Genomic DNA, 113,571 nt, shown 5'->3' with positions numbered 1-113,571 from the left:
GACGGCGGCGAGCAGACCGACCTGCGCGGCTCCGATGATGGTCCCGGCACGGACCGCGACGTCGCCGGGCTGCACGTCGTCGCCCGCGCGGCGCACATAGTCGCCGCTGCGGACGGCCTTGTGGACCTTGATGCGGGCGGTGCCGCCGTCGGTGCAATCCAGTGGGAGCACCGCGTCGGCGAGGGTGGGCAGGGGTGCGCCGGTATCGACACGCACCGCCTGCCGCGGTTGCAGCCGGATCGGCTGGCGTGAGCCGGCGCGGACCTCCCCGACGACGGGCAGGCTCAGCTCGGCGGGTTCGCCGTCCTCGACGGTGCCGGCGGCGCCTGCGTCCTGCACATCGACGCTGCGCACCGCGTATCCGTCGATCGCGGCCTGGTCGAATCCCGGCAGAGGCCGTTCGGTGACCACTTCCTCGGCGCAGAGCAGACCCTGTGCCTCGGAGATCGCCACCCGAACCGGCCGGGGTGCGACGGCTGCCGCCGTGACCCGTGCCTGCTGTTCCTCAACCGACCGCATACCGTTTCTCGTCCTCCAGCCGCGACCCGACGACCGTCAGCGTTCGAGGCGCTCAGTGAGCCACTGACGCAAAGACGGACCGTATTCCTCGGTGTTCAACGCAGAGTCAACCGCAGCGCGCAGGTAGCCCCCGGGATTTCCGAGGTCGTGTCGAGTACCGCGATGCACGACGACGTGGACGGGGTGACCGTCCTTGATGAGCAGGGCGATGGCGTCGGTCAGCTGGAGTTCGCCGCCGGCGCCGGGGGTGATGCGGCGCAGGGCGTCGAAGACCGCACGATCGAGCAGGTAGCGGCCTGCGGCGGCGAACGTCGACGGAGCCTCCTCCACGGCCGGTTTCTCGACCATGCCGAGGACCTTGAGGACGTCGGGGTTGGTGGCGTCGGGCACGGTCTCGACCTCGAACACTCCGTACGCGCTGACCTGATCCTTGGGCACGTCGATCGCGCACAGCACCGAGCCGCCGCGCTTGGCGCGTACGCGCTGCATGGTCTCGAGGACCCCGACGGGCAGCACGAGGTCGTCGGGCAGCAGCACCGCGATCGCGTCCTCGTCGGGATCGAGCGCCGCTTCCGCGCACGCGACCGCGTGGCCGAGTCCGAGCGGTTGTTCCTGGATGACGGACTGCACCTCGAGCAGCCCGGACGACTTGCGGACCTTGGCGAGCAGCTCGTACTTGCCCTTTTCCTCGAGCTTGGATTCGAGCACGAGATCCTCGACGAAGTGTGCGACCACCCCGTCCTTGCCGGGTGACGTGACGATCAGCAGTCGTTCGGCACCGGATTCGGCGGCTTCACCGGCCACGAGTTCGATGCCGGGGGTGTCCACGACCGGGAGCAGTTCCTTCGGCACGGTCTTGGTCGCCGGAAGAAACCGCGTGCCCATCCCTGCCGCAGGGACGACTGCCGTCCGGAAATGTCGGACGCCGTCGGTCGTTTTGTTCGTCATAGACTCCCACCCTAACGTTCGCTACCGCGCGGTAGCCCCTCACGATCTTAAGGTGGCCGGTGTGCAGGCACGATCCAAGGCCGTCTGGCGGACATCGATCCTCGCCGCCCGGCGCAGTCGCAGCGACGCGCAGCGCCGCGTCGAGAACGATGCGCTGACCGCATCGGCCCGCGTCCTCGCCGCGTCCGGGACGACGGTCTGCGCGTACGTTCCGGTGGGTTCGGAACCGGGGTCGCTGACGCTGCTCGATGCCCTGCGGGATGAGGGGAACCGCGTGCTGGTGCCGCTGACCAGCACGGACAGTGCGCTCGAGTGGGCCGAGTACACCGGCGAGGACGATCTCGTCACAGCGGATTTCGGGCTGCGTGAACCCCGCGGCCCGGTGCTGGCACCGGAGACCGTGCTGCAGGCGTCGGTGGTGCTGGTGCCGGCGCTGGCCGTCGACCGGCGCGGTGTCCGGCTGGGCCGCGGCGCCGGGTTCTACGACCGGACGCTGCACCTGGCCGATCCGGCGGCCCGGCTGATCGCGGTCGTGCGCGACGAGGAGCTGGTCGACGAACTGCCCGAGGATCCGCACGACATCCGGATGACGCACGCCCTGACCCCGGGCGGCGGGCTGACCGCCCTGGCGGAATAGATCTCACACTGGCGCCGTTGGCACTGTCGGCTGTAGAGTGCTAAAGCTGCGATTTACTTTCAAACGCGCGGAGGATTCACCGGTGCCCACCTATTCATATGCCTGCACGGCTTGCGACAACCGCTTCGACATCGTGCAGTCGTTCAGCGACGACTCTCTCACCGAGTGCCCCGAGTGCACCGGCAAGCTGCGCAAGCTGTTCAACTCCGTCGGAGTCGTCTTCAAGGGCAGTGGTTTCTACCGCACCGATTCGCGTGGCGGCAGCAGCACCGCGAGCGAGCCGGCGAAGTCCGACTCCTCGAGCAGCAGCTCGTCGACGTCGAAGAGCACCGCGGCCCCGGCGGCTGCCGCGAGCTGATCGCGAGTTGTCCACAGGCGGACCGTTCGTCCACAGCCCGCCCGTAATACACGCTTCACGAGGCCGGCAGGCACGGCCGAACTCGTAGGGTTCGGCAATGCCTGCCGGTCTTTTTCCGTTTCCGCCCCGCTCGCGGCTCCGCCCTCCCGGTGCGCCTCGCGCAACGACCTCCCTGCGGCCCACCCTCGGCGATCGCGCGAGCACGCTGTTGCGGCCGGGCTGGGCGCGCACGGTCGCGGCCCGGCGCGGCGTCGCCGCACTGCTGACGCTCGTCGCCGTCGTCGCGGCACTGCGGGACGGGCCGTCGAGCGGCCGGTCCCCCGCCGTCGTCGCCGTCCGCGATCTGAGTCCCGGGCACACTCTCACGCTCGACGATGTCGAACTCGTCGACCGCGAATCGGCATCGGTGCCGTCCGGCGCTCTCACCGCTCTCTCCGACGCCGTCGGCCACACGCTGTCCGGACCTGTCCCCGCCGGCGAAACGCTCGTCTCGGTGCGGATGCTCGGCCCGCGCCTGGCGGGTGCGGCGACCGGGAATCCGGATGCGCGTGTGGTGCCGATCCGGCTGGCCGACGCGGGTGTCGGCGATCTGCTGCGCGAGGGCGATCTCGTCGACGTCCTCACGGTCGCGCCCGGGTCCGAAGATCTCTCCCCCAGCGCGCAGGTGTTGGCGACGGGCGCGACCGTCGTCCTCGCCCACACCGCGGAGAGAGCCCGTGACCAGCGTGAACGTGTGGTTCTGCTGGCGTTGGCGCCGGAGCAGGCGACGGCGGTCGCGGCGGCGTCGCTGGTCAGCGCGCTCACCGTGACGTTGCACTGAGCTGTGCGAACCGATGCACTGAGCTGCGCGAACCGATCGCACTGAGCTGCGCGAACCGATCGCACTGAGCTGTGCGAACCGGGCAGTTGGTTTATGGTTCCCTCGGACCCGTGTACATGTGACCGACACCACATACCCGAGGAGAGCGGACCATGCTGAAGGGCTTCAAGGATTTCCTGCTGAGAGGCAATGTTCTCGACCTCGCCGTCGCGGTGGTCGTCGGCACCGCGTTCGTCGCCATCGTGACGGCCTTCACCGAATACATCATCAACCCGCTGATCGCCGCGCTCGGCGGCGACGACGATATGGGCTGGGGCTTCCAGATCCTCGCGGACAACCCCGCCACGTTCGTCAACATCGGCGCGGTCGTCTCGGCGGCCATCAACTTCGCCATCATCGCGGCGGTCGTGTACTTCGTGCTGATCGTTCCGGCCAACGCCGCGAAGAAGCGGTTCGCGACGGAGAAGTCCGACGAGAAGGCCAGCGCGGAGGATCTTCTCATCCAGATCCGCGACATCCTCGAGGTGCAGGCCGGTCAGGCCGGCGCGCACGCGAAGGACGTCCCGAAGCCGTAGACCTCCCGCGTGCCGTAGGACGAGCGCGAAAAGGGCTGGGCCCCTCGGAATTCCGAGGGGCCCAGCCTTTGTTCGGCGTGATGCCGGACTGTCTCAGACGGTCCAGGGCTTGCCGTAGGTGGTGACGTTGTCGCCGTTCGCGGTGATCGCGCGGACGAACGGACGGACCTGGACGGAGCCGATGACGCCGGACGCGGTGCCGTGGACGTTGGAGAACTGGGCGGTGTTGAAATCGCCGTCGAACTCGACCTCGGAGACCACGAGCTCCTCGATGCCCGGAGCCGGGGACAGCTCGAGCTCGGCGTGGCCCTGCGGGAGGATGTCGGTGACGGTGAGCGTGGCCTCCGGGACCGGCATCGGCACGCCAACCTCGGCCTCGAGCTGCGGAGTCGAGTAGGAGACGCCGATCGAGCCGTCGATGCTGCCGGCCCACGCGAACTGGTAGCCGAACTGGAACACGGTGCCCTCGGCGTCGGCCGCGTCCTCGCCGATCAGGTTCACGGTGCCGCGACCGTTGTGGAAGAACTCACGGTTGAAGGGGCTGCCACCCAGCGCGGGAACACCGTGGATGTTGGTGTCTTCCTGCGTCACGACGACCTCGATGCCGTCGGAGACGATGCGGTTCTGATCGTCGACGGCGGCCTGCGCGGTGCCGGTGGCACCCAGGACGAGGCCGAGCACGGCGGCACCGGACACGGCGGCGTTACGAGCGGCCTTGAAGCCACGCGACTTGATTCCCATGATTACTCCGTATTTCGTGGTGGGGATGTACTGCGGGGAGTGGCTGATGCCGGACTAGAGGGTCCAGACCTTGCCGTAGGTGGTGACGCTGTCGCCGTTCTCGGAAAGCACGCGAACGAACGGTCGCAGAGACACCGGGCCGATGACGCCGGCGGCAGCACCGTGGGACGCCGCGATCCGGACCTCCTTGTAGTCACCCTCGATGGGGCCTTCGGCAACGACGAGTTCCTCGATGCCAGGCGCCGGGGTCAGCTCGACACCCACGCCGGCCTGGGGAAGGATGCTCTTGACGGTCAGGGTCTGGTCCGTCTTGACGGCCGAACCCTCCTCGTCGAGCTCGAACAGCGGGGCGCCTGTCTTCTCATCCGTGCGCTGAATGAACTCGGGCTCGTCCCCACCCTCGACGTACTTCTCGTTGCGGTCCATGACCGGCTTGTACTTGTCGACCTGCGAGTTCTTGACCTTGAAAGACGGGTCCGGGCTGGACCAGTCGAAGCCGATCGAACCGTCGACAGCTGCAGGCCACGCAACCTGGTAGCCGAACTGGACCGTGCCGCTGAAGTCCTCTGCGGACTCGCCGGTCACGTTCACGACAGCTTGGCCGTCGTGGAACCATTCGCGGCTCAGCGGGCTGCCGCCGATCGGCGGAACGCCCCAGATGTTGGTGTCCGCCTGAGACACAGCGATCTCGACGCCATTGGACACGATCCGGTTCTGATCGTTGACCTCGGCATTCGCCGAGCCCGTCGATCCGAGGACCAGACCTGCCACGGCAGCGGCGGCCACCGTGGCGTTGCGGGCGGCTCTCAAGCCGCGTCGCGTCTGAATCTTCATGAATGCCTCATCCATTCTCTGCGTGCCGGGTTCAGCACCCGCGTCCGACAAGTAGTCGTGTCGCCCGCGAGGCATGTCACACCGAGCGCCGCCGAGGCAGATCCCCCGTCGATGCCGATGCGCACATCATCCGCACGGTAGCTGTGTTACCGATTCGTGATTAAAGACCCGGAATAGCGTCCGGGTCTTTACTCAATCGAACCTGTGCAGAGATTAGACGGTGACCGAATGTCCAGCAATGGCTACCCTCACGGGCCCTGCGGTCAGTCTGTGCGGGCTTTTCGTGCAAGGTTTCGCATAGGTGAATGATAACGGTTAGGTCACGACACGGGCCGCGTCACCGTGCCCGCTGCGGTTGAAAACCCCGGGAGATCGGGGCAATTCCCCCATACCCGCTGGTAAACGCGTATACACCGGCCGGCCACCGACCCTTCGGGGTTCACCGCGGAGCACCGCGCACCCCGCTCGACCGCGTCCGATTCCCACGATGTGGCAAATGCATATATTTCGGGAAAGTTTCACGCAGGCGAACGACAGTTGAAATGCAATCCGATCCGCATATGGACAAGTGTCCGAGATCACAGATTTCCGTGGTGTGGAGGGACCTGGCGGCGGAGCCATTCCTCGGACCCCGACCGCTCTTCCCCCGGACCCCGCTCGTCCCGCGTCGTCTCGGGCAACACGTCGCCGAAGATGCGTGCCAGCCGGGCCCGGTCGATCGGACGCTTGCCGGGAGCGGTTTCACCCCCGCTTTCACCTTCCCCGGTATCCCTACCGGTGTCCTCACCCACAGCGTCCTCACCCACAGCGGTCATTCCTCCAACCGGGACAGTGCCTCGATGACGTGCGCGGCCAGCGGCGTCAGCGTTGCCATGCCGTCGCGGATCGCAGCGCGCGACGATGCGAGGTTCGCCACCAGCGTCGAACCGGACACGCCGACCAGCCCCCGCGACAGTCCCGCGTCCAGGGCTCCGGCCGACAGACCCGACGACCGCAATGCCTCGCTGATGCCCTTCAGTTCGTGATCGAGGACGTCCTCCGTCGCGTCGGGCGTCACGTCGCGCGGCGACACTCCGGTACCACCGACAGAGACCACCAGGTCGACGCCGCCGATCACCGCGGTGTTGAGCGCGTTGCGGATCTCGACCTCGTCGGCCGCGACGGTGACGACACCGTCGACGACGAAGCCCCCTTCGAGCAGCAGTTCCGTGACCAGCGGGCCGGCGGAATCGGGGTTGTCTCCGTGCGCAACACGATCGTCGACGATGACGACGAGTGCACGGCCGGTCCGGGGCGCTTCGAGTTCCATGGATCCCACGGTAGTGGCCCTGTCGAGGAGACGAGCGGTATGTCCGATATCGATCGTCAGCGTGCCGGTGTCCACGGTCCGCCGGTTCATCGTCCCCCCGTCTCCGCAGCGACGAGCTGCACATCGACACTGTTCTCGTTCTTGCCCTGGGCATCGGTGTACGTGATGCGGACCGTGTCGCCCGGTGCGTGCGACCGGATCGCCGCGATGAGCGAATCACCGTCGGTGACGAGCCGGTCGTCAACCTTCGTGATGACCGAGCCTCGCGGGATACCGGCCTTCTCGGCGGGACTGCCCGCGGTGATCTCCATGACCGTCGCGCCGCGGGCGTCGTCCCGCGACGGCACCTGCACACCGATGATGGCGTGGGTCGCGGAGCCGTTGTCGATGAGTTCCTGCGCGATACGACGAGCCTGATCGACGGGAATCGCGAAGCCGAGGCCGATGGATCCGGCCTGCCCACCCGACGTGGCGATGGCCGTGTTGATGCCGACGAGCTGGCCGTCCATGTTCACGAGGGCACCGCCGGAGTTGCCGGGATTGATCGCGGCATCGGTCTGGATCGCGTCGATCACGGTGTTCTGGTTACCCGTCTCGCCGCTGGTGGAGACGGGCCGGTCCAGGGCCGACACGATGCCGGAGGTGACGGTGCTCTCGAGACCGAGCGGCGAACCGACCGCGACGACGGCCTGCCCGACCTGCAGGCCCTCGGACGAACCGAGTTCGATGGGGGTCAGGTCGGTGCGGCCCTCGGCGCGCACGACCGCGAGATCGGAAATCGCATCGGAGCCGACGACGGTGGCCGGCGCGGAACTGCCGTCCGCGAAGTACACGGTCAGCTCCGCGCCCGGTCCGCCGCCGGCGGCGACGTGATTGTTGGTGAGGATCAGCCCGTCGGACGACAGGATCACGCCCGAGCCCTCACCCTGCCCGGCGCGTCCGACGATGCCGATGCGCACGACGCTCGGCACGACCCTCTCCGCGACCGCCTGCACCGATCCGGCCGGCACGTTCGCAACCGTCGTGGTGTCCGGCCTGGACGCGTCGAGCGAGTTGGTGACCACCGGTGCGTCGTTGCCGCCCACGGCCAGCGCCCCGACCACCCCGCCGACACCACCGCTGACCAGGGCCAATGCGACCGCTCCTGCGACGAGAGCACCCCGGCCACGCCGGGGCGAGTGCTGTTGCCCCGGTTGAGGCGAACCCGTCGGATGGCCCGGCTGCGCGAACCCGGACTGCGGAATCCCTGGGTGCGGCGTTCCCGGCTGGTGCGGCCCCGGCTGCGAGGTCGCACCGAGAGGTTCCGTGCGACCGAACCCCGGGTATGGGGTGGTCGGCGGCTGGTACGGCTGCCCAGGGTTCTGGTCGTCGCTCATCTCGTCCTCGTTCGTCCACGTTCGGATTCCTACATATCCAGGGTGGACCTGCTCGCTGAGAAGTCACTTAGAACAACCCCGGGAACGGCTGTCAATCCGCTGTGGGAAAGCCGGGAGGAAACCCGTCCGACAGTTCGGGGGTTCCCGGCAGCACGATGCGGATCAGCGCACCACCGCGCGCGGACCGGTCCACCGCGATCGTGCCGCCGTGCTTCATCACGACCTGCCGCACGATCGCCAGGCCCAGTCCGGAACCGGGCATCGAACGGGCCGTCGTCGCCCGGTAGAACCGTTCGAACACCAGCTCCCGTTCCTCCTCGGGGATGCCGGGGCCGGCGTCGTCGACGGTCAGCTCCATCAGTCCGGTGCCGAGCTGACACATCCCCACCAGCACCTCGGCGCCCGACGGGCTCCACTTCGCGGCGTTGTCGAGAACGTTGAGGACCGCCCGCGAGAGCGTCGCGTGGTCGCCGAACACGAACCACGGTTCGGTGGTCGCGGTGAAGTCGATCTCGGTGCGGCGACGCCGGGCACGTTCGAGACTGCGTTCGACGACATCGGCGATGTCGACGGGTTCGAACACCGTCTCCGGGGCGTCCTCGCGCGCCAGGTCCACTAAGTCGCCGACCAGCGTCGACAGTTCCTCGATCTGCGCGACCACGTCTTCGCGCAGTTCGGCCATGTCCTCGTCCGGCAACTGCGGCGCCCCGGGCCGGCTCGCGGCGATGAGCAGTTCCATGTTGGTGCGCAGCGACGTCAACGGGGTGCGCAGTTCGTGTCCGGCGTCGGCGACGAGACGGCTCTGCCGCTCCCGGGATTCGGCCAGCGCCCGCAACATCGTGTTGAAGCTCTCCGTCAGGCGGGCGAGTTCGTCGTGGCCGGTCACCCGGATGGGTCGCAGGTCGTCGGTGCGGGCGACGCGTTCGGCGGCGGCCGTGAGCCGCGCGATCGGTCTCAGTCCCGTGCGGCCGACGGTCGCGCCGGCCGCCGCGGCCAGCACCACCCCGCACCCGCCGACCACGAACAGCACGCTGGCCAGGCGATTGAGGATCTGCACGGTCGGTTCGAGACGCTGCGCGATGACCACGGTGCTGCCGTCGGGGATGCGCTGCGCGAGCACCCGCTGCTGCGACACCGTCCGCAGCGACGATTCGGCCTTGCCCTCCGCGACCTCCAGTTCGGGTTCGCCGATCGGCACCGTCGAACCCGGCGGCACGTACCGGCCGAGATCCGGGTAGATGAGCGCGACGCTGATGAGGGAGCTGTAGAGCTTGGCGCCGCCGATGTAGCGGGGGTCGTAGGTGATGAGGGTGCTGGATTCGACGAGTGCGGACGCCCGGGCCTGCAACTGCTTGTCCACATCCGAGTACAACGCCCGCGCGACGACCGCGTACGCCGCGATCGACGTCACGGCCACCGCGAGGGCGACCGCGCCGGCCGCGAGCAGTGTCACCCGGACGCGCAGAGGCACCGAGCTGGTCAGCAGCATCGGAGGCCGCATGGGTCGCTTCACCGTGTCTTGCCCGTCGTCGATCACGGCGGCGTCTCACGCAGCACGTAGCCGACCCCGCGGACCGTGTGGATCAGCCGCGGCTCGCCGTCGGCCTCCGTCTTGCGGCGCAGATACCCGACGTACACCTCGAGGGCGTTGCCGGACGTCGGGAAGTCATAGCCCCACACCTCCTCGAGGATGCGGCTGCGGGTGAGCACCCGGCGCGGGTTCGCCATGAGCATCTCCATCAGGGCGAACTCCGTGCGGGTCAGACTGATCGGACGATCCCCGCGGGTGACCTCCCTGGTATCGGGGTTCAGGGTCAGATCCTCGAAGCTCAGCGTCTCCTCGGGGACGCGGTTCGGATCGGGTGCCGCACGCCGCAACAGGGCCCGCAGCCGCGCGAGCAGTTCCTCGAGCGCGAACGGTTTCGGCAGGTAGTCGTCGGCGCCCGCATCGAGACCGGCGACCCGTTCCGACACCGAGTCGCGGGCGGTGAGCACGAGGATCGGCAGGTCGTCGCCGGTGCTGCGCAATCGCCGGCACACCTCGAGCCCGTCGACGCGCGGCATCATCACGTCCAGCACCATCGCGTCGGGCCGGCTCACCGTGACCTGGTCGAGCGCGTCCTGCCCGTCTGTGGCCAGGTCGACGGTATAGCCGTTGAAGCTGAGGGACCGGCGCAGTGACTCCCGCACCGCCCGATCGTCGTCGACCACCAGAATGCGCATGCCCACCAGTGTGGCCCGGGCCGTCTGAGAACTGGCTGAGAGGTGTCAGTCCTCGCGGGGCAGTCGCGGCTGCGGCAGGCTCCAGCCGCGCCACAGCGCGAGCAATCGCAGACCCGTGGCCAGGACGGTGCCCAGCACCAGCGACAGGTTCTGGCCGAGTCCCAGCTCGTGGGCGGCGACGAGAACCGCCGCGCCGAGCAGCGCCGGGATCGCGTAGAGGTCGCGCTGCAGCAGCAGCGGAACCTCGTTGACCAGGACGTCACGCAGGATGCCACCGCCGATCGCGGCGGTCGCGCCGATCAGGGCCGCCGCGAGGGGTCGTGCGCCGGCGTCGAGGGCGATGGTCGCGCCGGTGGTCGCGAAGAGCCCCATGCCCAGCGCGTCCAGGATGAGGATCTCCCGGGTCAGCTTGGACACCGCGCGGTGCAGGAAGAAGACGAGAAGCGACGCGCCGAGCGCGGTCCCCAGGATGCGCCAGCTGCTCAGCGACGTCGGCGGATGGATGTCGAGCAGCAGGTCGCGGACGATGCCGCCACCGACCGCGGTGAACACCCCCACCAGGCAGACCCCGAACAGGTCGAGCCGTTTGACGACGCCGACGAGCGCCCCCGACATCGCGAACGCCACGATGCCGACGAGTTCGAGGATCTTCAGGAGCACTCGGTAACCATGACATCCGGCCGCCGCCCGCCCTCCGGGTGGGAACCGATATCCGGTCCCACCGGGCGGCGGGTCGGTCAGAGGTCGCGCGGGTCGAGGATGCCCAGGGTCACGGCACGGACCAGGCGGCGGGGCACGCGGTGGGTGACCCCGCCGACCGTGACCGGGACCAGGTCGGGGGCCTGCGCGTTCCACTGCGACCGTCGGCTGCGGGTGTTGGACCGGGACATCCGGCGCTTCGGGACTGCCATCGTTCTTCCTCCGTTTCAGGCGCGGCGCTGCCGCTTGCCGTACTTGCGTTCGAACTTCTCGACGCGGCCGGCGGCGTCGAGCACCCGCGCGGTTCCCGTCCAGAACGGATGCGACTCGCTGGTGACGTCGACGATGACCAGCGGATACGTGTGGCCGTCGGACCACTCGACGGTCCGGTCCGAGGTGATCGTCGAGCGCGTGAGGAACGTCGATCCGGTGTTCGCGTCCTGGAACACGACCGGGTGGTAGTCGGGGTGGATACCGGGTTTCATGCCTGTCCTTCTTTCCGTGGTGCCGCCGGTTCGACGGCGGTGTCTTCGCGGAGCCCGAGCTCGAGGTCCTCGCAGGGATCGCGGTGGTAGTCGCCGAACGGGTCGTCCCAGGTGGGCCAGCTGTCGGGGTCGGCGAACTCGGCATCGGTGAGCAGCGCCGCACGCAGCGCGCCCAGGATCTCGTCGGGGTCGGCGTCGTGGACGAGGACCACGAGGGAGCTGTCGCGGTCGCCGTGGGTTTCGTCCCAGCGCAGCGCGGCCATCGCGCGTCGCGACGCCGGGACACGTTCTTGTTGTTCGGGGGTCATGGACGCGAGCCACGGCCCGGCATGGGCGACCCGCAGGCCGCCGCCCGCGGACTCGAGCAGCAGCGCGTTGCCGGGCTGGGTGGCGACCCACGCGCGGCCGCGTGCCCGCACCACCCCGTCGAGGAGCACGTCGATCGCCTCGTGCAGCCGCTGCGGATGGAACGGCCGGCCCGCGGCGAATTCGAGCAGTCGCACCCCGCAGTCCTCGCCGAGCGGGGGCTGCCCCCGCAGCAGCGGGGCGTGGGCGTCGTCGACGCTGCCGCGTCGCGCGGTCGGCGGGACCTGGCCGAGCAGGGCGTCGACGTCGGGCTCGTCCGTCCAGGTGATGGGCGCGCCGGGCGCGAGGCGGCTGAGCACGGCGTGCAGGCGGGCCTGCTGCCAGCCGTCGGCGCCGGGTGCGACGACGAGTGCGTCGGCGAACTCGACCTGCCCGACGACCACCTGCGCGACGGTTCGGTCGTCGTCGGTGCCGGGCCGCAGGTCGACGTCGCCGGTGGCGTCGTCCAGCCAGGTCTGTGCGTCGAGGCAGGTCACGACGGCCTCGACCCGGACGTCGCGGGCGGCGGGTCCGTCGATCTGCCCGACCACCCCGGCGACCACGACGTGTTCGACGGCCCAGCACAGCGCCTCGGGTTCGAGCTGCGGGTCCAGGTGCAGGACGATCCGGTCGACGGAGCTGCGGGTGTGGAGGCGACGCAGCAGCGGCAGGAGGTCTTCGCGCAGGGTGCAGGAGATGCAGCCGTGGGCGAGTTCGAGGACGTCGAGCTGTTCGCCGTCGACGGTCGTGACGGTGCGCCGCACGACGGCTTCGTCGATGTGGCCGAGGTCGTGGTGCACGACGACGGTGCCGGGCCGCAGCAACGCACGTGCGGCGCGGTCGGTCGGACCGTGCAGGCCGGACACGACGATCAGCGGTGTCCTGGTATCCACCGGAACCACCTTTCGATAACGATTGTCATTAGCTGGTCCGCAGCGTACAGTCGGCCGGGCCATTTGTCGAAAATGATTGTCGTTACGCTCAGCGTGTCGGCGAGGAAGGACACATCGTGTCGGCGCACTGCCAGGTCACCGGACGCTCCCCCGGCTTCGGGAAGACCGTCTCCCATTCCCACGTCCGAACGAACCGCCGCTGGAACCCGAACATCCAGCGCAAGACGTACTTCGTGCCCTCGGAAGGCCGGCGCGTCACCCTCACCCTCTCGGCGAAGGGCATCAAGACCATCGACCGCGACGGCATCGACGCGGTCGTGGCCCGCCTGCGCGCCCGGGGAGAGCGACTCTGATGGCCCGCAACGAGATCCGCCCCATCGTCAAGCTCCGCTCCACCGGCGGCACCGGCTACACGTACGTCACCCGCAAGAACCGCCGCAACGACCCCGACCGTCTCGTCCTGCGCAAATACGATCCGGTGCTGCGCCGGCACATCGATTTCCGCGAGGAGAAGTAACGCCGTGGCCAAGAAATCGAAGATCGCCCGCAACGAGCAGCGCAAGCTCGTCGTCGCCCGCTACGCACAGCGCCGCACCGAACTGAAGGAGATCGTGCGACGGCCGTCGAGCACCGACGACGAACGCCGCGCCGCGCAGGCCGCCCTGCAGAAGATGCCCCGGGACGCGAGTCCGGTAAGATTGCGCAATCGAGACGCTGCGGACGGCCGCCCGCGCGGCCACCTGCGAAAGTTCGGGCTCTCACGCGTGCGTGTGCGCGAGCTCGCCCACCGCGGGGAATTACCCGGCGTCCACAAGTCGAGCTGGTGAGGAGCACCGAATGGCAGTCAGGCGAGGACCGTCCAAGAAGGCACGCGCGCAGGAGAGCCGCCGCCCCAAGAAGAACCCGCTTTTCGCAGCGAAGATCGAGTACGTGGACTACAAGGATGTGAACCTGCTCCGCACGTTCATCTCCGACCGCGGCAAGATCCGCAGCCGTCGCGTGACCGGCCTGACCCCGCAGCAGCAGCGTCAGGTTGCCGTCGCGGTCAAGAACGCCCGCGAGATGGCGCTGCTTCCCTACGTCAGCAGCAAGTAGGACAGCACTCCGACGCCGCCCCGTCCGCATCCGGACGGGGCGGCGTCGTCGTTCCCGGGTACGCGGCTCCGAACCCACCCGGACCACCGACCATCCCAACCCGGCCCCCGGATCCACCAACCGCCCGACGGCACGCCACTGCTCGAGTAGTTGCGCGGTGACGACACCCGCGGCAGCTGGTGCGCACCCGAACCGGGTGTGACCTGGGTCATCGGGACCCGATCACTAGACTCGACCGCCGTGTCTGGCGTGGTTGCGGGGTTCGGTGTCATCTTCGTGATCATCGCGATCGGTTTCCTCCTCGGCCGGACCGGAACGCTCGGCCCCGAGGCTCAGGTGGTGCTCAGCCGCCTGGTGTTCTTCGTCGCGACCCCGGCACTGCTGTTCGACGTACTCGCCACCTCCGACCTGTCGGTCATCTTCTCCCCCACCCTGTACGTCGCCGCCGCGACCGCGTTCGCGATCGCCGCCCTGTACCTGCTGATCGCGAAGCTGTGGCTCCGACGACCGCTGCCGGAACTGACCATCGGAGCGCTCGCCTCCTCGTACGTGAACTCCGCGAATCTCGGCATCCCCATCGCGGTGTTCGTACTGGGTGACGCCTCGTTCGTCGCGCCGCTGCTGCTGTTCCAGATCGTGTTGTTCTCCCCGATCGCGCTGACCGTCCTGGACCTGTCGACGATGCGGGCCGGCGCGTCCCGCCTGGAGACCGTGACCGCGCCGTTCAAGAACCCGATCGTGCTGGCCGGCGCCGCGGGCCTGATCGTCGCGGTCACCGGGGTGAGCCTGCCCGACGCCGTGCTGCAGCCGTTCCACCTGCTCGGCGGCGCATCCGTCCCGGGGGCGCTGCTCGCGTTCGGACTGTCGCTGCAGGGTGTGAAGGTCCTCGAGAAGGGACAGAGCCCGCGTCGCGACGTCGCGCTGGCGTCGGTCCTCAAGATCGGTGTGCAGCCGGTGCTCGCGTATCTCATGGCGCGTTTCCTACTCGGCCTCGACGGGCACGAGTTGTTCGCCATTGTCGTCGTCTCGACCCTGCCGACCGCCCAGAACGTGTTCGTGTACGCGAGCCGCTACGGCCGCGGGATGGTGCTGGCCCGCGACGCGGCGCTCGTGACGACCCTCGCATCGATTCCCGCTATCGGGCTCGTCGCCGCACTGCTCGCGTAGATCGGCGCATAACGTGGGATTCATGCGCCTGCCGACGATCCTCGCCTGTGTCCTGACGGTCGCCGCGTGCGGGACCGGCGACGCCGACGTGCCGACGCTGCCGCAGGCACCCGCGCCCGCCGACGCGACCACGTTCACCGCGCGCCCCGACCTGCTCGACCCGCACCCGGTGGAGATCACGTCGTGGTCGCCGATCGGCAACGGTATCGCCGTGCACTTCGAAACCGGCACCCCGGAGTGCTACGGCGTCGACGCGACCGTCACCGAAACGAGCAGCTCGGTCACCGTCGCGCTGCAGGGCGGAATGCTCCCGGAGGCCGCGGACCGCATGTGCATCCAGATCGCCGTCACCGGCGTCCTCGAACTGCCGCTGCAGGCACCGCTCGCCGGCCGCACCGTCACGGCCGGCTGATCCATGCCCTCTGCCTCCCGCCACTGGCTGCTCTACCTGTGCACCGCGACCGCGCTGCTGCACGCCGCGTTCCAGTCCGTTCGCGTCCTCGTCTCCTATCGGACACTCGCGCTCGGCGGCGACGCCACCACCATCGGCGCGATCACCGCGCTGTACGCGATCGTGCCGCTCGTCGCCGCGGTCCAGCTCGGACGTGCAGTGGATCGGCATCACGCCGCGGGCATCCTGCGTGCGGGTGTCGTGGTGACAACGGCCGGTGCCGCGGTGATCGCGCTGAGCCCGAACCTGCCGGTGCTGGGCGCCGGCAACGTCGTGCTCGGGCTGGGACAACTGCTGGTCACGGTGTCGGGACAGGCCTTCGTGTCGATCCTCTCGCCACCGGACGGCCTCGACCGCGGCTTCGCCGGCATCACCCTCGGGGTGTCGATCGGGCAGGCCGCGGGCGTGCCCATCGCCGGAGCGATCGCCGCGACCGGCGGGAGCGATCCGACGGCCGTGAACACCACCCCCGCACTGCTGGTGATGACCGCAATCTCCGCGCTGGCGCTGCCGTTCGTCATCGGGCTGCATGAACCGGACGACCCCGAAGCCCGCAGCGACGACGACGCACCGCAGTCGGTGTTGTCGATGCTGCGCGCCCCCGGCATGAAACCCGCGATGCTGTCGAGCCTCGTGGTTCTCGCATCCGTGGATCTGGTGGTGGTGTACCTGCCGCTGCTCGGCGCCGAATTCGGATTCGGGGTGCTGCTCGTGTCGGCGCTGCTCACCGCCCGCACGATCGCATCGATCCTCTCCCGCGCGCTGCTGCCGTGGGCGTTGCGTCGCATATCGCGGCGGTTGCTGCTGATCTCCGCGACCGCCGCGACGATCGTCCCCGTCGCGCTGATCCCGCTCGTTCCGAATCCGTGGGTGATCGGAGTGCTCCTCGCGATCTGCGGAATGTTCTGGGGTGTCGGCCAACCCCTGACGATGACGTGGGTGGTGCAACTCGTCGCGCCGGCCGACCGCGCCTCCGCCCTCGCGGTGCGACTGACCGGCAACCGGTTCGGGCAGGTCGCGATACCTCTCGCGGCCGGCGCGGTCGCGGGGGTCGCGGGCACGGCGTCGGTGTTCCTGGTGACCGCTGCCCTGCTGTCCGCCGCCGCGACGAGCACCTGGCGGGCCCTGCCCTCGTGACCCGTGCGTGGTTTTGGTAGTGGGGACTACCGAAACCACGCAGTGATACTGGGGTGGTCCGGTTGAGCGGGGCCTGACCCGAAACCGCGCTGACGCCTCGGTTGTCCTTCTCGTGATGTGTCGGCCCCGCCCGGCCGGTCGTGCAGTACGCGATCGGCCGGGCGGGTGTGACCTGATAGGAGCTTGACTCCAGCAAGTCCCATCACTGTGTTGTCCACCCGGTCCCGACCGATACGTGGCCAACCTGATGAAGGGAATGACCGTGTCCAGCATGACCGACACCGACACCGCTGTCAGCATCGAGGTCTACCTCGGTGTCGACACCCACCGCGACACCCACCACGCCGCCCTGGTCGACCGCCTCGGCCGCCCGATCGACGACCGCGAGTTCCCCACCACCGCCGACGGCTACCGCCGGTTGCTGACATGGGCGTCGGCGGCCGGCGCGATCGCCGGTGTCGGGGTCGAGGGCACCAGCAGCTACGGCGCCGCACTGACCGGCGCGCTGCGCGAGGCCGGGTGGGCGGTCGTCGAGGTCGACCACCCGGACCGATCCGCCCGCCGCCGACGCGGCAAGTCCGATCCCGTCGACGCGTACGCCGCCGCGGTGGCCGTCGCCTCCGGTCGGGCCACCACCTGCCCGAAGTCCCGCGACGGGGACGTCGAGTCGATTCGCGTGCTGCACAACACGCGCCGTGCCGCGGTCAAGGCGCGCAGCGATGCGTTGACGTCACTGAAGTCGATGCTCGTCACCGCCCCGGACGAGGTCCGGGAACGGTTGCGGGGCCTGACCCGGGCCCGGTTGATCCGCATGTGCGCGAGCCTGGAGCCGGGGCCGGTCGCCTCCGGTGGTGCGGCCGCGGCCACGGAAATCGCGCTGCGGTCGATCGCCGTGCGGTACCAGCACCTGAGCGGCGAGATCGCTGCCCTGGAACGGGACCTGCAGGTGCTGACCCGGCGTGCTGCCCCGGCGTTGCTCGAGCTGCCCGGGGTCGGGTTCGATACGACTGCCCAACTGTTGATCACCGTCGGCGACAATCGGGAGCGGATCGTCTCCGAGGCCGCGTTGGCGAACCTGTGCGGGGTGGCGCCGATCCAGGCGTCGTCCGGGCAGCGGTGCCGGCACCGCCTCAATCGAGGCGGTGACCGGCAGGCCAACCGTGCCTTGCACACGGTCGTGCTCTCACGCCTGAAAACGGATCCGCTCACCCAGGCCTACCGGGAACGCCGCCTCGCCGAAGGCAAGACCAAACGCGAGATCATCCGCTGTCTCAAACGCGCTGTTGCCCGCGAGATTTTCCGGGTCCTCAACCCCAAAGCCGAGGTCGACAACTCATAGGAGCATCACGGGGCGCGTCAGCGCCGACGGGACCGCACGTAGTCGCCGACGACCGCCGCACCCAGGCCGTCGAGGTCCGGGGCGACGACCCGACCGCCGACGCGGCGCGCCATCCGATCCACGATCCGTGCCAGGCCGGGATCGTCGCCGAGCCGGAAGATCGTGATCTGCGCCCCCAGCCGCGCCAGATGGTCGAGTTCCCGGACGGTCAAACCCAGAGTGCGGGGGCTCGGCGGGTAATCGAACATCGCATACCCTTCGGGTTCGATGTGCGCGGTCGGTTCCCCGTCGGTGACGACGAGCACCACCGGTTGCGCATTCGAATGCCGGCGCAGGTGCCGGCCGGCGAGCATCAACGCGTGATGCAGGTTGGTGCCCTGCTCGTACACCCCGTCCAGACCGGCCAGCTCCGCCGGGGTGACGACGCGCGCGTGCCGCCCGAAGGCGACCAACTGCAGCGCATCCCCGCGGAACCGCGTCGACACCAGGTGATTCAGCGCCAGCGCGGTGCGTTTCATCGGCACCCAGCGACCGTCCATCACCATCGAGAACGACGTGTCCACCAGCAACGCGACCGCTGCCTGCGCCCGCTGCTCGGTTTCGACGACCTCCACGTCCGTGACCGCCATCCGCACCGGCACCCGGCCGGGGTCACGCAACGTCGCGTTCGTGAGTGTGCGCACCACGTCCCAGGATTCGGTGTCCCCGAACTCCCACGGCCGGGATGCACCGGTCGGTTCGCCCATCGCACCAGCCCGACGGGTCTCACGCTGACCACCCCGTGACGACAACCGGTTCATCACATCACGCAACGCGGTCTGCCCGAGCTGACGCATCGCCTTCGGGGACAACCGCCACTGCCCGTCCGCGCCGCGGTCGAAGAAGCCCTGCCGTTGCAGTTCCTTCTCCAGTTCGGCGAGGGTGCGCGCGTCCGCGGCGGCCTCGTCGCCGAGTTGCCGTGCGAGCGTGTCCAGATCGATGTCGTCGAGCGCGGCCCCCGCATACTGCTGCGACAACTGTTCGGCGAGCGCGTCGAGTTCGGCGATGTCTTGCAACGCCCCGGTGGCCTCGCCCAGGCCCATCCCCTGATCACCGCGGAACCGTTCGGACCCGGACCAGTCCTCGCCGGGGCGCGCGGCCTGCAAGTGCCCGTCGAGCCGGTTCAGCTGCTCCATCAGCGACGGCGTCCCGAAGGCTTGCTGCGCCAGCGCATCCAGTTCGTCGCGCTGCTCCTGCGACATCGAATTGCGCAGCCGCTGCGCTGCCGCAGCGCGTTGCGCCAGCGAGTCGAGCAGTTCGTCGACGTTGCGCGGGTTCTCCGGGAAGAAGTCGCCGTGCTCGGCCATGAACTGCTCGAAGTCCTCGGGCGTATCCTCTCCACGAGAGTGCTTGTCCAGCAGGTCGTTCAGGTCCTGCAGCATTTCACCGACGCGGCGCCGATCCTCGTCGGTGGCGCCCTCGAGTGCCTGTTTCATCCCGGCGAAACGCTGATCGAGGATCTCCCGGCCGAGCAGATCGCGGATCTTCTCGTAGTCCTGCCGGGCGTCGGGGCTGCGCCAGTCGTAGTCGGCCAGTTCCTGCACCGCCTGCGCGGTCGACGACGGCAGTTCCTCGATGCGCATCTCCGCGAACCGCGCCTCGTCGTCGAGGGCACGCGCCAGTTCCTTGCGTTCGGCGAGCACCGCACGATCCAGCAGTTCGCGCACATCCCGCAGAGTGCCGTCGAGGTTGGTGCGGTTCAGCAAATCCCGCTTCCGCCGGTTCGCCTGTGCAGCAAGCCGATCCAGGCCGCGCATGTTACCGTGCCCGCGCCGCAGCAGCTCCCGCAACGCCCGCCGCGGCGAACTGCCCGCGAGCACGTCGTCGCCGATCGCGGCGAGCGCGTCGCGCAGATCCACCGGCGCCGCCAGCGGATCACCGCCGTCGTACGGCCCGTACCGCGCGCCCCTGCTCATCGGGAGTACACCGCGGTACCGTCGTCGGCGGCGTGCTTGGCGATACGCCGGGCCAGATACAACCCCTCGAGCGCGAACTCGACTGCGGCAGCCCGTGTTCCGATGTCGTCGGCACCGAGACGATCAGCAACGACGTCGAGCACCGGCAGCTCCGGCAGCTCGTCGAGCAGCACCTTCGCCGTGACCCGATCCCCGGTCGTGACCGGACGGCCGTGTTCGATCGCCGCGACGAGGGCCGCCAGGTCGATACCGGCGAGCCGTTCCCGCGCGGTGTCCGCGGTCGCGCGGCGCAGCAGGTGTTCGAGGACCTCGAATTCGCGTCCCTCCTCACCGGATTCGAACTCGACCTTGCCGCGCAGCACCTCCACCACGGTGCCCAGATCGACAGGCCTGGCCACCGGGTCGTCCTCGCCGAGCACGGCGCCGCGATGCACGGCCGCGGCCGCCACCGTCTCCGCCCCCGCGACCGCGAACCGCGCGGACACCCCGGACCGCTGGTCGATCGACGTCGATTCGCGCAGCAGCCGGGTGAACCGGGCGAGCACCTCGAGCAGGAAATCCGGGACGCGGGCCTGCAGCACCGCTTCCTGCTCGATCACCGCGACCTCGTCGTCGAGTTCGACCGGGTAGTGGGTGCGGATCTCCGCACCGAACCGGTCCTTGAGCGGGGTGATGATGCGACCGCGGTTGGTGTAGTCCTCCGGGTTGGCGCTGGCGACGAGCAGCACGTCCAGCGGCAGCCGCAGCGTGTACCCGCGGACCTGGATGTCGCGTTCCTCCATCACGTTCAGCAACGACACCTGGATGCGTTCGGCCAGGTCGGGCAGTTCGTTGATCGCGACGATGCCGCGATGCGCGCGGGGCACCAACCCGAAGTGGATCGTCTCGGGGTCGCCGAGACTGCGACCTTCCGCGACCTTCACCGGATCCACATCGCCGACCAGGTCGGCGACGGACGTGTCCGGGGTCGCGAGTTTCTCGGCGTACCGCTCGCTGCGGTGCCGCCATGCGACGGGCAGGTCGTCGCCGAGTTCGGCGGCGCGACGGATCGACGCCGGGGTGATCGGTTCATAGGGGTGCTCGCCGAGTTCGGATCCGGCGATCACCGGGGTCCATTCGTCGAGCAGCAGCGGCAGCGTCCGCAGCAGCCGGGTCTTACCCTGTCCGCGTTCGCCGAGGAGCACCACGTCGTGACCGGCGAGCAGGGCACGTTCGAGTTGCGGGACGACGGTGTCGTCGAATCCGACGATGCCGGGCCACGGGTCGGTGCCGTCGCGCAGCGCGGTGAGCAGGTTCTGCCGGATCTCGTCCTTGACCGGTCGCTGCACGTGCCCGGACGCGCGCAGCTCACCGACGGTGGACGGCCTGATTGTGGGTGACGTCACCTCACCCAAGGTACGAGTATCCGCCGGATTCGGCATCCGGTCGGGACGAGGGTGTCTCGTACCCATCCGCATGCCGGCCACACCGCCCTACACTCACCGGCGTGGAGATCTGGATCCTCGCGGCACTGCTCGGTCTCGGCTTGGCGGCGGCCACCGGCCTGCGCACATTCCTGCCGTTGCTCATGCTCAGCGCCGCCGTTCACTTCGGCTGGTTCGGGATCGTCCTGAACGAGTCGATGCAGTGGATCGGGTCGTCCGCGGCCCTGATCGCCCTGGCGATCGCGACCGTCGTCGAAGTCCTCGCCGATCTCATTCCGCTGGTCGACAACGCGATGTCGGTGATCGGCACCGTCACCCGGCCGGTGGCGGGCACGGTCGCGGCGTGGGCCGCGTTCGCCGATCTGGATCCGGCGATGGCGGCGATCGCGGGCATCGTCATCGGCGCACCGACCGCACTGGCGGTGAGCACCGCGCAGACGGGGACGCGCGCGGTGAGCACCGCGACGACGGCGGGCCTCGGGAACCCGGTGCTGTCGGTGATCGACAGCGCCACCTCGTTCGTGACGTCGCTGATCTCGATGGTGCTGCCGCTGCTGGTCATCCCGCTGCTCGCGCTGCTCACATGGTTCGGGTTCCGCGGCTACCGCCGCCTCCGCAGCCGGCGTGGAGCGTTCACCGAGCAGGCCGCGTGACTCCCTGAGCGACTCGGGCCCTCCGGTGGCCGCGATGTCCGGCACTTCTGATAGACACATGGGCATGTCGGAAACCGAGATCACCTTCACCAGCGGCGACGTGACGCTGTACGGCAGCCTGCGAGTACCCGCTGTCGGTGACACCCCGGTTCCCGCCGTGCTGCTGCTCGCCGGCAGCGGCCCCACCGACCGCAACGGCGACAGCGTGCTGCTGCCGGGCCCGATCGGCACCCTCCGTCACCTCGCGGACATCCTCGAGATCAACGGGTTCGCGAGCCTGCGTTACGACAAGCTCGGCAGCGGCCTCACCGGCCTCGGCCCGTACCAGGTCGAGGACGTCGCCGATCTCGGCTTCTCCACGTTCATCGACGCCGCCAGCGACGGTCTGCAGTTTCTCGCGGACCAGCCGGGCATCGACCCCGAGCGCGTGTACGTCGTCGGGCACAGCGAGGGCGCACTGATCGCGCTCTCCCTCGCGCACGCCGGCGAGCCGGTCGCGGGTCTGGCGCTGCTCGAGCCGCTCGCGGTGCGCCTGCTGGACCTGTTGACCGCCCAGATCGACGCGCAACTCGACGCGGTCGTCGCCGCCGGTCAGCTGCCCGTCCAGGTCGCCGACGAACTGCGGGTCGCGCTCACCGGAGCGGTGGAGTCGCTGCGCGCCGACGGCACCCTCAGCGAGCGACTGCCCGAGCCGCTGCGCAACGCCGGCCTGGTCCCGACGAACGCGAAGGCGCTCGCCGAGGAGGACGCGCTGGACCCGCGCATGCTCGCCGCGCAGATCGACAGCGCACTGCCCGTGCTGACCACCGTCTCCGACAAGGACATCCAGCTGCGCGTCGAGGACGTCGATGCACTCGACGACGCACTCGTGCACACCAAGCTGACGTCGCTGCGGCTGCGCAACGCCAACCACGTTCTCAAGGACATCGGCGATCAGCAGTCCACCGGCGCCGATTACATCGCCGACCTGCCGTATTCGGCGGAGTTCACCGACGGTTTCGAAGCCTGGCTGCGGGGCCTGTAGCCCACCTCCGATAAATTGGGGATGTCAAAACCGCGTCATTGAGGTATGGTTCTCCGTTAACCCGCTGGATACTCGAGAAAGGTACGGTCCGATGCAACATCGCAAGCGCACGTATCGATTCGTACCCGAGTTCCACTTCCACTGCGCCGCACGGCGTTCCCGGGAATAGAGTCACTTCCGACTCGCTTCTCGGGCACCCCAGGCACACCGCCTCGGGTGCCCTTTTTTATCCCCATTCTTTTCGATTGCAAGGAGAAACACATGAAGTTGCGACTGGGAGCCACCGGCTCCGTCCCGAAGGACCTGCCTACCGACCTGACCGGGCACGCCATCACGATCGATCTGCGCCACGTCGACGCCGAGAAGGGCGCGCTCGCCGCCGATCTCATCCGGGAACTGCTCGACCGCGGCGCCGCCCGGCTCGTCATCTCCGACGGCCGGGGCACCACCGACATCGAGGCGTCCCACCGACAGGAAACCGCCCACCCGTACGCGGCCTGACATCAGGTCCCGTCGGGTGGGCGGCTGCCCGGCACGGTGCGCAACAGGGCACTGTGCGATAGGGCTCAGTGCGCGAAGTGGCGCGCGCCCGTCAGGTACAGGGTGATGCCGGCCTCGCGGGCCGCGTCGATCACCTCGTTGTCACGGACCGATCCGCCCGGCTGCACGACGGCCTTGACTCCGGCCTCGGTGAGGACCTGCAGGCCGTCCGCGAACGGGAAGAACGCGTCCGACGCGGCGACGGATCCGACGACACGGTCGCCGGCGCGGGTGACCGCGAGGCGCGCCGAGTCGACCCGGTTGACCTGGCCCATACCGACGCCGACGGTCGCCCCGGCCGAGGCCAGCAAGATCGCGTTGGACTTCACGGCACGGCAAGCGCGCCAAGCGAATTCCAGATCGGCGAGGGTCTGCGCATCGGCGGCCTCACCGCACGCGAGTTCCCAGTTCGCGGCGGTGTCGCCGTCGGCGGTGAGCAGGTCGCGCTCCTGCAGCAGCAGGCCACCGGAGATCTGACGCAGTTCGATCTGCGCGGACTTCGGGGAGTCGGCCCGCAGGATACGGATGTTCTTCTTGCGGGCGAGCACCTCGACCGCCCCGTCCGCGTACGCCGGGGCGATGATCACCTCGGTGAAGATCTCGGCGACCTGCTCGGCCAGCTCGACGCTGACCTCACGGTTGACGGCGATGACACCGCCGAACGCGGACACCGGGTCGCACTCGTGTGCCTTGCGGTGCGCCTCGGCGACCGTGTCCGCGACGGCGATACCGCACGGGTTGGCGTGCTTGATGATCGCGACGCACGGCCGGTCGTGATCGTGCGCGGCCCGCCACGCGGCGTCGGCGTCCTGATAGTTGTTGTACGACATTTCCTTGCCGTGGAACTGCTCGGCCTGCGCCAGACCCGGCTCGCCGCCCTCGTTCAGGTACAACGCGGCCGCCTGGTGCGGGTTCTCGCCGTAACGCAGCACGTTCGCGCGGGTCCAGGTCGCGCCGGCCCACGCCGGGAACCGGCTGTCGCCCTCGTCCTCCTGCACTGCATAGCCGCTGTTCATCCAGCTGGCGACCGCGACGTCGTAGGCGGCGGTGTGCTGGAACGCCTGCGCGGCGAGGACCTTGCGCTCGGGCAGGGTGAACCCGCCGGCCTGCACGGCCTCGATGACCGCGTCGTAGCGGGCCGGATCGACGACCACCGCGACGGACGGGTGGTTCTTCGCGGCGGCACGCACCATCGACGGGCCACCGATGTCGATCTGCTCGACGCACTCGTCGGGGGTGGCACCCGAGGCGACGGTCTGCGTGAACGGGTACAGGTTGACGATCACCAATTCGAACGCCTCGATGCCGAGATCCTTGATCTGCTCGAGGTGGTCCTGCTTGCGGGTGTCGGCGAGAATGCCGGCGTGCACGCGCGGGTGCAGCGTCTTGACGCGACCTTCGAGGCACTCGGGGAAACCGGTGAGCTCCTCGACCCTGGTGACGGGGACTCCGGCGTCGGCGATCGTCGCGGCCGTGGAGCCGGTGGAGACCAGTTCGACCCCGGCCTGGTGCAGCCCGGTCGCGAGTTCGACCAGTCCGGTCTTGTCGTACACGCTGACCAGTGCGCGGCGCACAGTCTTACGTTCGGTCACTGGGGATCACGGCCTTTCGTCCATCGGATACAACTCCACGGGTTGCGACAGCGGCGACCACCTCGGCCAGCAACCGTCGTTCCACAACTTTGATGCGCTCGTGCAGGGTCTCCTCGTCGTCGCCGTCGAGGACCGGCACGGGTTCCTGCGCGAGGATCGGCCCGGTGTCCACTCCACCGTCGACGAGGTGCACGGTCGACCCGGTGACCTTCACGCCGTAGGCGAGGGCATCGGGGACGGCGTGCGCGCCGGGGAACGCGGGCAGCAGCGCCGGATGGGTATTGATGATGCGGCCACCGAAGCGTTCGAGGAACGTGGGGCCGAGGATCTTCATGAAACCTGCCGACACCACCAGGTCCGGTTCGTGCGCGGCGACCGCGTCGGCGAGTGCGACATCCCAGGCGGAGCGGTCGGCATGGTCGCGCAACGCGACCCGGAAACCGGCGATGTCCGCATCGCGGGCATGGTCGAGGGCCGTGCAGTCGCGGTCGACGCCGACGGCGACGATCCGGGCCGGGTAGCCGTCGGCACGGGTGGCGTCGATCAACGATCGCAGCAGGCTGCCGGTACCCGAGGCGAGTACGACGACCCGCGTCGGTGCGGTGGGCGGCAACACTTCACGCGAGGCGGTCAGCGCTCTACTCCTGGACTCGTGAGGGGTCGGCCGGACCATAGGCCGCCTAGAGCCTAGTCGCTGGTGTTGCGGGGACCTTTCGGCAGGTCCCCGTCGCCGGCCTCGTCGTCGATCTCGACGTCGACGATGCCGGACTCCCCGGTGTCCTTCTCGTCCGGTTTCGGCTCGGGTTCCTCGTCGTCCTCGACCACTTCCGCATCGACGACCTCGGTGTCGTCCGGGTCGCCGGCTCTTGTGTCCGTGTCCGTGTCCGGTTCCGTGTCCGCGGCGGGCGGGGCTTCGATTGCCTTCGGGGCGCCGAGGTCGCCGGTCGCTTCGTCCTCGTCGGAGTCCTCGGAGTCGTCCGGCTCGGCGGACGCGTCCTCGGGCGCGCGCGCCGCCTCGGCTTCGGCCGCGGCCAGCTTGCCTTCCCGCCACAGCAACAGCTGCGCGGTGATGAGCCCGAGCAGACCCGACCACGCGAACACCAGAACCCCGGCGAGCCACCAGTTGGCGCCGACCACCCCGAAGAATCCGAGCCGACCACCGGCCGCCCAGGTCGCGAGCGCGGTGACGAGACCGGCCTCGGCGGCGGCCGCCAGCACGGTCAGGGCTCCGTCGCTGCCGGAGACGTACTCGCCGCGCGCCTGCGCCTCGAGATTGCGTTTGGCGACGTACCGGCCGAGCAGCGCGCCGACCGTGGCCGGCACCGCGAGTGCCACCGGCCAGAACGACGGTGCCGGTCCGGGCGGGATCGCGGCCAGCACCGGCAGCGCGGGCAGGTCGCCGCCGGTCGCCTCGAACAGGCTCAGCCGGACCTCACCGAACTCGACGGTGCTGCCGGCCAGGATCGCGGCCGCACCGATCATCACGTTCGGCAGATACAGAATCGAGACGATCAGCAACCCGAGGACACCGATCCAGTTCTCGCCCCGGGCGAGGAGGTCACCGACGGTCTGCCACGACCACAGCATCCCGACGACGGTGAGCAGCCCGCCCATCGCGAACATGCCGAGCACCGCGCGGGTCGCGGGCCGGACCGAGTCGACCAGCCATTCGGGCACGCCGTACCGGTCGCACAGCGGACGCCATATCCTCGATCCGACGCCGAGCAGCGACGACAGCAGATACAGCCCGGTCACCCACGCCAGGGATCGAGCCGGGTCCGGCGTCGAGACGGGCAGCACGCTCGATGCGTCCTGGAGAACGACGAGCGCGGTGACCGTCACGGCCAACGGTCCGGCGAGGGTCGCGGCGGTGATCCGCGCGGCGTCGCGGCCGTCGAGTGCATACCCGCTGTGCACGACCATCGCGTCTGCCGCCGACGCGCACGATCGGGCCGACAGCCACACCAGCACCGCGGTCGGCAGCAGCGGCAGCACACCGAGCGCGGTGTCGTCGATGGTGAGCGTGACCTGGTGCAGGCCGAGCCAGGCGCCCGCGGTCGCCGCGTACACGCCGGTGAGGTCGCTGCCGGCGGCGACGAGCGTCGTCACGACGATCGTCACGATCAGCGCCATCGTCACGGCCGGTACGCGGGCCGCGGTGCCGAGCAGAATGCGGAACTGCTCCGGATCCGTCGAGTCCTGGTTCGTGGGGAGGCGGGAGTTCCGGCCTAGCGTCGAAGTCATCGAGTCGAGGGTGTCACCCGGCACGAGTGGTTGCGATCAGGCGCGCCGAACCTTGTCACCGCTGTTCGTCGTTCGGCTTGAACACCTGGGTGGCGTCCTCGTCGTCGGGTGCCGGAGACACGACGGTGGGATCGCTGTCGGCCGGGCGCACCAGTTCGGTGTCGTCCTCGTGACCGGCCGCCTCCGGCGCACCCCCGGTCGGGTGCTGCGGCCCGCTCGGATATTGCTGCTGCCCAACCGGATACTGCTGCGTCCCGTACGACGGGGACGGGAAGTGCTGGGTCTCGTACGGATGGGCCCCGTACGGCTGCGCGGCATAGGGCTGACCCGGGAACTGCTGCTGACCCGGGAACTGCTGCGGGCTCGTGAACTGCTGCGGGCTCGGGTACTGCTGCGGGCTCGGGTACTGACCGGTGTTGTACTGCTGCGGAGACTGACCGCCGTACTGCGGACTCGGGGGTTGCCCGCCGTACTGCGGAAACTGGCCGGACTGTTGCGGATTGCCCTGCTGCCCGTACCCGCCGGGTTGCGGGAACTGCGACTCTGCGGGGTATGCGGCGGGCCGTGCAGCCCGTGCCGCGGGAACGAGCAAGCCGATCCCGAACAGCAGCGCAACCACCGCCACCGCGGTTTGCAGGAACCCGAACACGAAGATCGCGACGCCGCCCCACGCGATGCCGGAGTCGTCGGGCAGCTGGAACCACTGGAACAGCGACGTCACGAATCCGACCGCGGATGCGGCCAGCGCGACAGCCCGCAGATCCTGACCGGGCAACAACGACAGGGCCGCACACACCCCGCCGAGGAGCAGCAGCGCCAACGGCACCACCGCGAAGCCGAACTCGAACGCCGACAGCGCGACGTGCCCGCCGAATTCGATCCGCATGTACGGCGCGAGACCGAACAGGAAATTCACCACACCGAGTACCGCGACGGCCACCGGCAACAGCACCGGCACGAGCTTGGACGACCCGCCACCACTCTGATCTGATGTCTGGCTCGCTGGGAATGTCATCGATCCTCCTGCGGTCGTCGGATGCACCATTCTGCTCGGATGCACCGTTCGTGGATGCACTGTCTCCGGGTGCACTGGAAACAGCGTATGCACCGATCGACACAATGGGAGGTATGCCGAACACACTGGTGCCGGGACGGGACGTCGTCGTGGAGACGGAGGTGAAGCACTCGCGCTTCCTCGCGGCACTGCGCCGCGTCGAATCCGTAGCCGACGCGGCGGCGTTCACGGACGAGCAACGCCGTCTGTATCCGGACGCGCGGCACCACTGCTGGGCGTTCGTCGTCGGTGACGAACCGGCGTCGCGGGCCGAACGGTCGAGCGACGACGGCGAGCCCGGCGGCACCGCGGGCGTCCCGATGCTGCAGGTGCTGCACCACCGCGACGTGGTGAACGTGGCGGTGGTCGTGACGCGCTGGTTCGGGGGTATCAAGCTGGGCGCGGGCGGGCTCGTGCGCGCCTACTCGGGCGCCGTCGCGGTCGCGCTGGACTCGGCGACGCTGGTGCCGCGGGAGCGCAGGGAGGTGTTCACCCTCGCGGTGGGTCACGGGAACGCGGGCCGTGTCGATGCCGAACTGCGCGGTCGCGGGGTGAGTGTGCTCGGGGTGTCCTACGAGGACCGGGCGGTGTTCACGGTCGCGGCTCGGGACCCGGAGCAGTTGGCGAGTGTGGTGGCGTCGGTGACGTCCGGCGCCGGGGAGCTGGAATCCGTCGGCCGGGAGTGGATCGACGCCTGAAACGCGTCGTGCGCGGTTTCGGTAGTGGGAACTACCGAAACCGCGCACGGACGGCGGAAGCCGCTTACAGGGACTTCAGGATCTCGCGCGCGAGGGCGGCGGTCTCGGACGGCGTCTTGCCGACCTTGACGCCGGCCGCCTCGAGGGCGTCCTTCTTGGCCTGTGCGGTGCCCGAGGAACCGGAGACGATGGCGCCGGCGTGGCCCATGGTCTTGCCCTCGGGAGCGGTGAAGCCGGCCACGTAGCCGACGACCGGCTTGGTGACGTTGGCCTTGATGTAGTCGGCGGCACGCTCCTCGGCGTCGCCGCCGATCTCGCCGATCATGACGATGACCTTGGTCTCCGGGTCCTTCTCGAACGCCTCGATGGCGTCGATGTGGGTGGTGCCGATGACCGGGTCGCCGCCGATGCCGATGGCGGTCGAGAAGCCGTATTCGCGCAGCTCGAACATCATCTGGTAGGTCAGGGTGCCCGACTTGGAAACCAGGCCGACCGGGCCCTTGCCGGCGATGTTCGCCGGGGTGATGCCGACGAGCGCCTCGCCCGGGGTGATGATGCCGGGGCAGTTGGGGCCGATGATGCGGGTCTTGTTGCCCTTCTCCACGTTGTACGCCCACGCGTACGCGGAGTCCTGCACGGGGATGCCCTCGGTGATGACCACGAGCAGCGGGATCTCCGCGTCGATGGCCTCGACGATGGCGTCCTTCGAGAAGGCCGGGGGAACGAACGCGATCGAGACGTCCGCGCCGGTCTCCTTCATGGCCTCGGCGACGGAGCCGAAGACGGGAAGCTCGACCGGGTTGCCGTCCTTGTCGGTGTGCGAGACCGTGGTGCCGGCCTTGCGGGCGTTCACGCCGCCGACGACCTGGGTGCCCGCCTTGAGCATCAGCGCGGTGTGCTTGGTGCCCTCGCCGCCGGTGATGCCCTGGACGATGACCTTGGAATCCTTGGTAAGGAAGATTGCCATTGTTCTGTGTGTCCCTTTACTTCGCTGCGAACGCGAGCTCGGCAGCCTTGTCGGCAGCCTCGTCCATGGTGGCGACGACCGTGACCAGCGGGTGGTTGGCCTCGGCGAGGATGCGGCGACCCTCGTCGACGTTGTTGCCGTCGAGGCGGACGACCAGCGGCTTGTTGGCCTCGTCGCCGAGGATCTCGAGGGCCTTGACGATGCCGTTCGCGACCGCGTCGCACGCGGTGATGCCACCGAAGACGTTGACAAACACGCTCTTGACCTGCGCATCGTTCAGGATGACGTCCAGGCCGGCAGCCATGACAGCCGCGGAGGCGCCGCCACCGATGTCGAGGAAGTTGGCGGGCTTGACGCCACCGTGCGCCTCACCGGCGTACGCGACGACGTCCAGGGTCGACATGACCAGGCCGGCGCCGTTACCGATGATGCCGACCTCGCCGTCGAGCTTGACGTAGTTGAGGTCGTTCTCCTTGGCCTTGAGCTCGAGCGGATCCGTCGCGTCCTTGTCCTCGAACTCGGCGTGGCCGGGCTGACGGAAGTCGGCGTTGGCGTCGAGGGAGACCTTGCCGTCGAGGGCGAGGATCTGATCGTCCGGGGTGCGGACGAGCGGGTTGACCTCCACGAGGAGAGCGTCTTCCTTGACGAAGACCTCCCACAGCTTCTGAATGGTCACGGCTGCGGCGTCGAGGACCTCGGCGGGCAGGTGGCCCTTCTCCGCGATCTCGCGGGCGAACGCGAGGTCGACACCCTTGACGGCGTCGACGGCGATCTTGGCCAGGCGCTCCGGCTTGGTGGCGGCGACCTCTTCGATCTCCATGCCACCTTCCACCGAGCACATCGCCAGGTAGGTGCGGTTGGTGCGATCGAGCAGGAAGGAGATGTAGTACTCCTCCGCGATCTCACTCGCCTCGGCGACGAGGAGCTTCTTGACGATGTGACCCTTGATGTCGAGGCCGAGGATGTTCTCGGCGTGGGTCTGCGCATCGTCCGCGGTGGCGGCGTACTTCACGCCACCGGCCTTGCCGCGGCCACCGACCTTGACCTGCGCCTTGACCATCACCGGCTTGCCGATTTCCTCCGCGATCTCGCGGGCACCGGCGACAGTGTCGGTAACGCGGCCGGCCGACGTCGGCACGTCATGCTTGGCGAAGAGTTCCTTCGCCTGGTATTCGAAGAGATCCATCTGCTCACCGTCTCGTCTGCGTTCACGCCCGCTCGGGGGTTATGAGCGGGCCGGTTCGGACTCTAGTTACTTGGACGACCCACGAAACGTCCGCACTCCCACCATGTGGCGCATGTCACGAAGTTCGAGGGCCGCGGGCTACCTCACGGAGTTTCCTCCCGGAATGTGAGACACGCCGCAACCAAGAGGAGCACCGTCCCCAGGATGACAGGTGCGACACCGACCACCGCGACCGGATCCTGCCTCACGCCCCGGACCAGCACCCACGACGACGCGTACGCGGCCGTCGCACCGGCCGTACCCAGCAGCAACGCCCCTCCTCGCGCAGGCCTCGACCGCACCGCCACCGCTCCGGCGACCACCACCGCGACCGCGAGCAGCAGCCGTCCCCACACGCCGTATCCCCACGGATAGGTCAGCACCGACCCGGCGCCGTGATACAGCGGCACGGCCAGGCCGACGACGGACACCACGGCCGCCGCAGTGACGACCGCGCGCGTGCGGGCTGCGGCGTCCCGGACGGCCGAGGTGTCGACGCGGTCGCGTTCGGCGGCCCCCGCGGCGATCACCGCGACACCGGTGGCAGCTGCGCCCACCGCGGCGGCGAACACGACGGCGGTGCCCGGACCGGCGCCGACCCCCGGCAGGTCCGCGGCCACCACCCACGCCTGCAGGACCGCGGCGGCGGTCGTCGCGACCGCGACCACCGGCACCGCAACCGCGGGCCGCACCGCCTCCGCGTAGGCGGACAGCAACAGCCACGCGCTCAGCGCCGCCAGCAGCAGCCCGGCGACGAGCAGCACCCGGGTCTGCGGTAGCGCCGGGACGTCGTAGCCGTCCGGCACGGACAGTGCGGGCAGTACTGCCCCGACGACGGCGAGCGCAGCGGTGACGAGACCGAGCACTCCGGCGACGGCGTGTGCCCGGCCCGAGCGGGGAACAGCGGTGCCCGCCGGCCGGGCCGTGCGGGCAGCCCGCCGCGCACTCGCCGCGGGCATCGCGGCGCCGAGTGCGACGAGCAGAACCGCGGCGATCGCCCCGGCGACGGTCGCGGCCGTCGGAGCGAGTCGTTCACCGGCGAGACCCGCGACGAATCGCGGCGCGAACAGCGCGAATGCGGCCAGTCCGATGCCGGTGATCGCGCCGGCGGCGGTGGCTGTCGCGCCGGAGCCGAGAGCCCACGCGACGGTGACGAGCGCGAGCATCGCGGCGAGGACACCGCCGAACGCGGTGGCGGCGGGGGCGTCGAGCACACCGCGCGCGACGATCACCGGGTCCGCCGACACCACCACCGGCGCGACCGACCCGGCGGCGACCACGATCGCGGCTCCCACGATCCCGGCGACGACGGCCGGGCCGGGCCGGGTCCCGACCGGTCCCCCGTCGGTACCCGGGGCGCGGGCCGCGGTGATCGCACCGGCGACACCGGCGAGCACCGAGCACAGGTGACCGGCGAGCACCATCGCGGCGCCGGGCCCGGCCGTGAGCGCCGCGGCGGTCACGGGCCGGAACAGTTCGAACCGGTTCGCGTCGATGGCGTCGACGAACAGCGTGAGGTCGGCGAGGACGGCGCCCGCGGCGATACCGCCGGCACCGGCGAGCAGGGCTCCGGCTGCGGCCTCCGATCGGTGCGCGGCAGCGAATGCCGCGACGGGAACCGCCGATGCCGTGATCGTGGCGACCGCTGCGGCGGCGAGGATCGCGGGTCCCACGTCGCCCGTTCCGGCCCGCACGACCGGCAGCAGCGGCGCCACCGCGACGGCGAGTGCCCCCAGGACGGAGAGCGCGAGTCCGAATCGGAGAAGTGTGGGGCGATTCGACACGGGGCGACGCTACGCGACCCGAACGTCACCGGCTTGTGACACACCGAAATGTTCTGTATCGCCGCGGCGGTGCCCGAGTGTTTCCGGTTTCCCGCAGGTGAAACTGTGATGCCGCTCACAGCACCCGGGCGTGTCTCCCGTATGGGTTGCCAGGCCAGCGATCGTTTCGTTACCGTCGCTCTGGTCGAAGTAACGATGAGGTCACGAAGGGGAGGACGGCGAATGAGCCCGAGCAGTCAGCTCACCAGCCGTGGGGTCCACGACGGATCATCGGAGACCGACCATTACGCAGGAACCGGGTACTACGCAGGAACCGGGTACTACGCCGAAACCGGGTACTACGCCGAATCCGGGTACTACGACTACGACCCCGACTACTACTCGGACGCCCCGCACCGCCACGGCAGCGACAACCTGACCGATTCCGCACAGTCCCACTACGGACAGGCGACCTTCCGCGACGCCGGCGCCGAGACCTACTTCGAAAACGAACCGGTGGACGTGGATGCCCCGGCCCGCCGCAGCGGCGCCCACCGCATCCCCACCCCGCCGAGCGCGCTCAAGGGCCGCGCCGCGGTGTTCGCCGTCGCCGCCGGCGCAGTCGTTGCCGCCGGCCAGGCCGCGACGAACGGACCGGGTCAGGGCTCCGAGCACTCCGAGGTCGCTCTCGCGGCGAACGAGTCGGATTCGAACATCATCACCGCCACCGCGGTGCCGCAGGCCTCCCAGTTCGCCGCGACCGCCTCGGACGGCGCTGCTCCGTCGCAGGCGCCGCAGGTCCTCAACATCGCGGACCCGAACGACCTCTCCCAGTTCTCGAACCTGCTCGCGAAGGGCCAGCGGTTCAGCGACGAGCGGGCCGCCCGCGAGGCCGCCGCCCGGCGCCCGCTGTTCGCCATCCCCGCGATCGGCGCGTTCACCTCGAACTTCGGCGCCCGCTGGGGCACCCTGCACGCCGGTGTGGACATCGCCGGCCCGATCGGCACCCCGATCCTCGCGGTCGCCGACGGCACCGTCATCGATTCCGGTCCCGCCTCCGGCTTCGGCCTCTGGGTCCGGCTGCTGCACGCCGACGGCACCGTGACCGTCTACGGACACATCGACCAGACGATGGTGTCGGTCGGGCAGCAGGTCATGGCGGGCGACCAGATCGCCACCATGGGCAACCGCGGCTTCTCGACCGGACCGCACCTGCACTTCGAGGTGCATCTCAACGGCACCGACAAGATCGACCCGGTCCCGTGGCTCGCCACCCGCGGCATCAGCCTCGGCATCGAGCGGGACTGAACCGGCGACCCGTCGGTCGCCCGCGTACCCGCCCGGCCCCGCCCCTGGGCCGGAACTCCGTTTCCGGAGCCCGGCACCTTCCTCTTCCTAGAGCTTGACCATCGGCACGCCGCCGACGAGCATCAGCCGCACCTTGCCGGCGCTTCCGAAGTCGATGACGACCGTCGCAGTCGGTCCCGACCCCTTCGTCTCGAGCACCGTTCCGAGCCCGTACTTGTCGTGGCTGACCCGGTCCCCCACCGCGAGCACCAGATGGTTGTTGCGGGCGCGGGCACTGCCGAAACCGGCTCCGCCACCGGAGCCGGAGCCGGAGCCCGACCCACCTCCGAATCCGGATCCGACGCCGCCGTAGCCGCGTGAGCGTCCGGACCCGATGGCGTGGCCGCCCGAACGGGACGGTTCCTCCCGCTTCCATTCGATGAGATTCTGCGGAATCTCTTGCAGGAAACGCGATTCCGGGCTAGATACGGGCTGCCCCCAGGACGAGCGCAGCACGGCGCGACTGAGGTAGAGCCGGTGCCGGGCACGCGTGATCCCTACGTACGCCAGTCGGCGTTCCTCGGCGAGTTCGGCCGGGTCGCCGAGGGCGCGCATGTGCGGGAACTGGCCGTCCTCCCAACCGGTGACGAACACGACCGGGAACTCCAGTCCCTTGGCGGTGTGCAGCGTCATCAGGGTCACGACGCCGTCGTCGTTCTCCGGGATCTGGTCCGCGTCGGCGACGAGCGAGACCTTCTCGAGGAACGCGGGCAGCGATCCCGGGTCCGGATCACCCTCGTCCGGCTCGACGTCCTCGAGTCCGGCGACATTGCGCGCATCGGAACTGAATTCCCTTGCCACACTGACCAATTCGTTCAGGTTGTCGAGTCGGGCACCGTCCTGCGGGTCGTCGCTCGCGGCGAGTTCCGAGCGGTAGCCGGTCCGTTCGAGGATCGCCTCGACCACATCACCGAGATCGACGAGTTCGTTTCCGTCCGAGTCGGTTTCGGTGAGCATCGCCCGCAGCCCGTCGAGTATCTCGGCAAACGCGGCGATCGCCTTCTGCGAGCGGGTGTTCAGCAGCGCGACCTTGCCCGCGGCCGCGTCGGCGAGAGCCTCCCCGAACCCGATCCCGAGCCGCTCGGCGTGCACCGCGACACACGCTTCGGCGCGGTCGCCGATGCCGCGGCGTGGGGTGTTGAGGATGCGCCGCAGGCTCACCGTGTCGTCCGGGTTGGCGAGCACCTTCAGGTACGCGACCAGATCGCGAACCTCCTTGCGCTCGTAGAAGCGCACACCGCCGACGACCTTGTAGGGCACGCCGTGGCGGATGAACACGTCCTCCAGGGCACGCGAGGAGTTGTTGGTGCGGTAGAAGACGGCGACGTCGGCGAACTTGATCTCCCCCGCGGCGGTGAGCCGATCGATTTCCGCGGCGACGAACTGCGCCTCGTCGTGTTCGTTGTCGGCGACGTAGCCGACGATGAGGTCGCCCTCGCCCGAATCGGTCCACAGCCGCTTCTCGCGGCGGCCGGTGTTGCGGGAGATGACGGAGTTGGCCGCCGACAGGATGTTCTGCGTGGAGCGGTAGTTCTGCTCGAGCAGGATTGTCCGGGCGTCCGGGTAGTCGCGTTCGAATTCCTCGATGTTGCGGATCGTCGCGCCACGGAACGCGTAGATCGACTGGTCCGCGTCGCCGACGACGCACAGTTCGCTCGGCGGTACCGGACTGTCGTCCCCGGCCTCGCCGACGAGGGTCCGCACCAGCACGTACTGGGCGTGGTTGGTGTCCTGGTACTCGTCGACGAGCACGTGCCGGAATCGGCGCCGGTAGTACTCGGCGACCTGCGGATGCGCCTGCAGCAACGCGACCGTCTCGCCGATGAGATCGTCGAAGTCGAAGGCGTTCGCCGACCGCAGCCGCTGCTGGTAGTGGGCGTACACGGTCGCGACGATGCGCGGCAGGTCGGCGGGATCGCCGTCGGCGTCCGCGGCGGCCTCCTGCGGATCGATCAGCTCGTTCTTCAGGTTCGAGATCTGCGTGGCGAGCAGACGCGCAGAGTACTTCTTGGTATCGAGATCGAGGTCCTTGGCGATCATCGTGAGCAGCCGCCGCGAGTCGTCCGCGTCGTAGATCGTGAAGTTCGAGTTCATGCCGGGCAGCAGAGCCGACTGGGCCCGCAGGATCCGCACACAGCTCGAATGGAACGTCGAGACCCACATGCTGTAGGCGCGCGGCCCGACCAGGTGCGCGACGCGTTCGCGCATCTCGGCAGCGGCCTTGTTGGTGAACGTGATCGCCAGGACCTGACCGGGCGCGACACCGCGTTCGGCCAGCAGATACGCGATCCGCCGGGTGAGTACCGCCGTCTTGCCGGAACCGGCACCGGCGACGATGAGGAGCGGGCCACCGTCGTGGGTGACCGCTTCCCGCTGCTGGGGATTCAGGCCGGCAAGCAGCGCGTCGGACGAATCCGCACTCGCGCGCCGAGGCGAATCGGAGTCGGGGTGGCCGAAGGCAACGGGAGTGTTCATCGTCGTACCAAACTACCGGCGAACACCGACAGACGCGTAGACGGGCGATCCGGACGATCCGGCCAGGTGCACCTTATTTGGCGACCCGATTCTGCGGGTGGCAGACTGGACCCCATGTCATGTGACCGTTGTCGACCAGCCGGACAGGTTGTCCAACGCTGTCGGATTCCCAGCACCGACGCCTGACCACACGGTCTTGATCCGCTTCCGGCGGTAACGCCCACCGGCACCGGAGCGATTCCAGTTCTGACGCGAGGAGATGACATGAGCACCAACATCGACGCTGCCACATCCGACGACGCTGCCACATCCGACTCTGCCGCCCACGTCCCCGCCAGCCAGGCGGAGATCGACGAACTTCGCAAGGAGATCGACCGGCTCGACGCCGAGATCCTCGCCGCGGTCAAGCGCCGCACCGAGGTTTCCCGCATCATCGGCCGCACCCGCATGGCCTCCGGCGGTACCCGTCTCGTGCACAGTCGTGAGATGAAGGTGCTCGAGCGGTTCAGCGACCTCGGCCAGGAGGGTCACACCCTGGCGATGCTGCTGCTCCGCCTCGGCCGTGGCCGTCTCGGCCAGTAGCCACAGCCGTCTCAGCCGCTGGACCCAGCCGTCTCAGCCGCTGGACCCAGCCGTCTCAGCCGCTGGACCCAGCCGTCTCCGGCGGTAACCTCCCGGACTACTCGAAGGCGATGTACTTGGTCTCGAGGTACTCCTCGATACCTTCGCTGCCGCCTTCCCGTCCGATCCCCGACGCCTTGATCCCGCCGAACGGCGCGGCGACGTCGGAGATCACCCCGCGGTTCACGCCGACCATGCCGGACTCGATCGCCTCGGACACCCGCAGCGCCCGATCGAGACTGCGCGTGTACATGTAGGCCGCCAGCCCGTATTCGGTGGCGTTGGCCGCGGCGATCGCCTCGTCCTCGGTGTCGAATCCTGCCACGGCCGCGACCGGGCCGAAGACCTCTTCCGTCAGGATCCGCGCGGACGACGGGACATCGTCGAGCACGGTCGCGGGATAGAACCAACCCGGCCCGTCCGGTGCCTTCCCGCCCAGCCTCAACTGCGCGCCGTTCGCGACCGCATCGCCGACGAGGGTGGTGACGGTGTCCTTCTGGCCCGCGTCGATGAGCGGCCCGAGCGTGGTGGCCGGGTCGGTGCCCGGCCCGAGCCGGTACGCAGCCATCTTCTCGGTGAGCTTGGCGACGAATTCCTCGCGCACGGAGTTCGCGACGTGGAAGCGGTTCGCGGCCGTGCACGCCTCGCCACCGTTGCGCAGCTTCGCGGCGAGTGCGCCGTCGACCGCGGCGTCGAGATCGGCGTCGTCGAACACCAGGAACGGCGCGTTGCCGCCGAGTTCCATCGACGTGCGCAGCATCGCGCGCCCCGCCTTCTCGGCCAGGGCCCGCCCGACGCTCGTCGACCCGGTGAAGGTGAGCTTGCGCAGCCGCGGGTCGTCGAGCAGCGGGCCGGTCACCGCCCCCGCCCGGGAGGTCGGCAGCACCGAGAGCACGCCCTTCGGCAGGCCCGCGTCCTCGAGGACCCGCGCGAGCAGCAGCATCGTCAGCGGGGTCGCCGATGCCGGTTTGACGAGCATCGTGCAGCCGGCGGCCAGCGCCGGCCCGATCTTGCGGGTACCCATCGCGAGCGGGAAGTTCCACGGGGTGATCGCCAGGCAGGGGCCGACGGGTTGCTTCGTGACGACGATGCGGCCGGATCCGGCAGGCGAATGGGTGTAGCGGCCGGCGATGCGGACCGCTTCTTCGGAGAACCAGCGGAAGAACTCGGCGCCGTAGCGGACCTCGGCGCGACTCTCCGGCAGCGCCTTGCCCATCTCGAGGGTCATGAGCAACGCGAAGTCGTCGGCGCGGGCGGTGAGCGCCTCGAAGGCCGCCCGCAGCACCTCGCCGCGTTCGCGTGGCGCGGTCGCCGCCCACTCCGCACCGGCCGCGACGGCCGCGTCCAGCGCGCGGGCCGCGTCGGCGGGACTCGCGTCGGCGACTTCGGTGAGGATTTCCCCGGTGGCGGGATCGTGGACGGGGAAGGTCGCGTTGTTCTCCGCGGCGACCCATTCGCCGCCGAGGAACAGGTCGGTGGGCACGGTGCGCAGCGTCTCTGAGGTGTCCATCACCCCATCATGCGCCGCACCGTTTCGCCTTCGTTTCCGACCGACCGGTAACTTCCGGTGCGCATTAGTCTCTGCAGACATGGAAAACGTGACGCGGACCGCCCCGTGGCAGCACCTCTCCGAGCATCGCGCGGACATCGAGTCACTCCACCTGGGAGAGTTGTTCGCGACGGAACCGGGTCGCGCCGAAGCCTTCACGCTCACCGCGGCGGATCTCTACATCGACTACAGCAAGCACCTGATCACCGGCCGCACCCGGGAACTCCTGCTGGATCTGGCCCGGACCTGTGGGGTCGAGGCGCACCGCGATCGGATGCTCGCCGGCGACCACATCAACACCTCGGAGGACCGGGCGGTGCTGCACACGGCGCTGCGCCTGCCGCGCGAGGCCAGGCTGACCGTCGACGGCCAGGATGTCGTCGCCGACGTGCACGCGGTGCTCGACAAGATGGGCGAGTTCACCGACCGGGTCCGTGACGGCCGGTGGCGCGGCGCCACCGGTGAACGCATCACGACGGTCGTCAACATCGGTATCGGCGGATCGGATCTGGGCCCGGTGATGGTGTATCGGGCGTTGCGGCACTACGTCGACGCGGGTGTCGAGGCCCGGTTCGTGTCCAACATCGATCCGTCCGACCTGACGAACAACCTGCAGGGCCTCGATCCGGCCCGGACCCTGTTCGTCGTTGCGTCCAAGACGTTCTCGACGCTCGAGACCCTGTCGAACGCGACAGCGGCGCGGCGCTGGCTGGTCGCGGCGCTCGGTGAGGACGCGGTCGCGAAGCACTTCGTCGCGGTGTCCACACACGAGGAGCGGGTCGTCGAGTTCGGGATCGACCCGGAGAACATGTTCGGGTTCTGGGACTGGGTCGGCGGCCGGTATTCGGTGGGATCGGCGATCGGCTTGTCGGTGATGGCCGCGATCGGCAAGGAGCGGTTCGCGGAGCTGCTCGCCGGATTCCACGCGATGGACACGCATTTCGCGACAGCGCCGCTCGAATCGAACGCTCCGGTGCTGCTCGGGCTGCTCGGTGTCTGGTACACCAGTTTCCTCCGAGCACAGTCCCGCGCGGTGCTCCCCTACAGCAACGATCTGGTGCGGTTCCCCGCGTATCTGCAGCAGTTGACGATGGAGTCGAACGGAAAGTCGGTGCGTTCGGACGGCACCGCGGTGGACTATCCGACCGGGGAGATCTTCTGGGGTGAGCCGGGCACCAACGGTCAGCACGCGTTCTACCAACTCCTGCATCAGGGCACGCATCTGATCCCCGCCGATTTCATCGGCTTCGCCCGGCCCCTCGACGATCTACCGACACCCGACGGCAGCGGCTCGATGCACGACGTGCTCATGTCGAACTTCTTCGCGCAGTCGACGGTGCTCGCGTTCGGCAAGTCCGCCGAGCAGATCCGCGCCGAGGGCACCGACGAGACGCTGGTGGCGCACAAGGTGATGCCCGGCAATCGGCCGTCGACGACGGTCCTGGCGCCCGCACTGACCCCCTCCACGCTCGGTCAGCTGATCGCGCTGTACGAACACGAGGTGTTCGTCCAGGGTGTGATCTGGGGTATCGATTCGTTCGACCAGTGGGGTGTGGAACTGGGCAAGGCGCAGGCGCTCGCACTGGAACCGGCGCTGACCGAACCCGAAGAGCCTGCGTCGCTGGGCGATTCGTCGACGGATGCGCTGATCCGCGAGTACCGGCGACTGCGTCGAGGCTGACGATCCACGCGGTGGCGGCGAATCCGCTCACGCCGCACGGTAGTTGTCAACCTGTCTGAGACAGGTAGTGGTTGATGTTGATTCCGGTGAGGACGGATAGCTGTGGCGCGAGCGGGCGACGGTGAAACCGTTCGGGGTGCTCGGCGTAGATCTGATCGAGCCGGGCCTGGCGAGCCCGACGCTCCTCGGCATCGGTGCCGAAGAACACCGAGGCCGGGGTGTGCCGGGCCAGTCCGCTGTGCCGGTGTTCGGTGGCGTACCGCACCAGGAACTGCTCGGTCCACCGGCGTGCATGGTCGATGCTGTCGAACCGCAGCGGGCAGGACAGGTCGTACTTGATCGTCTTGAACAACGACTCGGAAAACGGGTTGTCGTCGCTGACCCGCGGCCGCGAATACGACGCCGCCACCCCCGCGGTCTCGAGGGCGTCGAGCAACCCGTGCGAGCGCATCGACGCCCCGTTGTCGGCATGCAGCACCGCCGGCACCCCGAACACGGCAAACGCCTCGGCGAACATCTGCACCGCCATCGTGGTGGACTCGGCGTACTCGATCCGCCACGCCACCGGAAACCTCGAGTACACGTCGATCGCCAGATACAGCAGATACCGGTCCTGCCGGCGTGGGCCCTGCAACATCGTGATGTCCCAGGACCACAGATCACCGGTCTGTGCGGCCGCCACCACCGGTCTGCGCCGCGAGAAGACGCCGCCGCGGCGGGTGCGGCGCCGGTCCCCGGTCAGGTTCTGTGCCCGCGCCACCCGATAGCACGTCGACTGCGAGCACGACACCAAACCTTCGTCGAAGGAACGCCAATACACCTGCGCCACAGACAGATCCACGTTCTCTTCGGCTAGGAGCAGCTCGACAAGGGCCTGTCTCTCGGCCGGTACCAGAGCCGCCGGCTGGACCCGGTCGGCGTGCGGGGTCGGATGCTCGACCGGCCGGTAGTGCGTGTAGCCACGGGCGAGGCGGTAGTAGCTCGACCGCGGCACCCCGACCAGCGCGCAGGCCCGGGTCACCGGCACGGCCGCCGCGTGCAGAGCGGTGACGGTGTCTATCAGGACAGGCTCTTGCGATCGAGCCAGGCGGCGTACTCGTCCGCGCTCATCAACGCCGGCGGGATCTCGGTGTCCTCGGTCGAGCTCGTGGTGATCCCCTGCAAGAGCTCGAATGCTTTTCCCAGAATCTCCTGGGCGGTCTCGGCCTGCACAACCTTCTGTCTGAGTCGCTCGTTCTCTTTGCGGAGCTTGGCCAGCTCCGCCCGATCCCGGCTGTCCATACGCATCCTCGACTTGTCCGCTGCCTTGACCATGGTAGTGGTGAAGTCTCCCCGATCACGGGCCCGAACCCACGCGTGGACGGTACTCGAGTCGAGATTGTTCTCCCGCATCAGTCGGGCCTTGGCTCCCCTGTCGAGGCACTGGTCCCACAACCGCAAGACCTCGAACTTGTACGCCATCGTGAACGAACGCTTACCGGTAGGAGTCCGTCCGATCGGGATGTCGATCATCTCTGTGTCCGTTCCCCGCGTTGGTTGCCGGGTGTCTCACGACCATCCTGGCAACCAACGCGCAGGAGGAGCGGATTCCGAATCGGTGGGCGAATTCGACGCCGGGTATCGCGCCGCCGGTCAACGTCACCTGTACGCGTGCGCAGGTACATCGACAGCGGCCCGAGTGGCTGCACGACCGGGGATATTGCAGACCGACCGGATGGCGGTGGGATGCATTCGGCCGGATCCGAACGCCCGCGACAGGGACTGATCTCCGACCTGAGGGCGTATCCCGCACAGGGTCTTGATCCCGGCAGAGCCGAGGGGTGCCCGAAAGATTCGATCTGTGCCTCGTCAGGAGGTGGGCGCGGGGACACGGGGTGCGGGTACGGGTCTAGTGTGCGACGACGTGAGTACCCGCACGAACGCGTGGCCCAAGCCACTGCGGCAACTCGGCACGCAGGTGATGCGCAGCCCGGGCCCGGGTGGTGGCATCGAGTTTCGCTGTCGCACTGCTGGCGGGGACCGCGCTGTTGCTGCTGCCGATCGCGACGCAGTCCGGGGTCGGCGCGGGAACGTTGCCGGCGTTGTTCACCGCGACGTCCGCGGTGTGCCTGACCGGGCTGATCGTCGTGGACACTGCCACCTACTGGTCCGGATACGGGCAAGGGGCGATCGTCGCGCTGATCCAGATCGGCGGGTTCGGCATCATGACGATGGCATCGTTGATCGGCTTGGTACTCGCCAACCGCATCGGGTTGCGGGCCCGACTCAACGCCGCTGCGGAGGTCCGCACCTCCGGTCTCGGGGATGTCCGCGCCGTCATCGTGGGGGTGGTACGCACCAGCGTGCTCATCGAAACCGTCGTGGCGACAGTGTTGGCCGCACGGTTCGCGATCGGATACGACGAACCCTTGCCACGGGCGGTGTGGCTGGGAGTCTTCCATGCGGTCTCGGCGTTCAACAACGCCGGTTTCGCGCTCTACAGCGACAACATCATCGGGTTCGCCGACGATCCGTGGATTTGCGTGCCACTGCTGGTCGCGGTGGTTCTCGGCGGCATCGGCTTTCCGGTGTTGTTCGAGGTCGGCCGGCATCTGCGCGGCCGCAGCCGCCGGTGGTCGCTGCACACCCGGATGACGGTGACGGTGACCGCTGTGTTGCTGGTGCTCGGCCCACTGCTGGTGCTGGCACTCGAGTGGCGCCACACATTGAGCGGCCACGCGCTCGGGGCGAAACTGCTGATCGCCACATTCCAGGGCGTCATGCCGCGAACGGCCGGGTTCAACAGTGTCGATTACGCCCAGATGGACGAGGCGAGTCTGCTCGTCACCGATGTGTTGATGTTCATCGGCGGCGGGAGCGGCGGCACTGCCGGCGGCATCAAGGTCACCACCTTCGCGGTGCTGCTGTTCGTCATCGCTGCCGAGGTACGCGGAGAGAAATCGGTGACGATCTTCGACCGGCGCATCGACCCCCGAGTGCAACGTCAAGCCCTGTCGGTCGCGTTGATCGGGGTCGCGTTGGTGGTGATCCCGACCCTGGCGCTACTCGCCGGCACCGGATTCGACCTCAATGCGCTGCTGTTCGAGGTGATCTCCGCGTTCGCCACGGTGGGACTGTCCACCGGGATCACCGCGCAACTGCCCGCCTGGGGGCAGCTGCTCCTCGTCGTCTTGATGTATCTGGGCCGGATCGGTCCGATCACCCTGGTCAGCGCGTTGGCGGCACGAGAGAACAATCGTCGCTACGAACGTCCCGTAGAAAGGCCCTTCATTGGCTAGAAAACCCGCTGCCGACGTGGTTGTCGTGCTCGGCCTGGGCCGATTCGGCAAGTCGTTGGCTCTCGAGTTGATGGCTCAGGGCACCGAGGTGCTCGGTATCGACGCGAGCGAATCGGTGATCGACAAGGTGTCGAACCGACTCACCCACGCTGCCGTCGCCGACACCACCGACGAGGAGTCACTGCGACAGCTGTCGGTGCACGAATACGGCCGGGCGGTCGTAGGTATCGGCTCGGACCTCGAGGCGAGCCTGCTGACAGCCTCGGCGCTGATCAACATGGCGGTACCGAACGTGTGGGCCAAGGCGATCAGCAATGCGCATGCGAAGATCCTCACGCAGATCGGGGTGCATCATGTGGTGCGGCCCGAGCACGACATGGGCAAACGCGTCGCGCATCTGGTCCGGGGCCGGATGATGGACTACATCGAGTTCGAGGACGGTTTCGCCATGGTCAAGACCACCCCGCCGGCATTCATCCTCGGCCAACCCTTGGCACGTACCACCATTCGTAGTCGGTTCGGGGTCACGGTGGTGGCGATCAAACGCCCCGGCGAAGGATTCACGTATGCCACCGCCGACACGATCGTCGCACCGGGTGACACCATCATCGTCTCCGGTCAGGTCCGCGACACCGAACGCTTCGCCGAACTGACCTGAACACCACGTCCGATGCAATCTGCGGTGTCTCGGTTGACACCAGAGCGAATAGCTCCTCGCCCGGGTCGCCGCCCTCGATTTCGGCAGGGCCGAGGTCGTGTGCTGCGCCTGTCCCGGCACAACTATCGTGTCCGCCTCATCCCGCGTTCACGCGGCGGCGACCGTCAGGCCGCGCGGGGATCCGTCCACGCGGTGGTGGTGTGGACGTGGCCGTTCTCGTCGATCAGGCGGGCGGCCAGGCCGTACTGCTCGAGCCAGCGCATCGCCCCGATCCCGCGGCGCAGAGAGACCGCGCAGGCCGCGTCCGCCCACACCGCGTCCGCGGCGATGACGGTGACCTCGTTCCACAGAGACGCCGGGGCATCACCCGCGGTACGCGTCGACATGGCCGCCCCGGGCGGAAGCTCGACGACGCCGCCCCCGGGCAGATCGATCTGCCAGCCCCCGGCCGGGCAGGGACCGGCGGTGGCCATCGTCTCGCCCATCCGCACCAGGACGCCGCACTCGAGGTTGCGGAACACCTCGGCGGCGGCCCGGTCGACCGTGTCGGCCTTCGCCGTCTCGCTGATGTCCAGGCTCACACCCCACGGGGCGAGGACGGTCTCGCCGTCGAGCTGCACGTCGAGGTAGGTGGGCATCGGATGGATCGGCGGCACAGCGGTCTCGTCGAGGCCGGCGTCGTCCGCAGACAGCGGATCGACGACACCGTCGGTCATCCGGGCTGCCCACAAAGCCGCACGCAGCAGCACCGACAGCCGAGGGCTGACCTGCACCGGGACGCCCTGGGCGAGGTTGACGGCGTGGATCTCCGCGTCGCCCCGCTGCGGGTTGCAGACCGCTTCGGACTCGACGACGATCTCCCGCACGATCCGCTCGGCGTCGCGCAGCGCCTCGTATTCGGTCACGGCGAGCGTGACACGCTCTCCCCACCCCCGCCATCTGCTGAATCTGATCATGACGGGCTCCACGCACGTTCGACGATCCGGTGACGATGTGTTCCAGTATGCGCTCGATCAGAGCCTGGACAGAATCCCCGCGGTGTCGATACCGGTCGGCAGGGTACCCAGCGCGATCCCCCAGTCGCGGTCGAGGCGGCTCGCACAGAACGCGTCGGCGACGGCCGGATGCCCGTGCCGCACCAGTTGCGCACCCTGCAGGACCAGCGCCATGAGTTCGACGACCCGGCGGGCCCGGTACTCGACGTTCTCGAGGTCGGTGAGTTCCTTGCCGACACGGGAGATCGCGTCGTCGAGCCGGCGGTCGGCGCCCTCGGCGAGCCGGGCCTCGGCGAAGAACGCCTCGACGGTGTCGGGTTGCTTGATCATGGCGCGCAGCGCGTCGAGCGCGGCGACGTTGCCGGAACCCTCCCAGATCGACATGAGCGGCGACTCCCGGAACAGCCGGGGCATGCCCGATTCCTCCGCGTAGCCGTTGCCGCCGAGACATTCGAGGGCTTCGGCGGCGTGCACGGGTGCCCGCTTGCACACCCAGTACTTGGTGACGGCGAGCGCGATGCGCCGCAGCGCCGCTTCCTGCGGGTCGCCGGTGGCACGGTCGGTGGCACCGGCCAGTCGCATCATCATCGTGGTGGCCGCCTCCGATTCGACGACGAGGTCGGCGAGCACGTTGCGCATGAGTGGCTGGTCGATCAGCAACGCGCCGAACGCCTTTCGGTGCCGGGCATGATGTACCGCGCGCAGCGTGGCCATCCGGATGCCCGTCGAGGATCCGATGACGCAGTCGAGCCGGGTCATGTTGACCATCTCGATGATGGTCGCGACACCGCGACCCTCGGGTCCGACGAGCCAGCCGGTCGCCCCCTGGTATTCGATCTCCGACGACGCGTTGGACTTGTTGCCGAGCTTGTCCTTGAGCCGCTGGATGTGGATGCGGTTGCGGGTGCCGTCCGGCAGCACGCGCGGCAGCAGGAAGCAGCTCGGCCCGTGTTCGGTCTGTGCGAGGGTCAGGAACAGGTCCGACATCGGCGCCGACGTGAACCACTTGTGGCCGACGATCGTGTAGCTGCCGTCGGCGTTCTCGGTCGCGGTGGTGGTGTTGGCGCGCACGTCGGAGCCGCCCTGCTTCTCCGTCATCGACATGCCCGCGATCAGTCCCCGCTTGGAACTCGGTTCGCGCAGACCGAAGTCGTAGTGTGGTGCGGCGAGCAGCGGTTCGTAGCGGTCGGCGAGTTCGGGGTTGTGCCGCAGCGCGGGGATCGCCGCGTAGGTCATCGAGATAGGGCACATGTGCCCGGCGTCGGCCTGTCCCCACGTGTAGAACTTCGCGGCGCGGGCGACGTGCGCGCCCGGGCGCGGGTCGCGCCAGGGCGCTCCGTGCAGTCCGTGTTCGACGGCGACGGTCATCAGGTCGTGCCAGTGCGGATGGAACTCGACCTCGTCGACGCGGTTGCCGTACCGGTCGTGGGTGTGCAGGACGGGTGGGTACTCGTTGGCGAGACGACCCCAGTCCTGGGCGCGGACGCCACCGGCGAGCACCCCGAGCGCGCGCACCTCGTCCTCGGCCCAGGCGGCGCCTTCGCGGCGCAGTCCCTCGAGCAGCGCCGCGTCGTCGGCGGCATCGTAGGGCACGAGGTCGGGGACCTGGTTGAACACCTCGTGGGTGGGCGGGAAGGTCGGGGTCATCGTGGGGCTCCCAGGGCTCGGAGGGCGAATGTGACGAGGTCGGGGACGGTGCCGACGGTGGCGGTCCCGGTGTGCAGGGGGTCGGTGAGCACTTCACCGACCGCGCCGACGAGGGCGGCAGCGGCCAGGCCTGCGTCCTGGTCGGGGAACTCGCCGGTGGTGATGCCGTGCCCGATCGCGTCGGCGAACGCGGCCGCGAACGCGCGGCGCAGCACGAGCCGTTCCGCATCGAGCGCCGCGTCCACCGGTTCGGCGAGCAACGTGTAGGCGAGCCGGGGGTTGCGCAGCGCCCGCTGGGCGAAGGTCTCGACGAGCGCGGCGACCTTGCCGGTCGCGGACCCGGCCGCGGCGGATGCGACGGTGACGGCTTCGACCTCGCGGGCGCACAGGTCGCGGAAGATCCGGACCATCAGTTCGGACTTGTCGGTGTAGTGGCGGTAGACGGTGCCGGTGGCGACCCCGGCGTGTTCGGCGACGGCAGCGATGGACAGCGCCCGGTAGCCGTGATCGGACAGCAGCGCGATCGCGGCGGCGGCGATCGCGGCGCGTCGGTCTTCGAGTCGCTGCTCGACGGCAGCGGTCCGGCGGTAGGCCACGCAAGAATTGAACCTCAGTTCATCTCTTCGGTCAACGGTCGGCGCTACGGTCGAGGGCGTGAACCGGCTGAGCGTGGTGGACGAGATCTTCCTGCACCGGCACCGAGGACTCGGACTGCCGGTGGTCATGCAGGGGCTGTGGCGCAGCGACGACACTGTCGACCTGCCGCTGTTGATGTCCCTGCACGATGCTCTCGCAAGCGGTTCACTCGGTCGGCGTGTCGTGCGCCCGCGCGTCCCGGGTGCCCGGCCGCGGTTCGAACCGAGCCTCGACTGTTACCCCTTGCACTACCCCGCCGACCCGTTGTCCGCGGACGGCATTCTCCCGTGGGCCGACGAGCAGGCCGAGATCGATGTCGATCCGGAGCGGCGACCGGGCTGGGCCCTGACCGCCACCCCTGTCGTGGGCGGCGGCACCGTCGTCTCGCTCGTGTGTTCACACGTGCTGGCCGATGCCCGCGGCCTGATCGACGCGGTCACCGCCGCACTCGCCGGCACCGCCGAACCACCGAGCGACGAGCACACCTCCGACATACGCGACGCCCTGCACCTGATCCGCCGGGTCGGTCGCGGCCTGCGCGGGGTGCGCTACTCCCCCGCCTCCCGCACCGCGCGGGCACCGCGAACGGCCGCGGCGCGGCCGGTCACCGCGCTGCTCGACGTCGACGCCGCGCAGTGGGACCGGGTGGCCGAGGCCGACGGCGGAACCCCCAATGCGTTGTTCCTCGCGATCGGCGCCGGCATCGCCCGCCGCGCGGGCGTGCCCTCTCCGGTGAGGGTCGCGGTGCCGGTGGACGCGCGCAGCTCCGGGACCGCCGCGAACGGAGTGACCACCACCGAGGTCGTCGTCGGACCGGCGGACACCCCCGCGCGGATCCGCGACGCCGCGCGCGAGGCCTACCGGCGACCGCGCGAGGGCGCGCCGCACGGGATCCCCGACGAGATCCTGCAGCTCGTTCCCGACCGGCTGGCCGCCCGGCTCGCGGCGGGCGCCGGCGAACGAGATGTGTTGTGTTCCAACATCGGAGCGATTCCGGACAGCCTGGCATCGCTCGGGCCGCACCGCACCGGCGGCTTCGCCGCGCGGGCGATGCACCCGGGACTACCCGCCCCGCAAGCCACCACGTCGACACGGCTGGCGGCCTATCTGTGCGCGTTCGCCGGGCACTACACGCTCGCGCTCGTCGCACTCGATGCCGACCGGTTCCCCGATGCAGAGACGCTGCGCCGTCACGCCGACGGCGAACTCGCCGACCGCGGCCTGCGCGCCCACTCTTGGTGACCGGTACCCGGGGCAGACGACGGCAGTTGTGACGGGACATCACGTACAGTGACGCCCATGACGTCCGAGACCCTCGTCACACTCGCCGACGGCGCGGTCCGAGGCAGCCGCGTCGGCGACCTCCTGTCGTGGCGGGGCATCCCCTACGCGGAGCCGCCGGTCGGCCCGCTGCGGCTGCGGGCGCCGCGGCCGGTGCAGCCGTGGGACGGCGAACTCGACGCGACCCGTTTCGGCAACGCGGCGTGCCAGGCCCCGAAAGGCGCCTTCACCGGAAGCCGGGAACGCCTGGCGATCAGCGAGGACTGCCTGACCCTCAACGTCATCGCGCCCGCTGCCCGATCGGCCACACCGCGTCCGGTGATGGTGTTCGTGCACGGCGGCGCCTACACGATCGGCACGAGCGCGCTGTCGGTCTACGGCGGACAGTCGCTGGTGCGCCGCGGCGACGTGGTCTACGTGTCGCTCAACTACCGGCTCGGCGCCCTCGGCTACCTCGACTTCTCGGTGTTCTCGACACCCGCCCGGCGATTCGACTCCAACCTGGGGTTGCGCGACCAGGTGGCCGCCCTCGAATGGGTGCAACGCAACATCGCCGCGTTCGGCGGCGACCCCGGCAACGTCACCGTCTTCGGCGAGTCCGCGGGCGGCAGCGCGGTCACCACCCTGCTCGCGACCCCCGCCGCCCGTGGCCTGTTCGCGCAGGCGATCGCGCAGAGTCCCGCGCCGGATCTCGTCGTCGACGGCCCGCGCGCCGCCGAGTGGGCCGCGCGGTTCGTCGAACTGCTCGGCGCCGACGCCGATTCTGCGGCGGCCGCGCTCGAGGCCGCGTCGCCCGCCGAACTGGGCCGCGCCGGGAGCCGGCTGTCCCGTGACACGCTGCGCGCAACCCCCGGTCTGCACCTGTTCGGCCCGGTCGTCGACGGCGACTTGCTGCCGGTCCACCCCCTCGAGGCGTACGAATCCGGTGCCGCACACCGTGTTCCGTTGATCATCGGCACCAATGACCGGGAGGGCGCGCTGTTTCCGCGTTTCCTCGATGCGCTACCGACCAACTGGGAGCGCATCGACCGGATGTTCTCGCTCACCGACGAGTCGGCCCGCGACCGCATCGTCGCGGCCTATCCGGGCTATCCGGCCGAACGCGCGGCGGTCGACATCGGCGGCGACCTCACCTTCTGGTATCCGTCGGTTCGGATCGCCCAGGCCCATTCGCGGTTCGCTCCCACCTACAGCTACCGTTTCGACTTCGCGCCCCGGCTGCTGCGCGTGTCCGGATTCGATGCGACGCACGCGGTGGAGCTGCTCTCGGTCTTCGATCAGGTGGACACGCCGCTGGGCCGGGCGTACACGGCACTCGGCGGTCGCCGCGGGCTGCGTCTGGTCAGCGACACCGTGCAGCGGCAGTGGTTGCACTTCGCGCGCCACGGTGAACCGTTGCCGTCGTGGCCGCAGTACGACGAACGGGACCGCGCAACGACGATCTTCGACGTGCCGACCCGGGTGGAACACGATCCGCGGCGGGAGCGCCGGCTGGCGTGGGAGGGCTTCGCGGGCTACCGCACGCCGGTGTCCCCGTAGCCGGTGTCCCAGTCGCGGGTCACTTCGCGACGGTCAGCAGGAACGCCACGTCCTCGAGAGCGGACACGCTGTGCCGGGTCGACGGGAGCACGAGGAAATCCCCGGCCGATCCCTTCCACGACTGGTCCCCCGCGATCAGGGACAGCTGACCGGTCAGGACCTGGAGCGTCGCCTCACCGGGGCTGTCGTGCTCGCCGAGTTCGTGTCCGGCGAGCAGTGCGATCACCGTCTGCCGAAGGTGCTTGGTGTGACCGCCGAGCACCGTCTGCGAACTGCGTCCGTTGCTCGATGCCGCCGCGAGTTTGAGCTGCTGCCGGGCCATGGCGGTGAGGGAGAGCTTGTCCATGTTCGCAGTATGGCCCACCCTGCGGGCACGGTCTCAGGTTCGCGAGTACCCGACCCAGCGGAACCGGATGCCGGTGCGGGACTGCTGCCACTCACTGTGCTCGGCGATCGTCCACTCCGGCCCGATCCCGGGGGCGACGGCGTCACCGTCGATATCGAGATCGACCTCGGTGACCAGCAGCCGCGTCGCGTGCGGCATGGCCTGCGCGTAGATCTGGCCGCCGCCGATGACGACTGCGTCGGCACCGTCGACGAGGCGCAGTGCAGCGTCGATGCTGCCGGCGACCTCGGCTCCGTCGGCGGTCCAGTCGGGATTGCGGGTGACGACGATGTTGCGGCGTCCCGGCAGGGGCCGGAACTTCGCGGGAAGCGAATCCCAGGTGAGCCGGCCCATGACGACGGGCAGCCCCATCGTGACGTCCTTGAAGAACGCCATGTCCTCCGGGATGTGCCACGGGATCGTCCCGTTCCGTCCGATGACACCGCCGCGGGCCTGCGCCCAGATCAGGGTGAGCGCCCCGGTCACACCGCCACCGGCGCCTTGATCCCGGGATGGTGCCGGTAGCCGACGATCTCGACGTCCTCGAACTCGTAGTCGAACAGCGAATCGCGGCGGTTCAGTTTCAGCGTCGGGTACTCGAACGCCTTGCGGCCGAGCTGCTCGGTGACCTGCTCGATGTGATTGTCGTAGATGTGGCAGTCGCCGCCCGTCCAGATGAACTCGCCGACCTCGAGCCCGGTCTGCTGCGCCACCATGTGGGTGAGCAGTGCGTAGCTGGCGATGTTGAACGGCACGCCGAGGAACAGGTCGGCGCTGCGCTGGTACAGCTGGCAGCTGAGCTTGCCGTCGGCGACGTAGAACTGGAAGAACGCGTGGCACGGCATCAGCGCCATGTCGTCGAGGTCGGCGACGTTCCACGCGGAGACGATCATGCGCCGCGAATCCGGGTTGTTGCGGATCGTGTCGATCACCTGGCTGATCTGGTCGATGTGCTCGCCGCTCGGTGTGGGCCAGGACCGCCACTGCACGCCGTAGACGGGTCCGAGCTCGCCGTCGGCGTCGGCCCATTCGTCCCAGATGCTGACGCCGTGTTCCTGTAGCCACCGCACGTTCGAGTCGCCGCGCAGGAACCACAGCAGCTCGTACACGATGGACTTGAGGTGCACCTTCTTCGTGGTGACCAGCGGGAATCCCTGTGCGAGGTCGAAGCGCATCTGATGCCCGAACAGGCTGCGCGTCCCGGTCCCGGTGCGGTCGGCCTTGGGGGTGCCGGTCTCGAGGACGAGGCGCAACAGGTCTTCGTAGGGCGTCGGCACAGTCACGCCCCGCAGTCTAGTGGCGTGTCCATCCACCCTGTTGGGCCGCCCGGAAGGCTCAGGCGGCCTAGCCTGTGCCTATGCCCGAACTACCCGAGGTGGAGGCACTGGCCGGGTTCCTACGGGAGCATGCGGTGGGGTCGGTGGTGGGCCGCGTCGACGTCGCGTCGATCAGCGTGCTGCAGACCGCCGACCCGCCGATCACGGCGCTGCAGGGCCGCGATGTCACCGGCGCGCGCCGGTTCGGCAAGTTCCTGTGCCTCGACTGCGGCGACCTCTCGCTCGTCACCCACCTGTCGCGTGCCGGGTGGCTGCGCTGGATCGACGACCCGTCCCCCGCGCCGCCGCGCCCCGGCAAGGGACCGCTCGCACTCCGCGTGCACCTGTTCGCCCCCGACGCGACGACCCCCGCCGTCGACCTCACCGAAGCCGGTACCCGTAAACGCCTGGCCGTGTGGGTCGTCGAGGATCCGCAGCAGGTGCCCGGCATCGCGCGGCTCGGCCCGGACGCGCTCGACATCACCGCCGACGATCTCGCGGCGCTACTCCGCGGCAGCACGTCGAGACTCAAGACCGTCCTGGTCGACCAGACCGTCCTCGCCGGTATCGGCAACGCCTACTCCGACGAGATCCTGCACGCCGCGCGACTGTCCCCCTTCGCGACGGCGGGCCGCCTCACCGGCAACCAGGTCGACGCCCTGCACGAGGCCCTGCGTGCGACCCTCACCGACGCGGTCGCGCGCTCGGCCGGACAGGACGCGGCGCGCCTGAAAGGCGAGAAGCGTTCGGGAATGCGGGTACATGCGCGCACGGGGTTGCCGTGCCCGGTGTGCGGCGACACCGTCCGCCAGGTCGAATATTCGGAACGGTCCTTCCAGTACTGCCCGACCTGTCAGACCGGCGGCAAAATCCTGGCGGACCGAAAGCTGTCCCGACTGCTGAAGTAGCTTGCACGGCGTGGACATCTCGACTCGGGTGCGCGACTCGGTCCGTGCGCTCTCGCCCGGCTACTTCGCGTTCGTCATGGCCGGCGGCATCGTGTCGATCGGGCTTCACCTGAAGGATCGGACGGTGGCGTCGACGGCCGTGCTGGTCGTCGCGGCCGCCGGGTACGCCGCGCTCGTGGTGCTGTCGCTGTGGCGGCTGATCGCGTTCCGGCACGAGATGCGCGCCGACCTGGCCGACTCGGGCCGCGCGTTCGGGTTCTTCACGTTCATCGCCGGTAGCAACGTCCTCGGCGTCCGCCTGATCAGCGAAGGCTGGCATTCGACCGCGGCGGTGCTGCTCGTCGTCGCCGCCCTCACCTGGCTGGTGCTCGGCTACGTGATTCCGTGGACGGCGGTGCTCGGCAGTGCGGGGCGCCCCGTGCTCGCGAAGGCCAACGGCACGTGGTTCGTCTGGGTGGTGGCCAGCGAATCCGTCGCGATCGCCGCGGCGACCCTGCAACCGGTGTACGACGAGTTCGAACGCCTGCTGGCGGCGGTGGCCGTCTTCACGTGGGGTGTGGGCCTGTTCCTGTATGCCGCGGCCGGCATCTTCGTGGCGGCACGGATGCTGCAGTATCCGCTGCGTCCCGCCGACCTGACGGCCCCCTACTGGGTGTCGATGGGCGCGTGCTCGATCATCGTGGTCGCCGGGGCCCACATCGTGGAGATGGCCGACGCACCGATGGTCGACGCCACCCGCGGGCTGATCGCGGGCCTGGCCGTCGTGATCTGGGCGTTCGCGACGTGGCTGTTCCCGCCGCTCATCGCGGCGGGGTGGTGGCGCCACCGCATCCACAAGGTTCCGCTGACCTACGACTCGTCGCTGTGGTCGATCGTGTTCCCCCTCGGCATGTACGCGGTCGCCGGGATCTATCTGGGCCGGGCCGACGATCTACCTCTCGTCGGCATGGTCGGCGCCGGCGAACTGTGGGTCGCGGTCGTCGCGTGGGTGGTGGTGTTCGCGGCGATGCTGCACCGGATCTGGACGAGGGTGCTGCGCGGCCCTGCCCCTGCACGGTGACAGCGTCCGAGCGCGTTCCCGGGGTGCGACTACGGTATCGGGTGTGAGCGTCGAACTGGTGGACACCGAGACGGTGCACGGCAGGCTGCATGTTCCCGACGGACCGCCGCGCGGCGCGATCGCGGTGACCCACGGTGCCGGTGGCACCAGCGATGCGGCGATCCTCCGGCGCATGTGCGACCGCTTCACCGAGCACGGGTTCCTCGCGTTGCGTTACGACCTTCCGTTCCGGAGGCGCAATCCGAAGGGTCCGCCGCAACCGTCGCGGGCCGCCGAGGACCGCACCGGCGTCGCCGCTGCCGCGGCTCTGCTGAACAACCGCACCGCCGGTCCGCTGCTGCTCGGCGGCGTCTCCTACGGCGGGCGCCAGACGTCGATGCTCGCCGCAGAGCAACCGCGGGTGGCCGACGCGCTGGTGCTGGTGTCGTATCCGCTGCACCCGCCGGGCAAGCCGGAGAGGGCCCGCACCGAGCATCTGCCGGACATCGCGGTGCCCACGGTGTTCGTGCACGGCGTCCGCGACCCGTTCGGAACGGTCGACGAACTGCGTGACGCGGCCGCGCTGATCCCGGCGGCGACCGCGCTCGTCGAGGTGCCGGCCGCCGGCCACGACCTGAGCCGCGCGAAGTCCGATCCGTCGGATGCGGCGGTCGCCGCGGTGCTGAAATTGCTGGAAGGTACACGATGAGCGACGCGACGGACTCCGCGATCGACAGCCTGCTGTCCGAACTGCGCAGCCGGCTGGACGACGCCCAAACCGACCCGGCGACGCTACGGGGCCTGCTCGAGGCGGTGCTGGTGGTGGGTTCGGGACTCGAACTCGATTCGATGCTGCAGCGGATCGTGCAGACCGCGGTGTCGCTGCTCGACGCCCGCTACGGCGCGCTCGGTGTCCGCGCCGCGGACGGCGGCCTGTCCGAATTCGTGTACGAGGGCATCAATCCCGCGCAGCGCGGCCACATGGGTCATCTGCCGGAGGGCCGCGGCATCCTCGGGTTGCTCATCAACGATCCGCGACCGGTGCGGCTGGCGGATCTCTCGACGCACCCCGCATCGATCGGTTTCCCACCGAACCATCCGCCGATGAAGAGCTTCCTCGGTACGCCGATCATGATCCGCGGCAAGGTGTTCGGCAGCATCTACCTCACCGAGAAGCTGGGCGCACCGGCGTTCACCGAGGAGGACGAGGTCATTCTCAAGGTTCTCGCGACCTCCGCGGGCATGGCCGTGGACAACGCCCGGTTGTTCGAGGGGTCGCTCACCCGAGAACGGTGGCTCGCGGCGATGGCCTCGATCAACGCGCGCCTGCTTGTCGGCGGGTCGGTGGACGAGACGCTCGGGTCGCTCACCGGCCAGGTCCGCGATCTCGCGCGCGGCGCCGGCGCTTTCGTCGTCCTCGTCGACGGCTCCCACGGCACTGTGCGCGCCGCGTCGCCCACGGCACCGGCGACCGGTCAGGTCCGGATCGATCTCACCGATTCGCCTGTGCTGGAAGCGCTCCGATCGCGGCGTCCGGTGCTCACCGATTCCCTGGCAGGGTTGCCGTCGGCGGGTGCGGGCAGCGCGGGCAGCGCGGTGGTGCTGCCGTTGTCGGCGACCTCCACCGGCACCGGCGTGCTGATCGTGACGCGTGCGCCCGGCACCGACCCGTGGGACGGCGAGGACGTGGCGCGTCTCGAATCGATGGCGAATCTCGCTGCGGTGGCGCTCGAATTCGCCGAGCAGCAACGTAAACAACGCCTGCTCGACGTCCTCGCCGATCGCGACCGGATCGCACAGGACCTGCACGACAATGTGATTCAGCGTCTGTTCGCGACGGGCATGAGCCTGCAGAGTTCGATGGTGCCCGGCGCCGACCCGCAGCGCGTCGCCGCGGTGGTCCAGCATGCCGTGGAGCAGCTGGACCGGACGGTGCGCGAGATCCGGACCACGATCTTCGATCTGCACACCACGGGGGCCGCGGCGTCGACGAGCCTGCGACGGCGACTGCTCGACGCGGTCGGCGACCTGAGCATCCATTCGACGGTCGCCCCGAACGTGCAGTTCGTCGGGCCGATCGACACGCTCGTCCCCGACCGGATCCACCCGCACGCCGAGGCGGTGCTGCGGGAGGGCCTGAGCAACGCGCTGCGGCATTCGCAGTCCGACAAGATCACCGTCGCGGTGACCGCCGACGACAGCTTCTCCATCGAGATCGTCGACAACGGAACGGGTTTGCCCGCGACCCCGCGTCGCAGCGGTCTGGCGAATCTGGAACGCCGCGCCGAGCAGTGCGCGGGCGTGTGCAGCATCGGGCCCGGCCCGGACGGCGGCACCCGCGTGCTGTGGACGGTGCCGCTCTGAGGCGTTCCCCTCAGGGCCGCAAGGCCGACGGACAGCCGCGCGCTGCCTTCAGCGCGCGGCTGTCGCGTGGCCGAGCAAACAGCCCCTTACGCGGGACCGTGCCCGCGTTCCTTGCGCAGCTCGGTCGCCAGCACCGCGGCCTGTGTGCGCCGCTGCATGCCCAGTTTCGACAGCAGCCGCGAGACGTAGTTCTTGATCGTCTTCTCCGCCAGGAACAGTCGTTCCGCGATCTCCCGGTTGGTCAGGCCCTCACCGATGAGCTCGAAGACGGCGCGTTCCTGCTCGGACAACTCCGCCAGCGGATCGGCGGTACGGGAGGCGCGGATGCGGTCCATGAGCGCGGCGGTGGCGCGGCTGTCGAGCAGCGACCCGCCCTCCCCGACCGTCCGGATCGCCGAGACCAGGTCGGTACCGAGGATCTGCTTGAGCACGAACCCCGACGCGCCCGCCATGATCGCATCGAACAGCGCTTCGTCGTCGGCGTACGAGGTGAGCATCAGGGCCCGTAGTTCCGGCATCCGCGCACGCAGCTCGCGGCACAGCTCCACACCGTTGCCGTCGGGCAACCGCACGTCGAGCACCGCCACCTCCGCCCCGCTGCCAGGGACGCGGGCCAGTGCCTCCCCCACCGAGGCCGCCTCTCCGACGACGGTGAAATCCGGCACGCTGCTCAACAGGTCGACCAGACCACGCCGGACGATTTCGTGATCGTCGACGAGAAACACGCGAGGCATCGGCGCCACCTTTCTTTCACACGGTCGGGGTCCATCGTTCCAGTTCCATAGAACCGTACCGACGTGGGGCCGTTCGACGACTGTTTCGGGACCTTCGCCCGCTGCGCGGAACACCGGTGGCGGGTGATCCTCGTGGAAACATCCCGTGACCTGCGTGAGGTGACCGACGAGACGAGGAGACCGCCATGACCGTCCCGACCGACACCTGGACAACCGGCGACACCGAGATCATCGCCCGCGCTGTCATCGAGGCACCGTCCATCCACGACACCCAGCCCTGGAATCTGCGCCTGCCGGGCCGTTCCGCGGAACTCGACGAACGGCTCGAATTCGCTGAACCGGGTCTCGATCCGCTGCGGCCGGACCGGCTGATCTCGTGCGGTACCGCACTGGCGAACCTCGAACTGGGCATCCGTGTCCTGGGCTGGCGCACCCACACCACGTTGCTGCCGGATCCGGAACGACCCGAGATGATCGCGCGGGTGGACGCGGTGGAGGTGCGGCCCCCGACGGGTTCCGACCTGAGGTTCTATGCGGCGATCTCGCATCGCCGCAGTCACCGTGAATCGTTCGCGCGGATTCCCGTGGCGGCGGCGACCCTCGCAGACGTGATGGCCGCGGTGGACGAGGTGCCCGGCGTGCAGGTGCGGTTGCTGGCGTCCGACGAGGCGCCGGTGCTCGCCGAGACGCTGACGTATTCGGCGGAGGAAGTCCGCCGCAATCCGCACTACCAGCGCGAGATGTTCTCGTGGACGTCGCACTGGCAGCCCGAGGGCACCACCGAGATCGTCACCGATTGGAACACCGGGCTGGATGCGGACGGCCCCGCCGGCAAGGCCCTGGTGACCACCGGCATTCCCAACACCACCGCACTCGCCGAGGCGATCGACCGGGAGTCGGTGCTGGTCTTCTCCACCGCCACCGCCGACCCGATCGATCTGATCCGGGTGGGGATCGCCACCGAACGTGCCTGGCTGGCCGCGGTCGACGCCCGGCTCTCGGCGTCGGTGCTCACTCACCCGCTGCGCGTCGAAGACTCGGCTGCGCGGTTCGCCGACCGGCTTGCGCTGCCGGGGCGGCCCCAACTGATCATGCGCATCGGATACTGACACCTTTAGGAGATTCGCACTGTGACACGAGAACTCACGGATATCGAGCTGCTCCGCGAACTAGAACCGGTCGCCGAGGACAACGTCAACCGGCACCTGTCGATGGCGAAGGACTGGCATCCGCACGACTACGTTCCCTGGGACGACGGCCGCAACTTCGCGGCGCTGGGCGGCGTCGACTGGGACCCGGAGCAGTCCGCGCTCAGCGAGACGGCGAAGGCCGCGATGATCACCAACCTGCTCACCGAGGACAACCTGCCGTCGTACCACCGTGAGATCGCCGAGCATTTCGGTTTCGACGGGGCGTGGGGCACGTGGGTCGGACGGTGGACCGCCGAGGAGAACAAGCATTCCGTCGTCATGCGGGACTATCTGGTGGTCACCCGCGGTGTCGATCCGGTCGCGCTGGAGAACGCGCGGATGGAACACATGACGAACGGGTTCGCGCCCGGCGCCACGTCGATGCTCGATTCGGTGTCGTACGTGACCTTCCAGGAACTGGCGACCCGCGTCTCCCATCGCAACACCGGCAAGGCGTGCGGTGATCCGATCGCGGACCGGATGCTCGCACGCGTGGCCGCGGACGAGAACCTGCACATGATGTTCTACCGCAACATCGTCGAAGGCGCCCTCGACATCGCACCCGATCAGGCACTCCACGCCGTCGTGCGGGTGCTCACCAACTTTCAGATGCCGGGTGCCTCGATGGCGAACTTCCGGCGCAACGCGGTGCTCATCGCCAAGGGCGGAATCTACGATCTGCGTCAGCATCTCGACGAGGTCGTGCAGCCGGTGCTGCGCAAGTGGCGGATCTTCGAACGCACCGACTTCGGTGCGCGCGGTGAGGATCTGCGCGAGCAGCTCGACACGTTCCTGGTCGACCTCGAGGCGCAGGCGGTGCGGTTCGAGGAGTCCCGCGACCGCGCGCTCGCCCGGCAGGCCCGACGCGGGCAGGAGGTCACGGCGTGAGCGCCCCGACCGAGCAGCCGACGGACGAGCTGTTCCGGTCGGTTCTCGAGATGGCACGAACGGCGAAGCAGCAGAACACATCCGGATGGCTGCGCGAGCGATACGCGACCGAGCACGCCGACGATGTCGCCTATCTGACGTCGATGATGCTGGGGGTACTCATCGAGAACGACGCGATCCGCCGCGGCGTGCATCCGGCGGACGTGTGGGCGCAACTGCGCGAGCGGGGGCTCGACGAGTTCGGCTGAGTCGCCCGCGCGGAGCCGGCAATTCCGGTTTTGGGCAAGGGGATTCGATTCGGCCCCGCCGACACCGGCGGGGCCGAACCGTCACCTCGTCACTGCGCGTCGTACGGGCGCACCACCAGCACCGGGCAATCCGCGGTCTGGATCAGCGCGTTGCTGGTCGATCCGAGAAGCAGGCCCTTGAATCCCCCGCGACCACGGGTGCCGACGACGAGAAGCTGTGCGGTTTCGGCGTATTCGCTCAGGACCCGCACCGGCCGGTCCCGCGCGACCACCCGTTCCACCACGACGTCGGGGTAGCGTTCGCGGTACCCGGCGAGGCGTTCGGCGAGTACCACTTCCTCCCCCGTCTGGATGGTGCTCCACTGCGGGTCCTCGGGCACCGCGCCGAGGGACGGCTGCACGCTGACGTCGCTCCACACGTTGACGGCGACGAGGGTCGCCCGGCGTGCCGCGGCCTCCTCGAACGCGGCGGCGACGGCGGCCTCGCAGGACTCGGAACCGTCGATTCCGACGACGACCGGCCCCTCGGCGGGCGGCGCACCGTCGAGGGTGCGCCCACGCACCACTGCGACCGGCGCGTGCGAGTGCGCGGCCACCGCGAGCGTCACCGAACCGATCAGCAGACCCTTCACTTCACCGAGACCACGCGATCCGAGGACGATCTGCGCGGCTTGGGCGGACAGGTCGACGAGCGTCTGCGCGACCTTTCCTTCGGCCTGCGCGGTGGTCACCTTGAGGGGGCCGATCTCCTCCGCGGTCTGCCGCGCCAGGACCGCGGAGTTGTCGAGTCGCGCCCGCGCGGTGTCCTTCATCTCCTGGTGGAAGCTCTGCGCCAGGTAGGGCTCGGAATAGTAGAACGACGGCACGTGCACAACGGTGACGATGTGCAGCGGCAGGGCGCGGGCCGCGGCGGTTCGTGCCGCCCAGATCACGGCGGCGGCTGCCGCATCCGATCCGTCGACGGCCACGACGATCGGTTTGGGATCGCTCATCTGTGTCCCCTTCTCGGTGTTGGCGCGGTGGGTGTCAGTCGCAGATCGCGCGGAGTTGCTCGATCAGTCGGATGCGGCCGGCGCCGTCGGCGGCGAGCGGGCTCACCGACAGGGTGGTGACACCCGATTCGGCGAATGCGGCGACGCGTTCACGGACATATCCTTCCGGGCCGATGAGCGACACGGCGCGCACCAGCTCGTCGGGCACCGCGGCGGCGGCTTCCTGCTTCTTTCCGGCCAGGTAGAGGTCCTGGATGGCTTCGGCTTCCTTCGCGAAGCCGTAGCGGACGGCGAGGTCGTTGTAGAAGTTCTTGCCCTTGGCACCCATGCCGCCGATGTACAGCGCGAGGTGCGGCTTGACCCACTCGAGCATGTGGTCGACGTCGTCGCCGATGGCCAGCGCCGGCGTCGTGTAGATCTGCAGTTCGCCCAGCGAGGGATCGCGCTTGGCCTTGCCCGTGGCGAGGGCGTCGCCCCACACCTCGGCGGCCTTCTCCGGGTAGTAGAAGATCGGCTCCCAGCCCTCGGCGATCTCGGCGGTCATCGCGACGTTCTTCGGGCCGAGCGACGCGATGACGATCGGGATGCGTTCGCGCACCGGCTGATTGATGAGCTTGAGCGGCTTGCCCAGTCCGGTGCCGCGATCGGCGGGCAACGGAATCTGGTAGTACCTGCCCTGGTGCTGGACCTTCTCGCGGCGCCACACCTGCCGGCAGATGTCGACGATCTCGCGGGTGCGGCCGAGCGGGGCGTCATAGGGGACGCCGTGGAAACCCTCGATGACCTGGGGGCCCGAAGCGCCGATACCCATGACGAAGCGGCCGTCGGAGACGAAGTCCAGACCGGCCGCGGTCATCGCGGTCAGGCTGGGGGTTCGGGTGTACAGCTGGAAGATGCCGGATGCCAGTTCGAGCCGGGTGGTCTTCGCGGCGAGGTAACCGAGCTGGCTGACCGCGTCGAACGAATAGGCCTCCGGGACGAAGATGATGTCGAGACCGGCCCGTTCCAGATCGGCGACCTCGGCCGCCGTCTGGGCGAACCCGCCGCTGTAGTTCAAACCCATTCCGATGCGCATGCATCATCCCCAATCCTGCGGCGCCCGGGAGGGCACTCGTCGACACCGTGCACCCGAACCCTACCGCCACGAACTCAGGCCGACTCGGGACGGACCACCATCACCGGGCACTGCGCATCCCGGATCAGACCGTTGCTGGTGGAGCCGAGCAGCAGGCCGGTGAAGCCACCGCGCCCGCGGCTGCCGACGACGACGAGTTGCGCCTTCTCGCTCCATGCCTGCAGGTGCGCGCGCGGCCCGTCGAGGTAGACCTCGCGATGCACGACCACATCGGGGTACCGCTCGCAATATCCGCTCAGGCGTTCGGCGAGCAACACCTGCTCGCTCTCCTCGAAGGCCCGCGGGTCGAGGAACTCGGCGCGGTCGATCCCGGAGAAGGTGCCCACCTTGACGTCGCTCCAGACGTGGACGGCGACGAGCGGGACCTCGCGCAGCGCGGCCTCCTCGAACGCGGCGGCGACGGCACGTTCGCTGACCGCGCTGCCGTCCACACCCACGACGACGGGCGCGGTCGCGTCGGGTGCGTCACCACGCACGACCACGACCGGGCAGCGTCCGTGGCTGGCGACGACGACCGGGGTGGAACCGAGCAGGGCCTGGCCGATCCGTCCGCTTCCGGACGCGCCGAGCACGATCATGCGGGCCCGGCCGGACTGCTCCACGAACCAGTGCGACCCGCCGGCCGGCACGAGGGAGGTCTCGATCGTCAGGTCCGGTGCGACCGCGCGCGCGACGGCGACGGCATCGGACAGCATGACCCGCCCGTCCTCCTCGGCCCATTCGAAGACCTTCGCGGATTCGATGTACGGCGCGCCGGCGTAGCCGGTCGGCGAGAAGTCGATGACGTGGACGATCCGGAGCGGAAGGTCGCGAGCGGCCGCGGTCGTGGCGGCCCACCGCACCGCCGATGTGGAGTCGGGTGATCCGTCCACACCGACGATCATCTGATTGTTGACTTGGGGAGGGTTCACGATCCAGAGGCTAACCCGCCGAATCGACCCCGGGTACGGACTTTGGTCCCCGCGGTATCGGGCTCGGCCTTCTCTGGCGGCGGCACGCGCGGTGCGGCACGATGGAGACCGGCGTCGCCGGGCTGTGCGATCTGGGTCACATTAAATTGTCATTTCCGATGCAAATTATCTAGTGTGTGTTCATGCAACTCACCCAGTTCACCGATCTCGGACTGAGAGTTGTCATGCACCTGGCAGCCACCGCAGCGGACAGCTCACCCAGCACGAAACTCGTTGCCGAGCAACTGAACCTGTCCTATGCACACACCACCAAGGTGGTTGCCCGCCTGAGTGAGCTCGGAGTCGTCACCGCCCGCCGCGGACGCGGCGGGGGCCTGACGATCACCGAACTCGGCCGGACCGCATCCATCGGATGGCTGGCCCGGCAACTCGAAGGCGACGAGGAGGTCGTCGACTGCGAAGGGGGAAAGCCGTGCCCGTTGCGGTCCGGCTGCAGCCTGCGCAAGGTGCTGCGCGACGCCCAGGAGTCGTTCTACGCCGCACTCGACTCCGTCACGATCGCGGATCTCGCTACAGCGCAACGACAACCCGTACTGCTGAACCTGACCCGCCCCGCCGTCTGAAAAAGCACGACAAACCGAACCCTTCCCCCCGAACCCTCTAGAACGGAGCCCGACGATGCCGCTCTCCCCCGAATCCAAGGAAGTCATCCAGGCAACGCTGCCCGCCGTGGGCGCTGCCATCGGTGACATCACACCCTTGTTCTACAAGAAGATGTTCGCCGCGCATCCCGAGCTCGAACGCGACCTGTTCAACCGCGGCAACCAGCAGCAGGGCGAACAGCAGAAGGCGCTGGCCGGCTCCATCGCGGCGTTCGCGACCCTGCAGCTCGATCCCGACCCGGCCCGCGTCGAGGCAATCCTGTCCCGCATCGCCCACAAGCACGCCTCCCTCGGCATCAAGCCCGACGAGTACTGGATCGTGCACAAGCACCTCTTCGAGGCGATCGTCGAAGTCCTCGGTGAAGCAGTCACTCCCGAGGTAGCGGCAGCCTGGGACGAGGTGTACTGGCTGATGGCCAACACCCTGATCAAGCTCGAGGACGACCTCTACAAGTCCGCCGGAGTCGCCCCCGGTGACGTGTGGCGCACCGTGCGCGTCGCCGACCGCATTCACCAGTCCGCGGACACCGTCTCCTTCGTCCTCACCTCGCTCGACGGTGCTCCGCTGCCCGGATTCCGCGCCGGACAGTATCTTTCGGTCGGGGTCAAGCTCGCCGACGGCGCCCGCCAGATCCGCCAGTACAGCCTGTCGAGTGCGCCGTCGCAGGGGGACTGGCGTATCACCGTCAAGCGTGTGCTCGCGCATCCCACCGAGGACGGCACCGTCGCCCCCGCCGGCGAGGTCTCGAACTTCCTGTTCGAGAACGTCTTCGAAGGCGACGAGCTGCAGGTGACCACCCCGTTCGGCGACCTGGTACTCACCGAGAACGACGCCCCGCTGTTCCTCGCGTCGGCAGGCATCGGCTGCACCCCGATGATCGGCATGCTCTCGCATCTCGCGGAAACCGGTGATTCCCGCCGGATCTCGGTGCTCCACGCGGACCGTTCCGCCGCAAACCACGCACACCGCCACGAGCTGGCGACGCTCGTCGAACGCATCCCCGGCGCCGAGGTGCACCGCTGGTACGAGGATCTCGGTGCCCGCCAGCCGCTCGCGACGGTCCGCCTGGGCCGTGCCGAGCTGAGCGACCTCCCGCTCGAGCCCGATACCCAGGCGTACCTGTGCGGTCCGCTGCCGTTCATGCTGTCGATGCGCGAGGCCCTGATCGAGCGCAACGTCCCGGCCGAGAACATCCACTACGAGGTCTTCGGTCCGGACAGCTGGTCGCCCGCTTCCTGACGGTCCCCCCGTGACGGCCGTACCCCTGGGCCTCGCGCCCGGGGGTACGGCCGTTCCCTCCGTTACGCTCCCAGCATGGACCGCCTGCCGAACGTGCTGGGCTTGCTCGTCGTTCTCCTCGTCGGGATCGGGGCGGTGGTGGTCCCCGATCCGGCCACGCCGGTCGGCACGGATGCTCCCGCCGCCGAATTCAGCGCAGCACGCGCGGCCGCACACATCGACGTCGTCGCCGCGACACCGCGACCGCTCGCCTCACCCGGCCACACCGCGGCACGCGAATACCTGGTCCGCACCCTCGACGACCTCGGCTGGGACACCACCGTGCAGGAGGGCATCGGCTGGTACTCGCCGACGGATTCGGACACCCGGCGCGGCGCCCGGCTCCGCAACATCGTCGCGACGCTGCCCGGCACGGATCCCACCGGGACCGTCGTCCTGGCCGCGCACTACGACACCGTGACCGCGTCACCCGGCGCTTCCGACGACGGCATCGGGGTCGGCACCGCCCTCGAGGCGGCCCGCGCACTGACCGACGGCGACCGGCCCCGCAACAACGTCGTGGTGCTGCTCACCGACGGTGAGGAACGTGGCCTGCTCGGCGCCCAACTGTTCACCGCGGAGCCGCCACCGTTTCCGGGCCCGATGGTGGTGCTCAACCACGAGGCACGCGGCAACGCCGGGACACCCCTGACATTCCGGATCTCCTCCCCCAACGCAGACCTGATCCGCATCCTGTCGCAGGCACCCGGCGCACTCGCCGACTCGTTCACGCAGACCGCGTTCGAAGCACTGCCGAACGACACCGACTTCCGTCGATTCGACGAGGCCGGCCTCCACGGCTACGACACCGCGATCGCCGGTGGCAGCGCCTACTACCACACGCCCCTCGACACACCCGATCGGCTGAGCCGATCGTCGCTGCAGCAGATGGGCGATGTCGCCCTCGCGACCGCACGAACCCTCACCGCGACGGACCTGACCGCGCTCGACGCGGGAACCGACATCGTCGGCACCACACCGTGGGGTCTGCTGCGTTACCCGCGGTGGGTGGAAGTGGCCCTGACCCTCGCGCTGGCCGTCGCGGTCGCGGCGCTCGCCGTGGTCCGGATCCGACGCCGCGACGCGTCCGCCGGGCGGATCGCCGGTGCGGCCGCGGTGGCGCTGGTCGCCGCGGTGGCCGCGGGAGCCGCTGCCTTCCTGCCCTGGTGGCTGTCACAGCGGGCCGTCCCCGGTCTGGGTTCCGTACCGATCGGCGAACCGTATCGGCCCGGCTTCTATCAGCTCGCCGCGGTCGTCGCCGCGATCGGGGTGCTCACCGCCGTGTACGTGGCGGTGCGTCGACGACTCGGCGCTCCGGCATTCGCGGTCGGTGCACTGGTGGTCGTCACCGTCGTCGCCCTGGCCGGACTGCCGTTTCTGGGGATCGCGACGCCGCTTGTGCTGCCGGCGCTGCCCGCCGTGCTCGGAGTGCTCGTCGCCGAGGCGCTTCCCCAGCGGTGGTCACGGTGGCGGGTCGTCGCGGTGGTCGCGGGACTCCTGCCGGCCGCCCTCGTCACCGTCCCGGCGGTACTCGCCTCGTTCGACGCCGGCCTGACGTTCGGGGCACCGCTCGCCGGTGCGTTCGTCGCGGTGCTGTTCGCGGTGCTGCTGCCGCTGACCGCGCCGCTGCTGCCCGGCGAGGGCGCGGTCCCGATCGCGGTGACCACCGTGTTCGCAGTGGTCGCGTGCACGCTGCTCGGTGGCTACACCAACCGCGACGGCGCGACCGCACCGCGGCAGGAAGAGGTGTTCTACTCGCTCGACGCCGACCGCGGCCAGGCCGTGTGGGCTTCCCCGGATCGGCCGCGCTCCGACTGGAGCTCCGCCCTGCTCACCGAGTCCCCCGCACCGTTGCCCACGCAATTCCCTTGGCGTCCGGACACTTCGCTCGCGCACGGTCCCGCACCGGTCGCACCACTCGCGCCCCCGCGGGTCGAGGTACTCGACGACACGCCGATCGACGGCGGACGCGTGCTGCAGGTGCGCCTTTCCTCTCCACGCGGCGCACCCACCCTGGGTTTGTGGGTCGACGGAGCGACCGTGCGCGAGGCGACCGTCGACGGCGCACCCGTCGACCCGGGCGCGAACTTCGGGTTCCTGTTCACCACCGAGAACCCGGACGGCATCGAGGTCCGCCTGGATCTCGACGCCTCAGGCCCCGCCGAGGAAGTCGAGGTGCGCGTCGCCGATGTGACCGGTGATCTCACCGTCGTCCCCGGCTACTCGCCGCCGCCCGGCAAAGTGGTCGTCGGCCCGACCGTCGTCGTGGTGCGCACCGTGGGGCGCTGACGCGCTACGAGAGGATTTCGAACAGCGCCCGGTGCTCGGTGGTCAGCCGGAATCTGCGTCCGTCTGTCTTGTCGTGCACCTCGATTTCACAACGACCGATCTTGGTGTTGCGGCAGTGCTTGGTTCCGCCCGGCGGGTTGTAGTACGTGAGGTCGACGAACGCATCGTCCGGTGCGGACACCGTGCCGGTGATGCGGGCCTGGTCGTTCGCGGCGTCGAACCGCCATTCGCCCGACGAATACGTGCCGCGATTGCGCAGCGCGCGGACCAACGAAGACATGTCGTATTCGCGGCCGTGTGCGCGCAGGACCAGCATGGTCGCCGGGGGTGTGCGCAGCGGTCCGATCTTCACCTGCGCGGTGGCGATCTCGAGGAAGGCATCCGGATCGTCGTCGAAGCCGGCGACCTGGGCGAACGCGTACTTGTCGGTGTGCGCCGAGCCCCAATTGTGGTTCTGGCTGCCGACCCAGCCGTTCACCGGGATCGCCCGGTCGCCCACATCGAGGAAACCGTTGAACACCGCGAGCGGATGCGCGACGAGGCTCTTGGCCTTCGGAAACTTCCACGAGTAGGCGCGTCGGGACTGCAGGAAGATCGGATCCTGCGAGGACGTGTACGAAAGATCCCAGTCGAATCGCACGTTCCCGGACGTTCCGCCGCCGACGAGCCTTCCGGGCGTGAGCACCGCATCACCGATCCGGACATCGAACGACGTGGTGGAGAACGAGCACCGATCGATCGGTATCTCCTCCTTCATCACGGCGTGGTCGCCCGATTCACCGTCGAAGAACACGAACCACAATTCACCGATTGCGTCTTCGGGTCTGCCCCCGGGAACAAATACGGTGTAGCGGATCCAGAAGGCGAGCGGTCGGGTCGGGTGATTCGCACGCTGGTAGAAGCTTTCGTAGTGGCCGCCGGGTTTCCGGCCGTCGTACTGCGCATGGTTGAGCACGTCCGGGTCGCGCAGGCTGCTCTCGATCTTCATTGCCTGCCTCCTGTCTCGCAGTGAACAGCTGCCGTTCCAGGCGGAGCGCAGCCTACGCCGGCCTCATCATCAGGGTCCTCACATGCTGTATCCGCCGCAAGACCACACTCAGTACAGCAACCACAGAACGAACGCGACCATGAGCAGAATCAGCAGTGCTCCGACCTCGGCTCCGACGCCGCTCGGCCCCGCTACTCCCCCGGCATTCGCACTCCACGGCTGCAACGGCCCGCCATCGCCTCCCGATGCCTCGATCCGCACATCTTCGGCGGCGCGGGTCGGAGTCGGGCCGCCGCGCGGCGAGTTGTGGTCGAGCAGACGCCGCCTGTCCGGTGCCGCGAAATCCCTCGCCGGCACCGACGAAGCCGAGTCTGCGTCACGGGAATTGGAAACGGTGATCCTGCACATGTTCTCGGGCCTGCGCCGGCACCCGTGAGTCCTTTCGGGCGGTCAAGAGGCTCCCCAGGACGATCCGGCGACGGAGCCGGACTAGGCGCTCCATTCGTGCACGGGCCGGCCCTCGGCCATGTTGTGCACGTAGTCACGCATCATCTCGGTGAGCGCGGTTCGCCGATCCGCGCCGGCCGCCTCCCGCCGGGCAACCTGCTCGCGCTGCCACGCCGCACCCGTCCGGCGGTTCAGGCAGCGCTGTTCGATGATGCCGAGGTAACGGTCCCTGGCCCGGGACGACAGCCCGTATGCCTCGAGTCCCTCGTGCGCCAGCGGCAGCAGCCGACGCAGCACCAGCTCGTCCGCCCCGATCCAGCCCAGCCCCGGCCAGTACAGCCGCGCATCCAATCCGTACTTCGCTCCGATGCTCAGATTCTCTTGTGCCGCATCGAAACTCATCCGGTGCCACAGGGGCTGTTCGGCGTCGACGAGTCCCCGCAGCGCACCGTAATAGAACGCGGCGTTCGCCATCATGTCGAGCAGGGTCGGCCCCGCAGGCAACACGCGGTTCTCGACGCGCAGGTGGGGGTGACCGTCGGCGATGTCGTAGACCGGGCGGTTCCACCGGTAGATGGTGCCGTTGTGCATCTGCAGCTCACGCAGTTCCGGTACCCGGCCCGCATCCAGGTCCGCTTCCGGGTCGGCGTCGGATACCTCCGGCAACAACGCCGGAAAGTATCGCGAATTCTCCTGGAACAGATCGATCACCGAGTCGATCCACCGCTCCCCGAACCACACCCGGGGACGTACTCCCTGGTTCTTGAGTTCGAGCGTGCGAGTGTCGGTGGCCTGCGCGAACAACGGAATCCGGCTCTCGTGCCACAGCGACTTCCCTGCCAGGAACGGTGAATTCGCCGCCAGCGCGACCTGCACGCCGGCGAGACACTGTGCGGCGTTCCAGTGCGCGGCGAACTCCTTCGGCGCCACCCGCAGATGGAGCTGCAGCGATGTACACGCCGCCTCCGGCACCACCGAATTGGTATCCGCCCGTAGTTGTTCGACGATGTCGGTGCCCGGCATCGGCACCCCGTCGAGGTCGAGTTCGATGTCCTCGCCGCGTGCCGCGAAGATCTGCTCGTTGAGTGCCTCGTACCGGGGATTGGCCGTGATCCATTCCCGGCCCAGATGGTCGAGTTCGAGCGTCGGCAGCATCCCGACCATGACGAGCTGGGCGTTCTGCCGGTGCATGCGCTCGTCGGCGCGCCGCAGCGACTGCCGGAGTTTCTCTTCGAGTTCGATGGTGGCGTCGCCGGTCAACGGGCCCGGTGCGACATTCATCTCGACATTGAACTGCCCGAGCTCGGTCTGGAACACCGACGAGTCGTCGATGGCCTGCAGGACCTCGAGATTCGACATCGCCGGCGCCATGTCGTCGCGCACGAGATTGAACTCGATCTCCATGCCGAGCTGCGGCTCCGGCGGCTCCTGCACGTCGATGAACGCGTCGTCGCGCAGCATGCGGTCGAGCACGGACACGCAGGCCTGCACCTTGCGGCGGAACTGGCGGCGATCGTCGCGGGTGAAGGACCGTACGTTGAGCTCGGCACCCATGACGCCCCCGTTCGATCTCGGTAGCCGACGAACGTACAGCCTATCCCCGGATCGGGTCAGACGGCGCGGTAGCTGCTCCAGTCGGTGACGACACCGCGGTTGTTCAGCCAGGCGTTCGGATCGGTCTTGGTGCCGTTCTGATCCCACACCTCGAAGTGCAGGTGTGGGCCGGTGGACCAGCCGCGGTTGCCGACGGTGGCGATCTGGTCGCCCGCGCTCACCCGCTGGCCCGCGGCGACCTGGTAGGACTCGACGTGGCCGTAGACGGCGGTGCTGCCGTCGTCGTTGAGCACACGCACCCACTGGCCGTAACCGGAGGCCGGACCGGCGTCGAGGACGGTGCCGTCGGCAGCGGACTTGATCGGGGTGCCGATCGGTGCGGCGATGTCGATGCCGCCGTGGTGCGCGCCCCATCGGGGACCGAATTCGGAGGTGAGCGTGCCCGACACCGGCTGCACCGTCGACGGCGCGATCGGGTTCAGGTCGTTCAGCCACTGGCCGGCGCTGCCGAACCGATCGACGAGGTCGGCGAGCGGGGCGGGAAGCTCGGGGCCGTGCGCATGGTCGTGCGCGGCTTCCTGGCCGTGGTCGTCGACGGGGGCGGTGATGCCCGGGACCACGGGGATCTCGAAGCCGGCGGGAAGCAGGCCCTCGGGAACCTCGAACGGCAGCGCACCGGCCTGGGACGGAGCCGGGGCGGCCGCGGCCGTGCCGGCGGCGAGCTGAGCGCCGACGGCGAAGAAGGCGCCCGTCGCAGCGGCAACCGTTGCGGCCTTCACCGGAACCGACGGCCCGGTGGGCTCGACACGGTGTCGGCCTCGCTCCGCGGCCGTGCCGGAGAGGTCGAACTCGAATGCCGCAGCCTCGTCGCGCCCACGCTGGTGCCGTCCCACAGTTGCTACCCCGTCTTCGTCCGTTTCCCGTCCGGATGCCCCGGCCGTTCCTGGCGATTCAAGGTAACAAAACGATATCGCCGACCGCTACCGTTACGTTTCCTTTATCTCGAGGAGCGGGAATCGTACCGACCCGCCGGTTTCGTAGGCCGGTCCTCACACGCGATGCAGGTGCGCGGATCGACCGCGTCACAGCATTCGCTCCGCAGACCGCTACACTCACACCCGCGCCCCCGCAACGCCCTCGTAGCTCAGGGGATAGAGCACGGCTCTCCTAAAGCCGGTGTCGCAGGTTCGAATCCTGCCGAGGGCACTCCCGGCACCACCGTCGCGACTGCACTACCGTCGCGACTGCACTACCGTCGCGTCGTGTTCGACGCCCACCTGCACATCATCGATCCGCGTTTTCCGCTGATCGAGAACGACGGATACCTGCCGCCCGCGTTCACCGCCCACGACTACCTCAGGCGGGTCGCTGCCCTCGGCGTGACCGGCGGCGCCGTGGTGTCGGGATCGTTCCAGGGTTTCGACCAGAGCTACCTGCTCGACGCGCTGCGGGTGCTCGGTCCGGGGTTCGTCGGGGTGACCCAGCTTCCGGCGTCGGTCGCCGACGACGAGATCGTCCGGCTCGATGCGGCCGGGGTCCGCGCGGTCCGGTTCAACGTCCGGCGGGGCGGCTCGGCATCGATCACCGAACTCGACTCCCTCGCGCGCCGCGTCCACGACGTCGCCGGGTGGCATGCCGAACTGTATGTCGACGCCCGGGACCTGCCGGATCTCGCCGCCACGATCGAACACCTGCCCGCGGTGAGCATCGATCACCTTGGATTGTCCTCGGAGGGACTCCCCCATCTGCTGAAACTCGTCGACCGAGGGATCCGGGTCAAGGCCACCGGGTTCGGGCGCGTCGACTTCGACGTCCCGTCCGCGTTGCGTGCCGTCGCCGCCGCGAATCCGTCGGCACTGATGTTCGGAACGGACCTGCCGTCGACGCGGGCGCCGCGCCCGTTCGACGACGAGGACGTCGCGCTGGTCGTCGACGCGCTCGGGCCGGAACTCGGCGCGGCAGCCCTGTCCGGCAACGCGACAGCGTTCTACCGGATCACTCGACGGCGCCAAGATCACAAAAACAACCCCGGCGTCGAAACCGGTCGATAGACTCGATCGAGTCAAACGGTGCGCGGGACGCGCCGCGAGCGCTTCGGGGAGCGCAGTGGTGGACGCCCGGACGTGACATCAACTTTCGAGGAAGCAGCAGCATGAGCGCCCTGCGAATCACCCGTCGAATCCTTGCCACTGCGGCGCCGGTTGCGGCTGCCGTGCTCTTCACCGGCGTCGCGGCCGCAGCCCCACCTCAGGGTCTGGGGACCGCCGTCACGATCGGCTGCCTCAATCAGGGCAGCCTCGCGTCGGTCTCGGCCATCACCGCGCAGCCCGGCCCCGAAGCTTCACCGGCCATCGGCGCCGGGGAAGTGTTGTTCTCGAGCGCACCCGCGCTGGGACCGATGCCCGCGGCAGGTCAGGTCACGGTGGCCTGGCTGAACCGCGACACCGGTCAGGCCGGGCTCACCGACCTGACCGGCACCTACCCCAACCTGTCGGGTGTCGCGAAGACCGGGTCGGGCAACGTGCTGACCACCGTGTTCGGCTCGGTGAGCCTGGCCAGTGGACCGGTCTGCAACTCGACACCGGCAACCGGGATGATCGTCGTCCCCTGAGATCGCAGTCCTGGAGATTACGGTCGGCTGAGTTCACGCACCGGTGACATGCGGCGTCGGCGTGGCACGAGCATCGGCACCTGGGTGCGATAGATGCGGTACCGGTCCCCGAAGGTGCCGATGAGGTCGTGTTCCTCGAACTGCACGGCGACGAGGACGTACACGGTGGTGACCGCGGCGAACATCAGTCCTCCGACGGACATCGTGGGCGCCACCCAGAACGCGATCAGGAAACCTGCGTACAGCGGGTGCCGCACGATCCGGTACAGCCGCGGCGTGAGGAACTCCACTGTTGCAGCGGGCATTCCGAGCTGATTGCGGATCACCTGGCGGACACCGAACAGGTCGAAGTGGTCGATCGCGAACGTCGACGTGAGCACCAGCGCGAACCCGCCGAGCGAGACGACATACAGGACGACGCGTAGCCACGGCGTCTCGACGTCCCACACCTGCTGCGGCAACGGACGCCACTGCCACATCACCAGCGCGAGTGCGGCAGTCGCGCACAGGACGTAGGTGGCGCGTTCGATCGGTGGTGGTACGAGACGGGTCCATCGGCGTTTGAACCAGGGCCGGGCCATCACCGAGTGCTGGACCGCGAATATCGACAGCAGCGCAAGGTCGACGAGGACAGCGACCGCGGTAGGCGCGGTAGGCCCCTCGTCGATGGTGCGGGGGACGACCAGTCCTTCGACCCATCCGATGGCGTAAAGGAATACGACGACGAACGCGCCGTACGCGAGCATGCCGTATCCGGTCATGAGGGTGCGGGACAGGCGTGAGGTGGTGTGAATTGTCATGCGGTCGAGTCTCTGCACTCGCGTGCATCCCGGATAGGTACCCGGGGGTGGATGTTTCGGCCCCCTGCCGCTCAGCGTGGGCTGTACATGATCAGTCCCACGCCGATCAGGCACACCAGAGCACCCGCAATATCCCATCGATCGGGTCGGAACCCGTCCATCACCATCCCCCACAGCAGGGAACCGGCGACGAACACCCCGCCGTAGGCCGCCAGGATCCGGCCGAAGTTGGCGTCGGGCTGCAAGGTCGCGACGAATCCGTAGGCACCGAGCGCGAGGACACCGGCACCGACCCAGATCCAGCCGCGGTGCTCCCGCACACCCTGCCACACGAGCCAGGCGCCGCCGATCTCGAACAGCGCGGCAACGGCGAACAGGACAAGCGATTTGGTGACGGTCACGCCGAAGACCCTACGGGTCCCTTCCGCCGATGGCCGTCCGGTCCGAACTCCGCACGACGCACCGTATCTCCGCACACCACATCTCCGCTCACCAGCACGGACACCATCGCCGCGCGTCCGGGAGGAAGTACCCGGACGGTGACGGAGCCGTCGGCCACGGCGGCGAGCTCATCGGCAACCGCCCCTCGAACCCGTTCCTGCACAGCTGGTTCGGCTCCGTCCATGCCGTGGTCGTCGAGCAGGAAGACCTCCACGCCGTGACGGCGCGCGGCCGTCACCTCCTCCACCAGGGCGGGGTCCTGCAGTCGAGGATCGCGATGGCGCGGACGGATGTCCCGGAATCGTCGGCCACCTTCGTCCCTCCCGAGCATCCGAACCAATTCGAAAACGTTAGCAGGGGAAGCCGAAACGGCCCGTCAGGAATCGGCGCGCCGCACGTCGGAGGCTTCGATGTCGTCGCGCAGCCCCCGCCAGATCGGGTGCCGCAGCCGACCGCCGTCCGTCCACGACTGGAAACGCACTTCCCCGACGAGTCGCGGCGTCACCCAGACCGCGCCGCGCGCGTCGGCGGTGGGGATGTGCTCCGCGAACGGCGAGGTGCGCCGCCGCAACCGCTGGAGCGACGCGGTGAGCATGGTGAGGGTCCGGTCGTCGAACCCGGAGCCGACACGTCCCACGAACACGAGGTCGTCGCCCTCGTACACCCCGAGCAGCAGCGCACCGAAGGTGCCCGACCGGACTCCCTGACCGGGCCGGTACCCCGCGACGACGACCTCCTGGGTGAGCCAGTTCTTCGCCTTGATCCAGGCGGTGCCGCGCTTGCCCGGCAGATACACCGAATCGCGCCGCTTGGCGACCACCCCCTCCCATCCGCGGTCGATGCTCTGCGCGAGTGCCTCGGTTGCGTTGCCGGACAACGTGTCCGGCACCTGCAGTCCGGGCGCGGCCGCACCGAGCAGTTCGAGCACCCGTCTGCGGTCGCTGTACGGCTTGCGCAGCAGGGACACCCCGTCGAGATAGAGGATGTCGAACGCGAGGAAGGCGGGTCGGCCACCGGATTGCAGCAGCGGGAAGCTCGTGACCTGGTGCGGGTCGAAGGCGACGATCTCGCCGTCGAGGACCGCGTCGTGGCCGTCGAGGACCTGCGCGAGGATCCCGAGCGACGGATACTCCGCAGTGATGTCGCGGCCGGACCGCGACCGGATGCGCACACCGCCGTCGTGGACCTCGACGACGGCGCGGATGCCGTCCCATTTGCCCTCGAACGCCCAGTCCCGTTCGTCGAGGTCGGTCACGTCGCCGAGAGTTGCGAGCATGGGCGCGAGGTCGCGGGGAAACGGCCCGGCCCCCGACGGCGCCTGGTCTTTCATCAGGTGCGCGAGCCACTGGGTGCCCTCGGTGCGGATCAGGGCGTAGCGACCCTGCAGGCGGCGGCCCTGCAGCTGCACGATGACCTCGTCGTCCCGCCATTTCTCCGCGACATAGGTCCCGGTGTCCCACACGGTCATCGTGCCGGCGCCGTACTCACCCTTGGGGATGGTGCCGTGGAACGTCAGGTATTCGAGCGGGTGGTCCTCGGTGCGGACGGCCAGGTGGTTGCGGCCGGGTTCGTCGGGCAGGTTCTTCGGCACCGCCCACGACGCCAGCACCCCGTCGCGTTCGAGCCGCAGGTCGTAGTGCAGCCGCCGGGCCCGGTGTTCCTGGATCACGAATCGGTCGCCCGGTCCCCCGGCTGCGACCGCGTCCGGCACCGGTTCGGGGGTCCGTGACGCATCGCGTTTGCCGCGGTACTCGGCCAGCATGTCCGCCCGATCCTGCACCGGCAGCGGCGGATCCAATTCCGCGAGCAGATCCCCGCCGGCCTCGACGCGGGCGAGCACCTGATCGAACCGCAACTGGGACAGTCCGGGATCGTCGAGTTCGTCCCAGGTGCGCGGTGCCGCCACCCACGGCTGGTCGCGACCGCGCAACGAATACGGCGCGACCGTCGTCTTGGCGGCGTTGTTCTGGCTCCAGTCGAGGAAGACCCGTCCTCCGCGAGCGGCTTTCGCCATCGTCGCGGTCACCAGGTCGGGGTACAGTTTCTCGAGGTTGGTCGCGACGGTCCGCGCCACGGTCGAAGCACCGCCCGACTGCAACGGCCGCTCCAAGGGGACGTAGAGATGAATTCCCTTGCTGCCGCTCGTCACCGGATACGCTGTCCATCCCAGTTCGGCGACGGTGTCGCGCACAAGACGCGCCACCCGCGCACATTCGGACAGTGCGACACCCTCACCGGGATCGAGATCGAACACGATGCGGGTGGCGGCGCCCTGGGTGTTCGCGGCGAAACGCCACTGCGGAACATGCAGTTCCAGCGCGGCCTGTTGCCCGAGCCACGCGAGGGACGCGGCCGAATCGAACAGCGGGTAGGTGACCGTGCGCTGCTTGTGGTGCAGCGTCCGGCGGTCGAGCCAGCTCGGGGCGTGCGCCGCCAGATTCTTCTCGAAGAACGCCTGGTCGTCGACGCCGTTCGGCCAGCGCTTGCGAGTGCCTGCTCGTCCGGCGACGTGGGGCAGCATCGCGTCGGCGATCGCCACGTAGTAGTCGATCACCTCGCCCTTGGTGGTGCCGGTGCGCGGGTAGAGCACCTTGTCGAGGTTGGTCAGCTTCAGGCGACTGTCCCCGAACGTGCGGGTCGGCATCACCCCATTGTGCCCAATCGTCCGCGCTGATCTTGCTGGATCCGACCGGGGACGGCAGTATTGCCCGCGTGTCGTCCCTGCTGCGATGCGCGCGTGCCGCGCCGATGGTCGTTGCCGCCGCAGTGATCCTGGCCGCCTGCACCGCCTCGACGGAATCGAACCCACCCGCCACGTCCACCACATCGTCCATCGCCCCGGCGGTGACCCGGATCCCGCCCACCGATGCGGTCGACGACTGCGGCCCAGGCTCGGGTACCACCCGCGCCGACGGCGTGCTCGTCGTCGCCACCGACGATCCCGCCTATGCGCCGTGGTTCGTCGACAACGATCCCGCCAACCGCCAGGGCTACGAAGGTGCGGTGGCTGCCGCGGTCGCGGAAAGACTCGGTTACACCCCGGCGCAGGTCCGATTCGAACGGGTCGGTTTCAACGATGCGATCGCGCCCGGAGCGAAGTCCTTCGACGTGACGCTCGGGCAGGTCACGATCGTCGACACCCGCCGCGAGGCGGTGGACCTGTCGACCCCGTACTACGCGGTCGGTCAGGCGATCGTGGCGCGGCAGGGCAGTCCCGCGGCCGCCGCCACGTCACTGGCGGATCTGTCGGGGATGAAACTCGGTGCGCAGCAGAGTTCGACAAGTTTGTCCGCGATCACCGACACCATCCACGCCGCCGCCGAACCCGTCGCTTTCGAAACCACCGACGACGCGAAGGCGGCCCTCGCGGGCAGGTCCGTCGACGGGATCGTGGTGGATCTGCCGACCGGTTTCGAGATCATCGAACAGATGCCCGGCACGGTGCTCGTCGGCCAGTTCCCCCGACCCAACGAGGTCACCGAGTTCTTCGGAATGGTGCTCGAGAAGGGCAGTTCGCTCACACCGTGCGTGTCGGCCGCGATCGACGGCCTCTACGGTGACGGGACGCTCGACGCGTTCGCGGCACAATGGCTCGCCGGAAGCGCCGGAGCCCCCGTCCTCGAATAGTTGTCAGCCGTAGAGTTCGGCGAATTTCCTCAGCGATGCTTCGAGATCGCCCCGCAGGGTCCGGGCGACGCCGGAACCGATCGGCCCGAACAGCGGAGCCCCACCGAGGTCGATCTGCATCGAGAGGTCCGATCTGCCCGTGGTTCCGGCGACCGTAAGCACCATCCGGAATTTCGTTCCGCCCTTGCCGCTTCCCCGCAGCACGAGATGACGAGGGGCGTCGATCTCCTCCACCTTCCACGCGACCCGGTTGCGCAATCCCTTGACGGACACCACGGATTCGGCGGTCGTGCCGATCGTGAGCTGCTCGGGTAGGTCGCTGCGCCAGCCGTCGTGGATGATGAGCCACTCGTCGAATCGGTGCAGATTCGACACGGTGGCCCAGATCTGTTCCGGATCGAGCTGGACGCGGGTGGTTACCTCGAGTTTCGCCATGCGCGGAAGCGTAGACACCGATCCGCCCGCAGGGTAGCCCGGTTCACGGGCTCGACTTTTGTGTCGGCAGGTCTCGCAGTAGTACGGACATGCGCTCGAGCCGAGTCGATCACCCTCGCCCAGACCCAGGCACCGAAGCTCGAACAGACCCTCGAGGCCGCGACGTTGCTCTTCGACGTGGCCGGCGGTTCGGCCACCGACCGTGCGCGGGGTTTCGACCGACACCGGCGTAATGCGCCCACTGTCCCCAGCCACAACACGCGAGACTGGACGCTTGCGAAGGCGGGGACGTTCTCCTCACCGGAAGGGGACCCACGACCGGCGGGCTCTTCCGAGAGCGCAAGGGGAATGCCCCCGGATCGGGAGACATTCCCTGGTACTCCGTCAGAGGAACAGATGGCTGCCCGGTACGGAGTCGACGAGCCGCCGCGTGTACTCATCCGTGGGATCGTCGAGAATCTGTGCCGCAGAACCAGATACGACGACGGTTCCGTGCCGCATCACGGTCACGGTGTCCGCGATGAGCCGCACCACCCCGAGATCGTGGGTGATGAACAGGTAGGTCAACGAGTACGCCGCCTGCAGGTCCACGAGCAGTTGCAGGATCTCCGCCTGCACGGACACATCGAGAGCGGAGACCGCCTCGTCGAGGATGACGATCTCCGGGCTCAGGGCGAGGGCGCGGGCTATCGCGACCCGCTGCGCCTGCCCACCGGAGAGCTCCCCCGCCCGCCGCGCGGCGTACTTGCGGTCCAACCGGACCCCGTCCAGCAGCTCCTCGGCGATCGCGCGACGCTGCGTGCGGTCGACTTCTTTGCGGTGCACGCGCAGCGGTTCGGTGATCAGGTCCGCGACGGACAGCCGCGGGTTCAGCGAGGAGTACGGGTTCTGATACACGAACTGCAGCCGCCGGCTCAGTTCCCTGCGGCTCCAGCTGCCGGTGTTGCCGAGTAGGGTGACCTCGCCGGCGTCGGGGGTGCGCAGTCCCGCGACGATTCGCGCGATCGTGGACTTGCCGGCCCCGGACTCGCCGACGAGGGAGTGGGTGGTGCCGGTCGCGACACGGAACGAGACGTCGGCGGCCGCGACCACGGGTTCCGTACTGCTGTGCGCGGCGTGGAACGTCTTCGAAACTCCCTTGACGTCGATCGCGTACTGGGCCGAGCTGCGTATGCCCGGCCTGTCGGCGGTGGTGTGCGCGGCGAGGGGACCGAGGCGGATCGGCCTCGGGGTCAGTCCTCCGGTATGCAGGCCGGGCGCAGAGTCGAGGAGTCGCCGCGTGTACGGGTCGGCCGCGTGGTGCAGGAGCTCGGCGCTGCGGCCATCCTCGACAACGGCACCGCCGCGCATCACAACGACGCGGTCAGCGCGCTCGAGTGCGACACCGAGATCGTGTGTGACCAGGAGGATTCCGATACCCAGCTCGGTGCGGAGCCGGTCGAGGTGATCGAGGATCTGTTTCTGGACGGTCACGTCCAGGGCGCTGGTCGGCTCGTCGGCGATGAGGAGTTTTGGCTCGCCGGACAGGGCGATCGCGATGAGCACTCGCTGCTTCATGCCGCCCGACAGCTCATGCGGATACTTGGCGTAGATGCGGCCGGGGTCGGCGAGCCCGGCAAGTTCGAGGAACTTCAGCGCCTGCGATTTCAGAGTGTGCCGCTGCGCCGACACGCTGAACGGCAGCAGCCGGTTCTTCCCGGTCCGGTTGCTCAGCGCGTCCTCGAGCTGCTTCCCGATCTGCTTGACCGGGTTGAGCGAGACACCCGGGTCCTGGGGGACGAAACCGACGTAGCTGCCCCGGTAGCGAGCAAACTTGTTCGGACTCCAACCCGCAACATCGTTGCCGAAGAGTAGGATTCGCCCCTCGACGCGGCTGCTGCGGGGAAGCAGACCGATCGCCGACAGGATGAGGGTGGACTTTCCCGATCCGGACTCTCCGACGATGGCGACCAGTTCTCCGGGCCGGACGTCGAGGCTGATACCGGAGACAGCCTTGGTCGGGGACGTTCCCCGCCCGACGTACCAGATCTCGACGTCCTCGAAGGACAACAGGGTCATCGCGCGTCTCCGTCGTTCTGCAGTTCACGGCTGATTCGGTTGCTGGACAGTACGACCGCCAGGATGACGAATCCGGGCAGCAGCGAGATCCACGGGGCGATCGCCAGCAGGTCCCGGCCCTCGGAAACCAACAGGCCCCATTCCGGTTCCGGTGGCGGAGCGCCGAATCCGAGGAATCCGAGGGCCGCGATCGCCAGGATCGACGCGCCGAACTGCAGCGGGATCAGAGACACGACCGAGCTGAGGGAGTTCGGCAGGACGTGGCGGGTGAGGATGCTCATCCGGGGTGTGCCGATGCTCGCGGCGGCTTCGACGTAATCGGCCTGCACGACGCGCAGCACTTCGGCGCGCATCACCCGCGCGAAGTTGGCGACCGCGGAGACACCGACGGCGATGGCGACGTTCAGCGTGCCGTATCCGAGCGCCGAGACCACGACCATGGTGAGCAGCAGACCGGGGACGGACAGCAACACGTCGACGACGCGCATGATGACGAGTTCGACGGTGCCTCCGACGAATCCCGCGATCGCTCCGAGGACGGTACCGATGACGAAGGCGATCGCGACGGCGAGGAGGGTGGCGCTGAGGGTGATCACAGCACCGTGCACGGTGCGCGAGTAGATGTCGCGACCCAGCCGGTCGGTGCCGAAGGGGTGGTCGGCGCTGGGGCCGACGAGGATCGCGGTGGAATCCGGAAGGTACGGGTCCTTCCAGGTGAACAAGCCCGGCGCGACGCACCATGCGACGGCGAGGACGACGACGAGCACCGCCACCGTGAGACCCGGACGCGACAGGATCGGGGTCAGTGCGCCGAAGCGCCGACGTGGCGGTGTGTCCGGGTTGGGGAGCGGTGGGGGCAGGGCAGCTGGTGTCGCGGCCCGCTCCGGAACGGCGGTCGGGACCGGTTCGGCGACGAGCGTGCGGTCGCTGTCGATCGTCATACGGTTACCCCTTCGCGGGCGGCTTTGAGTCGAGGGTCGATGAGGGGATACGCGACGTCGACGACGAAATTGACCGTCACGAACGCGAGGGCGACGAACATGACGACGCCCTGGACGACGGGAACGTCCTGGGCGCGGACCGCCTGTTCGGTGAGACGGCCGATTCCGTTGCGGGAGAAGATCGTCTCGGTGATCACGGCGCCGGCCAGCAGTTCACCGACGATGATGCCGCCCTGGGTGAGCGCGGGCAGGCTGGCGTTGCGCAGGACGTCGCCGTTGAGCACCCTCGCCTTGCGCAGACCCTTGCTGAAGGACGTCAGGACATACGGCGAGCCGTACTCGGTGGTGAAGTTGCGCAGCAGCAGCTGCGCGATGGGGCCGGCGACGGGGATCGCCAGCGCGAAGGCGGGCAGCACCACTCCGTGCAGACCGTCGCGGCTGATCGGCGGGAACCACCCGAGCTGGAAGGAGAAGACACGGATGATGATGAGGCCGAGCAGAAAGCTCGGGAACGACACCAGCAGCGGCGGCAAGCCGGCGATGACGTTCCGCAGCCACGGGGATTCGAGGTAGGTCGCGACCCACGCGACAGCGAGTGCGATCAATGCCGCGAGGATCAGCGCCGCCACCGCAAGCACGATGGTCTTCGGTAGCGCCTCGGCGATCGCGGTAGCCACCGGCTTGCCGTTCTGGACCGAGGCCCCGAAGTCGAGATGCAGTGCGGCCCAGAGCCGGTCGAGGTACTGAACGAACACCGGCCGGTCGAAACCGTACTGCTGCTCGATCTGGGCGTACGCCTCGGGTGAGATGTCGTTACGCTCTTCGGGATTGAAGAGCAGTTCGATGGGACTGGCGGGCAGCAGGTACAGCAGGACGAAGGACGCGGTGAACGCGCCCCACACCACCACCAGGCCTCGCCCCAGTTTCAGGAGGACATAGCGTGTCATCGGGATCCTTTTCGAGTGCGGCAGCACGCACCCCGAGCCGATCCTGTGGAATCGGCCCGGGGTGGACGATCAGCCCTGGTCGATCCAGGTGCGGAGGAAGTGCAGTCGGCTGGTGGCGTCGAGGTCGAGGCCGTATACGCCCTTGGACGCGGCCACCTGCGACGGCTCGAACACCGGGTCGAACAGGACGTACTCATCGAGGACCAGTTCCTGGGCCCGTTCGGTCAGCACGGCCCGCTGCGTCGGGTCGAGGGTGGACTCGAGCGCTTCGAGGGTGTCGACGATCTCCTGCCGGCCGGGGAAGTCCGCGGAGATGCGGGCCGAGTTGCCCCGGTCCGGGTTGAAGTTGACGTTCAGGATCGCTGGGTCGTTGCGGCTGCGGTTGGTGTTGATCAGGTGGTATTCCTTGTTGATCTGGTCGGTCGGGATGTTGCTGGCATCGAACTGGAAGTCGAGGTCGACGCCGATCTCCTTGAGTGAAGCCTGGATCGACTCGTACGTGTAGCGGCTGTTCGGAACCAGGTAGTGCCCGGTGGCTTTGAGCGTGAGATTCTTTCCGTCCTTCTCCCGGATGCCGTCGGCACCGACCTTCCACCCGGCTTCGTCGAGCAGACGCCTGGACTCGTCGAGGTCGTATCCCAACACGTCGTCGGTGTAGTCGATCGCACCCTGGATATGATGGGCAAGTACGGACTTCGCCTGACCCTCGGACGGGGCGAGGATGGTGTCCTTGAAACCGGGCCGGTTGGTGGCCCGCACGATCGCGCGGCGGACGTTGATGTCGTTGGTGGGCTCGAGGCTGGTGTTGATATTCCAGCCGAGGTTGAGCCCGGCGATGGTCCGCGAGGTGATGTCGTAGCCTTGCGCCTCGAGGACCGCCTCGTCGGTGGGCAGGATGTCGAACGCGGCCTGCACCTCGCCCGACTGGAGCGCACCGGTGCGGACGCTCGCCTCGGGAATGGTGACGAATTCGACCTTGTCGAGGTAGGCGGGGCCCTCGTGGTTCAGACCCGGAGCGGCCCAGTGATAGTCGAGGCGTTTGGTGAGTACCGTGCGCTCCCGGGGGACGTATTCGGTGACGACGAACGGGCCGGTACCGACGATGTTCGCAGGGTCGAGGCGCTGCTCGGCGTTCGACGAGAGGGTCTTCTGGCCGATGATGCCGGGCTGGTTGTTGCCCGAGTAGGAGATGAACTGCAGAAAGCTCGCGGACGGGGCATCGAAGACGATCTTGACGACGTGGTCGCTGACGACCTCGCTCCCCCGATACGAGCGCAGATGGGTGGCGCCGTTGGGCTTGACACCCAGCGCCGGATCGCCGAAGACGTACTGGTCGAAGTTCCTCTTCACGATGTCCGCGTTGAACGGGGTGCCGTCGCTGAAGGTGACGTCGTCGCGGAGGGTGAACGTGAACTCGGTGTTGGTGTCGTCGACCTCCCACGAGGTGGCGAGCCAGGGACCGATCTCGCCGGTCTCCGGGTCCTGCCAGGTGAGTTTGTCGAAGACGCTGTTGCCGTAATTGCTGGCCGCGAAGGAGGTGTTCAGGTGCGGGTCCAGAGACTCGGGAGAACTGAGGAGAGCGATCCGCAGGGTTCCGCCGGACTGCGGCTCGCCGCCTCCGTTGGAGCCGGCCGCGTCGATGCTGCCGCTGCATGCGGTGACGGCAAGGACGCCGGTCAGTGCGAGAGCGCCGAACACGCCTCGAAAACGCCGCCGGCGCAAGCCCGCCGATCGTGGGGCGTGATCTGTTGTTTCCATGAACAAGAATCTATGGTGAAAGTTGTTGCCAAGTCAGGATATTAAACCGTGATGACGAGAATCCGACCGGAGAGAAGCAGCCGTACGGAAACCCTTCTCAGAACGGCGCCGACTCCGCGATGTCGGCGAGTTGCGCCGTGCGGGAACGCTGGTTCTGACTCTGAACTTGAAGGAAGAGTACCGACCGGGCGTGCAGCTGGGCGGTGTCCGTCCCGAGAATTCCCGTGCCTGCACGCGAGATCAGCAGCGCACGGGAGATCTTGTGGAGCGACCGCAGCGTCTCGACCTTGAGTGCAAGCCTCTCCGGGAAGTACTGTGGGCCACGAGGATCCGACTCTGCTCGATCGGCCAGGTCGTACGCCAGCGCCCGGTAGCGAGCGAACGGTGGCGCCCATGCCTGCACCACGGCGTGTGTGGCATCGGTGTCGGCGTCGCGCAACTCGTCGAGGATCGCACGTGCCACACCGAACACCTGCGGCCGCACGTCGCTGACGATCTTCCGGTCGCGGACATCCCATTCGGATCGTGGTGTGCGCTTGACGATGTCGGACTCGGAGACGAGAACACCATCGAAGGTGATCCGCCACGTGCGACTTCCGCTCGCGGCGGCGAGAGGAAGCGGCTCGGCGCTCAAACGTTCGTCGGCGACGTCGATCAGGGCGAGCAACTGCGTCTCGGTGGCCGGATCGATCGCGGCAACCGACAGCACGGCGTTGACGCCCCAGCCGCTCACCCACGACACCGTGCCGTCGATCGTCCACCCGCCGTCCACCGGAGTAGCGCGGACATACCGCTCCGGGTAGTGCCGAGCGTCGCTGATCGCTGTGCCGCTGAGGATCTCCCCACGCAGGATCCGTTCACCGAGGTCACCGATCGGCTTGCCGCTCCTGGCCAGGGTGGAGAAATGCTCGAGCAACCCCGTGTGCTGAGCCCACGCCAGCCAGGTGTTGAAGTCGCCGTAGGCGAGATGCTCGTGAACGCGACGCTCGGCGGCCTTGTCCAATTCGCCACCGCCGAAGCGAGCGGGGGCGAGATGGTTGAGCAACCCGATCCTGCGCAGTCCCTCGACCGTCTCGGTGGTCACGCCCTCGGTATCGGTGAGCAGGGCAAGGGGTTTGAGCGTCTCGTAGGCGAACGTCCGCGTCCGCGCCACCAGGAGCAGCTCGTCGGCGGCATCGACCCGATCTGCACTGCTCGTGTCGATCGGGGTATCGAAGGTGAGGGTCATGGTGTGCTCTGCTCCCGGAAGGCGTGGATGGGCGGAGGCCGCGTGCTCAGACTGCGGCGTCGAAATCGTGCAGGAGGACGGCGATGTCGAAGCCGCGTCGTTGCAACCAGTGGGCGACGACCGCGGCGCGCGCTCCGGTGAGGTCGTCGATCAGGACGACACGCGCCCCGCGGACCGCGATCGTGCGGTAGGAGACGCCGAGCAGCTGCCCGCCCTCGGAAGTGATCGATCCAGGGAGGTGAGCCTGCTCGAACTCCTCCGGAGTGCGCACATCGAGCAGATAGGTGGTGCGGTCCGGATCGGCCGCCCAGGCCTGCGCGGTCTCGACGTCGATTCGCGGGAATTCGTCGTCGGCGGCGATGGCCTCGACGCGCTGCGCGGCGACCTCCCGGGCGGCGTCGCCGACCGGTCCGTAAACGGCGGTAGCTCCGGTCTCGAGCTCGAGGTTCTCCTCCTTCCAGGCCCGGGTGCCGTTGTGCAGGTAGGACACCCTGTTCGGGACGCCCGAGTCGATCAGCGTCTGGGCGCCGATGATCGCGCGGGGCAGCCCGGCGCAGGAGACGACGACATGGGTGTCGGGCGACGGGACAACGTCCGCGAACCTCAGCAGCAACTCCGCACCCGGGACGCTGACAGCGCCTGGGACGTGGCCTGCGGTGAACTCGGAGACTGTGCGGGTGTCGATGACGACGACGTCCGCGCTCTGGTCCTGGAGAGATCTGAGCTCCGCGGCGGTCACCACCGGCGTCCCGCGCTCGTCGCGGATGCCGAGTGAGAAGTCCTTGCCCGGGACGTCGAAGGTGGGCAGGTCGTCGGCGCCGTTGCGGATCCACTCCGGGATACCGCCGGCGAGCACGTGGATGTCGCGGCGGCCGACGTCGGCGAGCCGGGCCACGACGGACTGCGCCACCCCGTCACCACCGTCGACGAGGACGGTCCGGACCACCGCCCGGGGAACGTACCGGTCGATTTCGGCCTCGATCCGGTCCGCAGGAAGGTTGGTGGCGAACAGCGGCGACGCGTAGCCGACCTCCTCGCTCGGACGGATGTCGATGACGGCCAATTCCGCTCCGTCGGCGAGCCACTCCCGGAAGGTGTCGGCGTCGATGACTCTCTCCGCGGTGCCGGTCTTTTCGGTCGAAGAAGTGCTCACGTGTGTCGTCCACTTTCACGGGTAGGGGATCGGATCGGATGCGGCGCGACGGCCGGTCGTCACAGGGTAATCACGGGCGCTGGGCCCTGCCGGGGACGAGAAGATCCGGCGCTCCGCGCGCACAGCCCTGAACTGCGGAGACGCCGGTCGCGGGGAAATGAACCACGCTGGTTCTAACGTCCGGCGGGCGCCGGGCCGAGTCCCGCAGCGCACCACGGATGTTCGCGCCGGCGTTAAGAATCAGGGCGATTCCTAACCATTGACGCGCCTGCGTCGATCGGTGCTCAATTGGCGGTACGGCCGCAGGATCCCATTAGCCGTCCGCGCGCCGATTTCCTTCCACCGAACGGAGCATCCGCATGAGCACCGCCGCGAGACCGCCACAACCCCAGCGGAGGCTCACGCTCGCCGCGTCCATCGTCGGGGCGGGGGCTTCGGCCAGGGCGTGGAACTGGCCCGGTACCAAGTGGAACCGTTTCGCGGACTGGGAGCACTATCGACGCTCGGCGGAGATCGCCAGATCGGGGATCCTCGATGCGGTGTTCGTCTCGGATCATCCAGCACTGCAACGTGATTCCTCCCGCGGCCCGGGGCATCTCTTCGACCCGATCACCCTGTTCTCCGCGATCGCGGGGGCGGTGCCGGACATCGGGTTCGTGCTGACCGCGTCGACGAGCTACAACTCCCCATACAATCTGGCCCGTCGACTCGCAAGCCTCGACACCATCTCGGGCGGTCGGGTGATCTTCAACGCCGTCGCCGGCTTCAATCCCGACATCGCCGCCAACTTCACCGCGGACGGCCTGCTCGACCGGGAGGACCGTTACCGCAAGGCCGATGAATTCCTCGAGGTGGTCAAGAAACTGTGGCTGTCGTGGGACGCCCCGGACGGACCGGAACCGACCGGTCCGCTGTGGGACGAGACCACCGCCCGCGTCATCGACCACCACGGTGAGTTCTTCGACGTCCGTGGACCACTCAACGTCCCGGTCGGCCCACAGGGGTATCCGGTGATCTCGCAGGCCGGGGCCTCCGCGCAAGGCATCGACTTCGCGGGCAAGCATGCAGAGATCGTGTACGCGGCGCTGCTGAGCAAGCAGGCCGCGCTCGACTACGCGGCCACACTCGACGCTGCCGCCCGCGCGCACGGACGCCCCGCCGACAGCATCCGGCTGTTCCCGGGTGTCAACGTGTGCATCGGCGACACCCGCGAGGAGGCGCTGCGTCGACACGAAGTCACCAACGGTGTCTCCGGCGAAGAAGAACTGATCGCCCGGTTCCTGACGGAGCAGCGCGCACTGAACCCGGCTCTGCCGCGCTCGATCGACGTCGACAAGCCTTTGAAAGCAGAGTGGTTCGCCCCACAAGACGATCAGGCACGGCCGATCGGTTTCAGCAAGGCCTTGCAGGATCTGGTACGGCTCGAGGAGCCCACCACCCGGCAGATCGTGCGCCGGGTCGGCGAGGTCGGCGGACACCGCCAGGTCATCGGCACACCGAAGGAGGTCGCCGACGCCCTCATCGACTGGTGGGCGGACGGCGCCGTGTCCGGATACAACGCCCACTTCCCGATCCTGCACGAGGATCTGGAGCGGTTTGTGCAGCAGGTGGTACCGATTCTGCAGGCCGAGGGCGTGTTCCCGACCGAGTACGACTCACCGACCATCCGTGGCCGTTTCGGCCTGCCCGATCCGCGTATTACTCGTTCCGTCGAGGAACTGGGATGACCGCCGATCTCGCCCTGCACCCATAGCCCAGGAAGCCGAACCTTCCGCCGACGAGGCCCTTCCGACGACGGAGTCCCCGCCGAATACCGGACGGTGTTCGAGCGCATCGCGGAGGGCGGGATGCATTCTGCCGCATACCATTCGGGTGCACGCGTAGTTCGTGGAGGACCGGCGGCGATGTCCTCACCAGCGCGCCCGCCGGACCTGATGCCGCCGGAGCCGGGCGTCGGTCGAGTGCCTGGGTCCGGAGCTTTCTACACCCTCGGCCGGCCCCACTCCCCCTCGACCGCGACGAGCCATCGCTCCACCCGCTCGATGGTTTCGGCGTGACCGAGGGTGAAACCGAGCGTCTCCTCCATCACGACGACGCGGGACAGGCTGGTCGTGAGAACCGAGGCGACGACGGGCGGAAAATCCTCGTGCGCAATGCCGTACCGATCGAGCAGGACCCCGATCGCGACTCCCGACGGGTCACTGCTGAACCGCCACAGCGCCCACAGCGGCTGAGGTGATGCCAGCGCCTTCGCCTGGATCTCGAGACCCTGCTCGGCGCGGCGTCGGAAGACCTCCTCGAGCAGCTCGTCCATGTTCACGAAGTAGTAGTGCACCAGCTGCGGCTCGAGGCCGGCCTGCTCGGCGAGGCGGCGGGACGAGACGGCCGCTTAGCCGTGCTCGAGCATCACCTTTTCGGCCGCGTCCAACAGGACCGTCCGATTCTTCGCGTCGGGAGCCCCGATTCTGCGCGGCGAGGGCATGCGCGCTGTCCACCTCCACAGTTCGAACGGGCAGCCGATGATGCCCGAACATCCTATCGCTCGGCCCGAATATGACCTTGAACACGTCCCCGACGACATGCTATTCGAGTGCTCAGCATTGCTGGGCACATGCTCAGCACCAGGAGGGTGGCCGCCATGAATCGGAACAACGCAGAGGTCACGGCCGGCCACGTCGCCGTCGCCACCGGAGGCGCGTCGGGGATCGGGCTGGCCGTCGGTACACCGTCCGATCCACACTGGGGCCGATCTCGATCATGGTCACCAGCGCGGGAATCGAATTCAGCGCGCCCTTCGCGCAGATCACCGCGGATGCGTGGGAGAAAATCATTGCGGTCAATCTCACCGGAACGTTCCACTCGATCCAGGCCGCTATTCCGGATATGGTGACGTCGGACTGGGGTCGTATCATCACGATCTCGTCGTCCAGTGCCCGATCCGGTGCGCCGGATCGATCATCGACACCCCGATGGCGCGCAACGGCGCCGCCGAGGGCAACATCGACCCGGATCTGCTGGCGGGAATGACTCCGGTGCGGCGCAACGGAACTCCCGACGACGTGGCCGCGACGTGCGCCTTCCTGTGCTCGGACAACACAGGCTTCAGCACCGGCCGGACCGTCGGTGTCAACGGCGGCTGGTACCTGCAGGACCCTGCGCCGCCGTCGCGGGGTCGGCGGCGCGATTCACCGTGAGGAACCGCCGTGGCGATTCGTGGCGAAATTGGAGCGATCCGCGCCAACTTGCTCGTTCCGTCGCCGATTGTGCCAAAGTCGGTTGCGCCCTCGATATTCTCAACAAATCGAACACGCATTCGCCCGGCGAGCGGGGAAGAGAGAAAACATGTGCACCAGGGTCATTTGGCCGGATGCGGCGGGATCGGTACTCGTCGGACGCAATATGGATTATCACCGCGACACGGGGACGAATCTGTGGTCCCTGCCGCGCGGAATCGACCGACGCGACGGCGTCGGCGGGTCGCTGAGCTGGACCTCGAAGTTCGGCAGCGTCGTCGCCGGGGCCTTCGACATGATGACCGTCGACGGCATGAACGAGGCCGGACTGTCGGGGCACATTCTCTGGCTCGCAGAGTCGGACTACGGAACCCACGACCCGTCCCGGCCGGCGCTGAGCATGGCCGTGTGGCTGCAGTACTTCCTGGACAACTTCGCCACGGTCGCCGAAGCGGCTGCGTGGATCGAACAGACCGGCGTGCAGGTCGTTCCACTCGGTGACCCGACCACCGGCGAGGTGCCTGCGGTGCACCTCGCGCTGGACGATGCGACGGGCGACTCGGCGATCATCGAATACGTCGACGGCAAGGTGACCGTCTGGCACGACCGCAGCTACCACGTGATGACGAATTCGCCGACCTACGACAAGCAGCTCGAACTGCTCCGTGAGGTCGACGCGTTCGGTGGGGAGAAGCCGCTGCCCGGCACCACGGTGGCTGCCGACCGGTTTGCCCGCGCCGCGTACTACGTGGGCCGGCTCCCCGAACCGAAGAGCCAGGTCGAAGCCATCGCCGGGATGTTCAGTGTCATCCGCAATGCGGCCCAGCCGTTCCGGATCCCGGATCCGGACAAGCCCAATGCGTCACAGACGATCTGGCAGACCGTGGGTGACCTGACGAACAAGCGTTACGTCTTCGCGTCGACGACGCGCCCGAACGTCCTGTGGGTCAATCTCTCCGAGCTGGATTTCAGCGAGGGTGCGTCCGCGCGCAAGCTCGATCTGCTCGGGGATACGGCACTCGAGGGTGGGCTCGGCGGCAATGTCACGGACCGGTTCGTCGAAACCGCCCCGTTACAGTTCCTCGAACTTCCGGCCGCGCAGTAGCAGAGAACCTCAAAGCGATGGTGCCGCGCTCCCGGGTGGGGAGCGCGGCACCGAACGGTTCGCCGACAGGGTTCTCCTGATGGCGACGGCTTTCCTAGTGTGCAACCGCCTTCTCGACACCGACACCGGTGAGCGAGCGGACCTCCATCTCGGCCTGCTTGAACGGGTCCTCCGTCTTGCGGCGACCGACGTAGGTGCCGACGATGCCGAGAACGAACGCCAGCGGGATGGACACGATGCCCGGGTTGGACAGCGGGAACAGTGCGAAGTCGGCGGTCGGGAACATCGACGAGGGCTTGCCGGACACCGCCGGGGAGAACACGATCAGAAGCAGACAGCTGATCAGGCCGCCGTAGATGCTGAACAGTGCGCCGGTGGTGTTGAACTTCTTCCAGAACAGCGAGTACAGCAGCGTCGGCAGGTTCGCCGAGGCAGCGACCGCGAAGGCCAGCGCAACCAGGAAGGCGATGTTCTGGCCCATGGCCAGGATGCCCAGCACGATCGACACCAGGCCGATGACGACGACGGTGATGCGCGAGACCCGCACCTGCTCGTCCTCGGTTGCGTTACCGCGCTTGATGACACTGGCGTAGATGTCGTGGGCGAAGGACGCCGACGCGGTGATCGCCAGGCCCGCGACGACCGCGAGGATCGTCGCGAACGCGACCGCGGAGATGATCGCCAGGAACAGGGTTCCGCCGAGTTCGAAGGCCAGCAGCGGAGCCGCCGCGTTCTCCTTGCCGGGGGCGCTCAGGATGACGTCGGGACCGACCAGCTTCGCCGCGCCGTAGCCGAGGACCAGGGTGAACAGGTAGAACGCGCCGATGAGGCCGATCGCCCAGGTCACCGAGCGGCGAGCTTCCTTCGCGGTCGGCACCGTGTAGAAGCGCATGAGCACGTGCGGCAGGCCGGCGGTGCCGAGGACCAGGGCGATACCGAGCGAGACGAAGTCGATGCGGGTCATGTCGCTGATGCCGTACTTGGCACCCGGGGCGAGGATGTCGCGGCCGGCGACGGCCGCATCCGTCGAGCTCGATGCCATGGCCTGCGCGTCGGCCAGCAACTGGGAGAAGTTGCCGCGGACCGCCAAGAGCACGAGGACGAACATGATCCCGGCGCCCGCAATGAGCAGCACGGCCTTGACCATCTGCACATAGGTGGTGCCCTTCATGCCACCGATGAGCACGTACACGATCATGAGCACCCCGACGACCGCGACGACGATCGCCTGACCGGCCTTGTCGTGAATATCGAGCAGCAGGGCAACCAGGCCGCCGGCACCGGCCATCTGGGCGAGCAGGTAGAACAGCGACACCGCGAGGGTGGACAGCGCCGCCGCCATGCGTACGGGACGCTGCTTGAGACGGAAGCTCAGCACGTCGGCCATCGTGAACCGCCCGGTGTTGCGCAGCAGTTCGGCGACGAGCAGCAGCGCGACGAGCCACGCAACGAGGAAGCCGATGGAGTACAGGAAGCCGTCGTAGCCGTAGACGGCGATGGCACCGGCGATGCCGAGGAAGGACGCGGCCGACAGGTAGTCACCGGCGATCGCGAAACCGTTCTGCGGGCCGGAGAACTGGCCGCCGCCGGTGTAGAAGTCGGAGGCCTTCTTGGTGGTGCGGCTGGCCTTGATGACCAGTCCCATGGTGACGACGACGAACGCGACGAAGATCGCGATGTTGATCAGCGGGTTGCCGACATCGGCCGACCCACTCTGCGCGAGAACGGTCACTGTGCCGGTCCTTCCAGCTCTTCACGGATCGCGGCGGCCCGGGGATCGAGCTCACGTCCGGCGAATTTCACGTACACGGCGGTGATCACGAACGTCGTCACGAACTGACCGAAGCCCAGGATCAATCCGAGATTGATGTTGCCGATCACCTTCGTCGCCATGAAGTCGGCGGCGTACGTCGCGAGCAGCACGTATACGCCGTACCAGGCGAGGAAGAACACTGTCACCGGGAACACGAACCGCCGCAGGCGGCTACGCAGTTCCTGGAATTCCGGACTCGCCTGCATCTCGACGAAGTCCTGGGGTGTGGGTTCGCGGCGCACCGGCGCTTGGCTCCCACTCTTGACTGTGGTCACTGCCGACTCCTCGGTCGTGTGAGTTGTGATGATCACAGACGGTAGTGAGACGACGGTCACATGCATAAGGAGTGCGGGCGCATCGCACGCCGAGCTGTCGTGCGATGCGCCGAGCGGTCGGCTCACCGCGACGAGCGGTGCCGCCGATCCGCTGAACCGGGTGCGCCCGAACCCGACTCGCCCGCACCGAACGCGCCCGCGTCGAACGCACCGATCTCACGGTCACGGCCCATACCGAGCCGTTCCGGGACGTGCATGCGCGAGAAGGTGCGGCCCACGTCCGCGGGAACCGAACGGCGCGTGACGAGGCTGACCAGCACCATCGTCAGGAAAGCCAGCGGCACGCTCACCGCGGCCGGGTAGCCGACGAGCACCTCGAGCCAGCCCGCGCCGCGTTCCGGATCGACGGGGGCGAGCACCACCACCATCGCCGCGATCCCGGACACCAGCCCCCCGAGCACCATGCCCGCGGCGGCCCCGGCTGCGGTCAGCCCCCGCCACCAGATGCCCAGGACCAGCAGGGGGCACAGCGTCGACGCCGCCACCGCGAACACCAGCCCCACCGAACGCGACAGGTCCAGCGAGGTCACCGACAGCGACAACGCCAGCGGCACCACTCCGGCGAGCACCGCCGCAATCCGGAAATCCCGCACCCGGCCGCGCAGCACATCCGTCGACAGCACGCCCGCGACACTGACCAGCAGCCCCGACGACGTGGACAGGAATGCGGCGATCGCACCGGAGGCGACGAGCGCCGCGAGCAGCTGCCCGCCCCACCCGGACAGCACCGATCCCGGCAGCAGCAGCACCGCTGCGTCCGAGCGCCCGGTGATGAGCAGCTGCGGAACGTACAGTCGCGCGAACACACCGAGCAATGTCGGGAACAGGTAGAACACCCCGACCAGGGCGATCACGGCGAGCGAGGTCACCCGCGCGGTGCGGCCGTCGGGATTGGTGTAGAACCGCACGAGCACGTGCGGCAGGCCCATGGTGCCGAGGAACGTCGCGAGGATGAGCGAATACACCTGGAACATCGGGTAGTCGCCGCCGAATCCGTTGCCGGGCGACGCCCACGAGTCGTTGTCCGCGGGCGCACCCGCCACCACCGGAACGGGTGAACCGGCGTCGAGCACCAGTTCGGTGCCCGACGACAGCTCGTGCTCACCCGGCGCGAGCAGCACGGGCCCCGAGACCGGCCGGCCGTCGACGTGTCCGGTGACGGTCACCGGCAGCGGCTCACCGACCTGCACGATCACGTCGGTGGTGATGTCGACGGTGGTGCGGTCGGTGACGGTCGGCGGCACCGGTTCGGACACGGCCCGGTCGTCGGCGAAAAAGTACACGGTGAGCACCAGCGCCGGCAACGCCACCGCCGTGAGTTTGAGCCAGTACTGGAATGCCTGCACGAACGTGATCGACCGCATGCCACCACCGACGACGTTGCCGACGACGATCGCCCCGACCGCGGCCACACCCACCCATTCGGGCAGCCCCAGCAGGATGTTCAACGTCAGTCCCGCACCCTGGAACTGCGGCACCAGATACAGCACACAGATGACGGCGACGACGATCATCGCCAGCGTGCGCAGCCAGCGCGCCCCGAGCCGGAACTCGGCGAAATCCGGCACCGTGTAGGCGCCGGATCGGCGTAGCGGTGCCGCGACGAACAGCAGCAGGCCCAGATAGCCCGCGGCGAAACCCACCGGATACCACAGGGCGTCGGCCCCGTACTTCGCGACGAGCCCCGCAACGCCGAGAAACGATGCCGCGGAGAGGTATTCACCGGCGATCGCGGCGGCATTCCAGCGCGGCCCCACGGTGCGCGATGCGACGAGGAAGTCGGAGGTGGTACGCGCCAGGCGAACACCGTAGATCCCGATCGCGACGGTCGCGGCCGCGGCGGCGATCAGACCGATGACAGTGAGGACGGGAATCGATCCGGTATCCATCGCGGCTCAGTCGTCGGTCAGATCGGTGAAGTCCTGCTCGTTGCGTTCGGCCAGGCGCACGTAGAGCCACGCGATGCCCAGCAGCACCGGATAGCCGACGATGCCGAGCAGCAACCACGGCAGCCGCATCCCCAGCACGGTCACCTCCGCGAGCGAGGGGACCACAGCGAACAGCACCGGCAGCGCACCGAGCACACACACCGCGACGAGCGCGAACCGCAATGCGAGCCCGAGCTGCGCCCGGACCAGGCCGCGCACCATCGCGTCGCCGATCTGGGTCTGCTGCTGCACCTCGACGCGGGTGCGGACCATGCGGGCCCCGCGCCGCTGCGCGAGCACCACCCGTTGCCGCGGCGGCGGGCCGTCGCTGCTCATCGGGACGTCCAGGTTTGCATGGGACCGCGGATGAGCCGGTCCTTGAGTTCACGGGTGTGCCGGCGGCTCACCGGAAGCTCCACCACCTGCTGGTCCCCCTCCGGCCGCAGGCACACCACCAGACCCGATCCGACGCTGCGGATGCCCGTCACCAGCGGCAGCGCCACCAGGAACGACCGGTGCACGCGGAGGAACCCGGCGTCCGCCCAGCGGCTCTCGAGCGTCGAGATGGGGATGCGCACCAGGTGCGATCCGGTCGCGGTGTGCAGGCGTGCGTAGTCGCCGTCGGCCTCGACCCACCGCACCGAGGAACGTGGCACCAACGTCGTGACCCCACCCAGTTCGACGGGGATCACCTCGTCGGACGCGGCCGGTGCCGGGGTGTTGTCGGCGCCGGCACGGCGTCGTTCCGCGATCCGCCGCACCGCCTCGGCGAGCCGTTCCTCGCGCAACGGCTTGAGCAGATAGTCGACCGCGCCCAGATCGAACGCCGCGACCGCCCGGTCGTCGTGCGCGGTCACGAACACCACCGACGGCGGCTGCGCGAAATTGCGGAGGATCCCGGCCAGCTCGAGCCCGTCGAGACCGGGCATGTTGATGTCGAGGAACACCGCGTCGATACCGCCGTCGCGCAGCAGCCGCAGCGCGGTGGTCGCGTCGCCCGCAGTGTGGACCGAGCCGATCTCGTCCCGTCGGCGCAGCAGGTAGGCGAGCTCGTCGAGGGCCGGCGGCTCGTCGTCGACCGCCAGCACGGTGAGGGTGTCCGGATTGTCGTTCACAACGGAATCATCGTGCCATGCCCCACGGCCGGTCACGGCCGGATCCCCGGCCGGAACTTCGGCACCCGCATGCTGACCTTGGTCCCTGCGCCCGGGGCGGTCTCGACGACCAGGCCGTAGTCGTTGCCGAACGCCGCCCGCAACCGGTCGTCGACGTTCGCCAAACCCACATGCGCAGACTCCTTGACGCTGCTGTCCTCCCTGTCCGCGACCGCGTCCAGCGAGCCCGAGCGCAGCAGTTCCGGGTCCATGCCGATGCCGTCGTCCTCGACACTGATCACGCAGTCGGTGCCCTCGTCCGCGGCGACGATTCCGATGGTGCCGGCGCGGGTCGGCTTCCCGGCGATTCCGTGCCGCACCGCGTTCTCCACCAGCGGCTGCAGGGCCAGGAACGGCAGCACCACACCGAGTACCTCGGGAGCGATCTGCAGCCGCACGTCGAGAGCATTGCCGAACCGGGCGCGCTCGAGGGTGAGGTACCGGTCGATGTTGCGCAGTTCGTCGGCGAGCACCGTGTACTCCCCCGCGGACCGGAACGAATACCGGGTGAAGTCCGCGAACTCCAGTAGCAGCTCGCGGGCGCGATCCGGGTCGGTACGCACGAACGAGGCGACGGTGTTGAGCGCGTTGTAGATGAAGTGCGGGCTGATCTGGGCGCGCAGCGCCCGGACCTCGGCACGGTCGAGCCGCGCGCGGGACGCGTCGAGCTCGGCGAGTTCGATCTGGCTGCACGCGTAGCCGGCGACCTCGGCGAGCACCCCGAGCATCGCCGGGCCGGGCTCGGTGGTCGTGACGACGCCGAGCACCCCGACCACGCCGACGTTGTCGATGATCAGCGGCTCGGCGATCACCGCGCGCGCCGCGATCTCTTCGGGTCCACGCGCCAGGTCCCCGTGACCGACGAGCACGCGGCGTTCGCCCTCGATCGCGCGGGCTGCGGCATCGTGCATCTGGTGGGCGAGACCCTCGTACAGCCCGTGCCAGGCGAGCCGGTTGCCGTCGGCGTCCAGCAGCGCCACCGCCTGCGCACCGGTGAGGGTTCGCAGGTGCGGCGCGGCCTCCTCCGCGGAGGTCGCGTCGAGTCCGCGGCGCAGGGGTCGCGCGGCGAGTGAGGCGGTGTGCAGCGTCGCGTGCACGGCGCGTTCGGCGGGGGTGGTGACGACTCGCCGGGTGCGTGCCCACACCGCGCCGATGCCGCCGACGACGAGCGCGGCCAGCACCGCGAGCACGACGACGACGGTGCCGGTCACTGCCCGCTCATCCGGGCCGGGCGCGGCGTCCGGGGACGCTCGAACAGGATGGTCGCGGTCATGCTTACCAACCTAGAGCCCGGGGCCGGTCAGGCGGGTCGTGCGCGCGCGGAACCGACGAGCGGAACCGGTTCCCGCATCGGCGCCAGTGCACCCATCGAGAAGGTCCGGCGGCGCTGCAGCACGGTACCGACCGGCCGCACCGCGAACGTGACGGTCACATCGCACTCCCCGAAACGCAGGGCTGTCAGCGCGCCGGATTCGACGACCGCGACGACACCGTGGAGTTCGTATTCGGCGGTCAGGTCGATGTCGATACGCCCGACCGGTACGCCGTCCAGGCTCAGCTCGACGAACGGATGCTGAGTCGAGGTGATGCGCGTACTATCCAGCGGCACAGCCTGTTTCCCGCCGCCGAGGGACGCGGTGGCCGCGTCGCGCAGTCGGCGATAGCACTGCCAGCCCTGCGCGAACAGGTCCTCGAGTCGGACCTCGAACAGATCGGCGATCGCGGTGGCCACCTCGGCATCGACCGCGGCGAGCATGTCCGGGGTGATCGCGTTCAGCGCCCTCACCGCGGCACGGACCGCGCCGAGTCGGCCGAGGACGTCGGCTACCGCCGCGGCCGACCGGTCCGGCGGGACGCCCGGCAGCAACACGGTGCGCGCGGTGATCGGGTTCGGATCGGTCATGGGGTGTCTCCTGTCACCTGTGTGTCCCACGGGCGGACACGAAAGTCGATCCCGACCGTGGGGCCCGCGCGGCCCTCGGCCGTGGTCTGCGGATTCCGGTCGGGCCGGGCGACCGCGCGCACTTCCCGAGCCCTGCGCGCGGGCCGACGTCCATCCGGCCGGCGAAGCCGGGTGACGAGCACCGCCGCGGCGAGTGCGCCCGCCCCGGCGCCGAGTCCGGTCAATGCCACCGTGGCCGTGCTCTTCGGCGCCGGAGGGTCGGCCGAGGCGGTGGGCGGGTCCGGCGGCGCGGCGACCGTGATCGGCGATCCTTCCGATACCGTCACTGTTTCGGTGACCGTCCCCGGCGGCTGCGTCCTGTCCTCTGTCACTGTCTCGGTGACGGTTTGGGTCGCGGTCGCGCCCACGTCGACCGTCTCGGTGACCGTCGTCGTCTCGGTCGTGGTCTCGAATACCGTCGTGGGTACGTACACCGTCTCGGTCTCGTACACCGTTGTGGGCACGTACACCGTTTCGGTCACCGTGGTGATTTCCCCACTGCCGCAGCATGATCCCGAGTCCGGGTCCGGCGGGTCCTGTGCACCGGCGCGGGTTGCGCCGAGGAACACGAGACCGAGCGCCGCCACGCCCATGCCGATCGCGGCAGCTGTTCCGCGCCGCCGCCCGCTCGTCGTTCCCGTATTTCGCATGTCCCCAGCGTCTTCCTGCGACGTCCGAGGCGCACGCGTAGTGGACTACTCGAATCCTGCCGGGCAGGTCACGTCCGGCCGCGGCGGTCGATCCGTTCCTCGGCGGCGGCTTCCTCGACGTCGAGGCTTTCGAGCTCGACGCGCAGGGTTTCGTCGTCGAGGGTGCCGTCGTCGCGCGCGGCGATCAGGGCGGTGCGCTGTGCGCGCAGGATCGATCGCCGGAACTCGTCGAACAGTGCGCCCGCGTCGAGGTTGCGGTCGTCCTCGTTCTCCGATTCGACGGCCTTGGCGTCGACGCGGGCCTGGATGGATCGGCGGACCCGTTCGAGGATGCGGCGCACGGATTCGGCGTCGAACCCGGACGGCGGCTTCTCCGCGAGGTTGTGGAGCTCGCCCTCTGCGGCGGCGGTGACGATGGATCGGGCGAGCTCGCGCTGTTCTTCGGTGCGGAGCCGCTCATACGGGTCGGTGACGTCGAGCCTGCGGATCAGTGCCGGCATGGTCGCACCCTGGATGAGCAGGGTGCCGACGGCGACGACCAGGGCGATGAGGTGGATGATTTCGCGGCCCGGGAACGGTTCGCCGGACGCGAGCAGCAGGGGAACACCGCCGGCGGCGGCGAGTGTCACCACACCGCGCATGCCGGCCCACGACACCACCAGATGTTCGCGGAAACTCAACGGGTCGCGGCCGAGCCGTGCCAGCCCGGCATCGCGGGTGACGCGGCGACGCCCCCAGTTCAGCAGACCCCACGCGGGCCGGACCGCCATGACCAGGACGAGCACCGCGACCGAGTAGAGCAACACGACGACGACGTCGTAACCGTTGTCGGTGACGTCGTCGAGGACGAATTTGAGCTGCAACCCCATGTAGGCGAAGACGAACATCTCGAGCAGGATGTCCAGGCTCTCCCACACATAGCGTTCCTGGATGCGGGTGTTCACCGAGGCGTCGGTGGCACGGTGCCCCATGTAGAGGCCGGCGGCGACGACGGCGAGCACCCCGGATGCGTGGATCTCCTCGGCGACGAGATAGGCGGTGAACGGAAGTACCAGTCCCAGGGAGGTTTCCAGCGGCGAGTGGTACATGCGGCCGCGCACCTGGTGCACGATCACGGCGAGCACGAGTCCGATCACGACACCGCCGACCACCTCGTAACCGAAGAACACGACCGGGGAGTCGAAGAACACCCGGGTGTCGGCGACCGCCGACACCGCGACCGTGAAGAGGGTCAGGGCGGTCGCGTCGTTGACGAGCCCTTCCCCGGTGAGGACCGCGATGACACGTTTCGGCAGTCCGAGTTTCTGCCCGACCGCGACGGCGCTGACCGCGTCGGTGGGGGCGACGACCGCGCCGAGCACGAGCGCCGCACCGAACGTCAGCTCCGGCACGAGCCAGTTCGCGAAGAACGCGACCGCGAACGCGGTCGCGAGGACGGTGAGAATGCCGAGCCGCAGGATCGGCGACAGGTAGCGCCGGAAGGTGGGGACGGAGAACCGCAACGCCGCCGAATACAGCAGTGGCGGAAGCACGACTCCGAGGATCACCTCGGGTCGCAGTTCCAGCCGGGGCAGCCCGGGGATGAACGACGCGGCGGCACCGATCGCGACGAGCACCAGCGGGGCCTGCAGGTTACGGCGTGTCGCCAGCCCGGTGACGGCGATGGCGGCGATGACGACGAGCAGAATCCAGGTCCCGTTCACGGCAACGATTCTGCTCCGTCGCTGCCGCGGTCGCGGTCGGCCGCGACGGTCACGGGGCTGGTTCGACGGTGTTCGCGCAGCTAGTGGACACGCGCGCACGTCCGTGCGTATGCGTGTGTCCGACGGCTGTGCAACTCACGCGCACGACGAGGCCCTGCACGTTGTCCGAGAAGCCCGCGGAACCCTGCCACACCGGCCGCGGGCTCGACGGGCCTGCTACCCCGCGCCCGGTCCCGGCGGGGGCCCGGGCGGAGATTCGGGGCGGGGTCGCGGCTGAGGTCCCGGCGTCTGGTCGTCTGCCGCACCGATGTGTTTCTTCGCCGCGTCCTGCGCCTTGTCGACGTGCTGGGCGTATTTGCCACCGGTCATCCGGTCCACCTGGTCGCCGGCCTTGTCGATGGCCGAGCCGACCTTGTCGGGATTCTGGGCGGCGTAGTCCTTGCCCTTGCCGACCAGGCCCTTCAACGTGTCGATGAATCCCATCTGCTGTCCTTCCGTCGACGCGGACGGTTGTCGCCGGGTTCTCGCGATACGGCGGTCAGTGTACTCCCGGGAGCAGGTCGTCCGGCGCGGCGAACAGGCGACGCTGCTCCCCGTGCAGACGTCCGGTGACCCACCACGAGACCTCCACCAGGAACACACCGACGGCGCCGCACACGAACGCGATCGTCGTGTACCCGATGTCCGACGGATCCAGCGCGAAGAACTCGCGGCAGAACGGCACCGTGAACAGGATGACGTAGCCGAGCACGGACCCGATCAGCAGCACGATCTTCCACAACTGATACGGCCGGGCGACGACTGCGAGTACCCACAGAGCGATCATGATCAGAGTGATCAGCGCGGACGTCCCGGCCTGGATCTTCTGCTGCTCGGTCTGCTCGGGACCCCCGTACACCAGCACGTAGCAGACGAACGTCGCGACCCCGATGATCACGCCCGACGGGATCGCCAACCGCATCACGCGAGGCACGAACCCGGACCGGGCCCGCTCGTTGTTCGGTGCCAGCGACAGCAGGAAGGCGGGGATGCCGATGGTGAACCACGCGGCGATCGTCACGTGCCGCGGCAGGAACGGGTACGGCAGCGGATCGAAGTCGAACAACTGCGACAACACCCCGGAAACCCCGACGAAGAACGCCAGCAGCACCGAGTACACGGTCTTGGTGAGGAACAGGTTGGAGACTCGTTCGATGTTGCCGATGACGCGGCGACCCTCGCCGACCACGTACGGCAGGGTCGCGAACTTGTTGTCCAGCAACACGATCTGCGCGACCGCCCGGGTCGCGGGGCTACCCGAGCCCATGGCGACTCCGATGTCGGCGTCTTTGAGGGCCAGCACGTCGTTGACGCCGTCGCCGGTCATCGCGACAGTGTGCCCACGCGACTGCAACGCCCCGACCATCGCGCGCTTCTGATCGGGCCGCACCCGGCCGAACGTGGTCGCGGAGGCGACGGTGTCGGCGAGCCGATCCGGGTCCTCGGGCAGGGTGCGTGCGTCGACCGGCCGCTCGCCGTTCGCCAGGCCCAGCGACGACGCGACCGCGCCGACGGACACCGCGTTGTCACCGGAGATGATCTTGACGTCGACCTGCTGGTCGGCGAAATACTCGAGGGTCTCCCTCGCATCCGCCCGCACCCGCTGTTCGAGTACGACCAGCGCCTGCGGGGTGACGGTGCCCGGCGCGGCCGCGTCGTCGACGGGGCGGTCGCTACCGGCGAGCAGCAGCACCCGCAGCCCCTGCGCGCCGATTTCCTCCGCCCTCCGGGCGGTGTCGGATGCCGGATCGAGCAGCACGTCGGGGGCACCGAGCAGCCAGTTGCCGTGCGCGCCGTAGGACTGGCCGCTCCACTTCTTCGCCGACGAGAACGGCGCGATCGCGGTCGCCGCGCCCCACCCGGGATCGTCGGGCAGGGCCTCCTTGATCGCCGCGACACTCGCGTTCGGGCGCGGATCGTCCCCTGCCATCGCCGCGAGTGCCGCGCGGACGGTGTTCTCGTCCGCACCGTCGGCCGGGACGATCTCGGCCAGTCGCATCCCGTTCTCGGTCAGGGTTCCGGTCTTGTCCGCGCACACCACGTCGACACGGGCCAGTCCCTCGATGGCCGGCAACTCCTGCACGAGGCACTGGCGCTGTCCCAGCCGGATCACCCCGACAGCGAACGCGATCGACGTCATCAGCACGAGGCCCTCTGGAACCATCGGCACCAACGCGGCAACCATGCCGCTCAACGCGGGCCGCAACGACTCGCCGCTCGAGAACAGCTGGTTGTAGATGATGAGCAGACCCGCCGGGATCATCAGGTAGGTGATGAACTTCAGGATCTTGTTGATGCCGGCCATCAGCTCCGAATGCACCAACGTGAACTTGCTGGCCTCGTCGGCAAGCCGCGCCGCGTAGGCGTCGCGGCCGACTCTCGTCGCGCGGTAGGCACCGCTGCCCGATGCGACGAAACTCCCGGACATCACGGTCGCGCCGGGCTCCTTGTCGACGTTGTCGGACTCGCCGGTCAGCAGCGATTCGTCGAGCTCGAGGCCCTCGGATTCGACGACGACACCGTCGACGACCAACTGGTCGCCGGGACCGAGTTCGATGATGTCGTCGAGGACCACCTCGCGCGGCGCGAGCTCGGCGGACCGGCCGTCACGCCGCACGACCGGTTTGGCCTGGCTGACGATCGCGAGCTTGTCCAGAGTCCGCTTGGCGCGGACCTCCTGGATGATGCCGATGCCGCTGTTCGCGACGATCAGCAGGCCGAACATGCCGTCGATGATCGAACCGGTGGCGAGCACGATGAGCAACAGCACACCGAGGATCGCGTTGATCCGCGTGAACACGTTCGCGCGGACGATGTCCTTGACGGAACGGGACGCGCGGTCGGGGACATCGTTCGTCTCCCCCCGCGCCACACGTTCGGCGACCTGCTCGGTGGTCAGGCCGCCGACTACATGGCCGGCATCGGCCACAACCGCCTCACCGGCTCCGGCCACCGCGGTGGGCTCTTCAGCTGACATGGAGAACAGGCTATGCCAGCGCCGGTCGCCGCGATCGCGCACCGACCGGTGAGGTCACATCGTCATGCGTTTCGTCATGGAACCGGCCCGGGTACCCGCCGCAGCATGACATCTCTGAAGGCACTCGCCCTGGTGTGCACGCTCAAACCCTCCCCGGCTGCGTCGAGCAGCGATCTGATCACCGAGCATGTGCTCACCGAGTTCGGCAAGTACGACGTGACCGGTGAGACGATCCGGCTGGTCGATCTCGACATCCGTCCCGGCGTCGAAGCCGACATGGGGAACGGCGACCAGTGGCCCGAGGTCCGCCGGCACATCCTCGATGCCGACATCCTGCTCGTCGCGACCCCGACCTGGCTCGGCCAGATGTCGAGCGTCGCCAAACGCGCGCTCGAACGACTGGACGCCGAATTGTCCGAGACCGACGACGAGGACAGTCCGATCCTGTTCGGGAAGGTCGCGGTCGCGGCGGTGGTCGGCAACGAGGACGGCGCCCACGCGATCGTCGCCAGTCTGTTCCAGGGACTCAACGACTGCGGGTACACGATCCCGGCGCAGGGTTGCACCTACTGGAACGGCGAGGCCATGACGCCCGGCGACTACAACGATCTCGATTCCGTGCCCGACGCGGTCGCCTCGGCCACGGCAACCCTCGCCCGCAACGCCGCGCATCTCGCCCGCGCATTACGGGTGGGACCGTATCCGTCGGCCGAGTGATCCGGGTGCCGAGGGCCGGCCTCGCCGCTACTCCGGCTCCCCGCCCTCGGCACCCGCCCGGTGCGCCGGACCTGTCGCCTCGTAGCCGCCGTCGGTGCCCACTCCGCCGTCATCGGGCGCGACGTCTTCGTCCTGTGGGGTTTCCTCGGGGTCGGGTGCCACCTTGTGGAAACCCTCGTCGTCGTTGTCGTGCTTGCCGGACGTGTTCATGTTGCTCCTTCTCACCGGCGCGCACCCGCGGTGCGCGTGACCTCGAACTGCACGCCGAAGTTGTCGAACGTGTAGGGCAACGGACGGTCCGGCACCGGCACGGGCTCGGACACGACCCGGAAGTCGGCGGCGGCGAGCAGGCGGACCAGGAGGGTGCTGGTCACCAGCAGCACCAGGTTCCGGCCGGGGCACACCGCGGGTCCCGCGCTGAACGGCACCACTTCGGGATGCATCTCCGCGCGCCCGTCCAGCCACACCTCGGGGACGAATTCGTCGGCGAACGGCACGGTGTCCCCATCGCGATGGAAGCCGGGGGTGAGGATCGCGAAGCCGGTACCGGCGGGGATGCCGAACCGTTCCCCGTCCGGGCCCCACGCCGTGTCGCGAATGGAGTCCCGCAGGATCATCGGCGTGGTCGGCCACAGCCGCAGCGATTCGAGCACGGCGGCCCGCACATACGGATAGGGCTGGGGGGTGCCGGGGTCGCTGCCGGCGATCTCGGCCCGTGCCCTCTCGCGCTGGCCGGGGTGACCGGCGAGCAGCGCGAGCGTGCGTGCCGAGGCGATGCCTGCGGCATCGAACGCGAACAGCCAGTGCGGGATCTGGCCGACCGGATCGGTCGCACCTCCGACGGGCAGCGCTGCGAGAGCTCCAACGAGCGACCCCGGTTCGGCGCGGTCCACATAGCGGTACAGGTCTTCGATGAAGCGGTCGCGCAGTCGGCTTCGTTCGGGGATGAAGTAGGACCAATTGCCGTTGGCGCGAAGCTTTTTCAACCTGTCGGTGACGCCGGTGTCGTCGGCGGCGGACGGACCGAGGACGACCTGGCGCACCATGCGCCACCACGCTCGGGTGAACTCGTCGTTGTCGAGTGTCCCGGAGCGGATCGCCGTTTCGAGCAGGGTGCTCACCTCCCGGTCGACGACCTCGACGATCGGTTCGGCCAGGCGATGCAAGGTGTGCGCGGTGTCCAGCGCCTGTTCGTTGAGTTTGCGGCGTTCGGTGCGGATATGCCCCTGGGAGATGAGAACGCCGTGCGGTTGGAACGGCGAGAGTGCACCCTTCTTCTCCCGGGTGGCGGGGTCGAACGGGTCGGGCGAATCCGCGAGGATCCTGCCGACGTCGGCGGGGTCGAGCACCACAGCCACGCGACGGCCGGGCAATTCGACCTGCAGGGGCCCGGAACCGTGCTCCTCGCGCAACCGGCGCAGGACGTGCACTGCCGACGCGTCTGCACCGAACCGTTCCAGCAGCGCCATAGATCTGGGCCTGCGGGCGATGACACCGGCCGCGACAGACGGGAAACCGAGGGTCGCGATGAGACGCAGCGCCCGGAGGCCGCTCACCGTAGGGCCGGTCCCGGACGTCGAATGTGCGGTACCTGCGGTTGTCGACATGACGGACTGGTACCCGCTCCCGGTCCCCGCGAAACGGTCGCGAACGCGAAAAAGACAAGCGTACTTGACGCAGAATGACAAGAATGCTTGACTTCGAAGGGTGCCAGCGACACCGAGAGGCAACCGAGTCCGCGAGTTCCGCAAGCACTTACGGATCACCCAAGCCGAACTGGGCACGGAGGTCGGCGTCAGTCGCCAGAGCATCGTGTCCACCGAGAAGGGCGACTATGCGCCGAGCGTCTACCTAGCATTGCGACTCGCCCGCACCCTCGGCACCACCGTCGAAGACCTGTTTCCGCTCACCGAGGAGGACCCTTTATGACCGCGTTCATCAAGGCCGCCCGTGCGATCGGGGATCTCGACGACGACTTCTACCGCGACGAACGTCAGCGCGACGTCTGGAACGAAGCGTCCGCGGTGGGATTCCAGATGGTCCAGTGGATCGCCCTCCTCGCCGCGGCCGTCCTGCCGTGGGCCGCCGGACGCGTCGGCGCGTGGATCGCTCTCGGCATCATCCTCGCGTGGATGGCCGTCTCGATCGCCACCACCAGCTACGCACGCAGCCAGGACGTCGACGTGTACACCTCGGCCAAGAAGTGGCGCCCCCGCGCAATTCTCGCCGCCGCCCTGTACATCGCGGGTGTCGTCGGGATCTACGCGCGCCTGTCCACCCCGCTCGACCAGACTCCCGAAACCTGGTTCGGCATGATCGTCGGCGGAATCTGCGGCGTGGCAGTGGTATTCGCCCTCGCCACCTGGCGCAGGCGACGCGACGCGCGCCGCGTCGCGGAAGAGGAAGCGCGCGACGCCGAAGGAATGTGAACCTCGTCCGACCTCGGCGTGGTGGCGAGCGGGATGTTCTTGTCAGACCCTCGCGCTATTGTTCGAACATGCTTTCGAACCAGGTGGGAGGGGACACGGTCGAGGCGCGGTTGACCGCCCTCGACGCCGCGGTCGACGGCCTGCTCGACGACGACCTGTCCGGTCTGTCCCGCGACGACATCGTCGACGTCCTGCAACGCCTGGAGACCTCGCTGCGCAAGGCCGCGGCGGTCGGGCACCGGCTGGTCGTCGAAACCACCGAACGCATGATCCCCGGGCATCTCGGCTGCCGATCGGTCCACGACCTCCTCATCGGCACCCTGCGGATCTCCGCGGCCGACGCGGCCCGGCGGGTCAAGGGCGCGAAGAAGACCGGCACCTGGCACGGCCTCGACGGCGAGGAGGTGGAACCGAAACTGCCCGCCACCGCCGCCGCCCAACGCGCCGGGGCGATCGGACCCGAGCACGTCGCCGCGGTCGCGAAGATCCTGCGCAAGGTCCCCTACGGGGTCGGGTTCGACGAGATCAGCGTCGCCGAGAAAATCCTGGCCGACGCGGCCTGCTCGGTCACCCCCGAAGACCTCGTGAAACTCGGCGTGCATCTGCTCGCGTATCTCGCCCCGGACGGGGACGTCCCGGACGAGAAGGAACGCAAGCGTCGGCGTGGTCTGCGGATCGGCAAACAGGGTGTCGATCTCATGACTCCGATCTCCGGGTTGCTGGATCCCGAGACGCGAGCCTTGCTCGAACCGGTACTCGCGAAACTCGCCCGGCCCGGCATGAACAACCCCGACGACCCGGACTCACCGCGCGGGGACGTCGACTCCGAGACCCTGGACCGCGATGCCCTCGCGAAGGCCGCGGCCCGCGACACCCGCACCGCGGTGCAACGTAACCACGACGCCCTGAACGTCGCCCTGCGGCAACTGCTGTCGTCCGGTGTGCTCGGCAGTCACCGCGGACTGCCGGTGACCGCGATCCTGACCATGTCGGTGAAACAGGTCGAAGACGAAACCGGGGTGGTGACCACCGCGTCCGGCGGGTTGGTGCCGATCCGCGACGCGCTGCGCATGGCCGAGACCGCCCATCCGGTGCTGGCAATTTTCGACCACCACGGCCGGCCGCTGCATCTCGGCCGCGCGAGACGGTTGGCGTCGGCGGATCAGCGGCTCGCGTTGATCGCCGCGTCCGGTGGCTGCACCCGACCCGGCTGCGACGCGCCCGCGACCCTGACCGCGGTGCATCACATCACCGAATGGCAGGCCGGCGGACCCACCGACATCACCAACGAGGACCTCGCCTGCGACGCCTGCCACGCCCTGGTGCACGACGGACCCGGCGGCTGGGAAACGAGGGTCGCACCGGCAGGGTCGGAGCATCCGGGTCGCACCGAGTGGATTCCGCCCCCGCACATCGACCCGGAACGGACACCGCGGGTCAACCACCGGCACCACCTCGGGGACCTGCTGTCCGCGGCGTTGGCGCACTACCGTGCCCGCCGCGACACCGAGCTGCGGGAACACCGGCGACGGTGGCTGCGGGAACCGGCCGGAGATACCGGTGACGGCGAGGTTCCGTAGCGGATCACCGGTCCAGGAATCAACCTTCTAGGCCAGCACGGCGTCGAGTGTCTTCTTCAACGCCGACGGCTGCGCCGGTGATCTCGGCGCCTCCTTCTTCAGCTCCAGCATCTCAGCACCGATCTCCTGCAGCTTCTTCCGGCCGAGATGCTCACGAACCTGCGGGAACCACTCGTCCTCTTCCTCCTCGATGTGGTGTTCGACGTTCTCGATCAGCACGGTGGTCTTGGCATCGAAACGCTCGTCCGACGGCGACATGGCAGCCAGCTCGGTTACGAGCACATCGGCGACATGGTGTTCCTCGTAGGATTCGAGGACATCATCGTCGAGTTCCGGGACGAGATCGCGGACCTTCGGATACATACACTCGTTCTCGATGTAGGTGTGCACGGTCAGCGCCTCGATGATCTTGTCGACGAGCCGCCCCTTCTCCTTCTGCGCGTTCTCGCCTGCACTGCGGAAGGCACGAAACAACTTTCGAATCTCCTTGTGATCATCCTTCAGAATCACGATGGCGTCCGTCGACATCAAAACCTCCTCGAGCCGGGTTGACAGTGGCTGATACCCAAGGCGGGACTCGGGCAAACGACACGTCGCCGGAACGGAACCGATGCGACCCCGTCCGCGTCCAACCCTGTAGACGCGCTACTGCAACCAAGGAACCGATGACCCCAGACAAGCCCGGAATCGCCGCCTCACTGTGCGGGCTCGCCCTGCTCGCAGCGTGCACCACCTCCGTGCCCGGCACCGCGGTCCCACCGAGTCCCGTCGATGGTCTCTTCGTGTCCTGCACCATCCCGGACGACGCACTCGCCGCCGCCGGCCTCGACCCGGCCTCGGAGAGCGTCGGTTTCGTCGGCGAGCAGTTCACCCATGCGAAGCTCTGCAGCTGGGACGGCCCCTGGTACAACATCGGCATCTTCGCCATGACGGACACGATCGAACAGATCCGCGCCCATCCTCGGTACACCGGGTTCCGCGACGTCGCGATCAACGGCCGCGACGCAGTGCTGTTCCGAAAGGCGTACGACCCTCGAGACGAGCTCTGCTTCCTTGGATACTCAACTCGCCGCGGCACCATCCTCTTCCATGGGATCGAAAGTGCACTCGTAGAGGATGGCGGCGACATCTGTGTCGTCGTCACCGAGGCCGCGCGCGCCCTCGATCGCCACATTCCCAACTGAGAGGAACACACATGTCGGAACCGGTCGGGCCGGAAACATTCCGCCGACTCGTCGAAGCCGCCGAATCCGGACAGCTCTATCTCGAGCCGGACGCAACCGAGAACTGTGTCAAAGCCTGCGACACCTTCCTCGAAGCTCTCCAGTTCATACGGAACTCCTGTTCAGAACTCGAGGTATCGGCGGCGTTCGGGCACCTGCCCTCCGCCCACGCTCTCGGCTTGAAATTCGACGCCAAAGCCACCGGCCCGGGCGGCCTCTCCGACGTCCTGCAAACCCACATCGACACCGTCACCCAGATGCGCGCGATGTTCGCCGCCGCCGGCAAGGCCTACCGCGAAGCCGACCACGAAACCCTCACCGCTCTGCGGGAAGCGTCCGGGTAGAGGTCCCCTCAGCCAAGTGCCACCCACCACGGATGCTGAGCGCCGGGCCGGAGAGCGTCGACGCGTTGACCCGGCATCGGGACCGCCGTCGCAACCCCCGCTTCCCGGGCGGCGGGCAACAACCGCGCGATCGGTTCGGACCACGCGTGGAAGGCCAGATTGAAGGTGCCCCAGTGCACGGGCACGAGAAGGCTGCCCGGACGGTCGGCGCAGCCGAGGTCGCCGTGGGTCCGGACAGCTTCCTCGGGGTTCATGTGGACGTCCGGCCAGCGACGGTCGTAGGCGCCCACGGGCAGCAACGTCAGGTCGAACGGGCCGTACCGGTCACCGACGTCGGCGAACCGTTTCGTGTATCCGCTGTCGCCTCCGAAGAACACGCGCCGGGTCGGGCCGGCGATGACCCACGACGACCACAGGGTGATGTCGCGTGCGAATCCGCGACCGGAGAAGTGCCGGGCCTCGGTGCACGTGATCGTCAGCGCCCCGACCTCGGCGTGCTGATCCCAGTCGAGCTCGACGATCCGCTCCTCCGGTACCCGCCATCGGCGCAGGTGCGCACCGACACCGAGCGGAACCAGGAACCGGATGTCGGGTTGCGTGGCGGCCAGCATCTCGATGGTGCGGCGGTCGAGGTGGTCGTAATGATCGTGGGAGATGACGACTGCGTCGATGCGGGGCAGTTCGGCGAGCTGCACCGGCACCGGGTGCATCCGGGCGGGCCCCACCGTCGCCGACGGCGACACCCGGTCGCTCCACACCGGGTCCGCGAGGATGCGATGCCCGTCGATCTCGACGAGCGCACTGGAATGCCCGAACCAGGTGACCGCGAGATCGGCGGCCTCCACGGGCGCGAGCGGCGCCGCGAGCGGCACATCCACGCGGGGTGTGCCGACGGATCCGCGGGTGAGCAGTTCCCGCAGCAAGCTCCCGCCGTCCTCGGGGCCGAGCATGCTGCTCGGCTCCGAGTTGTGGAACCGGCCGTCGCGGTATCGAGGCGAACCCGCCGCGTACGGCCGGATGTCGGCGGCGGACGCTCCGATCGAGGTCGGGAGGCCGCGCGCGGCGCGCGCCACCCACAGCAATCCGGCTCCGGCGAGGGCGGACGAGGCAGCCTGCTTGACGCTCACCACACCACTCTAGGTGCGGTCGGCTACTTTCCGCGGAACACCGGGTCGCGCTTTTCGGCGCGCGCCGCCCGCGCCTCCTGCGCGTCCTCGCTCAGCCACGCGTCGGCCAGTGCCGACATCTGCTCCGGCGACGGCTCGTCGCGGGTGTGATCGTCGTTGAGGAACAGCTTCATCGCGCGCAGCGAAAGCGGCGCCAGCGTCGCTATCTCCTGTGCCCATGCCTGCGCGGCGCCGAGATCGCCGATCCGGTTTGCCAGGCCCCGCGCGAGCGCCTCGTCGGGGTGGATCGACTCGGCGGCGAGAAACACCGACCGCGCGGCTCCGCCCCCGATGAGCGTGGCCAGCCGACGGACCGTCCACCGGTCCACCGAGATCCCGAGCCGGGCGGCGGGCACCGCGAACCGGGCTTCGGGAGCGACCACTCGCAGGTCCGATGCGAGGGCGAGCTGGGTGCCGGCTCCGATCGCGGGACCGTTGACGGCGGCGATCACCGGGATCGGCGCGCCTTCGATGGTCGTGAGCATCTCGGTGAGACTGTCGAGGAACCCCTCGGCGTAGACGTCGCCGGACAGATCGGCGCCCGCGCAGAACGCCGACCCTTCACCGGTGAGAACCACGACTCGCGCATCGTCCTCGACGGCCTGCTCTATGCCTTCGCGCAGCTGCACGCACAACTCGGTGTTGAGCGCGTTCCGCCGCTCCGTGCGCTGCAGTTTCATCGTGACGACGTCACCGTCGCGGCTGATCCCGATCATGCTCGTGCCTCACCTTCCGATCGTGGCGCAGGCATCATCCCATCCGGGCGGGGCCGCGCGTTCCGCGCGGTCTCGATCGATGCCGGCGGTAGGATCGTGAGCGACAATAATGGGGAGCGGATCGGCCGGCTGCACTCCCAGGAGTGGTAATGGACCCACGGATTCCCGATGTGAACACGGTCAGGATGGCGGTGGACCTCGCCTGCCGTGCGCCGTCGGTGCACAACAGCCAGCCGTGGCGCTGGACGTACACGGACGGACGCCTCGACCTGTTCAGCGACCGCAGCCGGCTGTTGCCGTCGATAGATCCGACGGCCCGGCAGCTCGTGCTGAGCTGTGGTGCCGCCCTGCATCACCTGCAGGTCGCGGCCACCGCGTTGAAGTGGTCCACCGAGATCGACCGGCTGCCGATGGGAGAACATTCCAACCATCTGGCCAGCATCAGATTCAGTCACGGAGCGCGCCCGGCGTCACACGACTTCGATCTCGTGGCGGCGATCCGCAGGCGTTACTCCGACCGCAGGCCGTTCGCGCCGCCGTCGACCGGCACCGGCTTCCCCGGACCGCTCAACGAGATGCTCCGACCCGGGACGCAACTGACGGTGCTTCCGCAGGATGCTCGCCCCGTCCTCGGCGCCGCCACCGAACTCACCGCAGCGCTGCGGCGCTACGACAGCACCTATCAAATGGAAATTCATTGGTGGGCCGGTCATTCCGCCGATTCGGTCGGCATTCCTCCGGACGCGCTGGCCACAGCGGAGCAGAGCGCACGCGTCGAGATCGGCCGCTGGTTCCCGCCGGGTAGCCGCTCCTCGACCGGCGCGCCGGGTGCCGACCACTCGACCGTCGTGGTGATCAGCACCGAAGGGGACGGTCGCGAGGACTGGCTGCGGGCAGGTGAGGCGCTGTCGGCGGTGCTGCTCGAGGCGACCGCCGACCGACTCGCCACGTGCCCGCTCACCCACCTGACCGAGTTCGGGCAGAGCCGGGAGATGATCCGCACGCTGCTCCCCGGCAACGGGTGCCCGCAGGCCCTGGTCCGGATCGGCACGACAGCGCCGGAGGACCGCCCGAAGCCGACGCCGCGGCTGCCCACGGATTCGGTGCTGACGGTGAACGCCCGACGCGCGTCGCGGTGAATCAATCCGATTACATTGCAGGAGCAAAGGTTTCAGATCGTCACTCGCCCGGTTCGGGCTCGGTGCGGCCGGCCTTCGCCGGACGGCCGGGCCGGCGGATCTTCTCCGCGTGACCCGGCATCCGGCCGGCCTCGGTCAGCGCGCGGCGCAGCAGGAACTCGATCTGCGCGTTGGTGCTGCGCAGTTCGTCGCCCGCCCACTTCGCCAGCGCGTCGTGGACAGCCGGGTCGAGCCGCAGGAGCAGCTTCTTGCGTTCGGCCATGCCGATCGAACCTAACTACTGGTAGAGCGAACCGGTGTTGACGACCGGCTGGGCACCCTGGTCACCACAGAGTACGACGAGCAGGTTGCTGACCATCGCGGCCTTGCGTTCCTCGTCGAGCTCGACGGTGTGCTCCTGTTCGAGCTGATCGAGTGCGGCACCGACCATCCCGACCGCACCCATGACGATCTGCTCCCGCGCCGCGATGACCGCGCCTGCCTGTTGGCGACGCAGCATCGCCTGCGCGATCTCCGGCGCGTAGGCGAGCTGGTTGATGCGCGATTCGACGACGTGGACACCGGCCGAGCGAACGCGCTCGGCGACCTCTTCGGACAGCTTGGTGGTGATCTCGTCGGCGTTCTGACGCAGCGACATTTCGTCGGCGCCCGCGTCGTAGGGATAGCTGCCGGCGATGTGGCGGACGGCGGCTTCGGTCTGGACCGCGACGAACTCCTCGAAGTCGTCGACGTCGAAGACGGCGCGGGCGGTGTCCTGGACCTGCCACACGATGACCGCCGAGATCTCGATGGGGTTGCCGTCCGCGTCGTTCACCTTCGCCTTCCCGGTTTCGAGATTGCGGATGCGGGTGGAGATCTTGCGGCGCGTGTTGAGCGGGTTCATCCAGCGCAGCCCCGGTTCGCGGAGGGTGCCCGAGTAGGAGCCGCCGAGCAGCTGCAGCACCCGCGCCTGGTTCGGTTCGACCAGGACGAGACCGGCCAGGGCGACGACCGCGAGCACGGCCGGGACGACGCCGGCGACGATCAACGGAACGTTCGTCCGTGTCGCGCCCAGCACGATCAGTCCGATTCCGGCCAGTTCGACGACGAGCCCGATGCCGAGCACCAGCCATCCATTGGAGGAACGCCCGGGGCGTTCGGTGATCGTCGATTGTGTTGCGGCCATGGCGCGCTCCCGTCGTCGTACCTCAGTAATGCGATATTAAATTGATATCACATTAATTGCCGTGGTGCGGATCGCGCGGTGGGCCGCC

At 68.7% G+C, this 113,571-nt stretch carries 112 protein-coding genes, 1 tRNA gene and 3 pseudogenes (1 of these 116 running past the window's edge); 47 read left to right on the top strand and 69 right to left on the bottom strand.

Annotation, left to right across the window (positions count from 1 at the left end; all coding sequences use genetic code 11):
• Both glp and RZ1_RS07500 read right to left on the bottom strand, forming a co-directional pair.
• Positions 1-519, bottom strand: the 5' portion of a protein-coding gene (gene glp / locus RZ1_RS07505; protein WP_072810567.1) for a molybdotransferase-like divisome protein Glp. The gene continues 741 nt to the left of window position 1, outside the view; only the first 519 of its 1,260 coding nucleotides appear in the window; it begins with the start codon at positions 517-519; its stop codon lies off the left edge, out of view.
• A gap of 36 nt (positions 520-555) precedes the next feature.
• On the bottom strand, positions 556-1,467 hold the full coding sequence (locus RZ1_RS07500) for a UTP--glucose-1-phosphate uridylyltransferase (protein WP_072810566.1): 912 nt from the start codon (positions 1,465-1,467) through the stop codon (positions 556-558).
• 61 nt (positions 1,468-1,528) lie between these two features.
• On the opposite strand from RZ1_RS07500, the gene RZ1_RS07495 reads away from it, so the two are divergent.
• The 4 genes from RZ1_RS07495 (at position 1,529) to mscL (ending at position 3,857) form a co-directional block, all read left to right on the top strand.
• Positions 1,529-2,104, top strand: coding sequence for a 5-formyltetrahydrofolate cyclo-ligase (locus tag RZ1_RS07495; RefSeq protein WP_072810687.1), 576 nt, complete (start codon positions 1,529-1,531; stop codon positions 2,102-2,104).
• A gap of 82 nt (positions 2,105-2,186) precedes the next feature.
• Positions 2,187-2,462 carry an FmdB family zinc ribbon protein gene (locus RZ1_RS07490; RefSeq protein WP_072810564.1) on the top strand — a complete coding sequence of 92 codons (276 nt, stop codon included), beginning with the start codon at positions 2,187-2,189 and terminating at the stop codon, positions 2,460-2,462.
• A gap of 97 nt (positions 2,463-2,559) precedes the next feature.
• The gene (locus RZ1_RS07485; protein WP_072810562.1) at positions 2,560-3,282 is read left to right on the top strand and encodes an SAF domain-containing protein; all 723 of its coding nucleotides are present in this window, start codon (positions 2,560-2,562) and stop codon (positions 3,280-3,282) included.
• Between the two features lie 152 nt (positions 3,283-3,434).
• Positions 3,435-3,857, top strand: coding sequence for a large conductance mechanosensitive channel protein MscL (gene mscL / locus RZ1_RS07480; protein ID WP_072810560.1), 423 nt, complete (start codon positions 3,435-3,437; stop codon positions 3,855-3,857).
• A gap of 93 nt (positions 3,858-3,950) precedes the next feature.
• Here mscL and RZ1_RS07475 read toward each other — a convergent pair whose 3' ends face one another.
• From RZ1_RS07475 to mrf, 10 genes are all read right to left on the bottom strand, one after another.
• The gene (locus RZ1_RS07475) at positions 3,951-4,598 is read right to left on the bottom strand and encodes an MspA family porin (RefSeq protein ID WP_072810558.1); all 648 of its coding nucleotides are present in this window, start codon (positions 4,596-4,598) and stop codon (positions 3,951-3,953) included.
• Between the two features lie 54 nt (positions 4,599-4,652).
• Positions 4,653-5,432 carry an MspA family porin gene (locus tag RZ1_RS07470; protein ID WP_072810556.1) on the bottom strand — a complete coding sequence of 260 codons (780 nt, stop codon included), beginning with the start codon at positions 5,430-5,432 and terminating at the stop codon, positions 4,653-4,655.
• 811 nt (positions 5,433-6,243) lie between these two features.
• Positions 6,244-6,741, bottom strand: a complete 498-nt coding sequence (locus RZ1_RS07460) for a MogA/MoaB family molybdenum cofactor biosynthesis protein (protein WP_169917879.1) — start codon at positions 6,739-6,741, stop codon at positions 6,244-6,246.
• Between the two features lie 86 nt (positions 6,742-6,827).
• Positions 6,828-8,117, bottom strand: a complete 1,290-nt coding sequence (locus RZ1_RS07455) for a S1C family serine protease (RefSeq protein WP_083583564.1) — start codon at positions 8,115-8,117, stop codon at positions 6,828-6,830.
• Between the two features lie 91 nt (positions 8,118-8,208).
• Positions 8,209-9,618, bottom strand: coding sequence for a HAMP domain-containing sensor histidine kinase (locus tag RZ1_RS07450; RefSeq protein WP_072810684.1), 1,410 nt, complete (start codon positions 9,616-9,618; stop codon positions 8,209-8,211).
• A gap of 32 nt (positions 9,619-9,650) precedes the next feature.
• Positions 9,651-10,340, bottom strand: coding sequence for a response regulator transcription factor (locus tag RZ1_RS07445; protein WP_072810551.1), 690 nt, complete (start codon positions 10,338-10,340; stop codon positions 9,651-9,653).
• A gap of 45 nt (positions 10,341-10,385) precedes the next feature.
• On the bottom strand, positions 10,386-11,000 hold the full coding sequence (locus RZ1_RS07440; RefSeq protein ID WP_072810549.1) for a trimeric intracellular cation channel family protein: 615 nt from the start codon (positions 10,998-11,000) through the stop codon (positions 10,386-10,388).
• 77 nt (positions 11,001-11,077) lie between these two features.
• The gene (rpmF, locus tag RZ1_RS07435; RefSeq protein ID WP_072810547.1) at positions 11,078-11,251 is read right to left on the bottom strand and encodes a 50S ribosomal protein L32; all 174 of its coding nucleotides are present in this window, start codon (positions 11,249-11,251) and stop codon (positions 11,078-11,080) included.
• Positions 11,252-11,266: 15 nt separating this feature from the next.
• Entirely contained in the window at positions 11,267-11,524 is a 258-nt protein-coding gene (locus RZ1_RS07430; protein ID WP_072810545.1) for a type B 50S ribosomal protein L31, read from the bottom strand.
• Positions 11,521-12,762: a ribosome hibernation factor-recruiting GTPase MRF gene (mrf, locus tag RZ1_RS07425; RefSeq protein WP_072810543.1), complete on the bottom strand. Its 1,242-nt coding sequence runs from the start codon at positions 12,760-12,762 to the stop codon at positions 11,521-11,523. The genes RZ1_RS07430 and mrf overlap by 4 nt, the downstream gene beginning before the upstream one ends.
• 116 nt (positions 12,763-12,878) lie before the next feature.
• On the opposite strand from mrf, the gene rpmB reads away from it, so the two are divergent.
• From rpmB to RZ1_RS07385, 8 genes are all read left to right on the top strand, one after another.
• Positions 12,879-13,115 (top strand): 50S ribosomal protein L28, encoded by a 237-nt coding sequence (gene rpmB, locus RZ1_RS07420; protein ID WP_072810542.1) that lies wholly within the window; start codon positions 12,879-12,881, stop codon positions 13,113-13,115.
• Positions 13,115-13,279, top strand: a complete 165-nt coding sequence (gene rpmG / locus RZ1_RS07415; RefSeq protein ID WP_003937781.1) for a 50S ribosomal protein L33 — start codon at positions 13,115-13,117, stop codon at positions 13,277-13,279. The genes rpmB and rpmG overlap by 1 nt, the downstream gene beginning before the upstream one ends.
• 4 nt (positions 13,280-13,283) lie before the next feature.
• Positions 13,284-13,589 (top strand): 30S ribosomal protein S14, encoded by a 306-nt coding sequence (gene rpsN / locus RZ1_RS07410; RefSeq protein WP_072810540.1) that lies wholly within the window; start codon positions 13,284-13,286, stop codon positions 13,587-13,589.
• 10 nt (positions 13,590-13,599) lie between these two features.
• A complete protein-coding gene (gene rpsR, locus RZ1_RS07405; protein WP_068161411.1) occupies positions 13,600-13,857 on the top strand; it encodes a 30S ribosomal protein S18 in 258 nt (85 codons plus the stop codon).
• A gap of 240 nt (positions 13,858-14,097) precedes the next feature.
• Positions 14,098-15,024 carry an AEC family transporter gene (locus RZ1_RS07400; RefSeq protein WP_072810682.1) on the top strand — a complete coding sequence of 309 codons (927 nt, stop codon included), beginning with the start codon at positions 14,098-14,100 and terminating at the stop codon, positions 15,022-15,024.
• Positions 15,025-15,046: 22 nt separating this feature from the next.
• The gene (locus RZ1_RS07395; protein ID WP_072810538.1) at positions 15,047-15,436 is read left to right on the top strand and encodes a large secreted protein; all 390 of its coding nucleotides are present in this window, start codon (positions 15,047-15,049) and stop codon (positions 15,434-15,436) included.
• A 3-nt stretch (positions 15,437-15,439) separates the two neighbouring features.
• Entirely contained in the window at positions 15,440-16,612 is a 1,173-nt protein-coding gene (locus tag RZ1_RS07390; protein WP_072810536.1) for an MFS transporter, read from the top strand.
• A gap of 271 nt (positions 16,613-16,883) precedes the next feature.
• Positions 16,884-17,951, top strand: coding sequence for an IS110 family RNA-guided transposase (locus tag RZ1_RS07385; protein ID WP_072810680.1), 1,068 nt, complete (start codon positions 16,884-16,886; stop codon positions 17,949-17,951).
• Between the two features lie 17 nt (positions 17,952-17,968).
• Here RZ1_RS07385 and RZ1_RS07380 read toward each other — a convergent pair whose 3' ends face one another.
• The gene (locus tag RZ1_RS07380; protein WP_072810535.1) at positions 17,969-19,906 is read right to left on the bottom strand and encodes a vWA domain-containing protein; all 1,938 of its coding nucleotides are present in this window, start codon (positions 19,904-19,906) and stop codon (positions 17,969-17,971) included.
• Positions 19,903-21,291, bottom strand: a complete 1,389-nt coding sequence (locus RZ1_RS07375; RefSeq protein WP_072810533.1) for an ATP-binding protein — start codon at positions 21,289-21,291, stop codon at positions 19,903-19,905. Before RZ1_RS07375 ends, RZ1_RS07380 begins: the two co-directional genes overlap by 4 nt.
• A 101-nt stretch (positions 21,292-21,392) precedes the next feature.
• On the opposite strand from RZ1_RS07375, the gene RZ1_RS07370 reads away from it, so the two are divergent.
• The 3 genes from RZ1_RS07370 (at position 21,393) to RZ1_RS07360 (ending at position 23,508) form a co-directional block, all read left to right on the top strand.
• On the top strand, positions 21,393-21,983 hold the full coding sequence (locus tag RZ1_RS07370) for a DUF4126 domain-containing protein (RefSeq protein ID WP_072810531.1): 591 nt from the start codon (positions 21,393-21,395) through the stop codon (positions 21,981-21,983).
• 64 nt (positions 21,984-22,047) lie between these two features.
• Positions 22,048-23,007, top strand: a complete 960-nt coding sequence (locus RZ1_RS07365) for an alpha/beta hydrolase (protein ID WP_072810679.1) — start codon at positions 22,048-22,050, stop codon at positions 23,005-23,007.
• Between the two features lie 261 nt (positions 23,008-23,268).
• On the top strand, positions 23,269-23,508 hold the full coding sequence (locus RZ1_RS07360) for a hypothetical protein (protein WP_072810530.1): 240 nt from the start codon (positions 23,269-23,271) through the stop codon (positions 23,506-23,508).
• A gap of 65 nt (positions 23,509-23,573) precedes the next feature.
• On the opposite strand, the gene purH is transcribed toward RZ1_RS07360, so the two are convergent.
• Genes purH through RZ1_RS07340 form a run of 4 tightly spaced genes read right to left on the bottom strand, consistent with a single transcriptional unit; the run spans position 23,574 to position 28,398 of the window.
• Positions 23,574-25,139: a bifunctional phosphoribosylaminoimidazolecarboxamide formyltransferase/IMP cyclohydrolase gene (gene purH, locus RZ1_RS07355; protein ID WP_072810528.1), complete on the bottom strand. Its 1,566-nt coding sequence runs from the start codon at positions 25,137-25,139 to the stop codon at positions 23,574-23,576.
• A complete protein-coding gene (gene purN, locus RZ1_RS07350) occupies positions 25,126-25,812 on the bottom strand; it encodes a phosphoribosylglycinamide formyltransferase (protein ID WP_083583563.1) in 687 nt (228 codons plus the stop codon). Before purN ends, purH begins: the two co-directional genes overlap by 14 nt.
• Before the next feature lie 14 nt (positions 25,813-25,826).
• Positions 25,827-27,383 carry a cell division protein PerM gene (locus tag RZ1_RS07345; protein WP_072810677.1) on the bottom strand — a complete coding sequence of 519 codons (1,557 nt, stop codon included), beginning with the start codon at positions 27,381-27,383 and terminating at the stop codon, positions 25,827-25,829.
• A 55-nt stretch (positions 27,384-27,438) separates the two neighbouring features.
• Complete coding sequence (locus RZ1_RS07340; protein WP_072810674.1) at positions 27,439-28,398, bottom strand: DUF5336 domain-containing protein; 960 nt, start codon at positions 28,396-28,398, stop codon at positions 27,439-27,441.
• Between the two features lie 113 nt (positions 28,399-28,511).
• On the opposite strand from RZ1_RS07340, the gene RZ1_RS07335 reads away from it, so the two are divergent.
• Positions 28,512-29,135, top strand: coding sequence for an IMPACT family protein (locus RZ1_RS07335; protein ID WP_072810527.1), 624 nt, complete (start codon positions 28,512-28,514; stop codon positions 29,133-29,135).
• 64 nt (positions 29,136-29,199) lie between these two features.
• On the opposite strand, the gene sucD is transcribed toward RZ1_RS07335, so the two are convergent.
• From sucD to RZ1_RS07320, 3 genes are all read right to left on the bottom strand, one after another.
• The gene (gene sucD / locus RZ1_RS07330) at positions 29,200-30,102 is read right to left on the bottom strand and encodes a succinate--CoA ligase subunit alpha (RefSeq protein ID WP_072810525.1); all 903 of its coding nucleotides are present in this window, start codon (positions 30,100-30,102) and stop codon (positions 29,200-29,202) included.
• 16 nt (positions 30,103-30,118) lie between these two features.
• Entirely contained in the window at positions 30,119-31,288 is a 1,170-nt protein-coding gene (gene sucC, locus RZ1_RS07325; protein WP_072810524.1) for an ADP-forming succinate--CoA ligase subunit beta, read from the bottom strand.
• Positions 31,289-31,431: 143 nt separating this feature from the next.
• A complete protein-coding gene (locus RZ1_RS07320; RefSeq protein WP_072810522.1) occupies positions 31,432-33,111 on the bottom strand; it encodes a hypothetical protein in 1,680 nt (559 codons plus the stop codon).
• A gap of 222 nt (positions 33,112-33,333) precedes the next feature.
• On the opposite strand from RZ1_RS07320, the gene RZ1_RS07315 reads away from it, so the two are divergent.
• Positions 33,334-34,398 (top strand): M23 family metallopeptidase, encoded by a 1,065-nt coding sequence (locus tag RZ1_RS07315; protein ID WP_238072498.1) that lies wholly within the window; start codon positions 33,334-33,336, stop codon positions 34,396-34,398.
• A gap of 87 nt (positions 34,399-34,485) precedes the next feature.
• On the opposite strand, the gene pcrA is transcribed toward RZ1_RS07315, so the two are convergent.
• Complete coding sequence (gene pcrA, locus RZ1_RS07310; protein WP_072810521.1) at positions 34,486-36,912, bottom strand: DNA helicase PcrA; 2,427 nt, start codon at positions 36,910-36,912, stop codon at positions 34,486-34,488.
• 264 nt (positions 36,913-37,176) lie between these two features.
• Between pcrA and RZ1_RS07305 the strand changes: the two genes are divergently transcribed.
• Positions 37,177-37,494, top strand: a complete 318-nt coding sequence (locus tag RZ1_RS07305) for a chorismate mutase (RefSeq protein ID WP_072810519.1) — start codon at positions 37,177-37,179, stop codon at positions 37,492-37,494.
• A 97-nt stretch (positions 37,495-37,591) separates the two neighbouring features.
• Here RZ1_RS07305 and RZ1_RS07300 read toward each other — a convergent pair whose 3' ends face one another.
• On the bottom strand, positions 37,592-39,043 hold the full coding sequence (locus RZ1_RS07300) for an NAD-dependent succinate-semialdehyde dehydrogenase (RefSeq protein ID WP_072810517.1): 1,452 nt from the start codon (positions 39,041-39,043) through the stop codon (positions 37,592-37,594).
• Between the two features lie 79 nt (positions 39,044-39,122).
• On the opposite strand from RZ1_RS07300, the gene pgi reads away from it, so the two are divergent.
• Positions 39,123-40,763 carry a glucose-6-phosphate isomerase gene (pgi, locus tag RZ1_RS07295; protein ID WP_072810515.1) on the top strand — a complete coding sequence of 547 codons (1,641 nt, stop codon included), beginning with the start codon at positions 39,123-39,125 and terminating at the stop codon, positions 40,761-40,763.
• A 46-nt stretch (positions 40,764-40,809) separates the two neighbouring features.
• Here the strand turns inward: pgi and RZ1_RS07290 are convergent, their stop codons facing one another.
• Together RZ1_RS07290 and RZ1_RS07285 are read right to left on the bottom strand one after the other, a co-directional pair.
• Positions 40,810-41,790, bottom strand: a complete 981-nt coding sequence (locus RZ1_RS07290) for a DDE-type integrase/transposase/recombinase (protein WP_238072196.1) — start codon at positions 41,788-41,790, stop codon at positions 40,810-40,812.
• Between the two features lie 32 nt (positions 41,791-41,822).
• A complete protein-coding gene (locus RZ1_RS07285) occupies positions 41,823-42,275 on the bottom strand; it encodes a hypothetical protein (protein ID WP_072810511.1) in 453 nt (150 codons plus the stop codon).
• A 448-nt stretch (positions 42,276-42,723) separates the two neighbouring features.
• Here RZ1_RS07285 and RZ1_RS07280 point away from each other — a divergent pair.
• Positions 42,724-44,041 (top strand): annotated as a pseudogene (locus RZ1_RS07280) (TrkH family potassium uptake protein).
• Positions 44,034-44,699, top strand: coding sequence for a potassium channel family protein (locus RZ1_RS07275; RefSeq protein WP_244899318.1), 666 nt, complete (start codon positions 44,034-44,036; stop codon positions 44,697-44,699). The pseudogene RZ1_RS07280 and the gene RZ1_RS07275 overlap by 8 nt, the downstream one beginning before the upstream one ends.
• Before the next feature lie 164 nt (positions 44,700-44,863).
• Here the strand turns inward: RZ1_RS07275 and RZ1_RS07270 are convergent, their stop codons facing one another.
• Genes RZ1_RS07270 through RZ1_RS07260 form a run of 3 tightly spaced genes read right to left on the bottom strand, consistent with a single transcriptional unit; the run spans position 44,864 to position 47,937 of the window.
• Entirely contained in the window at positions 44,864-45,655 is a 792-nt protein-coding gene (locus RZ1_RS07270) for an FAD:protein FMN transferase (RefSeq protein WP_072810505.1), read from the bottom strand.
• A gap of 57 nt (positions 45,656-45,712) precedes the next feature.
• The gene (locus RZ1_RS07265; protein WP_072810503.1) at positions 45,713-47,341 is read right to left on the bottom strand and encodes an acyl-CoA dehydrogenase family protein; all 1,629 of its coding nucleotides are present in this window, start codon (positions 47,339-47,341) and stop codon (positions 45,713-45,715) included.
• A complete protein-coding gene (locus RZ1_RS07260; RefSeq protein ID WP_072810501.1) occupies positions 47,338-47,937 on the bottom strand; it encodes a TetR/AcrR family transcriptional regulator in 600 nt (199 codons plus the stop codon). Before RZ1_RS07260 ends, RZ1_RS07265 begins: the two co-directional genes overlap by 4 nt.
• 58 nt (positions 47,938-47,995) lie before the next feature.
• Between RZ1_RS07260 and RZ1_RS07255 the strand changes: the two genes are divergently transcribed.
• Positions 47,996-49,219 (top strand): hypothetical protein, encoded by a 1,224-nt coding sequence (locus RZ1_RS07255; protein WP_072810500.1) that lies wholly within the window; start codon positions 47,996-47,998, stop codon positions 49,217-49,219.
• A 57-nt stretch (positions 49,220-49,276) separates the two neighbouring features.
• Positions 49,277-50,797: a carboxylesterase/lipase family protein gene (locus tag RZ1_RS07250; RefSeq protein WP_072810498.1), complete on the top strand. Its 1,521-nt coding sequence runs from the start codon at positions 49,277-49,279 to the stop codon at positions 50,795-50,797.
• A 19-nt stretch (positions 50,798-50,816) separates the two neighbouring features.
• On the opposite strand, the gene RZ1_RS07245 is transcribed toward RZ1_RS07250, so the two are convergent.
• The 3 genes from RZ1_RS07245 to RZ1_RS07235 are packed head-to-tail and all read right to left on the bottom strand — an operon-like array spanning position 50,817 to position 52,465.
• Entirely contained in the window at positions 50,817-51,143 is a 327-nt protein-coding gene (locus RZ1_RS07245; protein WP_072810497.1) for a cupin domain-containing protein, read from the bottom strand.
• 33 nt (positions 51,144-51,176) lie between these two features.
• Positions 51,177-51,668, bottom strand: coding sequence for a dihydrofolate reductase (locus RZ1_RS07240; protein ID WP_072810495.1), 492 nt, complete (start codon positions 51,666-51,668; stop codon positions 51,177-51,179).
• The gene (locus RZ1_RS07235) at positions 51,665-52,465 is read right to left on the bottom strand and encodes a thymidylate synthase (protein ID WP_072810493.1); all 801 of its coding nucleotides are present in this window, start codon (positions 52,463-52,465) and stop codon (positions 51,665-51,667) included. Before RZ1_RS07235 ends, RZ1_RS07240 begins: the two co-directional genes overlap by 4 nt.
• 74 nt (positions 52,466-52,539) lie before the next feature.
• Between RZ1_RS07235 and RZ1_RS07230 the strand changes: the two genes are divergently transcribed.
• The 4 genes from RZ1_RS07230 to RZ1_RS07215 are packed head-to-tail and all read left to right on the top strand — an operon-like array spanning position 52,540 to position 56,809.
• The gene (locus RZ1_RS07230) at positions 52,540-53,406 is read left to right on the top strand and encodes an Fpg/Nei family DNA glycosylase (protein ID WP_072810491.1); all 867 of its coding nucleotides are present in this window, start codon (positions 52,540-52,542) and stop codon (positions 53,404-53,406) included.
• Positions 53,407-53,416: 10 nt separating this feature from the next.
• On the top strand, positions 53,417-54,466 hold the full coding sequence (locus tag RZ1_RS07225) for a tellurite resistance/C4-dicarboxylate transporter family protein (RefSeq protein ID WP_072810670.1): 1,050 nt from the start codon (positions 53,417-53,419) through the stop codon (positions 54,464-54,466).
• 43 nt (positions 54,467-54,509) lie between these two features.
• Entirely contained in the window at positions 54,510-55,154 is a 645-nt protein-coding gene (locus tag RZ1_RS07220) for an alpha/beta hydrolase family protein (protein WP_174565172.1), read from the top strand.
• Positions 55,151-56,809: a sensor histidine kinase gene (locus RZ1_RS07215; RefSeq protein WP_072810489.1), complete on the top strand. Its 1,659-nt coding sequence runs from the start codon at positions 55,151-55,153 to the stop codon at positions 56,807-56,809. The genes RZ1_RS07220 and RZ1_RS07215 overlap by 4 nt, the downstream gene beginning before the upstream one ends.
• Positions 56,810-56,895: 86 nt before the next feature.
• On the opposite strand, the gene RZ1_RS07210 is transcribed toward RZ1_RS07215, so the two are convergent.
• On the bottom strand, positions 56,896-57,543 hold the full coding sequence (locus RZ1_RS07210; protein WP_068161518.1) for a response regulator transcription factor: 648 nt from the start codon (positions 57,541-57,543) through the stop codon (positions 56,896-56,898).
• Between the two features lie 185 nt (positions 57,544-57,728).
• On the opposite strand from RZ1_RS07210, the gene RZ1_RS07205 reads away from it, so the two are divergent.
• The 3 genes from RZ1_RS07205 to RZ1_RS07195 are packed head-to-tail and all read left to right on the top strand — an operon-like array spanning position 57,729 to position 59,869.
• Positions 57,729-58,652, top strand: a complete 924-nt coding sequence (locus RZ1_RS07205; RefSeq protein WP_072810487.1) for a nitroreductase family protein — start codon at positions 57,729-57,731, stop codon at positions 58,650-58,652.
• 21 nt (positions 58,653-58,673) lie between these two features.
• Positions 58,674-59,621: an acyl-ACP desaturase gene (locus RZ1_RS07200; RefSeq protein WP_072810486.1), complete on the top strand. Its 948-nt coding sequence runs from the start codon at positions 58,674-58,676 to the stop codon at positions 59,619-59,621.
• Entirely contained in the window at positions 59,618-59,869 is a 252-nt protein-coding gene (locus RZ1_RS07195; protein ID WP_371304424.1) for a hypothetical protein, read from the top strand. Before RZ1_RS07200 ends, RZ1_RS07195 begins: the two co-directional genes overlap by 4 nt.
• An 89-nt stretch (positions 59,870-59,958) precedes the next feature.
• Here the strand turns inward: RZ1_RS07195 and RZ1_RS07190 are convergent, their stop codons facing one another.
• The 3 genes from RZ1_RS07190 to RZ1_RS07180 form a co-directional block, all read right to left on the bottom strand.
• A complete protein-coding gene (locus RZ1_RS07190; RefSeq protein WP_072810484.1) occupies positions 59,959-60,861 on the bottom strand; it encodes a universal stress protein in 903 nt (300 codons plus the stop codon).
• 34 nt (positions 60,862-60,895) lie between these two features.
• Positions 60,896-61,936: an LLM class F420-dependent oxidoreductase gene (locus RZ1_RS07185; protein WP_072810482.1), complete on the bottom strand. Its 1,041-nt coding sequence runs from the start codon at positions 61,934-61,936 to the stop codon at positions 60,896-60,898.
• 74 nt (positions 61,937-62,010) lie between these two features.
• Positions 62,011-62,880, bottom strand: coding sequence for a universal stress protein (locus RZ1_RS07180; RefSeq protein ID WP_072810480.1), 870 nt, complete (start codon positions 62,878-62,880; stop codon positions 62,011-62,013).
• A gap of 209 nt (positions 62,881-63,089) precedes the next feature.
• Between RZ1_RS07180 and RZ1_RS07175 the strand changes: the two genes are divergently transcribed.
• The 3 genes from RZ1_RS07175 (at position 63,090) to RZ1_RS07165 (ending at position 67,137) form a co-directional block, all read left to right on the top strand.
• Complete coding sequence (locus RZ1_RS07175; protein ID WP_072810664.1) at positions 63,090-63,530, top strand: RrF2 family transcriptional regulator; 441 nt, start codon at positions 63,090-63,092, stop codon at positions 63,528-63,530.
• A gap of 55 nt (positions 63,531-63,585) precedes the next feature.
• Positions 63,586-64,809: a globin domain-containing protein gene (locus tag RZ1_RS07170; RefSeq protein ID WP_072810478.1), complete on the top strand. Its 1,224-nt coding sequence runs from the start codon at positions 63,586-63,588 to the stop codon at positions 64,807-64,809.
• A 75-nt stretch (positions 64,810-64,884) separates the two neighbouring features.
• Positions 64,885-67,137: a M28 family peptidase gene (locus RZ1_RS07165; protein ID WP_072810476.1), complete on the top strand. Its 2,253-nt coding sequence runs from the start codon at positions 64,885-64,887 to the stop codon at positions 67,135-67,137.
• 4 nt (positions 67,138-67,141) lie between these two features.
• Here the strand turns inward: RZ1_RS07165 and RZ1_RS07160 are convergent, their stop codons facing one another.
• The 4 genes from RZ1_RS07160 to RZ1_RS07145 form a co-directional block, all read right to left on the bottom strand.
• On the bottom strand, positions 67,142-68,125 hold the full coding sequence (locus tag RZ1_RS07160) for a tocopherol cyclase family protein (RefSeq protein WP_083583562.1): 984 nt from the start codon (positions 68,123-68,125) through the stop codon (positions 67,142-67,144).
• A 108-nt stretch (positions 68,126-68,233) separates the two neighbouring features.
• Positions 68,234-68,482 carry a hypothetical protein gene (locus RZ1_RS07155; RefSeq protein WP_139281787.1) on the bottom strand — a complete coding sequence of 83 codons (249 nt, stop codon included), beginning with the start codon at positions 68,480-68,482 and terminating at the stop codon, positions 68,234-68,236.
• Between the two features lie 132 nt (positions 68,483-68,614).
• On the bottom strand, positions 68,615-70,126 hold the full coding sequence (locus RZ1_RS07150) for a glutamate-cysteine ligase family protein (protein ID WP_072810473.1): 1,512 nt from the start codon (positions 70,124-70,126) through the stop codon (positions 68,615-68,617).
• A 56-nt stretch (positions 70,127-70,182) separates the two neighbouring features.
• Positions 70,183-71,019: a M23 family metallopeptidase gene (locus tag RZ1_RS07145; protein ID WP_072810471.1), complete on the bottom strand. Its 837-nt coding sequence runs from the start codon at positions 71,017-71,019 to the stop codon at positions 70,183-70,185.
• A gap of 240 nt (positions 71,020-71,259) precedes the next feature.
• Between RZ1_RS07145 and RZ1_RS07140 the strand changes: the two genes are divergently transcribed.
• The 3 genes from RZ1_RS07140 to RZ1_RS07130 all read left to right on the top strand — a co-directional run bounded on the left by RZ1_RS07140 (position 71,260) and on the right by RZ1_RS07130 (position 72,737).
• A tRNA-Arg gene (locus tag RZ1_RS07140) sits at positions 71,260-71,332 on the top strand.
• A gap of 56 nt (positions 71,333-71,388) precedes the next feature.
• Positions 71,389-72,177 (top strand): amidohydrolase family protein, encoded by a 789-nt coding sequence (locus RZ1_RS07135; protein ID WP_072810469.1) that lies wholly within the window; start codon positions 71,389-71,391, stop codon positions 72,175-72,177.
• A 101-nt stretch (positions 72,178-72,278) separates the two neighbouring features.
• Complete coding sequence (locus RZ1_RS07130; RefSeq protein ID WP_072810467.1) at positions 72,279-72,737, top strand: hypothetical protein; 459 nt, start codon at positions 72,279-72,281, stop codon at positions 72,735-72,737.
• A 17-nt stretch (positions 72,738-72,754) separates the two neighbouring features.
• Here RZ1_RS07130 and mddA read toward each other — a convergent pair whose 3' ends face one another.
• The 4 genes from mddA to RZ1_RS07110 form a co-directional block, all read right to left on the bottom strand.
• The gene (mddA, locus tag RZ1_RS07125; RefSeq protein ID WP_072810465.1) at positions 72,755-73,537 is read right to left on the bottom strand and encodes a methanethiol S-methyltransferase; all 783 of its coding nucleotides are present in this window, start codon (positions 73,535-73,537) and stop codon (positions 72,755-72,757) included.
• A gap of 71 nt (positions 73,538-73,608) precedes the next feature.
• Positions 73,609-73,938 carry a YnfA family protein gene (locus tag RZ1_RS07120; protein ID WP_072810464.1) on the bottom strand — a complete coding sequence of 110 codons (330 nt, stop codon included), beginning with the start codon at positions 73,936-73,938 and terminating at the stop codon, positions 73,609-73,611.
• Positions 73,935-74,309, bottom strand: a complete 375-nt coding sequence (locus RZ1_RS07115) for a hypothetical protein (protein WP_072810462.1) — start codon at positions 74,307-74,309, stop codon at positions 73,935-73,937. The genes RZ1_RS07120 and RZ1_RS07115 overlap by 4 nt, the downstream gene beginning before the upstream one ends.
• A 45-nt stretch (positions 74,310-74,354) precedes the next feature.
• The gene (locus tag RZ1_RS07110) at positions 74,355-76,622 is read right to left on the bottom strand and encodes an ATP-dependent DNA ligase (RefSeq protein ID WP_072810461.1); all 2,268 of its coding nucleotides are present in this window, start codon (positions 76,620-76,622) and stop codon (positions 74,355-74,357) included.
• 68 nt (positions 76,623-76,690) lie between these two features.
• On the opposite strand from RZ1_RS07110, the gene RZ1_RS07105 reads away from it, so the two are divergent.
• The gene (locus RZ1_RS07105; protein ID WP_238071809.1) at positions 76,691-77,605 is read left to right on the top strand and encodes an ABC transporter substrate-binding protein; all 915 of its coding nucleotides are present in this window, start codon (positions 76,691-76,693) and stop codon (positions 77,603-77,605) included.
• A 3-nt stretch (positions 77,606-77,608) separates the two neighbouring features.
• On the opposite strand, the gene RZ1_RS07100 is transcribed toward RZ1_RS07105, so the two are convergent.
• From RZ1_RS07100 to RZ1_RS07070, 7 genes are all read right to left on the bottom strand, one after another.
• Positions 77,609-78,040, bottom strand: a complete 432-nt coding sequence (locus RZ1_RS07100; RefSeq protein ID WP_072810460.1) for a type II toxin-antitoxin system Rv0910 family toxin — start codon at positions 78,038-78,040, stop codon at positions 77,609-77,611.
• Positions 78,041-78,424: 384 nt separating this feature from the next.
• Positions 78,425-80,098 (bottom strand): ABC transporter ATP-binding protein, encoded by a 1,674-nt coding sequence (locus RZ1_RS07095; RefSeq protein WP_072810459.1) that lies wholly within the window; start codon positions 80,096-80,098, stop codon positions 78,425-78,427.
• Positions 80,095-81,039: an ABC transporter permease gene (locus tag RZ1_RS07090; RefSeq protein ID WP_072810458.1), complete on the bottom strand. Its 945-nt coding sequence runs from the start codon at positions 81,037-81,039 to the stop codon at positions 80,095-80,097. The genes RZ1_RS07095 and RZ1_RS07090 overlap by 4 nt, the downstream gene beginning before the upstream one ends.
• Positions 81,036-81,986: an ABC transporter permease gene (locus RZ1_RS07085; RefSeq protein WP_072810457.1), complete on the bottom strand. Its 951-nt coding sequence runs from the start codon at positions 81,984-81,986 to the stop codon at positions 81,036-81,038. The genes RZ1_RS07090 and RZ1_RS07085 overlap by 4 nt, the downstream gene beginning before the upstream one ends.
• Positions 81,987-82,055: 69 nt before the next feature.
• On the bottom strand, positions 82,056-83,744 hold the full coding sequence (locus tag RZ1_RS07080) for an ABC transporter substrate-binding protein (RefSeq protein WP_072810455.1): 1,689 nt from the start codon (positions 83,742-83,744) through the stop codon (positions 82,056-82,058).
• Positions 83,745-83,841: 97 nt separating this feature from the next.
• A complete protein-coding gene (locus tag RZ1_RS07075; RefSeq protein ID WP_072810454.1) occupies positions 83,842-84,972 on the bottom strand; it encodes an acyl-CoA dehydrogenase family protein in 1,131 nt (376 codons plus the stop codon).
• Positions 84,973-85,018: 46 nt separating this feature from the next.
• Positions 85,019-86,125, bottom strand: a complete 1,107-nt coding sequence (locus RZ1_RS07070) for a rhodanese-like domain-containing protein (protein WP_218020446.1) — start codon at positions 86,123-86,125, stop codon at positions 85,019-85,021.
• Between the two features lie 359 nt (positions 86,126-86,484).
• Here RZ1_RS07070 and RZ1_RS07065 point away from each other — a divergent pair, with 359 nt between their 5' ends.
• Positions 86,485-87,852: an NtaA/DmoA family FMN-dependent monooxygenase gene (locus RZ1_RS07065; protein ID WP_072810452.1), complete on the top strand. Its 1,368-nt coding sequence runs from the start codon at positions 86,485-86,487 to the stop codon at positions 87,850-87,852.
• Positions 87,853-88,106: 254 nt separating this feature from the next.
• Here RZ1_RS07065 and RZ1_RS07060 read toward each other — a convergent pair.
• A pseudogene (locus tag RZ1_RS07060) lies at positions 88,107-88,607 on the bottom strand (TetR/AcrR family transcriptional regulator).
• Positions 88,608-88,678: 71 nt separating this feature from the next.
• Here RZ1_RS07060 and RZ1_RS29565 point away from each other — a divergent pair.
• Positions 88,679-89,319, top strand: a pseudogene (locus RZ1_RS29565) (SDR family NAD(P)-dependent oxidoreductase).
• 148 nt (positions 89,320-89,467) lie between these two features.
• On the top strand, positions 89,468-90,463 hold the full coding sequence (locus RZ1_RS07045) for a linear amide C-N hydrolase (protein ID WP_072810446.1): 996 nt from the start codon (positions 89,468-89,470) through the stop codon (positions 90,461-90,463).
• Positions 90,464-90,557: 94 nt separating this feature from the next.
• Here RZ1_RS07045 and RZ1_RS07040 read toward each other — a convergent pair whose 3' ends face one another.
• From RZ1_RS07040 to RZ1_RS06990, 11 genes are all read right to left on the bottom strand, one after another.
• A complete protein-coding gene (locus RZ1_RS07040) occupies positions 90,558-92,195 on the bottom strand; it encodes a monocarboxylic acid transporter (RefSeq protein ID WP_072810444.1) in 1,638 nt (545 codons plus the stop codon).
• Positions 92,192-92,482 carry a DUF485 domain-containing protein gene (locus tag RZ1_RS07035; RefSeq protein ID WP_238071810.1) on the bottom strand — a complete coding sequence of 97 codons (291 nt, stop codon included), beginning with the start codon at positions 92,480-92,482 and terminating at the stop codon, positions 92,192-92,194. Before RZ1_RS07035 ends, RZ1_RS07040 begins: the two co-directional genes overlap by 4 nt.
• Positions 92,483-92,673: 191 nt before the next feature.
• Positions 92,674-94,500, bottom strand: a complete 1,827-nt coding sequence (locus RZ1_RS07030) for a sodium/solute symporter (RefSeq protein ID WP_072810443.1) — start codon at positions 94,498-94,500, stop codon at positions 92,674-92,676.
• A 6-nt stretch (positions 94,501-94,506) separates the two neighbouring features.
• The gene (locus tag RZ1_RS07025; RefSeq protein WP_072810441.1) at positions 94,507-94,875 is read right to left on the bottom strand and encodes a hypothetical protein; all 369 of its coding nucleotides are present in this window, start codon (positions 94,873-94,875) and stop codon (positions 94,507-94,509) included.
• Positions 94,872-95,654, bottom strand: a complete 783-nt coding sequence (locus tag RZ1_RS07020; protein ID WP_072810440.1) for a LytR/AlgR family response regulator transcription factor — start codon at positions 95,652-95,654, stop codon at positions 94,872-94,874. Before RZ1_RS07020 ends, RZ1_RS07025 begins: the two co-directional genes overlap by 4 nt.
• 32 nt (positions 95,655-95,686) lie before the next feature.
• Positions 95,687-96,904 carry a sensor histidine kinase gene (locus tag RZ1_RS07015; RefSeq protein ID WP_072810438.1) on the bottom strand — a complete coding sequence of 406 codons (1,218 nt, stop codon included), beginning with the start codon at positions 96,902-96,904 and terminating at the stop codon, positions 95,687-95,689.
• 89 nt (positions 96,905-96,993) lie between these two features.
• Positions 96,994-97,596 carry a hypothetical protein gene (locus RZ1_RS07010; protein WP_072810436.1) on the bottom strand — a complete coding sequence of 201 codons (603 nt, stop codon included), beginning with the start codon at positions 97,594-97,596 and terminating at the stop codon, positions 96,994-96,996.
• Positions 97,593-98,285 carry a hypothetical protein gene (locus tag RZ1_RS07005; RefSeq protein ID WP_139281785.1) on the bottom strand — a complete coding sequence of 231 codons (693 nt, stop codon included), beginning with the start codon at positions 98,283-98,285 and terminating at the stop codon, positions 97,593-97,595. Before RZ1_RS07005 ends, RZ1_RS07010 begins: the two co-directional genes overlap by 4 nt.
• A 68-nt stretch (positions 98,286-98,353) precedes the next feature.
• Positions 98,354-99,988, bottom strand: coding sequence for a Na+/H+ antiporter (locus RZ1_RS07000; protein ID WP_072810432.1), 1,635 nt, complete (start codon positions 99,986-99,988; stop codon positions 98,354-98,356).
• 216 nt (positions 99,989-100,204) lie between these two features.
• Positions 100,205-100,471: an antitoxin gene (locus RZ1_RS06995; RefSeq protein ID WP_072810431.1), complete on the bottom strand. Its 267-nt coding sequence runs from the start codon at positions 100,469-100,471 to the stop codon at positions 100,205-100,207.
• 55 nt (positions 100,472-100,526) lie between these two features.
• Positions 100,527-103,004: a cation-translocating P-type ATPase gene (locus RZ1_RS06990; RefSeq protein WP_072810654.1), complete on the bottom strand. Its 2,478-nt coding sequence runs from the start codon at positions 103,002-103,004 to the stop codon at positions 100,527-100,529.
• A 105-nt stretch (positions 103,005-103,109) separates the two neighbouring features.
• On the opposite strand from RZ1_RS06990, the gene RZ1_RS06985 reads away from it, so the two are divergent.
• Complete coding sequence (locus tag RZ1_RS06985) at positions 103,110-103,721, top strand: flavodoxin family protein (RefSeq protein WP_072810429.1); 612 nt, start codon at positions 103,110-103,112, stop codon at positions 103,719-103,721.
• A gap of 27 nt (positions 103,722-103,748) precedes the next feature.
• On the opposite strand, the gene RZ1_RS06980 is transcribed toward RZ1_RS06985, so the two are convergent.
• Positions 103,749-103,931, bottom strand: a complete 183-nt coding sequence (locus tag RZ1_RS06980) for a hypothetical protein (protein ID WP_072810427.1) — start codon at positions 103,929-103,931, stop codon at positions 103,749-103,751.
• 11 nt (positions 103,932-103,942) lie between these two features.
• Positions 103,943-105,328, bottom strand: a complete 1,386-nt coding sequence (locus RZ1_RS06975) for a cytochrome P450 (protein WP_072810425.1) — start codon at positions 105,326-105,328, stop codon at positions 103,943-103,945.
• Positions 105,329-105,428: 100 nt separating this feature from the next.
• Here RZ1_RS06975 and RZ1_RS06970 point away from each other — a divergent pair, with 100 nt between their 5' ends.
• From RZ1_RS06970 to RZ1_RS06960, 3 genes are all read left to right on the top strand, one after another.
• Positions 105,429-105,650: a helix-turn-helix transcriptional regulator gene (locus RZ1_RS06970; protein ID WP_072810424.1), complete on the top strand. Its 222-nt coding sequence runs from the start codon at positions 105,429-105,431 to the stop codon at positions 105,648-105,650.
• A complete protein-coding gene (locus RZ1_RS06965) occupies positions 105,647-106,150 on the top strand; it encodes a DUF2029 domain-containing protein (protein WP_072810422.1) in 504 nt (167 codons plus the stop codon). The genes RZ1_RS06970 and RZ1_RS06965 overlap by 4 nt, the downstream gene beginning before the upstream one ends.
• 68 nt (positions 106,151-106,218) lie before the next feature.
• Entirely contained in the window at positions 106,219-107,730 is a 1,512-nt protein-coding gene (locus RZ1_RS06960; RefSeq protein WP_072810420.1) for an HNH endonuclease signature motif containing protein, read from the top strand.
• A gap of 27 nt (positions 107,731-107,757) precedes the next feature.
• Here the strand turns inward: RZ1_RS06960 and RZ1_RS06955 are convergent, their stop codons facing one another.
• Positions 107,758-108,258 carry a hemerythrin domain-containing protein gene (locus RZ1_RS06955; RefSeq protein ID WP_072810418.1) on the bottom strand — a complete coding sequence of 167 codons (501 nt, stop codon included), beginning with the start codon at positions 108,256-108,258 and terminating at the stop codon, positions 107,758-107,760.
• 137 nt (positions 108,259-108,395) lie between these two features.
• Between RZ1_RS06955 and RZ1_RS06950 the strand changes: the two genes are divergently transcribed.
• Both RZ1_RS06950 and RZ1_RS06945 read left to right on the top strand, forming a co-directional pair.
• Positions 108,396-108,914 carry a DUF3558 domain-containing protein gene (locus tag RZ1_RS06950; RefSeq protein ID WP_072810416.1) on the top strand — a complete coding sequence of 173 codons (519 nt, stop codon included), beginning with the start codon at positions 108,396-108,398 and terminating at the stop codon, positions 108,912-108,914.
• Positions 108,915-108,925: 11 nt separating this feature from the next.
• Positions 108,926-109,297, top strand: a complete 372-nt coding sequence (locus RZ1_RS06945) for a hypothetical protein (RefSeq protein WP_072810415.1) — start codon at positions 108,926-108,928, stop codon at positions 109,295-109,297.
• Positions 109,298-109,305: 8 nt separating this feature from the next.
• Here RZ1_RS06945 and RZ1_RS06940 read toward each other — a convergent pair whose 3' ends face one another.
• On the bottom strand, positions 109,306-110,424 hold the full coding sequence (locus tag RZ1_RS06940; RefSeq protein WP_072810652.1) for an MBL fold metallo-hydrolase: 1,119 nt from the start codon (positions 110,422-110,424) through the stop codon (positions 109,306-109,308).
• Positions 110,425-110,447: 23 nt separating this feature from the next.
• Complete coding sequence (locus tag RZ1_RS06935) at positions 110,448-111,179, bottom strand: enoyl-CoA hydratase (protein WP_072810413.1); 732 nt, start codon at positions 111,177-111,179, stop codon at positions 110,448-110,450.
• A gap of 149 nt (positions 111,180-111,328) precedes the next feature.
• On the opposite strand from RZ1_RS06935, the gene RZ1_RS06930 reads away from it, so the two are divergent.
• On the top strand, positions 111,329-112,318 hold the full coding sequence (locus RZ1_RS06930) for an Acg family FMN-binding oxidoreductase (RefSeq protein ID WP_072810411.1): 990 nt from the start codon (positions 111,329-111,331) through the stop codon (positions 112,316-112,318).
• A 40-nt stretch (positions 112,319-112,358) separates the two neighbouring features.
• On the opposite strand, the gene RZ1_RS06925 is transcribed toward RZ1_RS06930, so the two are convergent.
• Complete coding sequence (locus tag RZ1_RS06925) at positions 112,359-112,580, bottom strand: type II toxin-antitoxin system antitoxin (protein WP_072810409.1); 222 nt, start codon at positions 112,578-112,580, stop codon at positions 112,359-112,361.
• Positions 112,581-112,595: 15 nt separating this feature from the next.
• A complete protein-coding gene (locus tag RZ1_RS06920) occupies positions 112,596-113,483 on the bottom strand; it encodes an SPFH domain-containing protein (protein ID WP_072810408.1) in 888 nt (295 codons plus the stop codon).
• Positions 113,484-113,571 lie beyond the last annotated feature (88 nt).

Origin of the sequence: Rhodococcus zopfii NBRC 100606 = JCM 9919, from assembly GCF_001895025.1 — a bacterium.
Lineage (GTDB): Bacteria > Actinomycetota > Actinomycetes > Mycobacteriales > Mycobacteriaceae > Rhodococcus > Rhodococcus zopfii.
Note: the sequence above shows the minus strand (reverse complement) of the source record. Positions and strands in the feature narration are given on the sequence as shown.

Bases quoted from the DNA above. Each gene is read 5' to 3' on its own strand.
- RZ1_RS07500 (WP_072810566.1), bottom strand. From the start codon at position 1,467: ATGACGAACAAAACGACCGACGGCGTCCGACATTTCCGGACGGCAGTC.
- RZ1_RS07485 (WP_072810562.1), top strand. From the start codon at position 2,560: ATGCCTGCCGGTCTTTTTCCGTTTCCGCCCCGCTCGCGGCTCCGCCCT.
- mscL (WP_072810560.1), top strand. From the start codon at position 3,435: ATGCTGAAGGGCTTCAAGGATTTCCTGCTGAGAGGCAATGTTCTCGAC.
- RZ1_RS07475 (WP_072810558.1), bottom strand. From the start codon at position 4,598: ATGGGAATCAAGTCGCGTGGCTTCAAGGCCGCTCGTAACGCCGCCGTG.
- RZ1_RS07470 (WP_072810556.1), bottom strand. From the start codon at position 5,432: ATGAAGATTCAGACGCGACGCGGCTTGAGAGCCGCCCGCAACGCCACG.
- RZ1_RS07460 (WP_169917879.1), bottom strand. From the start codon at position 6,741: ATGGAACTCGAAGCGCCCCGGACCGGCCGTGCACTCGTCGTCATCGTC.
- RZ1_RS07455 (WP_083583564.1), bottom strand. From the start codon at position 8,117: ATGAGCGACGACCAGAACCCTGGGCAGCCGTACCAGCCGCCGACCACC.
- RZ1_RS07450 (WP_072810684.1), bottom strand. From the start codon at position 9,618: ATGCGGCCTCCGATGCTGCTGACCAGCTCGGTGCCTCTGCGCGTCCGG.
- RZ1_RS07445 (WP_072810551.1), bottom strand. From the start codon at position 10,340: ATGCGCATTCTGGTGGTCGACGACGATCGGGCGGTGCGGGAGTCACTG.
- rpmF (WP_072810547.1), bottom strand. From the start codon at position 11,251: ATGGCAGTCCCGAAGCGCCGGATGTCCCGGTCCAACACCCGCAGCCGA.
- RZ1_RS07430 (WP_072810545.1), bottom strand. From the start codon at position 11,524: ATGAAACCCGGTATCCACCCCGACTACCACCCGGTCGTGTTCCAGGAC.
- rpmG (WP_003937781.1), top strand. From the start codon at position 13,115: ATGGCCCGCAACGAGATCCGCCCCATCGTCAAGCTCCGCTCCACCGGC.
- rpsR (WP_068161411.1), top strand. From the start codon at position 13,600: ATGGCAGTCAGGCGAGGACCGTCCAAGAAGGCACGCGCGCAGGAGAGC.
- RZ1_RS07395 (WP_072810538.1), top strand. From the start codon at position 15,047: ATGCGCCTGCCGACGATCCTCGCCTGTGTCCTGACGGTCGCCGCGTGC.
- RZ1_RS07390 (WP_072810536.1), top strand. From the start codon at position 15,440: ATGCCCTCTGCCTCCCGCCACTGGCTGCTCTACCTGTGCACCGCGACC.
- RZ1_RS07385 (WP_072810680.1), top strand. From the start codon at position 16,884: ATGACCGACACCGACACCGCTGTCAGCATCGAGGTCTACCTCGGTGTC.
- RZ1_RS07380 (WP_072810535.1), bottom strand. From the start codon at position 19,906: ATGAGCAGGGGCGCGCGGTACGGGCCGTACGACGGCGGTGATCCGCTG.
- RZ1_RS07365 (WP_072810679.1), top strand. From the start codon at position 22,048: ATGTCGGAAACCGAGATCACCTTCACCAGCGGCGACGTGACGCTGTAC.
- RZ1_RS07360 (WP_072810530.1), top strand. From the start codon at position 23,269: ATGAAGTTGCGACTGGGAGCCACCGGCTCCGTCCCGAAGGACCTGCCT.
- purN (WP_083583563.1), bottom strand. From the start codon at position 25,812: ATGGTCCGGCCGACCCCTCACGAGTCCAGGAGTAGAGCGCTGACCGCC.
- RZ1_RS07345 (WP_072810677.1), bottom strand. From the start codon at position 27,383: ATGACTTCGACGCTAGGCCGGAACTCCCGCCTCCCCACGAACCAGGAC.
- RZ1_RS07340 (WP_072810674.1), bottom strand. From the start codon at position 28,398: ATGACATTCCCAGCGAGCCAGACATCAGATCAGAGTGGTGGCGGGTCG.
- RZ1_RS07335 (WP_072810527.1), top strand. From the start codon at position 28,512: ATGCCGAACACACTGGTGCCGGGACGGGACGTCGTCGTGGAGACGGAG.
- sucD (WP_072810525.1), bottom strand. From the start codon at position 30,102: ATGGCAATCTTCCTTACCAAGGATTCCAAGGTCATCGTCCAGGGCATC.
- sucC (WP_072810524.1), bottom strand. From the start codon at position 31,288: ATGGATCTCTTCGAATACCAGGCGAAGGAACTCTTCGCCAAGCATGAC.
- RZ1_RS07315 (WP_238072498.1), top strand. From the start codon at position 33,334: ATGAGCCCGAGCAGTCAGCTCACCAGCCGTGGGGTCCACGACGGATCA.
- pcrA (WP_072810521.1), bottom strand. From the start codon at position 36,912: ATGAACACTCCCGTTGCCTTCGGCCACCCCGACTCCGATTCGCCTCGG.
- RZ1_RS07305 (WP_072810519.1), top strand. From the start codon at position 37,177: ATGAGCACCAACATCGACGCTGCCACATCCGACGACGCTGCCACATCC.
- RZ1_RS07300 (WP_072810517.1), bottom strand. From the start codon at position 39,043: ATGGACACCTCAGAGACGCTGCGCACCGTGCCCACCGACCTGTTCCTC.
- pgi (WP_072810515.1), top strand. From the start codon at position 39,123: ATGGAAAACGTGACGCGGACCGCCCCGTGGCAGCACCTCTCCGAGCAT.
- RZ1_RS07285 (WP_072810511.1), bottom strand. From the start codon at position 42,275: ATGATCGACATCCCGATCGGACGGACTCCTACCGGTAAGCGTTCGTTC.
- RZ1_RS07270 (WP_072810505.1), bottom strand. From the start codon at position 45,655: ATGATCAGATTCAGCAGATGGCGGGGGTGGGGAGAGCGTGTCACGCTC.
- RZ1_RS07265 (WP_072810503.1), bottom strand. From the start codon at position 47,341: ATGACCCCGACCTTCCCGCCCACCCACGAGGTGTTCAACCAGGTCCCC.
- RZ1_RS07250 (WP_072810498.1), top strand. From the start codon at position 49,277: ATGACGTCCGAGACCCTCGTCACACTCGCCGACGGCGCGGTCCGAGGC.
- RZ1_RS07245 (WP_072810497.1), bottom strand. From the start codon at position 51,143: ATGGACAAGCTCTCCCTCACCGCCATGGCCCGGCAGCAGCTCAAACTC.
- RZ1_RS07230 (WP_072810491.1), top strand. From the start codon at position 52,540: ATGCCCGAACTACCCGAGGTGGAGGCACTGGCCGGGTTCCTACGGGAG.
- RZ1_RS07215 (WP_072810489.1), top strand. From the start codon at position 55,151: ATGAGCGACGCGACGGACTCCGCGATCGACAGCCTGCTGTCCGAACTG.
- RZ1_RS07210 (WP_068161518.1), bottom strand. From the start codon at position 57,543: ATGCCTCGCGTGTTTCTCGTCGACGATCACGAAATCGTCCGGCGTGGT.
- RZ1_RS07205 (WP_072810487.1), top strand. From the start codon at position 57,729: ATGACCGTCCCGACCGACACCTGGACAACCGGCGACACCGAGATCATC.
- RZ1_RS07190 (WP_072810484.1), bottom strand. From the start codon at position 60,861: ATGAGCGATCCCAAACCGATCGTCGTGGCCGTCGACGGATCGGATGCG.
- RZ1_RS07185 (WP_072810482.1), bottom strand. From the start codon at position 61,936: ATGCGCATCGGAATGGGTTTGAACTACAGCGGCGGGTTCGCCCAGACG.
- RZ1_RS07180 (WP_072810480.1), bottom strand. From the start codon at position 62,880: ATGATCGTCGGTGTGGACGGATCACCCGACTCCACATCGGCGGTGCGG.
- RZ1_RS07175 (WP_072810664.1), top strand. From the start codon at position 63,090: ATGCAACTCACCCAGTTCACCGATCTCGGACTGAGAGTTGTCATGCAC.
- RZ1_RS07170 (WP_072810478.1), top strand. From the start codon at position 63,586: ATGCCGCTCTCCCCCGAATCCAAGGAAGTCATCCAGGCAACGCTGCCC.
- RZ1_RS07165 (WP_072810476.1), top strand. From the start codon at position 64,885: ATGGACCGCCTGCCGAACGTGCTGGGCTTGCTCGTCGTTCTCCTCGTC.
- RZ1_RS07160 (WP_083583562.1), bottom strand. From the start codon at position 68,125: ATGAAGATCGAGAGCAGCCTGCGCGACCCGGACGTGCTCAACCATGCG.
- RZ1_RS07150 (WP_072810473.1), bottom strand. From the start codon at position 70,126: ATGGGTGCCGAGCTCAACGTACGGTCCTTCACCCGCGACGATCGCCGC.
- RZ1_RS07130 (WP_072810467.1), top strand. From the start codon at position 72,279: ATGAGCGCCCTGCGAATCACCCGTCGAATCCTTGCCACTGCGGCGCCG.
- mddA (WP_072810465.1), bottom strand. From the start codon at position 73,537: ATGACAATTCACACCACCTCACGCCTGTCCCGCACCCTCATGACCGGA.
- RZ1_RS07115 (WP_072810462.1), bottom strand. From the start codon at position 74,309: ATGCTCGGGAGGGACGAAGGTGGCCGACGATTCCGGGACATCCGTCCG.
- RZ1_RS07110 (WP_072810461.1), bottom strand. From the start codon at position 76,622: ATGCCGACCCGCACGTTCGGGGACAGTCGCCTGAAGCTGACCAACCTC.
- RZ1_RS07100 (WP_072810460.1), bottom strand. From the start codon at position 78,040: ATGGCGAAACTCGAGGTAACCACCCGCGTCCAGCTCGATCCGGAACAG.
- RZ1_RS07095 (WP_072810459.1), bottom strand. From the start codon at position 80,098: ATGACCCTGTTGTCCTTCGAGGACGTCGAGATCTGGTACGTCGGGCGG.
- RZ1_RS07090 (WP_072810458.1), bottom strand. From the start codon at position 81,039: ATGACGATCGACAGCGACCGCACGCTCGTCGCCGAACCGGTCCCGACC.
- RZ1_RS07085 (WP_072810457.1), bottom strand. From the start codon at position 81,986: ATGACACGCTATGTCCTCCTGAAACTGGGGCGAGGCCTGGTGGTGGTG.
- RZ1_RS07080 (WP_072810455.1), bottom strand. From the start codon at position 83,744: ATGGAAACAACAGATCACGCCCCACGATCGGCGGGCTTGCGCCGGCGG.
- RZ1_RS07075 (WP_072810454.1), bottom strand. From the start codon at position 84,972: ATGACCCTCACCTTCGATACCCCGATCGACACGAGCAGTGCAGATCGG.
- RZ1_RS07065 (WP_072810452.1), top strand. From the start codon at position 86,485: ATGAGCACCGCCGCGAGACCGCCACAACCCCAGCGGAGGCTCACGCTC.
- RZ1_RS07045 (WP_072810446.1), top strand. From the start codon at position 89,468: ATGTGCACCAGGGTCATTTGGCCGGATGCGGCGGGATCGGTACTCGTC.
- RZ1_RS07035 (WP_238071810.1), bottom strand. From the start codon at position 92,482: ATGCAGGCGAGTCCGGAATTCCAGGAACTGCGTAGCCGCCTGCGGCGG.
- RZ1_RS07030 (WP_072810443.1), bottom strand. From the start codon at position 94,500: ATGGATACCGGATCGATTCCCGTCCTCACTGTCATCGGTCTGATCGCC.
- RZ1_RS07025 (WP_072810441.1), bottom strand. From the start codon at position 94,875: ATGAGCAGCGACGGCCCGCCGCCGCGGCAACGGGTGGTGCTCGCGCAG.
- RZ1_RS07010 (WP_072810436.1), bottom strand. From the start codon at position 97,596: ATGACCGATCCGAACCCGATCACCGCGCGCACCGTGTTGCTGCCGGGC.
- RZ1_RS07005 (WP_139281785.1), bottom strand. From the start codon at position 98,285: ATGCGAAATACGGGAACGACGAGCGGGCGGCGGCGCGGAACAGCTGCC.
- RZ1_RS06995 (WP_072810431.1), bottom strand. From the start codon at position 100,471: ATGGGATTCATCGACACGTTGAAGGGCCTGGTCGGCAAGGGCAAGGAC.
- RZ1_RS06990 (WP_072810654.1), bottom strand. From the start codon at position 103,004: ATGTCAGCTGAAGAGCCCACCGCGGTGGCCGGAGCCGGTGAGGCGGTT.
- RZ1_RS06985 (WP_072810429.1), top strand. From the start codon at position 103,110: ATGACATCTCTGAAGGCACTCGCCCTGGTGTGCACGCTCAAACCCTCC.
- RZ1_RS06980 (WP_072810427.1), bottom strand. From the start codon at position 103,931: ATGAACACGTCCGGCAAGCACGACAACGACGACGAGGGTTTCCACAAG.
- RZ1_RS06975 (WP_072810425.1), bottom strand. From the start codon at position 105,328: ATGTCGACAACCGCAGGTACCGCACATTCGACGTCCGGGACCGGCCCT.
- RZ1_RS06965 (WP_072810422.1), top strand. From the start codon at position 105,647: ATGACCGCGTTCATCAAGGCCGCCCGTGCGATCGGGGATCTCGACGAC.
- RZ1_RS06960 (WP_072810420.1), top strand. From the start codon at position 106,219: ATGCTTTCGAACCAGGTGGGAGGGGACACGGTCGAGGCGCGGTTGACC.
- RZ1_RS06955 (WP_072810418.1), bottom strand. From the start codon at position 108,258: ATGTCGACGGACGCCATCGTGATTCTGAAGGATGATCACAAGGAGATT.
- RZ1_RS06950 (WP_072810416.1), top strand. From the start codon at position 108,396: ATGACCCCAGACAAGCCCGGAATCGCCGCCTCACTGTGCGGGCTCGCC.
- RZ1_RS06945 (WP_072810415.1), top strand. From the start codon at position 108,926: ATGTCGGAACCGGTCGGGCCGGAAACATTCCGCCGACTCGTCGAAGCC.
- RZ1_RS06935 (WP_072810413.1), bottom strand. From the start codon at position 111,179: ATGATCGGGATCAGCCGCGACGGTGACGTCGTCACGATGAAACTGCAG.
- RZ1_RS06930 (WP_072810411.1), top strand. From the start codon at position 111,329: ATGGACCCACGGATTCCCGATGTGAACACGGTCAGGATGGCGGTGGAC.
- RZ1_RS06925 (WP_072810409.1), bottom strand. From the start codon at position 112,580: ATGGCCGAACGCAAGAAGCTGCTCCTGCGGCTCGACCCGGCTGTCCAC.
- RZ1_RS06920 (WP_072810408.1), bottom strand. From the start codon at position 113,483: ATGGCCGCAACACAATCGACGATCACCGAACGCCCCGGGCGTTCCTCC.